The 115,343-nt window shown below is 42.4% G+C and carries 90 protein-coding genes and 1 pseudogene; 49 read left to right on the top strand and 42 right to left on the bottom strand.

What is annotated here, in order from left to right; all coding sequences use genetic code 11:
* Positions 1–111 precede the first annotated feature (111 nt).
* Both DXN04_RS30740 and DXN04_RS30745 read right to left on the bottom strand, forming a co-directional pair.
* Positions 112–552: a MauE/DoxX family redox-associated membrane protein gene (locus DXN04_RS30740; RefSeq protein ID WP_147320108.1), complete on the bottom strand. Its 441-nt coding sequence runs from the start codon at positions 550–552 to the stop codon at positions 112–114.
* A 218-nt stretch (positions 553–770) separates the two neighbouring features.
* Positions 771–1,607, bottom strand: a complete 837-nt coding sequence (locus tag DXN04_RS30745; RefSeq protein WP_199415178.1) for a glycosyltransferase family 2 protein — start codon at positions 1,605–1,607, stop codon at positions 771–773.
* An 816-nt stretch (positions 1,608–2,423) separates the two neighbouring features.
* Between DXN04_RS30745 and DXN04_RS34660 the strand changes: the two genes are divergently transcribed.
* The 3 genes and pseudogenes from DXN04_RS34660 to DXN04_RS30770 all read left to right on the top strand — a co-directional run bounded on the left by DXN04_RS34660 (position 2,424) and on the right by DXN04_RS30770 (position 8,032).
* Positions 2,424–3,035, top strand: coding sequence for a hypothetical protein (locus tag DXN04_RS34660; protein ID WP_147320109.1), 612 nt, complete (start codon positions 2,424–2,426; stop codon positions 3,033–3,035).
* A gap of 165 nt (positions 3,036–3,200) precedes the next feature.
* Positions 3,201–4,370, top strand: a pseudogene (locus DXN04_RS35515) (IS4 family transposase).
* Positions 4,371–6,547: 2,177 nt separating this feature from the next.
* Entirely contained in the window at positions 6,548–8,032 is a 1,485-nt protein-coding gene (locus tag DXN04_RS30770; protein ID WP_116857270.1) for a hypothetical protein, read from the top strand.
* Between the two features lie 4 nt (positions 8,033–8,036).
* On the opposite strand, the gene DXN04_RS30775 is transcribed toward DXN04_RS30770, so the two are convergent.
* Positions 8,037–9,038 (bottom strand): helix-turn-helix domain-containing protein, encoded by a 1,002-nt coding sequence (locus DXN04_RS30775; RefSeq protein WP_116857271.1) that lies wholly within the window; start codon positions 9,036–9,038, stop codon positions 8,037–8,039.
* A 209-nt stretch (positions 9,039–9,247) separates the two neighbouring features.
* Between DXN04_RS30775 and DXN04_RS30780 the strand changes: the two genes are divergently transcribed.
* Positions 9,248–10,105, top strand: coding sequence for an alpha/beta hydrolase (locus DXN04_RS30780; protein ID WP_116857272.1), 858 nt, complete (start codon positions 9,248–9,250; stop codon positions 10,103–10,105).
* A 13-nt stretch (positions 10,106–10,118) separates the two neighbouring features.
* Here DXN04_RS30780 and DXN04_RS30785 read toward each other — a convergent pair whose 3' ends face one another.
* On the bottom strand, positions 10,119–14,291 hold the full coding sequence (locus DXN04_RS30785) for a leucine-rich repeat domain-containing protein (protein WP_116857273.1): 4,173 nt from the start codon (positions 14,289–14,291) through the stop codon (positions 10,119–10,121).
* Between the two features lie 154 nt (positions 14,292–14,445).
* Positions 14,446–16,311 carry a right-handed parallel beta-helix repeat-containing protein gene (locus DXN04_RS30790; protein WP_116857274.1) on the bottom strand — a complete coding sequence of 622 codons (1,866 nt, stop codon included), beginning with the start codon at positions 16,309–16,311 and terminating at the stop codon, positions 14,446–14,448.
* Between the two features lie 777 nt (positions 16,312–17,088).
* Here DXN04_RS30790 and DXN04_RS30795 point away from each other — a divergent pair.
* The 4 genes from DXN04_RS30795 (at position 17,089) to DXN04_RS30810 (ending at position 20,800) form a co-directional block, all read left to right on the top strand.
* Positions 17,089–17,631 (top strand): RNA polymerase sigma factor, encoded by a 543-nt coding sequence (locus DXN04_RS30795; RefSeq protein ID WP_116857275.1) that lies wholly within the window; start codon positions 17,089–17,091, stop codon positions 17,629–17,631.
* Positions 17,632–17,995: 364 nt separating this feature from the next.
* Positions 17,996–18,547, top strand: a complete 552-nt coding sequence (locus DXN04_RS30800; protein WP_116857276.1) for an RNA polymerase sigma-70 factor — start codon at positions 17,996–17,998, stop codon at positions 18,545–18,547.
* Positions 18,548–18,656: 109 nt separating this feature from the next.
* Positions 18,657–19,766, top strand: a complete 1,110-nt coding sequence (locus DXN04_RS30805; RefSeq protein WP_116857277.1) for a FecR domain-containing protein — start codon at positions 18,657–18,659, stop codon at positions 19,764–19,766.
* A gap of 68 nt (positions 19,767–19,834) precedes the next feature.
* Positions 19,835–20,800 carry a hypothetical protein gene (locus DXN04_RS30810; protein ID WP_147320110.1) on the top strand — a complete coding sequence of 322 codons (966 nt, stop codon included), beginning with the start codon at positions 19,835–19,837 and terminating at the stop codon, positions 20,798–20,800.
* A 393-nt stretch (positions 20,801–21,193) separates the two neighbouring features.
* On the opposite strand, the gene DXN04_RS30820 is transcribed toward DXN04_RS30810, so the two are convergent.
* Genes DXN04_RS30820 through DXN04_RS30830 form a run of 3 tightly spaced genes read right to left on the bottom strand, consistent with a single transcriptional unit; the run spans position 21,194 to position 30,742 of the window.
* Positions 21,194–25,330: a leucine-rich repeat domain-containing protein gene (locus tag DXN04_RS30820; RefSeq protein WP_116857280.1), complete on the bottom strand. Its 4,137-nt coding sequence runs from the start codon at positions 25,328–25,330 to the stop codon at positions 21,194–21,196.
* A gap of 19 nt (positions 25,331–25,349) precedes the next feature.
* A complete protein-coding gene (locus DXN04_RS30825; protein ID WP_116857281.1) occupies positions 25,350–29,489 on the bottom strand; it encodes a leucine-rich repeat domain-containing protein in 4,140 nt (1,379 codons plus the stop codon).
* Positions 29,490–29,509: 20 nt separating this feature from the next.
* Positions 29,510–30,742, bottom strand: coding sequence for a toll/interleukin-1 receptor domain-containing protein (locus tag DXN04_RS30830; RefSeq protein ID WP_116857282.1), 1,233 nt, complete (start codon positions 30,740–30,742; stop codon positions 29,510–29,512).
* Between the two features lie 203 nt (positions 30,743–30,945).
* Here DXN04_RS30830 and DXN04_RS30835 point away from each other — a divergent pair, with 203 nt between their 5' ends.
* From DXN04_RS30835 to DXN04_RS30845, 3 genes are read left to right on the top strand one after another with little or no spacing between them, the layout of a single operon-like run.
* Positions 30,946–33,573: a family 78 glycoside hydrolase catalytic domain gene (locus DXN04_RS30835; RefSeq protein ID WP_116857283.1), complete on the top strand. Its 2,628-nt coding sequence runs from the start codon at positions 30,946–30,948 to the stop codon at positions 33,571–33,573.
* Positions 33,570–35,816, top strand: coding sequence for a family 78 glycoside hydrolase catalytic domain (locus tag DXN04_RS30840; protein WP_116857284.1), 2,247 nt, complete (start codon positions 33,570–33,572; stop codon positions 35,814–35,816). The genes DXN04_RS30835 and DXN04_RS30840 overlap by 4 nt, the downstream gene beginning before the upstream one ends.
* A gap of 17 nt (positions 35,817–35,833) precedes the next feature.
* Positions 35,834–36,049 (top strand): hypothetical protein, encoded by a 216-nt coding sequence (locus DXN04_RS30845; protein WP_116857285.1) that lies wholly within the window; start codon positions 35,834–35,836, stop codon positions 36,047–36,049.
* Positions 36,050–36,376: 327 nt separating this feature from the next.
* On the opposite strand, the gene DXN04_RS30850 is transcribed toward DXN04_RS30845, so the two are convergent.
* Positions 36,377–38,719: an eCIS core domain-containing protein gene (locus tag DXN04_RS30850; protein ID WP_158569246.1), complete on the bottom strand. Its 2,343-nt coding sequence runs from the start codon at positions 38,717–38,719 to the stop codon at positions 36,377–36,379.
* Between the two features lie 403 nt (positions 38,720–39,122).
* Between DXN04_RS30850 and DXN04_RS30855 the strand changes: the two genes are divergently transcribed.
* The 3 genes from DXN04_RS30855 to DXN04_RS30865 are packed head-to-tail and all read left to right on the top strand — an operon-like array spanning position 39,123 to position 40,977.
* Positions 39,123–39,773, top strand: a complete 651-nt coding sequence (locus tag DXN04_RS30855) for a hypothetical protein (RefSeq protein ID WP_116857287.1) — start codon at positions 39,123–39,125, stop codon at positions 39,771–39,773.
* Between the two features lie 9 nt (positions 39,774–39,782).
* Positions 39,783–40,517: a hypothetical protein gene (locus tag DXN04_RS30860; RefSeq protein WP_116857288.1), complete on the top strand. Its 735-nt coding sequence runs from the start codon at positions 39,783–39,785 to the stop codon at positions 40,515–40,517.
* 7 nt (positions 40,518–40,524) lie between these two features.
* The gene (locus DXN04_RS30865; protein WP_116857289.1) at positions 40,525–40,977 is read left to right on the top strand and encodes a hypothetical protein; all 453 of its coding nucleotides are present in this window, start codon (positions 40,525–40,527) and stop codon (positions 40,975–40,977) included.
* A 70-nt stretch (positions 40,978–41,047) separates the two neighbouring features.
* Here DXN04_RS30865 and DXN04_RS30870 read toward each other — a convergent pair whose 3' ends face one another.
* The gene (locus tag DXN04_RS30870; protein ID WP_116857290.1) at positions 41,048–43,696 is read right to left on the bottom strand and encodes an alpha-L-rhamnosidase; all 2,649 of its coding nucleotides are present in this window, start codon (positions 43,694–43,696) and stop codon (positions 41,048–41,050) included.
* Between the two features lie 163 nt (positions 43,697–43,859).
* On the opposite strand from DXN04_RS30870, the gene DXN04_RS30875 reads away from it, so the two are divergent.
* Positions 43,860–44,720, top strand: coding sequence for an alpha/beta hydrolase (locus DXN04_RS30875; protein ID WP_116857291.1), 861 nt, complete (start codon positions 43,860–43,862; stop codon positions 44,718–44,720).
* A 173-nt stretch (positions 44,721–44,893) separates the two neighbouring features.
* On the opposite strand, the gene DXN04_RS30880 is transcribed toward DXN04_RS30875, so the two are convergent.
* Positions 44,894–45,748 carry a glycosyltransferase family 2 protein gene (locus DXN04_RS30880; protein WP_116857292.1) on the bottom strand — a complete coding sequence of 285 codons (855 nt, stop codon included), beginning with the start codon at positions 45,746–45,748 and terminating at the stop codon, positions 44,894–44,896.
* 475 nt (positions 45,749–46,223) lie between these two features.
* On the opposite strand from DXN04_RS30880, the gene DXN04_RS30885 reads away from it, so the two are divergent.
* A complete protein-coding gene (locus DXN04_RS30885) occupies positions 46,224–46,565 on the top strand; it encodes a hypothetical protein (protein WP_147320111.1) in 342 nt (113 codons plus the stop codon).
* A gap of 621 nt (positions 46,566–47,186) precedes the next feature.
* Positions 47,187–49,061, top strand: coding sequence for a CHAT domain-containing protein (locus DXN04_RS30895; protein ID WP_147320112.1), 1,875 nt, complete (start codon positions 47,187–47,189; stop codon positions 49,059–49,061).
* 33 nt (positions 49,062–49,094) lie between these two features.
* Here DXN04_RS30895 and DXN04_RS30900 read toward each other — a convergent pair whose 3' ends face one another.
* On the bottom strand, positions 49,095–49,940 hold the full coding sequence (locus tag DXN04_RS30900; protein WP_116857296.1) for an HNH endonuclease: 846 nt from the start codon (positions 49,938–49,940) through the stop codon (positions 49,095–49,097).
* A 275-nt stretch (positions 49,941–50,215) separates the two neighbouring features.
* On the opposite strand from DXN04_RS30900, the gene DXN04_RS34970 reads away from it, so the two are divergent.
* Positions 50,216–50,377, top strand: a complete 162-nt coding sequence (locus DXN04_RS34970) for a hypothetical protein (protein WP_158569247.1) — start codon at positions 50,216–50,218, stop codon at positions 50,375–50,377.
* Positions 50,313–50,636 carry an ABC transporter permease gene (locus DXN04_RS35665; RefSeq protein ID WP_262512547.1) on the top strand — a complete coding sequence of 108 codons (324 nt, stop codon included), beginning with the start codon at positions 50,313–50,315 and terminating at the stop codon, positions 50,634–50,636. The genes DXN04_RS34970 and DXN04_RS35665 overlap by 65 nt, the downstream gene beginning before the upstream one ends.
* Before the next feature lie 200 nt (positions 50,637–50,836).
* On the opposite strand, the gene DXN04_RS30910 is transcribed toward DXN04_RS35665, so the two are convergent.
* Entirely contained in the window at positions 50,837–51,388 is a 552-nt protein-coding gene (locus DXN04_RS30910; protein WP_147320113.1) for a hypothetical protein, read from the bottom strand.
* Positions 51,389–51,521: 133 nt separating this feature from the next.
* Between DXN04_RS30910 and DXN04_RS30915 the strand changes: the two genes are divergently transcribed.
* From DXN04_RS30915 to DXN04_RS30940, 6 genes are all read left to right on the top strand, one after another.
* The gene (locus DXN04_RS30915; protein WP_116857299.1) at positions 51,522–51,875 is read left to right on the top strand and encodes a hypothetical protein; all 354 of its coding nucleotides are present in this window, start codon (positions 51,522–51,524) and stop codon (positions 51,873–51,875) included.
* Between the two features lie 209 nt (positions 51,876–52,084).
* Positions 52,085–52,804, top strand: a complete 720-nt coding sequence (locus DXN04_RS30920; protein WP_116857300.1) for an SRPBCC family protein — start codon at positions 52,085–52,087, stop codon at positions 52,802–52,804.
* A 17-nt stretch (positions 52,805–52,821) separates the two neighbouring features.
* Positions 52,822–54,003 carry a zinc-dependent alcohol dehydrogenase gene (locus DXN04_RS30925; RefSeq protein WP_116857301.1) on the top strand — a complete coding sequence of 394 codons (1,182 nt, stop codon included), beginning with the start codon at positions 52,822–52,824 and terminating at the stop codon, positions 54,001–54,003.
* A gap of 330 nt (positions 54,004–54,333) precedes the next feature.
* On the top strand, positions 54,334–56,907 hold the full coding sequence (locus DXN04_RS30930) for a glycoside hydrolase family 78 protein (protein WP_116857302.1): 2,574 nt from the start codon (positions 54,334–54,336) through the stop codon (positions 56,905–56,907).
* Between the two features lie 321 nt (positions 56,908–57,228).
* Positions 57,229–58,725: an acyl-CoA dehydrogenase family protein gene (locus DXN04_RS30935; protein WP_116857303.1), complete on the top strand. Its 1,497-nt coding sequence runs from the start codon at positions 57,229–57,231 to the stop codon at positions 58,723–58,725.
* A gap of 522 nt (positions 58,726–59,247) precedes the next feature.
* Positions 59,248–59,460, top strand: coding sequence for a hypothetical protein (locus DXN04_RS30940; protein WP_116857304.1), 213 nt, complete (start codon positions 59,248–59,250; stop codon positions 59,458–59,460).
* A gap of 149 nt (positions 59,461–59,609) precedes the next feature.
* On the opposite strand, the gene DXN04_RS30945 is transcribed toward DXN04_RS30940, so the two are convergent.
* The 5 genes from DXN04_RS30945 to DXN04_RS30955 form a co-directional block, all read right to left on the bottom strand.
* On the bottom strand, positions 59,610–60,719 hold the full coding sequence (locus DXN04_RS30945) for a Fic family protein (RefSeq protein ID WP_116857305.1): 1,110 nt from the start codon (positions 60,717–60,719) through the stop codon (positions 59,610–59,612).
* Positions 60,720–61,255: 536 nt separating this feature from the next.
* The gene (locus tag DXN04_RS30950; protein ID WP_116857306.1) at positions 61,256–61,930 is read right to left on the bottom strand and encodes a hypothetical protein; all 675 of its coding nucleotides are present in this window, start codon (positions 61,928–61,930) and stop codon (positions 61,256–61,258) included.
* On the bottom strand, positions 61,930–62,085 hold the full coding sequence (locus DXN04_RS34975; RefSeq protein WP_158569248.1) for a hypothetical protein: 156 nt from the start codon (positions 62,083–62,085) through the stop codon (positions 61,930–61,932). The genes DXN04_RS30950 and DXN04_RS34975 overlap by 1 nt, the downstream gene beginning before the upstream one ends.
* Positions 62,086–62,319: 234 nt before the next feature.
* On the bottom strand, positions 62,320–62,493 hold the full coding sequence (locus DXN04_RS34980; protein WP_158569250.1) for a hypothetical protein: 174 nt from the start codon (positions 62,491–62,493) through the stop codon (positions 62,320–62,322).
* A gap of 131 nt (positions 62,494–62,624) precedes the next feature.
* The gene (locus DXN04_RS30955; RefSeq protein WP_116857307.1) at positions 62,625–63,542 is read right to left on the bottom strand and encodes a DNA/RNA non-specific endonuclease; all 918 of its coding nucleotides are present in this window, start codon (positions 63,540–63,542) and stop codon (positions 62,625–62,627) included.
* A gap of 66 nt (positions 63,543–63,608) precedes the next feature.
* Here DXN04_RS30955 and DXN04_RS30960 point away from each other — a divergent pair, with 66 nt between their 5' ends.
* On the top strand, positions 63,609–64,310 hold the full coding sequence (locus tag DXN04_RS30960) for a hypothetical protein (RefSeq protein ID WP_116857308.1): 702 nt from the start codon (positions 63,609–63,611) through the stop codon (positions 64,308–64,310).
* 214 nt (positions 64,311–64,524) lie between these two features.
* Here DXN04_RS30960 and DXN04_RS30965 read toward each other — a convergent pair whose 3' ends face one another.
* The 5 genes from DXN04_RS30965 to DXN04_RS30985 all read right to left on the bottom strand — a co-directional run bounded on the left by DXN04_RS30965 (position 64,525) and on the right by DXN04_RS30985 (position 69,336).
* On the bottom strand, positions 64,525–65,064 hold the full coding sequence (locus DXN04_RS30965; RefSeq protein WP_116857309.1) for a hypothetical protein: 540 nt from the start codon (positions 65,062–65,064) through the stop codon (positions 64,525–64,527).
* A gap of 237 nt (positions 65,065–65,301) precedes the next feature.
* The gene (locus DXN04_RS30970; RefSeq protein WP_116857310.1) at positions 65,302–67,011 is read right to left on the bottom strand and encodes a GMC oxidoreductase; all 1,710 of its coding nucleotides are present in this window, start codon (positions 67,009–67,011) and stop codon (positions 65,302–65,304) included.
* Between the two features lie 6 nt (positions 67,012–67,017).
* On the bottom strand, positions 67,018–67,518 hold the full coding sequence (locus DXN04_RS30975; RefSeq protein WP_116857311.1) for a gluconate 2-dehydrogenase subunit 3 family protein: 501 nt from the start codon (positions 67,516–67,518) through the stop codon (positions 67,018–67,020).
* Between the two features lie 84 nt (positions 67,519–67,602).
* The gene (locus DXN04_RS30980) at positions 67,603–67,992 is read right to left on the bottom strand and encodes a hypothetical protein (protein WP_116857312.1); all 390 of its coding nucleotides are present in this window, start codon (positions 67,990–67,992) and stop codon (positions 67,603–67,605) included.
* A gap of 21 nt (positions 67,993–68,013) precedes the next feature.
* Positions 68,014–69,336 carry a hypothetical protein gene (locus DXN04_RS30985; RefSeq protein WP_147320114.1) on the bottom strand — a complete coding sequence of 441 codons (1,323 nt, stop codon included), beginning with the start codon at positions 69,334–69,336 and terminating at the stop codon, positions 68,014–68,016.
* A 243-nt stretch (positions 69,337–69,579) separates the two neighbouring features.
* On the opposite strand from DXN04_RS30985, the gene DXN04_RS30990 reads away from it, so the two are divergent.
* From DXN04_RS30990 to DXN04_RS31005, 4 genes are all read left to right on the top strand, one after another.
* The gene (locus tag DXN04_RS30990; RefSeq protein WP_116857314.1) at positions 69,580–70,128 is read left to right on the top strand and encodes a hypothetical protein; all 549 of its coding nucleotides are present in this window, start codon (positions 69,580–69,582) and stop codon (positions 70,126–70,128) included.
* A 401-nt stretch (positions 70,129–70,529) separates the two neighbouring features.
* On the top strand, positions 70,530–71,534 hold the full coding sequence (locus DXN04_RS30995; RefSeq protein ID WP_116857315.1) for a hypothetical protein: 1,005 nt from the start codon (positions 70,530–70,532) through the stop codon (positions 71,532–71,534).
* A 299-nt stretch (positions 71,535–71,833) separates the two neighbouring features.
* Positions 71,834–72,463 (top strand): type II toxin-antitoxin system death-on-curing family toxin, encoded by a 630-nt coding sequence (locus DXN04_RS31000; protein WP_116857316.1) that lies wholly within the window; start codon positions 71,834–71,836, stop codon positions 72,461–72,463.
* A 650-nt stretch (positions 72,464–73,113) separates the two neighbouring features.
* The gene (locus DXN04_RS31005; protein WP_116857317.1) at positions 73,114–74,319 is read left to right on the top strand and encodes a hypothetical protein; all 1,206 of its coding nucleotides are present in this window, start codon (positions 73,114–73,116) and stop codon (positions 74,317–74,319) included.
* A gap of 17 nt (positions 74,320–74,336) precedes the next feature.
* Here the strand turns inward: DXN04_RS31005 and DXN04_RS34665 are convergent, their stop codons facing one another.
* Positions 74,337–74,900, bottom strand: a complete 564-nt coding sequence (locus DXN04_RS34665) for a hypothetical protein (protein ID WP_147320115.1) — start codon at positions 74,898–74,900, stop codon at positions 74,337–74,339.
* A 54-nt stretch (positions 74,901–74,954) separates the two neighbouring features.
* Complete coding sequence (locus DXN04_RS31010) at positions 74,955–76,205, bottom strand: DEAD/DEAH box helicase (RefSeq protein WP_116857318.1); 1,251 nt, start codon at positions 76,203–76,205, stop codon at positions 74,955–74,957.
* A gap of 293 nt (positions 76,206–76,498) precedes the next feature.
* Between DXN04_RS31010 and DXN04_RS34670 the strand changes: the two genes are divergently transcribed.
* Both DXN04_RS34670 and DXN04_RS31015 read left to right on the top strand, forming a co-directional pair.
* Positions 76,499–76,765, top strand: a complete 267-nt coding sequence (locus DXN04_RS34670) for a hypothetical protein (RefSeq protein ID WP_147320116.1) — start codon at positions 76,499–76,501, stop codon at positions 76,763–76,765.
* Positions 76,766–77,142: 377 nt separating this feature from the next.
* Positions 77,143–77,859 (top strand): DUF1345 domain-containing protein, encoded by a 717-nt coding sequence (locus DXN04_RS31015; protein WP_233525726.1) that lies wholly within the window; start codon positions 77,143–77,145, stop codon positions 77,857–77,859.
* A gap of 97 nt (positions 77,860–77,956) precedes the next feature.
* On the opposite strand, the gene DXN04_RS31020 is transcribed toward DXN04_RS31015, so the two are convergent.
* From DXN04_RS31020 to DXN04_RS31035, 4 genes are all read right to left on the bottom strand, one after another.
* On the bottom strand, positions 77,957–78,916 hold the full coding sequence (locus DXN04_RS31020; RefSeq protein WP_116857319.1) for an HTTM domain-containing protein: 960 nt from the start codon (positions 78,914–78,916) through the stop codon (positions 77,957–77,959).
* A 358-nt stretch (positions 78,917–79,274) separates the two neighbouring features.
* On the bottom strand, positions 79,275–79,727 hold the full coding sequence (locus DXN04_RS31025) for a hypothetical protein (protein ID WP_116857320.1): 453 nt from the start codon (positions 79,725–79,727) through the stop codon (positions 79,275–79,277).
* A 753-nt stretch (positions 79,728–80,480) separates the two neighbouring features.
* Positions 80,481–81,311 carry a hypothetical protein gene (locus DXN04_RS31030; protein WP_116857321.1) on the bottom strand — a complete coding sequence of 277 codons (831 nt, stop codon included), beginning with the start codon at positions 81,309–81,311 and terminating at the stop codon, positions 80,481–80,483.
* Positions 81,312–82,181: 870 nt separating this feature from the next.
* On the bottom strand, positions 82,182–82,415 hold the full coding sequence (locus DXN04_RS31035; RefSeq protein WP_233525727.1) for a hypothetical protein: 234 nt from the start codon (positions 82,413–82,415) through the stop codon (positions 82,182–82,184).
* A gap of 354 nt (positions 82,416–82,769) precedes the next feature.
* Between DXN04_RS31035 and DXN04_RS31040 the strand changes: the two genes are divergently transcribed.
* The 5 genes from DXN04_RS31040 to DXN04_RS31060 all read left to right on the top strand — a co-directional run bounded on the left by DXN04_RS31040 (position 82,770) and on the right by DXN04_RS31060 (position 86,344).
* Positions 82,770–83,441, top strand: coding sequence for an NUDIX hydrolase (locus DXN04_RS31040; RefSeq protein WP_116857323.1), 672 nt, complete (start codon positions 82,770–82,772; stop codon positions 83,439–83,441).
* Between the two features lie 151 nt (positions 83,442–83,592).
* Positions 83,593–84,138, top strand: coding sequence for an NADAR family protein (locus DXN04_RS31045; RefSeq protein WP_116857324.1), 546 nt, complete (start codon positions 83,593–83,595; stop codon positions 84,136–84,138).
* 6 nt (positions 84,139–84,144) lie between these two features.
* The gene (locus tag DXN04_RS31050) at positions 84,145–84,675 is read left to right on the top strand and encodes an RNA 2'-phosphotransferase (RefSeq protein ID WP_116857325.1); all 531 of its coding nucleotides are present in this window, start codon (positions 84,145–84,147) and stop codon (positions 84,673–84,675) included.
* Positions 84,672–85,613 (top strand): ADP-ribosylglycohydrolase family protein, encoded by a 942-nt coding sequence (locus DXN04_RS31055; protein ID WP_116857326.1) that lies wholly within the window; start codon positions 84,672–84,674, stop codon positions 85,611–85,613. The genes DXN04_RS31050 and DXN04_RS31055 overlap by 4 nt, the downstream gene beginning before the upstream one ends.
* Complete coding sequence (locus DXN04_RS31060) at positions 85,613–86,344, top strand: metallophosphoesterase family protein (protein ID WP_116857327.1); 732 nt, start codon at positions 85,613–85,615, stop codon at positions 86,342–86,344. Before DXN04_RS31055 ends, DXN04_RS31060 begins: the two co-directional genes overlap by 1 nt.
* Before the next feature lie 151 nt (positions 86,345–86,495).
* On the opposite strand, the gene DXN04_RS31065 is transcribed toward DXN04_RS31060, so the two are convergent.
* Positions 86,496–87,107 carry a hypothetical protein gene (locus tag DXN04_RS31065; RefSeq protein ID WP_116857328.1) on the bottom strand — a complete coding sequence of 204 codons (612 nt, stop codon included), beginning with the start codon at positions 87,105–87,107 and terminating at the stop codon, positions 86,496–86,498.
* Between the two features lie 56 nt (positions 87,108–87,163).
* On the opposite strand from DXN04_RS31065, the gene DXN04_RS31070 reads away from it, so the two are divergent.
* The 7 genes from DXN04_RS31070 to DXN04_RS34985 all read left to right on the top strand — a co-directional run bounded on the left by DXN04_RS31070 (position 87,164) and on the right by DXN04_RS34985 (position 95,429).
* A complete protein-coding gene (locus DXN04_RS31070; protein WP_116857329.1) occupies positions 87,164–87,610 on the top strand; it encodes a DUF1572 family protein in 447 nt (148 codons plus the stop codon).
* Between the two features lie 177 nt (positions 87,611–87,787).
* A complete protein-coding gene (locus DXN04_RS31075; RefSeq protein ID WP_116857330.1) occupies positions 87,788–90,022 on the top strand; it encodes an InlB B-repeat-containing protein in 2,235 nt (744 codons plus the stop codon).
* Between the two features lie 690 nt (positions 90,023–90,712).
* On the top strand, positions 90,713–92,296 hold the full coding sequence (locus tag DXN04_RS31080; protein ID WP_199415179.1) for a flavin monoamine oxidase family protein: 1,584 nt from the start codon (positions 90,713–90,715) through the stop codon (positions 92,294–92,296).
* Positions 92,297–92,448: 152 nt separating this feature from the next.
* Positions 92,449–93,525, top strand: a complete 1,077-nt coding sequence (locus DXN04_RS31085) for a pyridoxal phosphate-dependent aminotransferase (protein WP_394337853.1) — start codon at positions 92,449–92,451, stop codon at positions 93,523–93,525.
* An 8-nt stretch (positions 93,526–93,533) separates the two neighbouring features.
* Positions 93,534–94,517 carry a Hint domain-containing protein gene (locus DXN04_RS31090; protein WP_147320117.1) on the top strand — a complete coding sequence of 328 codons (984 nt, stop codon included), beginning with the start codon at positions 93,534–93,536 and terminating at the stop codon, positions 94,515–94,517.
* A 184-nt stretch (positions 94,518–94,701) separates the two neighbouring features.
* Positions 94,702–95,241, top strand: coding sequence for a hypothetical protein (locus DXN04_RS31095; RefSeq protein ID WP_116857333.1), 540 nt, complete (start codon positions 94,702–94,704; stop codon positions 95,239–95,241).
* A gap of 14 nt (positions 95,242–95,255) precedes the next feature.
* Positions 95,256–95,429, top strand: a complete 174-nt coding sequence (locus DXN04_RS34985; protein WP_158569252.1) for a hypothetical protein — start codon at positions 95,256–95,258, stop codon at positions 95,427–95,429.
* Positions 95,430–95,488: 59 nt separating this feature from the next.
* Here the strand turns inward: DXN04_RS34985 and DXN04_RS31100 are convergent, their stop codons facing one another.
* Positions 95,489–96,166: a hypothetical protein gene (locus DXN04_RS31100; RefSeq protein WP_147320118.1), complete on the bottom strand. Its 678-nt coding sequence runs from the start codon at positions 96,164–96,166 to the stop codon at positions 95,489–95,491.
* A 784-nt stretch (positions 96,167–96,950) separates the two neighbouring features.
* The gene (gene fusA, locus DXN04_RS31105; RefSeq protein ID WP_116857335.1) at positions 96,951–99,020 is read right to left on the bottom strand and encodes an elongation factor G; all 2,070 of its coding nucleotides are present in this window, start codon (positions 99,018–99,020) and stop codon (positions 96,951–96,953) included.
* 463 nt (positions 99,021–99,483) lie between these two features.
* Between fusA and DXN04_RS31110 the strand changes: the two genes are divergently transcribed.
* The gene (locus tag DXN04_RS31110) at positions 99,484–99,786 is read left to right on the top strand and encodes a hypothetical protein (protein ID WP_116857336.1); all 303 of its coding nucleotides are present in this window, start codon (positions 99,484–99,486) and stop codon (positions 99,784–99,786) included.
* A 250-nt stretch (positions 99,787–100,036) separates the two neighbouring features.
* Here the strand turns inward: DXN04_RS31110 and DXN04_RS31115 are convergent, their stop codons facing one another.
* Complete coding sequence (locus tag DXN04_RS31115; protein WP_116857337.1) at positions 100,037–100,984, bottom strand: serpin family protein; 948 nt, start codon at positions 100,982–100,984, stop codon at positions 100,037–100,039.
* A gap of 11 nt (positions 100,985–100,995) precedes the next feature.
* Here DXN04_RS31115 and DXN04_RS31120 point away from each other — a divergent pair, with 11 nt between their 5' ends.
* Both DXN04_RS31120 and DXN04_RS31125 read left to right on the top strand, forming a co-directional pair.
* Positions 100,996–101,946, top strand: a complete 951-nt coding sequence (locus DXN04_RS31120) for a GlxA family transcriptional regulator (RefSeq protein WP_116857338.1) — start codon at positions 100,996–100,998, stop codon at positions 101,944–101,946.
* Positions 101,947–102,017: 71 nt separating this feature from the next.
* Positions 102,018–102,776, top strand: coding sequence for a DJ-1/PfpI family protein (locus tag DXN04_RS31125; RefSeq protein WP_116857339.1), 759 nt, complete (start codon positions 102,018–102,020; stop codon positions 102,774–102,776).
* 124 nt (positions 102,777–102,900) lie between these two features.
* On the opposite strand, the gene DXN04_RS31130 is transcribed toward DXN04_RS31125, so the two are convergent.
* The 8 genes from DXN04_RS31130 to DXN04_RS31165 form a co-directional block, all read right to left on the bottom strand.
* Complete coding sequence (locus DXN04_RS31130) at positions 102,901–103,884, bottom strand: GlxA family transcriptional regulator (protein WP_116857340.1); 984 nt, start codon at positions 103,882–103,884, stop codon at positions 102,901–102,903.
* 245 nt (positions 103,885–104,129) lie between these two features.
* Positions 104,130–104,606 (bottom strand): nuclear transport factor 2 family protein, encoded by a 477-nt coding sequence (locus DXN04_RS31135; protein ID WP_116857382.1) that lies wholly within the window; start codon positions 104,604–104,606, stop codon positions 104,130–104,132.
* A 64-nt stretch (positions 104,607–104,670) separates the two neighbouring features.
* Positions 104,671–108,051: a glycosyl hydrolase gene (locus DXN04_RS31140; protein WP_158569254.1), complete on the bottom strand. Its 3,381-nt coding sequence runs from the start codon at positions 108,049–108,051 to the stop codon at positions 104,671–104,673.
* A gap of 195 nt (positions 108,052–108,246) precedes the next feature.
* Positions 108,247–109,320, bottom strand: a complete 1,074-nt coding sequence (locus DXN04_RS31145) for a saccharopine dehydrogenase family protein (RefSeq protein ID WP_116857342.1) — start codon at positions 109,318–109,320, stop codon at positions 108,247–108,249.
* 25 nt (positions 109,321–109,345) lie between these two features.
* Entirely contained in the window at positions 109,346–109,783 is a 438-nt protein-coding gene (locus DXN04_RS31150) for a DUF6526 family protein (RefSeq protein WP_116857343.1), read from the bottom strand.
* A gap of 20 nt (positions 109,784–109,803) precedes the next feature.
* The gene (locus DXN04_RS31155) at positions 109,804–110,601 is read right to left on the bottom strand and encodes a helix-turn-helix domain-containing protein (protein WP_116857344.1); all 798 of its coding nucleotides are present in this window, start codon (positions 110,599–110,601) and stop codon (positions 109,804–109,806) included.
* Positions 110,602–110,736: 135 nt separating this feature from the next.
* Entirely contained in the window at positions 110,737–112,155 is a 1,419-nt protein-coding gene (locus DXN04_RS31160) for an aldehyde dehydrogenase family protein (RefSeq protein WP_116857345.1), read from the bottom strand.
* An 88-nt stretch (positions 112,156–112,243) separates the two neighbouring features.
* A complete protein-coding gene (locus DXN04_RS31165) occupies positions 112,244–112,801 on the bottom strand; it encodes a Crp/Fnr family transcriptional regulator (protein ID WP_116857346.1) in 558 nt (185 codons plus the stop codon).
* 70 nt (positions 112,802–112,871) lie between these two features.
* Between DXN04_RS31165 and DXN04_RS31170 the strand changes: the two genes are divergently transcribed.
* Positions 112,872–113,858 carry an NAD-dependent epimerase/dehydratase family protein gene (locus DXN04_RS31170; RefSeq protein WP_116857347.1) on the top strand — a complete coding sequence of 329 codons (987 nt, stop codon included), beginning with the start codon at positions 112,872–112,874 and terminating at the stop codon, positions 113,856–113,858.
* A 115-nt stretch (positions 113,859–113,973) separates the two neighbouring features.
* On the opposite strand, the gene DXN04_RS31175 is transcribed toward DXN04_RS31170, so the two are convergent.
* Positions 113,974–114,822 carry an NAD(P)-dependent oxidoreductase gene (locus DXN04_RS31175; RefSeq protein ID WP_116857348.1) on the bottom strand — a complete coding sequence of 283 codons (849 nt, stop codon included), beginning with the start codon at positions 114,820–114,822 and terminating at the stop codon, positions 113,974–113,976.
* 152 nt (positions 114,823–114,974) lie between these two features.
* On the opposite strand from DXN04_RS31175, the gene DXN04_RS31180 reads away from it, so the two are divergent.
* Positions 114,975–115,337, top strand: coding sequence for a ribosomal maturation YjgA family protein (locus DXN04_RS31180; RefSeq protein WP_116857383.1), 363 nt, complete (start codon positions 114,975–114,977; stop codon positions 115,335–115,337).
* Positions 115,338–115,343: the final 6 nt, after the last annotated feature.

Here is a 115,343-nt window from a genome sequence, read left to right on the forward strand (position 1 = left end):
ACGTGTTATAACACGATATGATAGATCCATTGAAAGATTTCAAGCTTTTGTTCATCTTGCTTTCGCTTATATTCTATTAAGAAGGCTTACAGCCTATTTATGAAATAAGTTCTAGTGATGTGAATTAGATGAACTAACATGGGCAATGTCATATCGGGATATAACAATCGCCAACGCTCCGAGAAGTAAAAACCCGCAATTTAGAATGAGATGATCTCTCCAAGATAATAATGAAATTATTCCTCCACAGCTACAAGGTATGTGTTTGCTAAGCTTCATTATTAGAAGGATATAGGTTGTAAAAACCATCATTAATCCTAAAGCAAAATATAATCCCCTGGTTCTCCAATTTGGAAATAAGAGCATAATAGAAATGATCACCTCAGATATTGGAACTATCCATGCAATTCCGCCGGCTATGGGGGCAAGTATTGGCGATTCGGCAATTTGCTCCTTAAACAGGGAAAAATCTAAAAATTTACTGGTTGCAGTATAGACGAATAGTAAAACAAATAAAAAAGCAACAACATCAACAAAAACAGACCTTTTCATAATAAAAGACGATTGATCAATAAATCGTAAATATAAATTCATTGAAAGATTTAGAATTAGGAACGAAAGAAATAACTTAAGATTCTGATGCTTATTTTCAACCCTAACCCAGTTTTGCAAAAAAAGATGAAGGTTATTCGGGTTGCTACAGTGTAAAGGATGGCAATCCGGTCAAGAAAGACAAAAGCCGGATTAATTAACCCAACTAAATCATTATCTTATACAATTACACCCACCTTACTCCTGACAGCCAAACCGGGCTCTGGTAAAGTTGTTCTTCTCTTTAACATTCCATATTTTAAGATACAATAAATGGTTCTCACCCCATCTTTCCAATTAATGGTTTTTCCTTCCTTGTATGTACGTCCATAATAGGATATTCCAACTTCGTAAATCCTTACATACTTAATTTTCGCCACTTTAAGGGTAATCTCCGGATCAAAACCAAAGCGTTTTTCTTTTAGAATAAACTGCTGAACAAGTGAGGTTTTGAACACTTTATACCCTGTGCACATATCCGTTAAGTTCAAGTTAGCACACATATTAGCTACGAATGTCAACAATTTATTTCCGATGGTATGCCAAAAAAATAAAATTCTGTGTGGATTTCCCCCAATAAACCTGGAGCCATACACAACATCTGCAATATTTTCAACCAATGGCATCAGTAATACATTGTATTCATATGGATCATATTCAAGATCAGCATCCTGAATTAGCATAAAATCGCCGGTTACATGTGAAATACCTACATGAACAGCGGCACCTTTTCCACTATTGACAGGTAATGAATAATACTGTATTGAAAATTCCGGATGGCGTAAGATATAATCCTTAATTATCCTTTCTGAATTATCCTTTGATTGGTCATTTACAATGATGACTTCTTTTTCTATATTCTGAATAAGTTTTACACCCCGGATCTTATCAAGAATTTGTGCAATGGTTCTTTCTTCATTGTAAACAGGAATAATAATAGATAACCTTAAGTGACGCATCTCATGGATTACCTGTTGATCGGGTAGTAGTTTACTATCAGAAGGGATATATTGCATAATCTATTTTTTATCAATAATGATAATTCGATTCAATATAGAGTTAACATCAAGCTGATATGATAATGGGCCTATTCAGTAAGACTGGGCTATACAATTAAAGTTTTACAAGTTAAAAATTTCTACTGCATTATTTCTTCTATGGAGCCTGCTTTTATTCTTTATTTAAGAATGCCGTAGGAATACAATTTGGTATTGATGAACATAGATATATTCTGTAGTGCTTGAAATTCAAAAATAGAATTCCGATCACTATAATTACCACTAACTTTTACTAGATTATTAATTTATTACTTAAAGAAATCTCTATATCTTAAAAATTAACTTGGTGTCTAAAGGTCTTTTTCAAAAAAATTCGCATATTTATCCTTTAGCGATTTCTCACCAATGAATGAACCACTAATAAGGTTAAAATTTTGCCTGGTAATAAATAACCCCAATATGTATTTAAAAAAATTATACAATCAAATATATTTTTACCTTATTATAGCTGTAATTCTTATTTGGATAATTTTCAAGCATTTTTACCCTTATCCATTCATAACAGTAGATTCTTGTTTATATATCGATTCAGCAAGTAAAAACCTAGACATCGATTACTGGCCAATTGGTTATTCAAAATTTATTTATCTAGCCGGCTTATTATCCCATTCTCCAACCTTGTTTGTAACAATTCAGTTTTTAATACTTCAGTTCTCATTCCTCTGTCTCTTTGTTGCATTAAAATCTATTTTCAAATTAGGGAAATGGTCGTCCATTCTAATTTTACTTTTTACAATTTTCAATCCCCTTTTTATAACAGCCAGTAACCATATAATGTCAGATGCATTATTTACAGCAATTACAATACTTTGGATTGCACAATTGCTTTATATAATAGTCAGCCCCAGGCCATATATGATTTACACACAAGCTATATTGGTATTAGTAAGTTTAACGTTACGATATACAGCATTATATTATCCTGCTATAACAATTTTAGCTTTCGCATTAAGTCCAATCAACTTTAGGCAAAAAACGTTGGGGGTGATTTTGACATTTCTGTTATTAGGGATTTTTATAGAATTTACCCGTATCAAAATGGAATCTGTATCAGGCGTAAGATCCTTTTCCTCTTCAAATGGTTGGAAGAAAGCAAATAATGCGCTTTATATGTACGCCAATCTTGCAGATACTGATACCAGCGAAGTACCAGATCAATTTAAATTAATACATAACATTGTTACATCCTACTTTAAAGGGCCTCATGAAAAAGTTGATTTATTTAATTATCAGTCAGAACCTTCTTACGGTTGCTTTTACATGTTTTCCTCTGAATCTCCTTTAATCAGGTATGATAGTGTAAGGATCAATGTTCCAGGTGATTTACATAATTTACCGACTTCGCCAAGATGTAATTTTTATTTAATTCATACGGTAATTATATAATTAAAAAATATCCCCTGGAATATATTAAAAATCACTTTTGTCCGGGTAAAAGAAAGGGTTAAAAATAAAAAAGGGGCAATTACGCCCCAATAGTTTATAATTTTGGGTTACCACACTCAAAACATAAACTTGGATAAAGATAAAAAATTTCCCGGACACCCGGTTTTGTCACAAATATTAGATGTAATACCTAACGCGTTAATACAATCTACTAATCGAAAACATCAGTCAAACAGATATTATAAGCGTTTACCACTGCGGATTCACTTGGTTAGCCTGCTATATGGTGTATTCAGCTATTGCAATGGATTTCGGGAAATTTGTGAGGGTATGCGGGCCTGTGAAGGAAAACTGGCCCATCTCGGTTTTGACAAGGCTCCAGCGAGAAGTACCCTTTCGGATGCCAATACCCACCGAAAGTACCTGGTCTTTGAAACGATTTATTATGGATTACTCAAGAAGTATCACTCATTTATGTCGGACAGCCGACTGAAAGGGTTAAGCATTCGGAATCTGAAAATCATTGATAGTACAACGATTTCATTGTTCAGTGAGATACTACAAGGTGTAGGCCGTAACCGATTGGACGGTTCCCGGAAAAAGGGAGGCATCAAAGTACATACCCTAATGGATGCATTTAGTGGAGTTACAGAGTTTGTCAGGATTCCCCCTGCCAAAGAGCATAACCGTAAGTTCCTGTATCACCTGAAGTTGAAGGAAGGTAGTTGGATAGTTTTTGATAAGGCATATAATACATATCACCATTTTGCCAAATGGACTACTCAAAAGGTGTGATTCGTTAGCCGAATGAAAGACAATGCGGTATTTCATGTAACAAAAGTGCTGGTGGATAAAACGAAGAAAAAGCAAGCGATTGGAGTGATAAAGGAGCAATATATTACAGTTGGCATTAAAACAAATGGAATTGAGACTGAACGGCTAAAGCTGCGACGGGTTATTTATAAAGCCAGAGATGGGAAAAGATATATTTATATCACAAACGATTTTAGTTTACCAGCATCCAAGATAGCTACTATTTATAAGAATCGATGGATGATAGAATTACTCTTTAAGCAGATTAAGCAAAACTTCCCATTACGATACTTTTGGGGAGAAAGCGATAATGCCATCAAAATGCAGGTCTATTGTGTACTAATCGCTCAGTTGCTGATGGTCGTGATCCGGAAAAAGGCGGCTACTAAAAAATCATTTGCGAATATGATTACGGTAATCCGACTGCATTTAATGAGTTATGTGGACCTCCTTGAGTTTATAAAAGACACTTATAAAGCATGGAGAAAAACACATAATGCGTCTTTTGCCTTTTCTACGTAATTAAACGGGGGGAGCTCCCCATGAAATTGCAACATTAAATTTTAAGCCTGTATGCCTTGACTGCAAAGCATACAGGAATATTTTACCCCGGGGTTACCCGGACAACAATGATTAAAAATGTTATTTACCCGAATATAATTGCTTACTATTCTCCTATTTTACAAATATATGGCAACCATACTCCACTGTATTCAGAATGGCCAAGCTACTATGGCGAAAAGGTAAAAAACTGGTTTAATCTAAAAAGAATCAACAACCCGGATAAATGTCTTCAATTTAGAGGAGCGATACTGAGCCCGTCAATGCTTATATTTTCAAGGATTCCCACCTTCTTTTTATTATCCTTGGTTATAATGGCTATATATGTAAATTTCAAAACACTAGATGCAAATATTAATTATTGTCTGATATTCCTTATAGGAATATGCATAATAAACTTTTTGTTTTATATAGCATTATCTCCATCTGTTATACGATATCAATTTAACATTATAACCATTGAATTTTTTATTCCAATTTGGTTAATCGACTGCATCAAGGATAACCCCAATACAATTAAATGACGAGCATTTTCAAAGTTGAGGAATTATGATATTTATTTGTTCAAACTAATACTTATTTATTCTGAAGATTAGATCATTATACGTTTAACTACATTTTTTCTGCTGTGCAATATAATTTTTATCTTATAAGAACGATAAATAAATCAAAAAAGAAGCTATAACTTGATCTTTTCTCCATATTTAAATCAATGTGTAGATCAATTATCCTAAAATAAACGATAATTACCTTTTCAGATGCCAATTAAATACTGATGTAGTTATCCTTATTTAGCAATTATAATCATCCAGGTCCAAATATTTATCCAAAATCAACAAGTAAATTTATTATGTAAGTAATGTTGAATTAATTACAACATCTCCTTTTAAGAAAAAAGAACTGAATAATTCTGTTTTTTTAAAATCATTTTATACCATGACAAAAGCCAAATATTATTCTTAGCGCGATCTGTTTTGTAAGCACTATAGGTGGCACATTAGCATTTAAAGCACAACACAGATTTAATGAATCACTTATTTGCTACACCACAATTGGTATAGTAAAGGGAAATACGAAAATATATTATGCAATAACTAGTGCAAGGAATATTCAAACCCCAATCGAAACAACATTGCTCTGCACCATTCCATAGAGAATAATCTTTATAAGCCGATAAAAGTCAAACAAGATCTCTAAATGAAAATCTCTTTAGGTATTGGATTGAATTATAATGTTACTCAGTACTTTCAAAATGTATTCATATAAAAAGTATGATGGCTATACCATTATCTACAACGAAAAAGAAAACTAGTTAAATTAATAACTAAAAAATAGAATTCTTTATTTTTTTCCCGGCTCCCATATATTCAATATAAAAGAATTGGACGATAGGATCTTTCATAGTTAAAATTAACGGGCTTTGTTCACTTAAATATTAACAACCAAAATTTAGCTTTTTGATAAAAAGCAATAATATGATGAAAAAAAAAAAAATATACTTCTCACCTTAATTGGTTTTTCCAGCATCTTAGGTGGTATATTAGCCTTTAAATCCCAACATAGATTTAATGGAAATTTATTTTGCTATACCACAGTCGGTACACCTTTTGGTTCACAAAGAACATACAAAGCAGTACTTAGTACGAAGTATTCAGCTAATGTTTTTAGTGGTACTACCTTATTTTGTACTGTCCCAATTATAAATAATACATATAGACCGATAAAAGTTGAACCAAATCTTTAGTAAATAATTTGCTTATTTACAGGATACAAATTTAATGGTTACCTACTATTTACTTATAGGTAGCCATTAAATATTAACAATGTATGCTTTATCTATTTTTTCGTTATTAAATTACATAATTATTAAATTAAACAAGATAACTTACAATACGATCATATGTATATTATCACAATATTGCCCATCTATTTTAATTAAACTTCCAACTGTAATTATTGCACATACTAAGCAATAACTGTTCTATTAAATTATACTGGTTATCCTATTTTATATTTGAGGGTAATTAAATAGCTTAATATTATAAGCTTTGATTGCATTCGCAAGATAACAAACATAGTAACCCTTTAATATAAACCATTCGATAATACTCAATATTATTGACAAATACCCAGGAATAATGCCTTCTACACCTGCACTTCAAACCTTAAATACTAATCAAACTTTTAACGACTTTATCCTTAACAATAAAGAAAACAAATTATATTTAATCCTTGCAATCATAATAATCTTACTGAAATTCATAATTTACAAATACCTATTTCCATATCCTAATTTCTTCGTTGGAGAGTCATGGGATTACATTCTTGATGCCAGAAGAAATGCCCCGGTCAGCATCTACCCTATCGGATATTCCATGCTTTTACGATTCTTCAGTGCATTCACCATCTCCGACACTGCACTCATCATTCTTCAATACACCATTCTACAAGCTGCAGCATTGGCACTTAATTTCACCCTATTTTATTTTTATTCTCCTGCACGTTTAATTAGAATACTTCTACTACTATCTGCATTATTTAATCCACTGTTTTTCCCCATAGCCAATACCATATCAAGCGACAACTTTTGCCTGACACTTAGTTTAATCTGGTTCTCACTATTACTATGGATCATTTATAAACCAACCCCAAAAGCGATTCTTTGGCATAGCTTCATATTATACCTCACATTTACTGTCAGGTACAACGCCATGTTCTTTATTCTAATCTCAATAGCAGCATTATACATTTCAAAAACAGACATAAAACTTAAACTGGCAGGCCTGCTCATTTACTTAATCCTCATTGGAGCTTATGTCAACCATAACCGTCAGGTCTATTACAAAATATCCGGAATCCGTCAATTCACCCCATTCTCCGGCTGGCAATTAGCAAATAATGCCCTATACACCTACAGGTATATTCCAGACTCCTTACGCCTGGAAGTCCCCGATAAATTTAAAAATCTGGATAACACAGTCAGAGAATACTTTCGAAAAGTTAAAAATGATAAAAACAATGAAATAGAAAAAAGAAAAGCCTTTCATGACTATATGTGGGCCGATGAATCTCCACTATGGATTTATTTCAGGAATAATTTCCCAGGCGGAGAACATTCAAGGGAAGTAAAATATTGGGCAAAAGCAGGTCCCCTATACAAAGAATATGGAACCTGGATCATTACTCATTATCCATATGCATTTTTCAAACATGTCATTATTCCTCATATACAAAGCTGGTTCCTCCCTCCAATGATTGCAATGGATAGGTATAATTTTGGATTAGACTATATCCATAAGAGTGCAGTAGAATGGTTCAAATATAAACACTCCCAAATAAAAATAAGACTGGTAGATGTTAATATCATTGATGGATTATTAGGATTATACCCTCTTTTCACACTATTGATCCATTTTCTATTCTGGTTCCTGTCCATAAGGTTTTTCATAATAAACAGAAAAGGCAATTTTAATCCTTTAATTAACGGTCTAATCCTTGTTGGCCTTTTTTGGATAACCAATTTTGCATTTAACGTTTTTGCCGGACAGATCGAGATGCGGTACTTATTATTCCCTGTCCATCTCATTACAGTTTTCTCACTTCTATTAATAGGATTGATCTAGTACGTCACATAGCCCGTCTCAACTCATCCAACTCACATCCATAATATCTACTAAAAGCTTTATTAAGCGTCTGCCAATCACTATACCCCGCTGCATGCGCTATCGCCGAAAGCGGCGTTGATTTTTCCGTAAGCAATTCAAATACCATTATCATTTTTGTCATCCGGATAAATTCATTCAAGGAAATAGAATAATGCTTTAAAAAGCTCTCTCTTAACTCAGACACAGAAAGATCAAACATACTCGCCAACTGTGCATTAGTAAAAGAATGATGGGGATGTTCTATCAGGAATTTAAATAATTTAGTTAACAAATCTAAATGCAAAACATTACCCATCTCAATCGGCAATTGTAAATCCTGTTGAGAAAAGTTCAGTAACAGATCCAGACAACAACGGTATAGAAAATGATCAGCAGGTATACCTATATGACGACAAGTGAGTGCACGCTGTAACAAATAGCTACATACAGGATTGATGTGATAAGGGAATTTATTCAATGGACCACTAATCCCATGTGATTCTAACTTACCCAACCGTGAAAGACCGGGATAAAATTTGGAAAGGTCATTTAATGCATTGGGCGGGAAATTTATATGACATGACAGGAGCCTTTGTCCTTTAACCATGGGAACTTTATGTAAATCTGACTCCAGGTTAAAAAGATTACATTCCCTTTCTTCCAGGTTGAATGATTTATCTTCATATAACTCCACCTCTAAACTGGTATCATACATAAAATGCAAAGCCCAAATATGCATAGGAGTATATGGACAGAGAATGAAGGATTCATGAGCAAAAACTTCCTGTACCCAAAAAGAAAATGGCCCGACCTGCTTATGCTGGCTTAAAATATCACAATGTTGATCCCTTTCAAAATAAATCCCAGCATAAGGTAGAATAAACGGTATATATTCTTCAGGTATAGAAGAAACTTCATCATAAGCTACCTCTGTCCTTTCTACATAGAAAAGTTTTTCAGCTTTTCCTGCCGGATGTGTTAACATAGCAGTATTTTTAGTTATTTTCTTTAATGGCGGTGTTAACTTTGAGCGTTCTATTGTTTACGTGCTAATCTGAGACATACTATATGACATTGCGATTAGCGGAGTTTGATAACATATTTTATGTAAACAAGCCATTCAAATTATGATATTTTTAAATTTATATTATACAAACGCGATTACCGCAATCTCCTTAAGAATTTTCCCATAATATGTATAATAAATACCCATTATTAGTTCTATTTGTATACTTTTCTTGTTTTACAAAGGCATTCTCCCAGGAAATCATTCCATTGTACAATAACGGCCAGGTACCAAATGCGAAAAATGCAGATATTCCAACCTTAACCGTCTATAAAGCAGTTGGAAAAAGCACCGGTACCGGAGTGATTATTTGCTCGGGAGGAGCATATCGGGGAGTAGCAGATATAGTAGAAGGAATACCCGCAGCGAAAAAACTGACAGCTGCCGGCATTACCTGTTTCTTAGTACAATATCGGGTGCCTGATAGCTCAAAAATGACACATAAAGAAATTGTTCCCGTTATGGATGCGCAAAGAGCAATTCAATATGTAAGAGAGCATGCGAAAGAATATAAAATTGATCAGCACAAACTTGGAATAATGGGGTTCTCTGCCGGCGGACACCTGGTCTCAACGCTCTGCACACACCTGGATGACATTTATATCGATAACCCCAATCATACTGACTTAAAGCCTAATTTCATGGTGTTGATATATCCAGTTATCAGTTTCTCTGATAGCCTGACACATGAATTATCACGAAAACTGCTGATAGGCCCGGAAATTACGCCTGAAAAAGTCCAGTACTACTCAAACGAATTACATATTTTTGAGAGCACCCCTCCTACTTTTATTGTTCATGCAATGGACGACAATGAAGTAAACGTTAAAAACACCTTATATTTCTACGCTGAACTGCAACAACATCATGTTCCCACAAAACTATTCCTATATGCGAAGGGCAGACATGCATTTGGCGCTTACAATAGAGAAGCCACTGTTCAGTGGATAGATCCTTGTATTGAATGGATAACTTCAAAAAAATAATTGTTTTCCTTTTCTACCTGACAGAAAAGTGATTACTCACAGCGCTAAATATCATATCCGCCAGATTTTTATAATAATCATTCAGTACATTATTTGCTGTATTATCATTCTCTGCTAATACATCAAAAGGCATAAATTTTGTTCTATATACAGGAGCATTATACCCATATTCATTATAATAAGCCTTAAAGAACTGTAATCCTGACAATTTCTCAAAAGAAACAAAATCGTAATTTCTGATCAACACTGGTAATATTAATAATCCTTCATTAGTCATCCTCATCAAAAATTCCCCCAGTTCTTCTTTCTGTATATAAGGAGAAGACACAAACCCAGGACTCACCAATACCAACGCCACATCTGCTTTAAGAATATGCTCTTTTGTAATGGCTTTCCAATCCGTACCCATATCAATCGCTTTGTCACTCCAAAACTCAAACTCACATCCTGCTCTTGCCGACAAATAATCCTTCAGCCCCTCTATTAATAATTCCTGCAATAATCCATCCTTACCAGAATAAGCAACAAAAATGCGAATCTTCTTCTTTGTTTGTACAGTCCTCTGTTTTTCAAATGGTTGGATCTTAAACAGATAATTAAAATCTTTTATTGCCAAAGTCTCTCCATTTGTCGCATCGATTTCCAGTTTTCCGGCCATATTCTTCGTCTTTAGCGTCGAAAGGATCACAAAACGTTCCTCATCTATAGAAACCTCCAATCCTTCTACAGGATCTATCAATTGAATACGCTCCAGTATATCTTTCACAATACTACTATCATTATCCTGCACACTTACCCGGATTACTCTTTTTTCAATATTACACGCTATGAACACCGTTTTACCATTTCTAAAAAATACTAATCCTTTCCTCCAGTATAAATGATTAACATGTTCACTCCCATAATGAGAAATTAATCTCAAAAAATTACTCTCCGACATAAAGTGAGGGTATCTCAGCGTAAAAGAATGAGGCATATGCTTAAATAACATCGCAAATTCATAAGCCGTCTGATCTTTACATTTATCAGGTAAGTACTGGGGAATAATATACCTTGGTCCGCTTTTGGAAATTACTTCGAAAATCAAACCGGCATTCCTCATAATCTTAATCCAGATATCGGCAGAAAGACGATATGGGGCTACTATTTTTTCTACATGCGCGCTATCAAATTCATATTGCTGTTCATCATCACCTAAAATTTCATAAATCATCGTTACAAGCCACTTAGGATTTGTAAAAACATAATCCTTCAAAAACTCATCTTCCATTGGCTCATGGTACCGGAAATAAACGACTGTACCAATATTATCAAGGTACCGCAATAAGGTATATCTCTGATGGGGATCTGACATGATCTTAGTAACTGAATAATCCGTTTCTTGACAGATCTCCTCATACTCAGCAAATGAGATAAAATGTCGGCCTGAATTTTCAATGACGAATTTAATATCATCATATACCTTGGGAATATACCGGGCAAAATTGGGAAGTGTAGCCACCTTCTTAAGAATTCCCTCTTTCAATGTTTCCATATCCAGTATATACTGAATCACACTATTGGGAGAAGCTTCATTATACCTGCAAATTTTAAAGCTGGTATCATTATCCACAGCATATTCATTATCTGCTTTATTTTGGACCAGCAAAATCGAACTACCAGGTGCATAATGCTGAATATTTTTAATCCAGTAATCAACAGGTAGGTCTTCTTCCTTTTTTTTCTTCTTCCCTTCTTTTAGAGCAGGAGTATCTTTATTCCATAACACCAGATACAATATATCCTTACTCATAAATAAACGATGTGTCGCATGGTAGAATTCCTGCCCGCCAAAATCCCAAAGGTTAATTATAATAGATTTTATTTCAGGCGCATCCTCGGCTTTAAAATTCTGTTGAAGTATTGACCTTAATTGATCGTTTATCCCCTTCGGCAGGTTATCCAAATTTACTTCCCACTTATTAATATAAATGCCATGAGTTCTATCATTCTTTTTATAGAACCTGCCATTTCTATAATAGTAAGACAAAGCTGTCTTTCCTGTCTCTCCATTCCCCAAAAGCACCACGCGGACTTCTGTATTGACAACACCACCTTCGTCCATGGCTATAATCCAGCTCTTAATATTGTCTGAATCGCCACCTCCAATTTCTTTAGGGATATTAAAAGGGAATGATGGCAGAAATAAATTCTTCCCGAACCATTTAATTTCTAATCCAGTACCTTCAATCTCTCTGATATATATACCCTTTTCTTTTTTAAGCAAATTAGAAAATCCAATTATCCTTGAAAGCGGGTTATTGGATAAATCCAGTTTATAAAAGTTAAAAAGAAATGTGGTGTCAGCTATCAAAACAATATTATTCTGATCCAGGCGAACCTCCTTTAATGAAGGATGAGGTACCAGCTTGTCTAATTTATGAATCTTGTTAGTGGATAAAATTAGCCGCTTCAGCTGAGGAAACAATTGTAAATCCGGGATTGCAGAAATCTGGTTTCTGGAGGCTTCCAGCATTTTCAATGCAGGTAGCAAGCCAAAGCGGCCGACTAAGTCCCTGATTCTGTTACCACGCAAATTTACGCTCTGCAGTGCAGGCAGCTCTTCCCATACCCCTATATCTTCTATAATATTATACTCAAGGTTAATGCTTTTCAGATGTGGCAAACCAGTAATACCACTTACCTGCAGGATATTATTGGATGAAACGTCTACCAATTGCAAACCGGGAAGATGCTGCATAGAAAGTTCTCCTGAAAGACAATTTCCTTCCGCATACAATACACATAAATTTGGATGATACCCCAATTCATTTAAGGTGGATATCCTGTTCTTATCCACCTCCAGGTAAACGAGATTCAAACATGCTGTAACAAACCTTAAGCTGCGGATCTTATTATTAGACAAAATAACTTCTGTCAAACCAGTATTATTGCCGCACACTACTTCTTCAATATCATTCTCTCTGGCATATAACTTTTTCAAATTCCGGAAATGGGGTAACACCTTCAATCCCGATAGCCTGTTATTATTAAGGTTCAACTCTTCTAATGAAGGACAATCTGCGCGACAATCCATACGATTAATATAGTTTGTCGAGACATTTATCAGGCGTAATTTTGGCAGATTAAATATATTGGTGAGTACCTGCAGGTAATTATTAGAAAGATCCAGTATCTCCAGTGCCTTCAACCCCTTAAATGATGCCGGCAATTGAGCAATCATATTATGAGAGAGGTCCAATACCTGTAGTTGCCGTAAATTATTAATTCCTTTAATTTGCTTAATCCTATTACACCTGCCAAATAAGCATTTCAACCTGGGTACTTCTCCCAGGTAATCAAGCTGGCTGATTAAATTATTAGAGAAGTTGAGTTTTTCCAGTAATACATTCCATTCAAATGGTTTGAAATCAGAGATAGCATTCGTGGATAGATCCAACACCTGTAATAATGGCAAATTATTTACACCATCCATTGTCTCTAGTCTGTTATTAGCCAAACTAAGCCAGCGCAAATTCGGGAACTTGTTTATTTCATAGGCATGCGGCAACTCATTATTGGAAAGGTCAAGGTATTCTAAACTGCTATGTCCTGCTACTTTATATAAATGGTCTATCTGATTATTGCTAAGATCCAGTTTCTCTAATTGTGGAAACCAATGGAGCCAGTCTGCTTCTTTAATAGAATTATTGCTAAGTATAAGTGTTTTCAGCTTATCAAGTCCCTGTAGAGGTGCCAGCGAATCGATTTCCCATTTTTTAAACCTGGTACCACCACATACCAGCACTTCTAAATTAGGCAAACATGCGATTACTGCCGGAATACATTCCAGGTGATTGTCCGTCTTCCCGCCAGCCCCAATGGCTACAAGAGGTCTGAATGTAGGAATAGGAAAATAGTCAATAGGCTCCCGCCATCGGGGATTTTTAAATCCCTTTTCCCAGGAATTATCCCTTTGATGATAGATGTATCGGGCATTGAAACCCAGGACCGGAGACTCATGTAGTATCCAGTCATAATAATAGTTGCTGAGTATTAAGGTCTTTACATGGGTACATTGAGCCAGCAAGCGCCCCAGATCTCCTGTATAGGAAAAATCATCATCACATAGTCCGCAATTACCCAGATTCAGCACAGTTTCTTGATTGGCCAGGCAACGTTCCAGCCGGGCAACAATATCAGCCATAGTTATTTAGGAGGGGGTAATACAAATTGTTAACACAATTTGTTCATTGCGCTAGCGGGATGAGGATAACATCAAAAAAATGAAAGACTGGATAAAATTATGAGAATTTGTGTTTTATATAAATGAGTGAATTTAACCGGGAGTATTTCCGATTTTAATTGTCCGCAATCTTATTGGACCAAACTTTAATCAACTGAGCATTATTCCCCTCCTGCTTCCATTCAAAAGGGCCCGGAAAAGGATTGGTTTCATCCCGCTTTTTATTCAAGTAATCCAAATTAATAGTTAAAGGGCTCCCATCCGGACTTTCAAAAGGAAGATTTGAATAAATAGTCCGACCAAGCATTTCGCTTCTTATCAGCTTACGCGGCTGAAGCGCCTTCCACCTCTTATCCATTTTGATAGAAAGATAGATACCATCCTCTTTATATACAAGATCTATAGCCGGGTTGTAAAGTTGATTCCATATAGGAAATATTTCTCTATCAGCAGGTCTTGCGCCAGCTAAAAATACATTCCCATCCATCCATAGTGGTAAAGAGGCTGTATCGTAAGTATTCAGATTACAGGTATACCCTACAAAAATATTATTGTAATAGCGGAAATCTCCCGGAGGGTTACTGATTAACCCAGCCATCTCGGTGGAATGTGCTTTCATGTATGGAGTCATTCTGTCATCAAAATTTTCGATAAACATATGCCCCGCAAAAAGGTTATGAGCATAGGTCCCACCTTGCGCTAACACACGCTGGCATCTGGGCGATAAAAAGATGTTATTATCAATCACGAAAGGTCCATGATCTACCTCCAGAAAAACATCATAATTCCAATTACCAAATAATAAATTTCCAGAAACCCGTGTTCCCTGGGCCATCCAATCCAGCCAGATACCACGGTCACAATGGTATATTAAATTATTACTGATTTCCATGTCTATCGCTCCATGAAATTTAATAGCGGACATTTCAGCACCTGTAAATAATTTTTTAATATGAATATTGTAAATGGTATTCCCTGTTATGGTACTAAATGAACACCCTAAACTGCCGACAATACCTGCCTGCTCACAATTATAAATTTTATTATTCCTAACGATATGATGTCCAATATTTTCTTTATTCCAACCATTCTTTAATGCACGGTTAATCGTACCCACATATCCCTCTGCCGATTCTGCTTTATTATCCCATTCATCACCATATTTTCCCAGCGCAATACCGGAACATTTAGAATCACTGATTTCATTATTCTCTATGATCCAGCCTTTACTCCAGTTAGTACCAATTAAACCAATTTGTTCTGCCGTTGGCGGTGCCCATGGAGTGGCGGCATGACGCATAATTAACCCACGAATAGTTAAATAATTTATCCCTGTCTTTTGGGGATAAAAAATGGTTTGCCTCACATTTATTTCTACCAGATGATTATTAGGATCTACGTTTCCAAACTGTGCCCATATAGTTGTACTATCCTTATTCACCTTGGAGAACCAAAACGCATCTCTGTCCTGTTTCCTGATTACCTCATCCAGCGTGGCTGCTTCTGTTAATCTTTTTTCATCTAAATAGACTTCTCCGGTGTGATGCTGCCTTTCTTTACCATAAAACCAATCACCATAAATAGTATCAACATATGGGTTAAAATCTCCAAAAAAGCTATTCAATAAAGTTACCTTCCAGGTATTGTCAGATATTTTAATCCATCCTTTTATAACTTCAGAACCTTTTATTATAACCTTTTCATTTTTAGCCGCCTGGTAGGTAATCCTTAATTTGTCAGATGTTCCCCCTCTGGGTGGGTCAATTCTCTCCCTGTAAGTCCCTTCATGAATATTTATAATATCCCCCGGCTGCGCTTTAGCACTGGCAGCACTGATGGTTTTAAGCGGCTTTAATATTGAGCCGTCATTAGCATTGTTACCTGTCTTACCGGAAACATGATAAATGGTTTGAGCTAAAATATTGGAAGTGAATAAAGCGCAATTAGCAATAAAAACGAGGGCTACAAAGATAATTCTCATTCTATTTCTTTTTTTTAAAATCAAATTGATTTAGGTCTATTGCAATAGTCTAAATAAAGTAATACCTGAAAGTGGTGGGTTGGGGCAACCTGCTTCAACAATTTTAATTTATGAAAAGAAATTCAACCTGCCAACACGGTGTACTATTGGCCAGACAAGGTTCTACACAGCCTACATTATCATAAGCTATAAAGTAAGCGGGTGCTATACAATTTGAAAACACAAATTGTTCATTGCAAGGAAGAAATTAAAATAATGAGCGTGTTAACGACAAGATGACAATTGTCTTACATGACAAAAAGATCATGCTTTGTATCAGCAAATAATAAAATACAATCACATCAGGATGCTATCTCTATATCCTATATAATAAAGTTATCTCCAAAATAATACCCTGCTTTATCGTCTACCTTTGTACTAACGAAAGCTTTTTTCATTCTATCATCCATTTCTGGTTTCCCACCTGATAGCTATACGCTGGTTAGAATTATTGCTTTTTTCTTCTTCGAAAATCCCATTGGAACAACGAGTAACTTCGGGATTAACTTCCCGGGGTTACTTTTGTTTGTTACTATTTAATTTAAAATTAAAACGCAATAGTTTCTTATTCTATCAACTAATGATGATAGTTCCCCCCTGGTCATGCCTTCAATTATCCCTCTATGTTGGCTACACCGGTTAATTATATATCGTTCCGCATACAATTTGGTACTCATCACCACTTAACATTAATTTCAAACAGTACTTTTCCGCACCCTCCCCGATTAAGAAGAACATATGTTACATTTAACCGACTCTGAGTTGCTAGAGCTGGTAAAGAAAGGAGGGGAAAGCGCCTTTACCATACTCTACAACCGTTACCAACCAGTCATGCTGACTGTCGCGAGAAAAAAACTGTTGAATCACCAGGAAGCCGAAGACATTGTTCAGGAGATCTTTACATCCTTCTGGCAGCGGCGAAGCCATATCCCTTCGGGTATTCCTGTGAAACACTATTTTCTGAAAGCCGTACATTTTCAGTATGCTTACAAATGCAGGAATAATGCCGTAGCCCGAAAGTATGAAATGCACCTATGGCATACCCTGCAGGAAGAATGCGAGCTCCACTACCTGGAAAGCAAAGAACTAGGCCAACAGATCCACACAGCCATGCAAAAGATCTCCGCTCCAGCCTGCCGTAAAATATTTGAGCTGGCATACATCGAGGATAAAAGCTGTAGTGAAATCGCAACAAGCCTGAACATCTGCACCCAGGTAGTAAGAAACCAAACCAGCAGGGCACTGAAAGTCCTGAGAGAAGAATTGAAATTAGTCGTGTGATCAATCACTGCTGTCCACCTACAGTAGTGCATCTCCTTTATATTTTTCACGTTCATCATCCTATTCAGTGGTAGCCAGGTCTGCCACAGGATACCTATTGCCATTACTTAAATTGATAGTCTTTTTTATGGGGCTAAATATTACCTATTGCTGTCCAGGTAAGGGTGCCATGATAAACTTTACGTGTATTAACAATCAGTTAACTTAACTCTATCCCCTAATTATTAGTTTAGTAGAAGTAATTAATGGGGGACGGGGTACAAGTTTACATTTAAAGTTATATATTGTGTAGAGCTGATCATGTGAGTCATGTGAATACCATCCAGGCACAATTACAATCCAAGGCTGAAATTCAATTATCGTTATGCAAAATTTAAGCAGCTATAACGACGAGCAATTATTTTGTTTACTGCAGGCAAATAGTGAGGAGGCGTTCAATACGATATTTGAGCGTTACCGCAAACGCTTATTCCTTGAGGCATATAGCCGTTTACAACTAGAAGAAGAATCTAATGATATCGTGCAGGAAGTTTTTATGTGGCTTTGGAACAAAAGAGCGACACTCAATATTGGGGATTGCCTGAAACCATACCTGGTAAGGGTAGTACGTAATAAAGTAGTAGACCACATCCGGAAGAGTAACTCTGCCCGCAATCACCGGCAGCATTACACCTGGATGGCTGATACAGAAACAACGAAACATCCTATCGAAAACAAAGAACTGGGACAACAATTAGAAGATGCAATTAACAGTATTACTCCCGCCAGCCGACTGGCATTCGAACAGCTTTATTTGCAGGACAAAACTTTGAGAGAAATCGCTATTGACATGGACATCAACGTACAATCTGTCAAAAACCACATCCACAGGGCATTGAAAATCCTGCGGAAAAATCTCAAACACAGCTTGTCCTGAAAATTGAGTATTTTGTAACATTTATCGTTATCCATGGGGAGGATAGCCTGAAAAAATTCATTTCCACAATAAGTACCTTTTTTCACTTTCTACGATCTTACGATTAAATATGTCTGTACATCCGGAATATATTGAACAATTAGTGTTGGATGAGATAGCGGGAGTCATTACACCGGAAGACAGTGCTACCCTCAAAAGTCTCCTTGCGCAGGAACCGGAAGCGCTAGTCATTCGTAATGACTTATATGCAAAATATGGTAACAACCCCATCCTGGAAAATCTGCCTGACACACTCCCCGTCGAAAAAGTATGGGAAGGCATCAGGGAGAAAAAGAAAAGCGATGGCAGGTTACGCACAACACTCGGAATAGCCGCAACAGTGCTGATGCTTGTCGGCACCTATAAAATATTATCACCACGATTCCGCCAATCTGGATTTGTCCATCAATTGTCCCCAAAGAATGTCGCTTTGCAAATGCCCGGTGGTCAAGTGGTCAACCTGGGCATTGCAGAGCAACAATTGGAAGTGGAGGGCGTGAAGATTAATAGCAGCGCTGATAGTGCATCTTATTCAGGCGGTACAGGACAGCTGGCAACGCTGATCGTACCTGCCGGGAAGGAGTATGCCATCACCCTGAAAGATGGTACGATCGTACAGCTGAATGCTCAGTCTTCAATGCGGTTCCCACTGAATTTTGATGGTCCCAGCAGGGAAATTACCATCAGCGGAGAGGCATACATTAAGGTGGCAAAGGATCCTACCCGGGCATTTATTGTGCATGTACCCCATAGCACGATTCAGGTATTAGGGACAGAATTCAATGTCAATACTTATGATAGCAGCCAGGTAAGTGTAGCGCTGGTCAGTGGCATTGTTCGTATTCATACCCCGCAGGATTCTTTATTAGTACATCCCGGCTTCGCAGTTCATTATAACCAGGACACAAAGTTAACAGAGGCGCCATTTGATCTTGACAGTGTCATAGCCTGGCGGAATGGCTTGTACTTCTTTCACAATACTTCCTTATCCGAGCTCACAGCTGTCATTTACCGTTGGTACGGTGTACAAGTGGTGATAGATACACCGGAAGTAGCTAACCGCCATTTCAGTGGCGCGATGGATCGAAAGAAGCCTATTGAGCAATTCCTGGAGAGCTTGCAGCTGACAGGTCAGTTTAATTATAATTTTGACAAAGATGGTGTATTACACCTGAAATAGCCTTTAGTACCCTGTTTTCATTTATTGGCCCCTCATTTACATTCACCATGCATTCCACATTGTATAACGTGAACAAAAGTTTACCACTCGAAAGAACCATTCATAAATATACTTCTCCTGATGCTATTCCAATAGAATACCAGGCGCTGCTATTACCGGATGCAGGGATTTATTTCCGGCAGGATGCGGAGTGTGATATCCTGTCACAGCATTTGATCTTAGGGCCTTATTCCGTCTGGCTGCATGATATATTGGCGAAAGATAATATCCTGATACGGTCTTATACACCGATCCCGGTTTTTACTTTGCAATTTATGTTTGAGGATAGCCTGGCAGTGCCGAAGGCAGGGTATACTTTGGATGAGCGGGAGTGTAGCGGGTTTTATTTGTTTCCAGGACAGTTGCACCGGATCCCGATGGCGGCGGATAAGAAGATTTTTTCGTTTCATATTAATATTCAGCCAGTGCTGATGGGGGAGCTGGAACGGCGGTTTCCGCAGTTAAGGGAGATGATGCATGGCGTGCATCCAAAGGTGTCTGCCAGGATAAATTCAAGGCCTTATCATGTGAATGCGGTGTGTGATATGCTGATCAGGAGCGTGATGACTTGTAAGTATACAGGGGCGGCGGGGAGATATTTTAAGGAGCGGTTGGTGACGGATATACTGTTGAACTTTGCGAATCAACATATGGATGCATTACAGCCGTTTTTGTATACAAGTATGCTAAATGCGGATAGCTATCATAACCTGTTTAATTATTTGGGGGATCATCCACATAAGGAGCATTCGCTGGCGTATTTGGCGTATATGTATAATATCCCCCAGGAGGAGATAGATTTAGGATTCAGGCAGCATTTTGCGATATCGATAGCGGAATATTCGAAGATGGTGAAGATGATGATGGTGTGGCATTTGGTGGTGAATGATGTTTCTGATGTGAGGGATATTGTGCAGGTGACGGGGTTTGATGATGCGGGGGAGATGAGGAGGAGTTTGGTGGAGTGGTTTGGGTATGATCCGTTTGTGAGGTAGGGGAAGGGTCTCAGGCAGCCCTTTATCATCAGCAAGGTAATGCATCGGAATGCTGTATAGCCTTTTCAATCTCCACAGGCATCGACCTGTTATAAATGCTTGAAAGATGTACTTAAAGCAATTGCATCCTTGCCTGGCAACGGACCATAAAGCCATGCAGCATTCCTGATATTCTGATCATGACAGAATGCCTTCAGCATATCAATCTTACTATTTTCATACCACCTGCCCGTATCAATCACAAACCATATCTCATCCTCCTGGAGACTACTTAAAGATAATTTAGGCGTTTCAGATAAAAACAATTCCCCGGCATCTCCCATTAACTTTACAGGATCTGATTGCCCATCTTTGTTATCGATTCGAATGATCTCGATATTCGTTACCCATCACTCACAAAAACCTCCCCCTCACCGCTCTCTCCACCCCATCCGCCAAATTCTTATAATAATCATTCAACCACCTATCCTCCATTCCCCCATCCTCCCCCAACACATCAAACGCCATAAACCGATCCCTATCCCCCGGTGCCGTAAACCCATACTCCCTATAATACGCCTTAAAAAACTGAAACCCCGCCAACTCCCTAAACGACATAAAATCAAAACTCCTCACCAACACCGGCAACATCACAAACCTCCCCACCTTCATCTTCTCCAAAAACTCCTCCAACTCCTCCTTCCTGATATAAGGCGAAGCCGCAAACGAAGCACTCACCAACAAAATCGCCACATCCGAATTCCTGATATTCTCCTTGATCTCCCCATGCCAATCCGCCCCCATATCAATCGCCTGATCCGACCAAAACTCATAATTAAACCCCGGCCTTGTCACCAAATGCTCCCTCAACCCATTCACCAACATCTCCTTCAATTTCCTATCCCTACTACTATAAGAAACAAAGATCCGAATCGTCTTCTCTTTCAAATTTAATTGCTCCATATTAAACAAATAATTAAAATCCTTCGTCGCCAACGTACGCCCATTCGTAGCATCCACTTCCAAATGCCCTCCCATCACCTTCTTCTTCAACAATGAAACCACCACATAATTCACCTCATCAATAGACACCTCCACATCCTCACTCCAATCAATCCCCAAAATCGTATCAAACACATCCATCGCCACCCCAACTTCCAAATCCTGCACACTCACCCTGATCTTTCTTTCATCCACATTATTCACGCACTCCACAAACACAGTCTTCCCATCCTTAAAAAACACCAATCCCTTCTTCCAAAACAAATACTCCAAATGCGCACTCCCATAATGCGATATCAATCGCAAAAAATTACCCCCCGGCATAAACCGTGGATAACTCACCGTAAACGCATGCACCATCTTCTTACAACTCAATACTAACTCCAACCCACGCTGATCCTGGCACTCCTTAGGTAAATACTGCGGTACAATATACCGCAGCCCCTGCTTTGATACCACCTCGAAAATCAACCCAAAATTCTGCATCACCTTCACCCACAACTCCGCCGGCAAATTATAAGCAGCCACCACCTTCTCCACATGCGCCAGATCAAACTCTGCTCTCCCCTTCTCCAGGATCTGGTAAATTACGCCCACCAACCACCTGGGACGCGTAAATACATAATCCCTCATCAACTCATCCTTCATCCTTTCCCGATGCCTGAAACACACCACACTCCCAATATTATCCAGGTACTTCAACAACGATTCACATTGCGATACATCCTCCATAATCCTCCCATCCGTATTATCCGCCTCTACGCAAATACTTCGATACTCCTCAAAAGAAATATAATGCCTCCTGGAATACTCCAACACCTCCTTGATCTGCTGATACACCTCCGGCGTATACATCCCAAAATGCGGCAAGGTACTCACCCGTTTAAAAATACCATCTTTCAACAACTGCATATCCAAATGATACCGGCTCACACTCTCCGGATTCAATTTATCATAAGTACCTATTTTATAACAATTATCCTCCTCCACATAAAACACCTTATCAGCCCTGTTCTGCACCAATAATACAGCACTCCCCGCCGCATAATGCTGGATATTATCCACCCAATACTCCTTAGGGAAAATCCCTCTCTCCTCATCCTGGTAATCCGATTCCTGCTCCCACAATACTAAATACAACACATCCGTACTCATAAACAAACGATGCGTTGCATGATAAAACTCCTGTCCCCCGAAATCCCAGATATTAAATGTAAAAGACTCATTTCGCACCGGCGCATCACTCATATCATGCGCATCAACAGCCTTTATGATAGAAGTCCCAAATTGATCTGTCCATTCATTGCGCCCCAGCTTCCAGGTATCTATCATAATACCATGTGTACGATCATTAACAGGAAAAAAATTCCCTGTTCGCAGGTAATGAGATAAAGCCGTCTTACCCGTCTCCCCATTCCCAAACAAAATACATTTCGCCTCCAGGTTAATATATCCCCCCTCATCCCGGGCAATAAACCAGTTCTTGATACTGATAGAATCATCATTCAGGATCTGCCTCGGTACATCGAAATAAGCACCATTTAATAACAAATTCATCCCATGCCGGCTCACCCTCAATGTACCAGAACGATCTCCTGTTATTTCCAGGTCATTGTCCTTTCTCAGGGCCCTGATGAACTTATTGACCGTCGTAATCAGGTTATGACACAAATCCAACTCCCGGAACTGCAATAATGAATAAAGATCTGGCAATACCTTAATCCTATTCGTACTCAAACTTAACTGCTGTAAGCTGGGATGCGGCTCAAAGGCTTTGATGACCGTAATGCTGTTAACGGCCAGGTTGCACCTTTCTAATTTCGGAAACCCTGCCAGGTCCGGCATTTCAATAATTTTATTATAAGAAGCATTGATGTCCGTCAATGCTGGCAACAGCGCCCAATCAACAGGCAGCAACCTGATCTCATTACACTGTACACCTATCCGTTTCAAACAAGGCAAATTCCTCCACTCCCCCAGTTCAGTGATACTGTTATAATGCAGGTAAATCGTTTCAAGCATGGGCAGATCAGCAACCAGTTCAATCCGCTCAATCAGGTTCATAGACAAATCCACATTGACCAGGGCAGGATAATGCTGTAAAGTCAAAGCATGCGCGATCGCATTCTCCTCGGCAAACAGGGAACTGAGCTTAGGATAATGCCCACTTTGCTCCAGCTCAGAGATTTTGTTGCTACTCACATCCAGGTAAGTCAGCTGCTCACATCCCCTTATAAAAAGTAAGTTGCTGATCTTGTTTTTAAATAATACCAGGACCTTCAATGCTGACGGTCCAACACCTATTACCCACTCAAGATCATTTTCTGCCACGAAGAGTTTCTCCAGTTTCGGACACCAGGTGAATACCGACAGGATCGATAACCTGTTATTATTCAAAATAAGATCTTCCAAAGCGGGGAGCACCTGCTCCAGCTTAATACTTTTGATCAGGTTATTCGCTGCATTTAAAATTGTCAACCTCTGCATGCCATCAATATGCTTCAACACCTGCAGTGCATTATTAGAAACATCCAATACCCGTAGTTCCAATAGTTGGTTAAATCCCTGGGGGATATGGTCCATCATATTATGCGATAAATCGAGTAGCTGCAAACCTTGAAGCGATTTGATCCCTGTAATTGTATGTATCTTGTTTCTCCGGGCATACAGGTATTTCAAATTAGGCAACTCACCTATCTCGTACAGCTGGCTCAACTGGTTCTCCGACAGGTTCAGCACCCTTAATAAAGCATTCCTCTTAAAAGTTTTAAAAGTAGCAATCTGGTTATCCGACAAATCCAGGTGCTGCAACAAAGGCAATTCATCCACCCGATCCATAATCTGCAGTTGATTGGAAGACACATTCAACCATTGCAGGAAGGGAAACTTACTTATCTCACCAATATTCGTCAACTTGTTATATGACAGGTCCAGTGCTTTCAGCCGCTTATGCGACTGTATCGCCAGTAAGGACACAATCCTGTTATTCCCCAGATCCAGTTTCTCCAGATCCGGAAAATAATCCAGGCAATCGATCTTATCAATTTCATTATTACTAAGTACAAGGGTTTTCAATTTCTTTAACCCGCGCAGCGGCTGCAGGTTATTAATCCCCCATCTTTGATCCCTGGTTCCCCCACATACTAACTCCTCCAGGTTAAACAACAGCTGTACTGCATCAGGGATAGCATCGAAAATATTCGAATGCCTCACCAGCACTTCCTTTTCAACACGTGGCCGGTAATCCGGGATAGCAAAATAACTAATAGGAGGTTCCTTCAGTGGCTTAGGCTGCCCTTCCTTCCAAAACTCCGGCCTGCTTTTATAGAGATATGCCCCATTCGTAATTAAAACAGTCGGCTCGTCTAAATTCCAATGAAAGCTGTCATTACTAAGGATCAACCTGGTAAGATGGCTACAGCGGACTAACGCCGAACCCAATGGCGTATAAAGATCAAGATCACCATCGCTTAATCCACAGTTGCCAAGATCCAATACCGGATCCAAGGTAGCAAGACATTTTTCTATCAGGTCTAATGCTTTACTCATACGGTATCAACTAAACGTTTCAGGAGAATTTTTCACGCACTGTAGCATATATCATATCAGCGAGGTGCTTATAGTAGTTATTCAGATGAAGATCCTGCGTCTTCTCATTCTCTGCCAACACATCAAATGGCATGATCTTTCCTCTGAAAAATGGCAGGGTATTTCCATAATCCGCATAATATGTCTGGAAGAAAGGAAACCTTATTAAGGACTCAAAAAATTCGTACTCATAACTTCTAAGCAATACTGGAAGAATCAAAAACCGTCCTTTCTTATTTCTCTTCACACACTCCTTCACCTTATCCTTAATATTATAATACGACAATGCAAACCCTGCGCTAACAAACAATACTGCTACATCACATTTTAAAACCTGCTCCTTTATATCCGCATCCCACTTTCCCTCACCTATATCAATACTATTATCAATCCATAGTTCAAAATCGAAATCCGGCTTATTCTTAAGATGAGCCGCCAATCCCTTAATCAACAACTCATGCAGGATCCTATCCTGCGTTCTATATAATACACAAATACGAACGGTGATCTTCTTTTGATGGATCGCATTTGTATGCCGGTTGAAAAACAGGAATTGAAAATCTTCTGTGGCTAAGGTCGCTCCATTACTCGCATCCACTTCCACCCAATGACCCTTTACTTTCTTCTTCAATGCAGGATAAGGCACATAATTTTCCTCATCAATAGAAACTTCTATACTATCATTTGGATCAATTTCTACAATACAATTGAATATTTCTGCTGCCACCACCTCATCATTATCCTGCACATGCACCTTTATCTTCCTTTCATCAACCGTATTAATACATTCAATAAATACGGTCTTTTCCTCCATAAAAAACACCAGGCCATTTTTCCAATACAGGCAATTCACATGCTTACTGCCATAGTTTGAAATCAATCGCAAAAAATTGCTATTCGGCATAAACAATGGATAACTGATCGTAACAACACAATGCATCTTTTTATACGCCAACGCAAACTCCAATGCTTTTTCATCTTTACATTTGGGAGGCAGGTATTGCGGAGCAATATATTTATTCCCCTGTTTTGACTTCACCTCGAAGATCAATCCGAAATTCTGCATCACCTTTATCCACACATCTGTAGATAACTGGTATTGGGATACAATCCGATCCACATGCGCAAAATCAAATTCATTCACCCCTTTTTCAAGGATCTCATAAATGACTTTAGTCAGCCACCTGGGATTAGTAAATATATAATCTTTCATCAGCGGATCATTCATACGATCCCGATGACGAAAACACACCACGCTACCAATATTATCCAGGTACTTTATCAAAGACTCCCTTTGAGAGGGTTCATTCATGATCCGCTCCGGCGTATCATCCAGGTGCTTGCAGATAGATTCATAATCCGAGAATGTGATATAAGGCCTTTTGATATCCTTAAAGAAAGACTTAATAAGAAAATATATTTTGGGCGTGTACATGGCAAAGTGAGGCAACTTACTGACACTCGTAAAAATACCCTCCTTCAGCGATTTGATATCCAGCTTAAATTGCGTGACACGTTCCGGTTCATTCTCATCATATACACCTATCTTATAGCAGGTGTCTTTTTCAACGTAATACTGGTCATCAGCCCGGTTATGCACCAATAATATTGAACTCCCTGCCGCATAATGCTGGATATTTTTTATCCAGTATTCTTTGGGGAAATTCCCCTTCTCTTCATCCTGAAAATCTATTTCCTTTTCCCATAGCACCAGGTAGAGAACATCCGTACTCATAAACAGGCGATGGGTAGCATGGTAAAATTCCTGTCCCCCGAAATCCCAGATATTAAAAGTAAATACATTACTCATATCGACATTCTCCGTATCCAAGTCCCTCAAGACCACAGATTCTATCACAGCTTTCGTAAAGTCTTCTGACCAATCTTTCCTTTCTACCTCCCAACTTTCTATAAGAATCCCATGGGTCCGGTTATTAATCGGGTAAAACTCATCCATTCTCAGGTAATGAGACAGCGCTGTTTTGCCAGTCTCACCATTTCCGAATAGGATACACCGCACTTCCAGGTTGATAAACCCACCCTGTCCACGGGCAATCAACCAGTCTTTGATTTGCTGGGAATCGTCACTCATTATCTGGGAAGGGATATCAAAGTAGGCCGAATTTAAAAGTAACCTGCGCCCCTGCTTGATGATTGTAAGTGTACTATCATTTGCGTAGCTTAATTCCAGGTCCTCATCCTCCTTCAACAGCCTGAGTAACTCCTGTGCCCTATTAATAGGATTAAATGATAAATTCAACAACTTAAATTGAAACAACATGGAGGTATCAGCAAGAGTAACAATGTCGTTTTGCATCAGGTACAACTCCTGTAAGGAAGGCGGATATTCAAAACTGGAGAGCTCAGTAATCCTGTTACTGGAGAGGATCAATTTTTCCAGGCGGGGAAATAACAAGAGATCAGGAATTTGAGCAATCTGATTCTCCCTCGCATCCAGTGCTGTTAAATTGGGTAAAAGTTTAAGGCTGCCTGTAAGATTCTTAATTTTATTGTTCCCAATGCCAATGTAAGATAAGGAGGGAAGCTTGCTCCAGGTACCGATTAATTCAATTTCATTAAAATCCAGACGAACGCTTTTTAAATAAGGGAAGTCTTTCAGACCACTGATCTTGCGAATGTTATTGGTAGAAAGATTTAGGTATGTCAACCTGGGGTAATAATAGTTTGTCAACAACAAATTGCCGGCAATTTCATTAATTTCTGCCAACAGGATGCAGAGCCTGGAAAAAATCGCCGCTGGCGCTAATTCAGATAGCTTGTTATTACTGACGTCAAGATAAATGAGATCCTGTGAGGCACTTAAAAACTTTAAGTCTTTAATTTTATTATTGTAAAGTACTGCCTGCCTTAAAAACGGCAATTTACCAGCTACCACTTTCTCAATATTATTATCAGCGGCATAGAGCTTCTTTAAATGCGGAAAGCTGGAAAAGAGGTTTAATGTGGATAAGCGATTATTGTTTAACAGGAGCACTTCCAAAGCGGATAACCTCGCATTACATTCGATATCCTCTATTTCGTTGCCATCTGCATGTAAGATGCGCAGACACTTTAATCCGTCAATGTTTTTTAATATTCGAATCTTATTACTGGAGAAGTCTAACACCGTCAGACCCTCCAGCTTGTTTATCTGTGGAGGAATATGATCGATGATATTATTAGCAAGGTCTAATACCCGGAGGGATGTTAATGCTTCTATTCTATCGATATCTGAAATGCGGTTGCCGCTGGCGTATAAATATCGGAGCTTAGGAGCACAGCTTAGGTTGGGCAGACTTTCAAACAAGTTATTGGATAGGTTGAGGGTTGCTAACAGGGACATTTTTTTTGGAAGTTCCCAGGAGCGGATGAAGTTATGGGATAAGTCGAGGAAGCGTAAGTGTTTGGCTTCATGGATGCCGCTTGCAGACTGGATACCATTGTGGGACAGGGAGAGCCATTCTAAGTAAGGAAATATAGATAATTCAGAAATGCCGGATAGTTTATTTCCCGATAAGTCCAGCGCACGAAGGTGCTGATGTCCTTGTAATTTTTCCAGGTGTCGGACCTTGTTGTAACTGAGGTCAAGTTTCTCTAATTTCGGAAAATGATGAAGACAATCTATTTCTTCAATACTATTGTGGGGGAGGATGAGTAATTTAATTTTTTTTAACGGGAGGAGCGGCTGAAGGGATTGGATAGACCAACTGTTGTTGCTATCCCCACCGCATACGAGTTCTTCCAGCTTGCTGAGGCATTTGAGCATAGCAGGAATTTCACTAAGATGATTTTCAATTCCCTTCAGGGTGGGGATGAGTGGTTTAAAATTGGGGTCATGAAAGTAACGAAGTGAGGGCGTGTCTTTTTGTTCTTCCCAATACCTGCCATTCGTTCTATACTTATACGCGCTATCAGGTATTAGGGAAGCGGGTTTGTGCAATTGCCAGGTATACTCGTAATTGCTAAGGACTAGTTTGGTAAGGTGGGTACATTTGGTAAGTTGCTGGCCTATTTCGGAGCCGAATTGAAAATCGATATCTTTAAGACCACACATGGAGAGGTTGAGTGTAGATTCCTTTTTGTCAAGACAGTTTTTAATCCGGGATAATGCTTTTTCCATGAATATATTTAAAAATGGGATTAGAACTTATTATTGACAGTATCGAAGATTTTATCTGCCAGATTCTTATAATAGCTATTCAGTTGTTGATCAGTTGCATCTTCATTTTCTCCCAATACATCAAAAGACATGAACTTATCCCTGATATGAGGTTTTTTAAACCCATAGTCAAGGTATTTAGCCTGGAAGAACTGGATACCAGACAATGTTTCGAAAGATGTAAAATCACAATCCCTTAACAATACTGGTAGCATAGTGAATTTATCTTCCTGCATTTTTTTAAATAAAGCGCCCACTTCCTCCTTCCTGACATAAGGAGAAGCGATGTAACTGGCGCTGACAAATAAAAGTGCGAGATCGGATTTTTCAATTTCTCTTTTAATTGCAGCATCCCAATCAGCTCCCAGGTCGATCGCCTGGTCAGTCCAGATGTGGAAATGAAAGCCAGGTCTGCATAGAAGATGAGATTGTAGTTTTTCCACCAGCAGCTTTACCAATGCTGTATCCTTATGGCTATAAGAAACAAAAATGCGGATAGTTCTTGTTGTATTCCCAATAGGATTATTATCAAAAAGATATCTAAAATCATTTACAGATAAAGGCTCTCCATTAGTCGCATCTCTCTCCAACCTTTTCCGCTGCATTTTATTTATCAGTGCAGACCGGGATACGAAATTTACCCCGTCCACTGAAATCTCCAGGTCTTCAGCCGGGTCAAATTCAACAATACGATTTAAAATTTCAGCGGCCACACTTTTATCATTCCCTTCAACACTGACTTTTATTTTCCGTTCCTGGCTGGTATTGATACATTCTATCAAAGCAATTTCCCACCTCTCCTCATATTCTCCTCCACACTCAAATTCTTCCAGATTAGACAAAGCTGCTACTACTTCCGGAATGGCAATAAAATGATTCATGTTATCCAGTACAGTTGGTATAACAGGACGTTTATCGCGCAGGAAAAAAAAGTATGTAGGATGCCATGAATTCCTATAAGGCAATTGGTTATCTACTTTTCTATACTCGTTTCTATCTCTCAGATCGATCTCAAAAAGGAGCGTGTTATCAAGCTCCCATTCATATTCCCTGTTACTTAATACTAATTTAGTAATACGGGTACATCGTGAAAGTTGTTGTCCTACCTCGCTGCTGATCCTAAGATCTTCTTCACAGTGTCCGCAGTTGCCCAGGTCTAAAACGGGTTCCTTATTGGCCAGGCACTTTTTAATGCGGGCTAAGGCTGTATTCATGAATTCAAATGGGTGTATAAACTTGATATAATCGAAAACAACATAGAAACTCCCTCCCTCCTAAGCCCTCCTACTCAAAATCCCCTATATTATTTCCATATACATGTTACATTTTCACCCTCAACGTAACATCCCATATTACCCTCTTTCCATTGTTCCAAGAGGCATTCCATCGTTATCAACTTTAAATTATATTTATAAAAATGATAAATCGTCTTAGTTTATTATTCATTACCCAGTTATTATGCGTCCAACTTTACGCGCAAGTCAAAGTAGACCAGCTCCTCACCGAAAACCTGAACAACCCTGAAAGCGTGGAAAATACCACCCCACGATTCAGCTGGAAACTCATCACCACACAAGCTAATACCACACAAACAGCTTATGAGCTAACTGTGATGTCAGGCAATAAAAGTTTGTGGAACAGTGGGAAAGTAAACTCCGACCAGTCCATTTTTGTTCCTTATGGAGGCTCCACCCTCCAATCAGGCGACAAATACAGCTGGAAAGTCCGCATCTGGGACAATAAACAAAAGGCGTCTGCCTGGTCCACACCGGCTTATTTCAGGCTCGCCCTTACGAAGGCTGACTGGAAAGCGAAATGGATCGAACCTGGCTACGAAGAAGATTCCGTATTACGCCCTTCGCCTATCTTCAAAACAACATTCAAAGCAGGTAAAAAAATAGCTTCTGGCATCGCGTACATCACCTGTCACGGTGTCTACGAAGGCACTATCAACGGCAAAAGAATTGGGGAAGCCTACCTGACCCCTGGCTTTACTGACTACGTAAAACGTCTTCAATACCAGGCATACGATGTGACTAACCTCCTTCAAAATGGAGATAACAATATCGAACTCACCCTCGGCTCCGGCTGGTTCAGGGGCATCGTAGGCTGGTGGAATCAAAACAATCACTATGGCAAAACCCTCGCTCTCCTGTACCAAATGCAGGTCACTTATACCGATGGCACTAAAGAGACCCTCATCTCAGACGAAAACTGGCAATGCTCCACCGGCAAAATCGCTTATGCTGAAATTTACAATGGCGAAACAATAGACAATCGCAAATCATCCACTACCTGGTACCCGGTCAAGGTTGTCAACTATTCCATGGACAACCTCGTACCTACTACCAGTGAACTCGTGACCAAACATGAAACCTTCAAACCACTGGCTGTCATTACAACCCCTAAAGGTGAAACGGTGATCGACTTTGGTCAGAACCTCTCCGGCTTTGTGCATTTCAAAGCCAGCGGCAAAGCAGGTGATAGCATCATATTAGAACATGGTGAAGTACTCGACAAAGCAGGTAATTTCTACAACGCCAATCTCCGTACCGCCGCGGCAAAAGATGTATTCATCTTAAATGGCAAAGGCGAAGAATACTTCGAGCCACACTTCACCTACCATGGCTTCCGCTATGTACGTGTAAAAGGCTCCGTAAAACCGGAACAAATGGAAGCAGTCGCACTCTATTCCGATTGTCCGCTGACAGGCACCTTCGAATGCTCCAATCCCATGATTAACCAATTACAACACAACATTCTCTGGAGCCAGAACGATAACTTTGTAGACATTCCTACTGATTGTCCGCAGCGGGATGAACGTCTCGGCTGGACGGGCGATGCACAAACTTTCTCCAAAACTGCCGCCTTCAATCGCAATGTGAATAACTTCTTTGCAAAGTGGCTGAAAGATTTAGCTGCGGATCAACTACCTAATGGTGCAGTACCTTTTGTAGTACCTAACTTAATGGGAGATGCCGCTGCAGCTGCTGGTTGGGCCGATGCGGCTACCGTGATTCCCTGGACCATCTACCAGGCATATGGCGATAAAAAGATGCTGTCTGATCAATATCCCTCTATGAAAGCATGGGTGGAGTTCATTAAGAGTCGTACACACAATGACCTCTGGGACAATGGTTTCCAGTTTGGCGACTGGCTCTCATACCGTGCCGATGGCTTGACTGAAAACACGGCTAATACAGATTCCTACCTGGTCGCACAATGTTATTATGCCTACTCCACCCAACTTATGATCAATGCCGCAAAGACCTTAGGCAAACAGGAAGATGTGGAAAAGTACAGTGCTTTGTTAAAGAGAATCAAAGAAGCATTCTTCACAGAATACGTCACACCAAAAGGTCGTATCATGTCGAACACCCAGACGGCCTATGTGCTGGCATTACAATTCGACCTGCTGCCTGAAAATCTTCGTCCTATTGCGGCAAAGAACCTGGCTGCGAATATTGCCAGTTATAAATATCACCTGACAACAGGTTTCCTGGGCACTTACTTCCTGACCAATGTACTTTCTAATCATGGTTATATTGATGTAGCGTATAAATTATTGTTGCAGGACACTTACCCTTCCTGGTTATATCCTGTAAAAATGGGGGCGACGACTATCTGGGAGCGCTGGGATGGTATGCGCCCTGACAGCACTTTCCAAACTACTGACATGAACTCATTCAATCACTATTCCTATGGTGCTATTGGTGAATGGATGTATAGAGTGGTGGCGGGTATAGACATGGATCCTTCAGTACCTGGCTATAAAAAGATTCGAATCAAACCCCAGCCTGGCGGAGATTTAACTTATGCTAAAGCAAGCCTGGAAACGGGTTATGGTAAAGTAGGTGTAGACTGGAAAATCAAGGATGGCAAGTTCACAATGGATGTGGAAATTCCTGCTAATACCACAGCGGAGATTTTCGTTCCTGCTACTGATGGTTATGAACAGAAGAATGTAGGTTCAGGAAAATACCATTATGAATCAGTGGGTACAACGCTCATCAATAAGGGTTTAACAGTCAAAGAGAACAAATGAAAGGCAAGGGTATATTCATCATTGCAACTGCAATATTTTCAAGTATAATTGTTAAAGCACAGGATTATCATTGGAAAGGGAGCTGGATCACTTACACAGAAGACACGACCTTCAGGCCAGCTCCCTTATTTAGAAAAGCGTTTCCTATACAAAAGGAGCTCAGAAAAGCCACTGCTTACATTTGCGGCGTAGGGCATAATATTCTTACGATAAATGGGAAGGCAGTAACTGACGCGGTATTGAGCCAGGAGTTTACCCGCTTTGATAAGACCTTATTGTATAATACTTATGATGTCACCGGCCTGCTTTCAGCAGGATCAAATTGTGTAGGTGTAGAATTAGGCAATGGTCGTTATAATGTACAGAGCTATACTATCTGGAACTTTGACAAGATCCGCTGGCGTAAATCTCCCCGTTTGCTTTTCAACCTGGCACTGGAATATACGGATGGTAGCATTGACACCTTGTCTTCAGATAGTAGCTGGACGTGCGCTACAGGACCGAGTCTTTTTAATAGTACCAATGCAGGGGAAATTTATGATGCAAGACTGGAAATACCTGGATGGAATACAGCTAGCTTCAATGATGGCAATTGGAAACACGCCTTAACGACCAGTTCTCCAGGTGGTGTGTTGAAGCCTTCCCGCATTCCTCCTATCTGTGTTATCCGCAGGATCCAACCTGTTTTAGTAAAAGACATGGGGGAGAATACCTGGTTAGTGAATATGGGAGAGAACTTCTCTGGTATGGCTGCTTTGACCGTAAATGGTCATGCAGGAGATACGGTGACCTTGCACTATGGAGAGGTGTTAACACCAGACGGGCAATTTGACCTGGTGCACAATGCAGACCAGATGGCTCCTTATCACAATGATCTATCTTTTCAAACGGATAAATACATTCTCAAAGGTGGTGGTCCTGAAACATACATTGCCCGGTTTACTTACCATGGGTATCAATATGTACTTGTAAAAGGAGCGAAGCCCAAAATAGAAGGCCTGTTTTACAGCACAGACTTCAAACCCGCTGGGCATTTCAGTAGCTCAGATACCATGCTGAATAAACTCTATGCAGCAGCTATCCAATCTTATCGTAGTAATTTCCATAGCATTCCTACGGATTGTCCTACCCGTGAAAAAAACGGCTGGACAGGCGATGCGCATGTAGCAGCGGAGACGGGATTATTCAATTTCTATACGGCAGCGGTGTATAAAAAATGGTTGGCGGATGTGAGAGATGTACAAGCGGCAGATGGCAATCTTCCTGGTATAGCGCCTACGCTTGGTATTGGCTTTCATTGGGAGAATGCGGAGGATGATGGTTTTGGACCGGCTTGGGGTGCGGCATTGCCAATTGTAAGCTGGTATTTGTATGTGTATGAAGGGGATACTGCTGTGATCAAAGAGAACTACGAGGCGATTAAGAAATATGCAGAACGATTGGTGAAACGCGCGGATCATTACATTTATAAAACGGGTTTTGGGGATTGGTTGTATATAAAAGAGACACCAATGCCGCTGGTATCCACAGCATACTTTTACACCAGTATACGGCTCTTGTCTAAGATGGCAGGGGTGATAGGCAACAAAGAAGACCAACAACATTATGGAGCGATAGCAGATAGCATCCGTATTGCTTATAATAAAACTTTTAGCAGTATAGATACAACCCAGACAGCATTGAGTTGTCCGCTTTATCTTCAGCTTACGCCTGAAAAAGATAAGAAAGCTGTAGCTGCTAAACTGGCTGCTTTAATCACTCAAAACAACTATCATCCTACATTCGGGATGCATGGAGCCAAGTTCACCTTATCAGCCCTAAGTGATAATGGCTATGCAGACGTGGCTTATAAAATGCTGACTGATACGGCGTATCCAGGCTGGGGACATTGGATTGCGAATGGAGCGACTACCTTGTATGAAGATTGGGATAGTAAGTTTTCTCATAATCATGTGATATTTGGAGATTTCTGTGCGTGGTATTTTAAAACGTTAGGCGGGATACAGGCAGATGAAAAAGCGCCGGGGTTTAAACATTTCTTTATTAAACCTGTTTTTCCTAAAGGGTTGGATTGGGTGGATGTGACGCATGAGACGAGGTATGGAAATATTGGGGTGAGATGGGAGAGAAAGGGGAAGAATATTTATATGTCAGTATCTATACCTGATGGTACTACAGCAGATGTACAGGCGTTGGGATATCAAAAAGTATTACAACCGGGACAACATGAAATAAAATTATAAAATTAAAACCTCAATTTATGCCTGATCACCGCGTTATTATTCAATTACCAGAAACTGAATTAGGAAAAGCTGATACAATTTTCAAAGTCAAAAAAGATGGAAAGCTATTAGGGACGATACATATTTCTCATGGACAGTTTGAGTATCGACCCAATGGATGGGCGCTTGATAATAGAATTAAGATAAAATGGAGTGACTTTCATGATTTAGTGGTAGCCACTAAGAAGAAATAGTTTGATATGCTGCTTCTAAATCAAACTTTTTAAAATAAAGATACGCATAAGGGTTCAGGTCTTACCAGAGAGTACCTTACCTTCCGGGGTGACCTGAACCCAGAGGAAATTTGAGCCTGCATAAAATAGCAGGCTTTTTCATTACTATAAGTAAAATTAATAATTTTCAATAATTCAATTTCAACATATTACTAAGCCACTTAACATGCAATGACTGGAATTGAATTGATCCTAATTTATCAATATACAAACAAAAAAAAATAGACCTTCAGGCATCAACCTGAAGGTCTTTTTTATTATTCTATTACTAGATCATTCATATTCACTTTACCACTTATCATCGCTATCAACTTTGCAATTATAGGGCCGCCACTTCACATCCACATGCGGCAACTCCTCCTTCATCATTTCAGCCAGCGGTTTCGAATTAAAATACCATTCCAAATCATACCCACATTCCATGGCAATTTGCATCTGATTTATGCTCTGTGCCCAGAATCGAGCCAGTGTTTGTCTTTTCCGATCCTGCATTTTAGTTCCCAGGTTCTTATTCAACATCCACTCATACCCTGTCTTCACCTCATACAACACATCTCCTCTTATCGCATCAAAATCAGCACTCAATCCCTGCTGAGTCGTTACCCTATATTCTAACCTTGTCCCACTAAACAACTTCGCATAATCAGAGTGACAAGGATAACGGCCAAATTTAGATTCAATCCATTCTGTCCTACACCTCCTTGAAGTATCATCATCCTCATCCGACCATGGCGAAGTATGTGGGAAAGGAATAGGATAAGTCACCTCACCAGGTTTAGGAGATGTCTTTTTCTTAGTACGCTTATCCGGCGATGTCCGTTTCACTGGCTCCGCCGGTTTCGCTGGCTTGGTATCAGGAGCTGCTGGTTTTGCCGGCTTTGTAGTCGGAGCCGCAGGCTTAGGTGTAGTAGTAGGCGTTGCTGGCTTCGCTGGTGTAGCAGGAGTCGCTGGTTTTACGGGTGTAGTTTTCGGCGTAGCCGGTGTCGCTGGCTTCACAGGTGTAGCTGGTTTCGCCGGAGTTGCCGGCTTAGTACCAGGTCCTGCTGGCTTGCCAGGCGTAGTTGTCGGCGTAGCCGGTGTCGCTGGCTTCGCCGGTGTAGTCGTAGGCGTAACTGGTTTCAAAGGCTTCATCGGCCCTCTCCATGAAGTAATCGGCCCCCATGGACTTGACTGTGGCTGATACGGATTCTGCTGCGTCCAGGGCTGTGGGAATGGATCCTGTGTCATCCATGGACTCGGCTGCGACCATTTATTCGTCAAGGGTGCTTTCGGCTGATGACAATTAGCAATACATACGCCCAATGGCGCTGGCAATATTGTAAAACCAAGACTTTGCAATTTAGCCTGGAAACTCGCATAACTAAACAGATCCACAGCCGCCACCACAACAACTACCCCTATCGCAACAGGAATTGCTACCGTTGCCACACCAGCACCTGCCGCAGGCGCTGCCGCCGTGGCCGTACCTTCTGCAACAGTCGTCAAGGCAGCCCCTTCAGCGGCTGTGGCAGTTGTACCCAAGCCACCTTCAATCGCGGTTAAAGCCGCAGTGCTCTCAGTAGCCGTTGCCGCCGTTGCTCCTCCTTCCACCACACTCGCAGTGCCCCACCTTACTGCAGCTTGTTCCAGCGCCGTTGTAGTACCTGACTGAGCCGCCCCTTCCACCGCTGTAGTTGCAGTAGCACGTAGTGCCCCTACTGCCAAAGGAGCCCCTGCAACACCTGCATTTGCCGGTGATACTCCACCGCCTCCTGCATTCCCCTGTGAAACTCCACCTCCACCTGTATTGGCCTGTTGCCCACTTCCCGGTTGCTGTTCAAGTCCTGCAGTGATCCTACCCGACCTATACATCTCATAAGCCTCATGCTCTGTCAACACTCTCCCACACTCTCCCCACACCCTGCAATACTGCACTGCATTTGCTTCTTTCACCAGCCCGGCCTGTCTGTAAGAACTTTCCACACTCTCTCCATATTTCTCAAACGGCACAGCCGTTCCTCCATCCGCAGGCTGCCGCTGCAACGAAGACCCTGTCTTCCCCTGCTGCTGTGTATGCGTTAATTCATGCGCCAGGAGGTGCTTGCCTTCCTTAGTCCCGGGATTATACTGCCCGCTGTTAAAATAAATATCGCTACCATGCGTAAAAGCCTTTGCCTGTATGGTACTACTCATAGATGTAGCTGCAGCATTATTATGAATCCTTACATGCGACAGATCCGCCTGAAAAGCATTCTCCATATAGCTCCGGGTGTCAGCAGCCATTGGACTTCCTCCTCCCTTAGTATCTGCCAGTTTCGATTCAAAATGGGGAGGAGCCTCGAACCCACCATCATTCGTGGCTTTACGCATTACATTTTGCTTCTTTTCTTCTTCCTCACATTTTGCACATTTTCTTTGAATAGCCGGTGCGGTATTATGACCTGCAGACATCGGCCCAACCTTGTCAGTCATCGAAGTGACCTTGTCAGCCATCGCATCTGCTTCCTGTTCATACTTATCTCCCGGACTGTTTACATTCAGTTTGGGCTGTACAACAGGGCTAAAAAAAGAGGACGAAGATTGCTGCTCTCCGAAGAAAGCAGATGATGAAGAGGAATGTGATGATTCTCTTTGGGGGTTTGAATAAAACATAACAAACATTTTAGATACTTATATCCAATATGCCATTCTCGCTAAAAAAACATTTCAATTTTTGGGGTATTCGAATATACATAGATTCTTTGGTTTGACAATTTATTCTTCAATGTTATACACTGATAAGATTAAACATAGACGACCTAAATTTAAACGCGTGGCAATAATTATTCTCCGTTAAGGTAGCGTAAAAAGTTTTCAAACAAATTATTATTTTGTAATTTCAAAAACAATAATTGAAAATCTAAATTCAGATACTATCATTTGATTTTCAATTATTTTTGTTTTTTGTTTCCTAATATATATTTGATTACTATTGTTAAATAATAGTAGAAGATCTCTTAAAAGATCCGATTCATATGTTTGTTATTTTCAATAAAATATATCAAAAGTTAAATTAATGGCAGATATCAAAATTCCTAACAAATTTTTAGGGGGATTTGAAATTATTAAAAACCTGAGTAACTCTCAGATTGAATCACTTTCTGATTTTCTTAAATCCAGGACTCCGTCAGAAAAACCGGATGGCCCTTTTGCTAGTGAAATAGTAGGTATCTCTCGTGACAATCTAACTGAAATTGTAAGTACTATATATAGTGTAATACATCTTTCAGTGAGTTATAAGATGCCATTAAATGAATTAATCAAAGACCTATCGGCCGCTTTTTTTTCCCAATCACAATCACCAATAAATGATAACCTCTCATCTAACTTGCAATTGCTTTTAGAAAATGCTAACAACTTAAAGCTTAGCGTTAAGGCAGCTGATGTAATGAGAGAAAAAGATAAAATTTATGATAGTTCAAGAGTCCTTACTGACTTAAGATATATATTCGACAACAATGATTTAAAGAGCGACAACAGGCTAGCTGTTATAATTCATAATTTGAAAATCGCATATCAGCATAATAAAAATGAAGAAGCTTTTTTTGTTGCATTGTCCTTGGACGATCTTAAAGATTTAAAGCAACAAATTGATAGAGCCATCGAAAAAGAAGAAATAATTAAGGCATATTATGCTAACCAGGAAATTGTTTTTGTTAACCTTTAATTATTCGAAATGAAACCTGAAGCATATTCTAAACCACATAATTATTTCTTGGATCAATCATGTGATTTTGATTCAGAAGAAAATTATATGATAAAACCTAATTGCAGGTTTGATAATAATAATCAGACCCAGGTAGAAAAATTATCCGATATTCCTACAAAGTTTAATTATACACCAACAAATAAAATATACTGCTATAAATACAAGCAGGAAAATGATCTCTTTTTATTAGGCTTAGCTACTTCTTATAATTCTGAGAACAGCTTCATTAAGCGTTTTAATGCTATTGATTTTAGAAGACTTATCCAACAGCTATATGATGAAAAGTTTTATGCAGATGCATGGAATATAAGCCCGCAAAACTTCAACTCTAAAATTGAAGAACTTATTGAAAGCTCCAGATACATATTAAAACTTGAAGAAGGATGGGATGACGAAAATGCGCTGGCTATCGACAAATCTATCTGGGAAACCGCAACAAATTTCTTACGGTTATATGGTAATTATTTCACTGAAACATTCTTATCTCCAATGGAATTACCAGAGATCAGTCCAACTAGAAATAATTCAATAGACCTTGAATGGAGAACTGAGAAAGGTCGATTACTTATCAACTTTAACAGTCAATCTGACCTGGCTTCATATTATGGAGACCGATATGCAAATATTGACAACATAAAAGGCACTATAGCCGTCAGTGAAGTAAAAGAATACTTAGCGGTTTGGATGAAAAATTGTTTGTAATAAATTTATGAAAGAACCTTTTATCCCAAATAAAGACCACGTCTTCTGTCGGGTAGTAGATAGCTTTATAAGCTCCAAGGACAAAAAACCTAGGGCAAGCGCATTTAGTAACACACCTAAAACCGGGAATAACCTTAGTTGCGATTGGGACAAATATTGCACAGCCGAATCTTCCCGAGCATTAATTGGAAAACAATATCGTCCTAATACCACAGAATTTAAAGACCCCTCAAAATTTTACATATATCAGCTAAATGTTGGTGAGATCCGGGGAATTAAGATTCCAGAACGGGAACAGGAGATTGAGCATGATCCATTGCTCAACGATCCGGAGATACCTGGTAGTCCCAACAATCAAGCCCATTCTATCATGATTGGAAATAAAGGGCATGAAAAGGACGATCCAGAACTTAGGCTGAAATTGGTAGAAATTGGTAGTTGGGCAATCGGACCCGCTTAATCAATATGTAATAACTGAGCGTGAAATTTAAAGGGATATTTTAAAAGTATTAATCTGAAGGATCGCTTTCCTACAAAGCTATCATCTCCTCATAATGATACTTCCCCGATCCTACAACCTCCCTCTCATACTCCCTCAAATCCCCCTTCGGCACATACACCTCCGCACTGGTATTCGCCGGCACCTCCACATCCAATATAAACTTCCCCCCCACTATCTTCCACTCAACTTTTACCTCTCCATAATAAGTCTCCAACCCCGCCTTCACATAACTAATCCCCGCCCCAGGATGCGGCATAATCCTTATCTTCTTATACCCTACCCCACTCGTATCTGTATCAATTCCCGCCATCACCCTATACATCCAATCTCCCACCGCTCCATAAGAATAATGATTAAACGAATTCATATCGGCCAACTGAAAACTTCCATCCGGCTTTATTCCATCCCAACGCTCCCAGATGGTCGTAGCTCCCATCTTCACAGGATACAACCACGAAGGATAGGTCTGCTGCAACAACAACTTATAAGCAATATCATTATACCCAAACCTTGACAGCACATGCGGTAAAAAAGGCACTCCCAAAAATCCCGTCGTTAAATGATAATCATAACTTACCACATTCTCTGCCAACATCTTTGCTGCTATTGGCCTAAACTCCTCCGGCAATAAATCAAATTGCAATGCCAATACATAAGATGTCTGTGTATTTGACAGTATACGACCATTAGGAGTCACATATTCCTTACAAAAAGCCTCCTTGATCTTATTCAAAACGCCAATATACTTTTCCACATCATCAGACTTACCCAAAGCCCTTGCTGCATTTACCAACAACTGCGTTGAATAAGCATAATAAGCCTGTGCCACCAAATAGACATCCGTCAATGCAGAACGATCTACCTCATTATAACCTGATCGATAAGACAACCAATCTCCAAACTGAAAATTCTTCCGCCACAATCCTTTTACACTTTGCGCAGTCACACAATCCACCCACGCTTTCATGTGGGGATACATATCTGTCAATACCTTCTTATCTCCATAAGCAAAATAAATATTCCAGGGAATAATAGTCACTGCATCCGACCATCCCGCTGCACCATTCCTTGAATTCTCATCCACCGCACTAAAGATATCCGGCACAATAAAAGGCACTACTCCATTCGGAAACTGTGCTACCGCCAGGTCCTGCAACCATTTCGCAAAGAAGTTATTCACCTGCCTGTTGAAAGTCGCCGTTCTTGAAAAAACCTGCGCATCACCCGTCCAGCCAAATCTTTCATTCCGCTGTGGACAATCAGTCGGCACATCCAAAAAGTTACCATTCTGGCTCCACACAATGTTATGTTGCAATTGATTCACCAAAGAATCAGAACACTCAAAGTACCCCGTCTGCGGCATATCAGAATAAATAGCCACCGCTTCAATTTGATCCGCCTGCAAAATAGAAGGATCAAAGTCCTTAATGCCACTAATCCTTGCATACCTAAATCCGTGGAAAGTAAAATGCGGTTCAAAAGATTCCTCTTCGCCTCCTTTTAAAATGTAAATATCCCGTTGCTTTGCAGAACGTAGATTAGCGGTATAAAAATTACCTTCCTGGTCTAAAATCTCCGCATGCTCTACAGCAAGGATACTCCCGGCGGCACCTTTGATCTTTAATCGTGCAAAGCCAACAAGATTCTGCCCGAAGTCAACGATTGTCTCACCATTAGGAGCCTTAAAAATCTTAAGCGGCTTGAAAGTCTCATGTGCCCTCACAGGTTCATTGATAGTAGCTACCAGGTTATCAAAAGGAAGCTCCAGAACTTTTACAGGAGTCGCAGGTTTCGGTTTGAAAGTATGATCTATAATTTCACCATTATAAATTTCAGCGTACCTGATCTGGCTCTCTGTTGCCTGCCAGCTGGTATCACTGTTAATATATTCTTTAGATCCGTCAGTATACTGGATCTCTGCCTGGAACAGCAGGGCGGGCAACTTACCATACATATTATTTTGTCCCCACCATCCGAGCTTACCTCTATACCAACCTGCGCCAATCGTTACCTGGATATTATTGTTCCCTTTTTGCAGGAGGTCAGTGATATCATATACCTGGTATTGCAGGCGTTGATGATAAGAAGTCCAGCCTGGAGTGAGTAGGTCACTGCCGATCTTTTTATCATTGATCGTCGCAAAATATACTCCATGACAAGTAATGTAAGCAATAGCTGATTTGATTTTTTTACCTGGCTGGAAGTTTTTCATAAATACAGGAGAGGGACGCATGATGCTATCTTCCTTGTATCCAGGGGTGATCCATTTCGCTTTCCAGTCGGATGGAGAGAGCAACCCCATTCTAAAAAAGGCAGTATTAGTAGCTTGTTTTCCTTTATTATCCCAGACTGTGACAGACCATTTATATTGGGCACCTGATTTTAAAGCCGGGCCGGCGTAGGTAATATTGACAGATTGATCGATGCTCTTTTTTCCACTCGTCCAGACTAATTCCTTTCCCTCATAGACTTTCAAATCATACGCTTTTTGTAAAACGTTTCTTTCCGGGCTTTGAAGTTGCCAGCTAAAGCGGGGAGCTTTATTGTCAACACTTGCAGGATTGGGCAGGTTTTCAGTAAGCAGGTGAGTGATTTTTAACTGGCTGAATACTACATTTGAAAATAAGGATAGTACCAGTGTGATCACCCATAATTTTATGGTCGATTGAGGTGACATATTAATTCTCCTTTGTATTTAAATACTATTTATTTAATGTAATTACTTTCACTGCGAAATGGTAACACAGGCTTTTGGATAAATATCCAGCAAGAAAAAGGGCTTCGAGGTAATAAACCGAAAATGTTATATAATTCCCGGCATTGCAATAAATTTACTTGTTATGAGAAAAATAATACTCCTGCTTTTACTACTTAGTTACCTATCCCCGCTGATCCATGCCCAGGAAATCATCCCTCTCTATAAGGACTCCATTCCGGGTGCACGGGCAAAAACAGAGATACCGGACCTGACGGTATATCTTCCCCAAGGAACGCAGCACACAAAAACCGGTATCTTAATCATCCCTGGTGGAGGCTATGGCTTTGTATCCTCCATCAAAGAAGGATCTGAAATCGCCACCTACTTTGCTTCAAAAGGCATTGCTGCCTTTGTATTAAAATACAGGCTGCCGACCGACTCCACTATGCGGGAGAAGAAGACTGGTCCCATCCAGGATGCACAGCGGGCGCTGCAAATCATCAGGATGAATGCAGGAAAATGGGGCGTGGATAACAATAAGATAGGTGTGATAGGATTCTCCGCAGGCGGGCACCTGGCATCTACCTTAGGAACGCATTTCAACAGGTCATTTATATCAAATGAAAACAAGGTAAATCTCCGTCCTGATTTCATGATTCTTGTCTACCCTGTAATCAGTATGAAACAGGAGTTAACCCATGCAGGTTCAAGAATGAACCTACTTGGGAAAACTCCTGCTAACGAAGATGTCAATTATTTCTCCAACGAAGAACAGGTAACAGCGACTACACCGCCTACTTACCTCACACATACCGGTGACGATAAAGTGGTGTCTGTGCAGAATAGCATCGCTTTCTACCAGGCGCTGTTAAAAAATCATGTATCCGCAGAAATGCTCTTAGTCCCGGAAGGAGACCACGGTTTTATCTTTAAGATAAAACAAGAGGAGTACATGGATCCGATATTTCTGTGGATGAGAAAAGGTGGTTGGTTAGATGAATAAATGTTGCTTTTTTCTTCACCGATTAAAATCTTCCTTTATAGTATAGTGGTCTTCCTGTTCCCTTAAGAATGGGCTTTTCACCTAAGACGAGGCTTTCTCTAAAGTATAGGCTTTAATCTTAAGAATGTGCTTTGCCTGAAGGAAAGGCTTTGTCTTAAACATAGGCTTCTCTCTTAAGAATGGGAAGACTCACTCGTAATTCTCTCAGCTTGTCTCAGCGCAGGCTCACTCCTTTCTACAGGTGGTAAGAATTGTTTTTTACCTCTCACATGTACTTCAGGTGTGATGCCATCGAACAATTTAAACTTAGCCAGTCCCGTTCTTTGCAGGAAGCATTTCAGGCTGACTGCTAATACCCCCATTCCATACACCGCACTACGTCTAAAATTGATAGAAGACGCTTCTTCAAAGTATTTGGTAGGACAGGTTACTTCAGCGATTTCAAACCCTTTGTAACAAATCTGTCCCAACATTTCATTGTCGAAAACGAAGTCGTCAGAATTGGATTCCCATGGAATGGCTTCCAACACACTTCTATCGAAAGCACGATAACCTGTGTGGTATTCTGACAATTTCTGTCTCATCAACGTATTCTGACTAATGGTCAGGAAACGGTTAAAGAAGTATTTGTAATAGGGCATACCGCCTTTCAATGCACCGCGGCCAAGGATACGGGATCCAAGGACAACGGGGTATACACCTTTGGCGATGATGGAAGCCATAGCTTCGATGAGGAGAGGGGTGTACTGGTAATCGGGATGGAGCATGATGATGATATCAGCACCGAGTTCTAATGCGCGTTTATAGCAGGATTTTTGGTTACCACCATATCCCTTGTTTTTCTCATGACAGATTATGTGTACGATACCGATTTCCTTGGCGACAGCGACAGTGTTGTCTTTGCTGGCATCATCAACGAGAATGACATCATCTACGAGAGAGCGGTCGATTTCATCATAAGTGATTTTTAAGGTTTTGCCGGCATTGTAAGCTGGTAATACAACAAGGATTTTCTTACCATTTATCATAAGCTATGATTGACAAGGTTAACAATGTATAGTCAATCAAATTTATCTCAGCAGGGTGCATTTACTCCTCATTGGAAGCGATTTGGAATTATACTCCCGATGTATGATATGGAGGGCGGTGTGTCTATAGTTTTTGGGAGATGGAGGGGCGATTAAAAACTTAAAGATTTAAAATGGAAGATAAGAGATAGAACATTTGAGATTGGACATGGGGAATTAAAATTCAAGATTGAGGCACTGAAATTGGACATGGAAATTAATTTCGAAATTGGAGCACTGAAATTGGACATGGGGGATTAGGATTGGAAATTGGGGATTAGCATTCGCCCTCATAATTTTCACCTACATAATTGATACGTTTCTAATTTTCAGTTTCCTCATTACTTAATTCCCCAAAAGCTATTCACGACAACTCTGGTATTGAACATTTCTCTATTTTCAAATTAACAAATAACCTTCATCCAATTCCCTCACCATGCGCAACAACTTTGTATCCCAGATCGACGCGTTCTATAGCAAAATGACCAAGGACCCTAAAATCTCTGCCAATCATATCACAACTTATCTTGCCCTCGCCAATTTATGGAGCCTGAATAGCTACGCTCCTACATTCAATGTAACACCGGAAGAAATAATATGCCATGCAAAACTTGAAAGTCCCCAGGAATTGCGTGCCTGCCTGAAATATCTCGAAAAAGCTAAATATATCAAGATCTATCCCACCAGGATCCCTTCCAACGGTATCGGGATAAAATTAATCTCCCTGTATAAAAATGGCACCCATAACCCCCAGAATGATAGCAGAATTATCAAATAGATAATACACTTATAATCAACAAAATAAAAGCAAAAACATAGATAATAAAATCAACCTTTATTTCACTGTATCCCCCAACAGGAGATGATTTAATCGTAAACGCGCCGGGGATATGCCTATATTTCCGGCCTTTTTTGCTGCCAGGCACTCTCCCAAAAAAATTATTAAACTTTTTTGCTTTAGACTCATACTTTTTGAACATCAGCTTTGTCTTACTTATACCCTCTAAAATGAACCAGGCTGATATTCATGTCAGCCATGCTCTTTGCTTTCCCTTTTTAACCTCAAAGACACCTGGCATTATATAAAAACCAGGAGTCACGTATGCGGGAAAGCCGCATACAAGTGCAGACCTCATTATTAACCAGGTTGTCTTGCCATACGAAGACAACGAACCCCGAAATTGTTTGAAATTATTACCCACATCACCCATTCAGCCACCACGAAGGAGCGCCTTCGTACGGTGGCTGATCGGTGGTTGTTTAAAGAAGCTTCTCCAGATAATTTATAATGCTTAACATCCTATTAACGGCTTGGTTAGTGATTATTACGATAATTGTAAAAGACTGTCTTATTTCATTGAATGGACTGTCCGACTCATACACATCATAAATTGTCATTGTGATCACCAATCCTAAGATAAAAAACACATTTCTTTGCATCACAGATCGCCATTCGACCTTATTAGCGGCTATGGTATGCTCATACCTAATAGAAGATGCTTATTATTTACCATTATTTGAAATCCAAAAGGTGACTGTACCGAGAAATTTCCCAATAACGACACCTCAAGATCAACATACCTTTTCGCAACAAAGAGCATTAGAAGTGGCAACCCATATCCGTAACGCAATAGTACGGCTAAATGGCTGCGAAAATATTATTGTAATTGGGCTTAGTGATGATCAAAAGAGTTATTTAGAATTGCCCGACGGTCTTAATATTATATCAATAAATCACCAAGAAGATATAGACTTCCTATTATCGCCATTCTTTGAACAAAAACCAATATTAAACTGCAGACCTGAAGATGTGCTAAACGGGCTTTACGAGGCAGTAAAAAGTAAACGCTGGTTAAATATTGATTCAAATGCTGAAAAATTTGAACAATCTACAAGTAAAGCTACAAGCTGTGTGGTTATAGAAAATGACGGAACTTCTGGACCTATCGTTGCGGTTAACTATGCTCTTTCTATAAATGCTGACATCATAATTGTATCTCCCATAACTGGGGAAGAAATAAAGGATATTAAAGACCAATTAGCTAAATGGAAAACTAATAATATAATCGCAAGGCAAAATTTGGACAATTATATAACAAGCAGAATTGGTGGAGTAAATTTCTCCCTATATAATTATACTACATTTTTTACCGCTGGTATTCCATATTCCCTATTATTAGGTAAGCATACTGTTTGTACTTATGTCCACTTAGAATTCTCCCCTGATCTCTTTACATTTACAAATATCTTATTTGCGGATGCTCCAGGTACAGGAACGGCGCTGCTATTCTCCCCAATTGATTTTAATCCCCCTTTACCAGCTGTAGAACTAGAAATTAATCAAGTAACCACCTTAATGCATGAAATGAATTATCAAGTAAAACAGCTTTGTGGAAAGGAAGCTTCTATATACAATCTGTCACAATACTTGGAATTCTATCCATTCGATGTTTTACATTTTAGTAGCCACGGAGGTGAGATACCTGGTATTAGAATTAAATCAGAATTTATAGATAAAACAGGCAAACAGCACTCTTTAGTGTACGACCACGTAAGATCAATTGTAGTAACTCCATGGTATAATGAAAACGGCCCTATTATAGAAATTAAGCATATGGTCTTCCCTCTATCTTATAATGGTTACGATGTTGGCAGCCCCGAACTAGCGGATCAACAATATTCAGCAGAATTTTTTATCGAATGCCAAAATGTGATAGCTGAAAATAGGACTATTAAGGATACCCTAATAGAAGAAATTAAAGCAGTACCGAATTCCCGTTCAATTATGTGTAGCGATGGTAGCTTCTATGGTATCTTCAGGCATCTAGCAGGTGATATGAAGCCATTCATTTTTAACAATACTTGTTGGTCATGGGGAGAAATTGTTGAGTCATTTATTAAAAAAGGAGCCAGGGGCTATATTGGGACTCTATGGGAAGTGAATGACAATGCTGCTGCTAATACGGCTATATCTTTTTATAAGAATGTTAAAACAATGCCTACCGCCGATGCATTGCAGGATGCAGCAAATATGTGCCAATTAGACGATGACAAAAACATCTATATTATCTTTGGCTTCCCATTTACAAAACTACATCAGAGTACTTCAAAACACGATTCCAAACGTAAACTACGCTGGAAATTAGAAAGAGACAAAGAATATTGGATTAGAACTAAGCAATCCGCAACCAATGCTAACCTTCGCAACGAAATAGATAAAATTATTTCTTGGCATACTACATCTATTAGCAGTTTGGATAATTCTGTTTTATGAAAAAACAAGTATGAACCCTAAACAATAAAATATTTATACACTAACACTTATAAACTCCCTCCACCTCTCCGCCAACGCCTCCCTATCAGGCCTCGTCCCATCTCTCCTTCTCCTTAGCACCACGCCATCCAAATACTCATACTCACTACCCCTCAATTTATTACCTATCCGCACTTTTAAAGTATCCGGCTCAATCCCAATCAAATTCGCATCAAACAAATTATGCAAATCAGCTCTCATCAAAAGCCCATTCGTAGATTGATTATTCCCCCTTACATTATGAGGTTCTATATGACAAGCAATTAATACCTCCTCTACTGAAGACCCAGTTATACAACAACACCCGTCATACAACTTTATTAACCCATCCTTCAACTTCTTCTGTCCATCCCTTACACGTCTAAGAGCAGATACCACTTTTTTAAGTACATCATTAGGAGCTTCACTATTTAAAACCACCTCCTTAATCACTTCATCAGTTTCCTTTTCACCGATAGTCTTAATCAAATCCCACACAATCATTACTGGTGTAGAAGGTTCATGATTAACAGCAATCCCCAGGCCTTGGTACAAAAACGGGCTCCTATCCTGTTCCCTCGTAAAAATATGAACAGGCACCTTTCTGCTCAACAACTCTTTAATAGAGTTCTGGCCTACATGTGATTCGGTCTTTCCATACCAAACTAATAAATCATCTCCTCCCCAATGATTATCATAATCATGCCCCGTCCGACCAGCTACTCCAATATTTGCAAAAATATAGTAGCTGCCATCGTACTTAGTATAACCAGTGTTCCAAGAGCCCTTTTGCTTTTCAGGGGGTACTGACAATGCCCTATAAATATCTTCTTTGAAATATTTCTCGTTGGGTATAAGCATAACTTCGCAGTGTAAAATCAACTGCTAATTTACAAATTTGAACACCCAATTATCATTTCTAACATTATATAATTTCTTATAATGTCTAACAAATAACCAAACAAACACGTATTATATGACTACCCCCATCAACATCCTGGGTCCCGCCATCGGCATGGCTCCCAGCATTCTAATCCTTCTATGGGTACAACACGAAAAAAGCTCCGACAGCTTCCTCTAAACGCCGCCCAACCCACAGGGTCATCGTCTTCATCGCCGCCGTAAACCCTGCCGGCATGGCCGCATCCCTAAAAGCAGCCATCCCCCAGATCAAAAAACACCGTACGCCTCAGACATATGGAAACCACGTCTTCCAGGTGAATGATCTGAAATTTGAAGAGAAAAGAATCTTCTACGCAGCCCCAACTTCCTGCAAGTCTTCAACTTCCCCTTTATAAAAGGAGCCCCCAAACAACACTCGACAGGATAAACGGCATCCTCATCACCCAAGACATGGCCACAAAATACTTCGGTACAGCAAACGGAATCGGGAAAACACTCAAAATCGACAACTCATACCAGGTCACCGTCACAGGAGTATTGGCTAACATTCCTACCAACTCACACCTGCAATTTGACTTCATCCTTCCAATGCCCCCCATTGCGCATACCCGTAAAGACTTAATCAAAAACACCAGGAGCAGCTTTAATTGCTAATGCTATATCCAACTGGATAAAAGCTTCCCCGTACCGACTGCCTTATCTATTGCATGGAGAAGTTTTGAGATCCTAAAAGCAGCCTGGTAAATCCGATGATTAGTTTGAAAAGAGAATAATTAGCGTATCAGAAAGACACACTAATTTTAAAATCGTATTCACTACTCCTGACAATCATCCAAGACTTCTAACAATCACTCTCAAGACGCATCATTCGTCACCGGCCCATTCCCCGTCCTCGTTCCCAAATGGGCCGGCCTATCCTTCGTCTGATTCCTCTTACCTGCATACGAAGTAATAATCGACACAAACGAACCAGTCGAAAAATTCAACAAAAACGCGTCTATCACCACCATAAACAACCACCCCGCCGGATGATCCCGCTGCGTATTCGCCGGCGCATGATACAACGCCGTTCCTGCCTGATCAGGAGAAACGATATCCGGATGAAATGCCAATGTCGCAATCACCGCAATGATAATCGATAAGATCGTACCCGCCGCAGCAGCCAAATGCCCCTCTATCAACATAGACACTGTCCGCTTACTTACATATGACCTCCTGATCAAAATTAAATTGTAAACCAGGATCACAGCGCCAAACACAGCATTCCCAATATACAGGAGATAACTACTCTCATAACTCGCCCTCATCAAATGCGCCCACAAAAATATACTATACCCAATCGCAGCTACCAGCCCAACGATTATATACTCTACTATCTGACCCTTGGTATAAAGCGGATTTTTCATAATTTTCATTTGAAAAAGGTGTGCAAATTATATGCACCTTAGCTAATTGCCATATTTTCAATACTAAGCACTCAAACATTGAGGATACAAAGAAACACTGCTGTTTCCTTTATACCTCTTGCAAACTTATCCTATGCACCATTCCATCCTGATAGCCAGCATCCTCGGACCTGTTTTAATCGCTCTCTCCACTTCCGAATACCTAAACTTTAAAATCTGGGAAAATACCCACCCCACTCTCGTATACCTCAATGGACTCTTCCTGCTTACTGGAGGACTCATCATTATCCGCTTACATAATGTATGGACACCCGCCTGGCCAATGCTCATCACAATAGTAGGCTGGCTATGCTTCTTCGCCGGTTTATTCCGCATGTTCTTCCCCACTCAAAAACAATTGCCGCTCAACTATGTGTCTAAAATTGTTATGCTGACACTCTTCATGATAGGCATCTTCTTAAGTTACAAAGGGTATTTCTACACCTGATTTGGAGCATTCAACAAACTTATCCGGACGATCCGCATTACCTGTTCACAACCTTATCTAAAAAATCCATAACCTTATCTGAAAACTTCCCACCCTCATCTGGAAAGTATTCACGACCTCATCTGGAAAACCTCCCAACCTCATCTGGAAAACATTCCCAATCCCTCCTCACTGGCATGATATTTCGCGCCTATCTCCAAAACTCCACCATGAACGAAAACTCATCCGTTGGCCAAAAACCAGCTGTCAATGTCAGCAATACAGAACGTATCCTTTCTGCTGTAGCAGCAGGCTATCTCTTATACAGCGCTGCCACTGGCAATAAAGCACGTTTAGTAAAAGCCGGTTCCGGCGCATTCCTGTTATACAGAGCCCTCTCCGGCAATTGTCCGCTCTACAGCGCCTTAGGCAAAGCACGCAAACCTGATCCTGTAAAAAACATCAACGTACGTGCTGTTGTGACCGTCAACAAACCTAAAGATGAAGTCTACACCTTCTGGAGAAACCTGGAAAACATTCCCCTGTTCATGAAGCATATCAAATCAGTGACCACCATGGACGATGGCCGCTCTCACTGGGAAGCCAATATTCCAGGGATGTCCTCCCTCCTGAGCTGGGATGCTGAAATTGTAAAGGAAGAAGAAGGCACTTTGCTTGGCTGGAACTCTTTACCAGGCTCTGTCATCGACAACGCTGGCAAAGTCACCTTTGCCGATGCCGGCGAGAATGGTACGGAAGTCAGCATCGTCATCACCTACCGTGCCCCCTTCGGTCCTGCAGGCGAAAGCATTGCCCGCTTGTTGAACCCCATCTTCAAAAATATGGTGAAAGAAGACCTGCGCAACTTCCGCCGCTATTTTGAAACAGGAGAAATACCCACCATCAAAGGACAGCCTTCCGGCAGAGAAGAGACAGCTACCATTTTGTAAACCCAAAAGATATTTTTATGAAAGCATTATGCTGGAACGGTACCCGCAAACTGAACGTGGAACGGGTATCAGACCCTTCTATCCTCAACCCGAAAGATGCTATCATACGGGTGGCTTTGTCCTCCGTCTGCGGCTCCGACCTGCACCTCGTGAATGGATTCATTCCAACCATGAAAGCAGGGGATATCATCGGCCATGAATTCAATGGTGAAGTCGTGGAAGTAGGATCAGAAGTAAAGAAACTGAAGAAAGGAGACAGGGTTGTTGTAGGTTCTGTGATCGGTTGCGGTGAATGCTATCACTGCACACACGATGAGTGGAGCCTGTGTGACAACTCCAATCCTAACGCTGTTTACCAGGAGAAACTGTTTGGCTATCCTACCGCTGCAATCTATGGTTATTCACATTTATTTGGTGGATATGCAGGTAGTCATGCTGAATATATTCGTGTAGCCTATGCCGATAATGGTTGCTTTAAAATCCCCGATGGCATTTCATGGGAACAAAGTCTCTTTGCATCCGATGCATTGCCTACCGGCTACATGGCGGCAGACATGGCCGTAAAACCAGGAGACATTGTAGCTGTATGGGGCGCTGGTGGCGTAGGACTCATGGCAATGAAAAGTGCATGGCTGAAAGGGGCCGCACGGGTGATAGCAATTGACAGGTTTGACTACAGACTGGCTTATGCAAAGCAGGAATGCAAAGCTGAAATCATTAATTATTCGGAGGTGAATGTACTGGAAGAGCTGAAAGAACTCACCGGTGGCCGTGGCCCTGATGTATGCATCGATGCGGTAGGGATGGAAGCCAGGAGCAGCAATAAACTGGAGTATGCGTATGATAAAGTAAAGCAAAACCTGCGCTTGCAACCAGACAGGGCTGCCGTATTAAGACAGGCAGTGATGGCTTGCCGGAAAGGGGGAACTGTTTCTGTGGTAGGCGTGTATTCATCGCTGGTAGATAGTTTTCCAATGGGCATCCTGATGAACAAAGCACTGACCATTAAATCAGGGCAGATGCATGCACAGAAATACATTCCTCATTTGCTGGACCTGCTGCAGAAGGGAGAGCTGGATCCTGAATTCCTGCTCACGCATAAGTGGCCACTGGATGCAGGGGCTGAAGGGTATAAAATGTTTAATGATAAAGCCGATGGTTGTATGAGGGTTGCGTTTAACCCAAGTGTGATGGCGTAATTGGAAAGCCTTCATACTTCGTGTATGGAGGCTTTTATTTTTAATTCCTAAACGCAGTATTTTTCTCAAAATTACATCCTTATTACCAGAGATATTTCCATCACTTCTCTATTCTACTACTTTTTATTCACAGTTACTTACCAATAGACAAACGGTTATTGGCCCCTTACTATCTTCATTATTAATAAAAGAGACCTCCTACATCAGCATTATTGAAAGTATCCGAAAAGATTATGCATACCTCGCGGGAAAATCGTAAATTTCTACCCAATTTTAATAAATTTATTCTTTCAGGTCTCAAATTTTTAACACATTCCACATCATCCCATTATGAATAAGCGTCTCAGTCTTTTATTCCTAATCCAGGTGCTTTATTTACAGCTTTCCGCGCAGGTACAGGTCAAACAACTGCTTACGGAAGGACTAAAAGATCCACAAAGTATTGACAATGCCCATCCACGCTTCAGTTGGAAACTAAGTACCGAGCAAAAAAACACCCTTCAATCGGCTTATGAGATCACTGTGATGGATGGAAAGAAAACCACCTGGACAAGTGGTAAAGTCTCTTCTGACGAGACCTTGCATGTACCCTATGAAGGCGCGGCACTCAGTCCCGGCAAACAATATAGCTGGAAGGTAAAGGTCTGGGATAACCATGGTCATACTGCCACCTCCACCGAAGCTGCCTATTTCCGTATGGGCATTACTGCATGGAAAGCGAAATGGATAGAGCCCGGCTACCAGGAGGCTGCCAGTAATCGCCCTTGCCCTATCTTCAAAACAAGTTTTCATCCCGGTAAAAAAATAGCCTCCGCTATTGCATACATCACCAGCCATGGCTTGTACGAAGCTCAGATCAATGGCAAGAAAGTAGGTAATGGTTTCCTCACACCCGGTTTCACCAGTTACAATAAACGCCTGCAATACCAGGTATATGATGTGACGAACTTACTGCAACCAGGTGATAATAATATTGAAGTGACAGTCGCCTCCGGCTGGTACAGGGGCACTATCGGCTGGGGTACTGATAAATATGGTAAGACACTCGGCATCTTATACCAGATGGAAGTCACCTATACCGATGGCAGCAGCGAAACTGTGATCTCTGACGGCAATTGGAAATCAGGTACCGGCAAGATCACCTACTCCGAAATCTATAATGGCGAATGGCAGGATAACCGCATCACCACTACCAACTGGAGCGGTGTGAAAGTACTGGACATTCCCCTTACCAACCTTGTTGCCAGCGTGACACCACCAGTGACAAAGCATGAAGTATTCAGCAATATCAAACGCATTAAAACACCTGCTGGTGAAGATGTGATTGACTTTGGTCAGAACCTTTCCGGCTTTGTTCATTTTAAGGCAAGTGGCAATGCAGGTGATAGCATTATTCTTGAACATGGTGAGATCCTGGATAAGAAAGGTAACTTCTACAACGCCAACCTGCGTACAGCAGCTGCAACGGACATCTTTGTGTTGAGTGGTAAAGGAGAAGAATACTTTGAGCCACATTTTACCTTCCATGGTTTCAGGTATGTAAGAGTGAAGACAAAAGCGAAGCTGACGAATATCGAAGCAGTGGCCACCTACTCAGATGTTCCTGCGACCGGGATCTTTGAATGTTCTAATCCTATGATCAATCAACTCCAGCATAATATTCAATGGAGCCAGGTGGACAACTTCGTAGACATTCCTACTGACTGTCCGCAGCGTGATGAGCGTCTCGGCTGGACAGGAGATGCACAGGCCTTTGTACAAACGGCGACCTTCAATCGTAATGTGAATACATTCTTTACAAAATGGCTCCGTGATTTGGCGGCGGACCAGCTACAGAATGGTTCAGTGCCTTATGTGATTCCCAATGTACTGGGCAATGACGCTGCAGGTTCTGCAGGCTGGGGTGATGCTGCGACAGTAGTGCCATGGACCATGTACGAGGTGTATAGCGATAAGCGGTTACTGGAGAACCAGTATCCTTCTATGAAAGCGTGGGTGGATTTCATCCAGCTCAATTCACCTAAGAACATGTGGGCAACAGGCTCCCACTTTGGTGACTGGTTGTCTTATAAATCAGAGAATCGTTCAGCTGATACCTATACTTATATTACGACACAGTGTTATTATGCATTGTCTACGCAGCTGGTCATTAATGCAGCGCGCGTGTTAGGTAAGCAGGAGGATGTGGATAAGTACACCGCTTTGCTGAAAAAGATCAAGGACGCATTTTGTGCGGAGTATGTAACGCCGAATGGTCGTATCATGTCGAATACACAGACATCTTATGTATTGGCATTAGCATTCGACATGTTGCCCGAGCATATTCGTCCTATGGCGGCGAAGCACCTGGCGGATGATATAGCGAGTTATAATAATCATTTGACAACGGGTTTCCTGGGTACTTATTTATTGTCAAATACCTTGACAAGGTTTGGGTATACGGATGTGGCTTATAAGTTATTATTGCAGGATACGTATCCTTCCTGGTTGTATCCTGTGAAAATGGGGGCGACGACGATATGGGAGCGTTGGGATGGTATGAAGACGGATAGTACGTTCCAGACCATAGAGATGAATTCATTTAATCACTATGCATATGGGGCGATTGGCGATTGGATGTATAAGAATGTGGCGGGAATTAATATGGATAGTGCAAGTACAGGGTTTAAGAAGATTGTGATCAGGCCGAGATTGGGAGGGGGATTGACTTATGCGAAGGCGGGTTATGAGAGTGGGTATGGGAAGATAGGGGTGGATTGGAAGATCAAGGACGGGGGTACGTTTGTGATGGATGTGGAGATACCGGCGAATACGACGGCGGTGATATATGTGCCTGGGAAGGAAGGGAAGCAAGAGGTTGGATCGGGGAAGTATCATTATGAGGCAGTGATTAGTAAGAATTAATTCATAGTAACAAAAGAGGTTGTATCAAAAGTAAAATTCCCGGAATTTAATTCGGGTACCTGACGGAGAGAATTTTTGTTTATGAAATTCTCAATGCCTTCAGATTACTTTTGATACGGCCTCTTTTATTTTGGCTAAGGAGTAAGAGCAGGTCGTTCGAACTAAACAAAAAGTCATTCCACAATAACACCAAAAATTAACCAGGACAGGCATTCAGGCCCCTATAATAAATCCCCTTTCCCCTCATTCCCTAATTTATATACCCTAACTACCCATCAAAATCCTATATTTAGGCCTGATTGCTATCAACAGGAGGATTTTATGGAAAATACAAAGAGTCTTACGGAATTTATTACCGATTTTGAGCGAACACTAAAACATATTTTTTACGAGAAAAATGATATAAATCAGCTGAGCCTTCAGCGCGGCTTGCCTGATAATATATGGAAGGACATCATGGACATGTCCCCTTTATCTGTCGCTATACCTACAGAATATGGCGGGAGAGGTTGTAATGTAAAGGAATGCCTTTCACTGCTCTCCGCCGCTGCCTATGAATCTTTACCGCTGTCCCTTACTTTCGGAATTAACATCGCTTTATTTTTGGAACCGCTTTCCAAATACGGTAATAACAAAGTCAAGAAGGATGTCTTTGACAACTTCCTTCATCACCAGGCAATGGGTGGTCTTATGATCACCGAGCCTGACTTCGGCAGTGATGCGTTGAATATGATGACGGCATACAAGGAGCTGGAGAATAGTTATAAGATCAAAGGTTCCAAACACTGGCAGGGTTTAACCGGCCAGGCAGATTACTGGTTGATTGCTGCAAGAAAGGAACAGGCAGATGGCAGTTTGTCGAGAGATGTGGATTTCTTCCTGGCAGATAATAATAAGAAAGAGCAAACCATTATAGTTGAATCCTATTACAATAACCTCGGTTTGTACATGATTCCTTATGGTCTGAATAAAATCGATATTGAAGTACCTAAGGAGCACCTGCTCATTCCGGAGACGACCGGTATCAAGATGATGCTGGACATCCTGCACAGAAGCCGGATGCAGTTCCCGGGCATGGGCATGGGCTTTATCAGGCGCATGCTTGACGAGGCCCTGGATCATACCAAAAACAGGATTGTGGGGACGGGTAACCTATATGCGATGGACTCTATTAAGTTCCAGCTGTCCAGGATCCAGACGGCCTTTACAATTTGTTCAGCTATGTGTTTTAAGAGTAGCAGGATGAGCGGTATTGAGCATAACCTGGCTACAGAAGGGCTGGAGGCGAATAGTATGAAGGCCTTGGTAACGGACCTGATGCATGAGTCAGCCCAGTTGTGTTTGCAATTGTCTGGTGCAAATGGATATAAGATTAGTCATATAGCGGGCAGAGGTATTGTGGATAGCAGGCCCTTCCAAATCTTTGAAGGCTCGAATGAGATGCTGTATACACAGATTGCAGAGGCGGTGAGTAAGAAGATGAAGCGGCACCATACGAGTAGCCTATACGATTTTCTGTCTACTTTCCCGCTTACACAGCGATCTTCGGAGTATTTTAAAGAACAGCTTGCTGTGGATGTAACGGAGACCCTGACACAGCGTAAGTTGGTGGATCTCGGGAAGATTATTAGCAGGCTGATTTGTACGGACTATACCCTGGAGATGGAAGATGCCGGGTTTAGGAAAGACCTGGTGGAGAATTGTATTGGGAATGTGAGGATGGAGATTGCGCATCTGGTGTCCAATCTTGGTATTAAGAATTTGTCGACTCCGGTGGATGAGTATAGGGCGGATAGTGATTGGCTGTCGTTTATTTAGGCTCAATTAAGTCTTTTAATGATCACTAAGAAAAAGATGCCTGATGAATTGGCTATCATCTATATAAGCTCAATTAAGTCTTTTAATAATCATTAAGAAAAGATGCCTGATGATAATGAAGAGGTTTTTTATGAGTATTGAAGAGGGTTTCCTTGAAAAGGAGTCTTTTTTCAAATGACAATAGAGCATATTATTCAATCTTTCCTCTAAAAGGACTATATGTCCTTTTTTTATATATCTATGTCAACATAAGCGCTTACCCCGGCGCTTATGTTTGTTCCAGTAGCAAAATAATCGTACCTTTGTCATGATTTAGCACATGTCTGGCACTTTAAATATGCTAAATGCTTATCCAACACTAAATAGCGATCCAGACTAATATTTCACTACATTTTTTCTTATCAATTGAGATGATAGTTAACCTTGTATTGGATACAACTATCTATTGATTATTTTTTAACACGGATCAGTTCCATGTATCCTCTGGAAAATTGATCTATTCTTTCACCAATTTATTAAACTATGGCAATTAGCTGGAATAAAAAGACAAAGGAAAATAAAAAGAGAATCGCAAAGCAGCAGAAGGAAGAAAAGAAAGAAGAGCGGAAGAAGAATGCTGTAAAAGGACAGAGTTTAGAAGAGATGATGGCCTACCTGGATGAGGATGGTAATCTGACGACTGTACCACCTGAAGAGAGAGCGAAATTGAAAAAAGAAGAAGGCGAGCAGGAATAATTAAAGGGGCGCTTCCCCTTTAATTCCGCTGTGCATTTTTTTGTTTTGTGGAGATCCATTGCTTGAGGCAGTTTTTTTGAATGCCTATGTCAGGCTCTTGCTTAGTTATGACTATTTTAACCCATCAATAAATCCTTCAAAAATATAATTCAAATCACCAGGGTATAATGCGTACTTCTCCCACCACCGCCTGTATACATTAACGCACCTATTTCAACCAGATCCTGCAAATCCCTTGTAGCAGTCGCTTTTGAAGCCTTGGTAATCGACATATACTTCTTCGCCGTCATCCCGCCCTCAAAACCCTCCGGCCCAGCATCCAGCATTTTTAAGATCGCTTTCGTCTGGCGTTCGTTCATTTTATCTCTCAGTACATCCATGAACTTTGTCTTTTTCAAAGTGAAGACCACCAGTTGTTTTGCTTCCAGCTGTGCCTTCAGAATCGTATCTACAAAGTAATTGATCCACTCAGTGATCTCATTCCCTTTTTGGGCAGATTTGAGGTGCTGATAATAGGCATTCTTATTCGCTTCTATTGTACGTGAGATACTTAATAATACAGGCCTGCCAATGGTCTGGGACAAGGCTTTTTCGGCTATTGCCCTTCCTATGCGGCCATTGCCATCTTCGAAAGGGTGAATAGATTCAAAATAGAGATGTGCGATAGCAGACCGGATGGCTGGGTTCCTGATAGCTTTCTTTTGGCCAGGGGCAGTATCGTTGAACCAACGAATAAATTGGGTCATTTCTTTGGAGACAATGGCTGAGGGTGGTGCTTCGAAATGGACTGTCTCCTTACCGAAAGAGCCGGATATTACCTGCATGGGAGCGGTTCCTTTTCGCCAGGCACCAATATTAATATGACTTGAGCCTTGCATCAAAAGGCAATGCCATTCGAACAGTGTTTCTTTGGTCAGTTTCTGTTGATAGGTGTTGCGCACGGCAACCATCAATTCACCGGCTCCGGCGGCTCTAAGGTCTTTCAATGAATGTTGGGGAGTAGGTAAACCTAATTTATGACGGATAGAAGAAATGACATCCTGGCGGCTGAGGAATTCACCTTCAATGGCGGATGTCTTTAATGCCTCTGCTACCATAGTTTGGATAACAACCTCCTCCTGCAGGTCAACTGGAATAGAATCCAGCATGCCCGTCACATACCCTGTCTTCTCCGCAAATTCATACAGCGAATATTCGATTTCCGATGTAGTACTGTAGGAAAACTCAGGCCAACCCGCCTGTTGCCAATTATACTTCATGAGCCGAATAAATTAATTATTCGGCTCAAATATACTTATTTTTTGAGCCGAATAACACATTTCCAAAAAATACTTTCAATCGGGACTCAACAGAGATTTTCTCATCCTTTATCTACCCTGATCCCCGAAAACTTTTTCCCTCCAGCTACCTATTCCTATTCCTGTTCCTGCTCCGTTCCTATTCCTGTTCTTATTCTTATTCCTATTCCTATTCCTGTTCCGTTCCTATTCTTATTCCTATTCCTTCACCTTTACCATCCTAAGCGAAAAACTTTACTCAAACCATTCAGTTCTTTATCACTTTCGCCCTCACACAGGTAAAAGCCAGCATTTACAATAAAAAATCCCCGCCCCGCAACAAACCCGCATCCGAGGCTGGACGAAACCTATTAGTTTCATGACAGATCATGAATGAATGTTCAAATCATCTGAGCGGTACTATTAAACAAACGGGAATTCAGGAGATAAATGTCAAAATGCAAAGAAGATAATGCGGGCCGGGAGTCTATTCGCTCATATATGTTGAGGGAATCATCTCATGCATTACTACCTGGAACAATATCCAGGAATAGGTGGCGGCTAAGGTTGATACGCGCATGTAAAAAACCGGTGCCTCCATCCTCTACCAATAACCTGCCTTTTAATAAGCGACGAATATCACTGTTCACTATTGTACTCAAATCTATTTCGACACATCTTTCTCCTTTTTCATTTATATATCCAAAATATTGCCGGTAATATTTAGCCAATTTATATTCAGTATTGCCAGCTCCTAATAATTGCTCTGCAAGTGCAACATCATCACAGGTAAGGTTGATGGAGTCTTTGAACACTATAGCTGTATAATCCTTTCCTTTACAAAGAAATGAATTGTCATTCTTCGTATGTGCATATACCCAGGAAATATCGTATGCTTTTTTTGTTAATTCGGTCACCAGGGCTTTATTATCCGCCACTTTCAGCGGAATGCTTACCTCTCCATAATCGCCCACCTGGTAATTGATGCCCTTATCCTGTAATACAAGTTGCAGGTTCTCTGAAAAGCCATTGAATAAAGGATAACTACGAGTATATGTCCTATCAGGATCCAGCCCTGCCGGCTCAAATGGTACAAAGTTCGTAGATACATGATGATCCCATATCGCATAGCTAATGCCAGCAATTAGTAATCCGGTAATTAGTAATCCAGCTATTATTAAATACTTCTTCATTATGCCCCGCCTTCATCATATGTTAAAAACAATAACTTTCCCTCGCTAAAATCAATAAAGGCATTCAAGATCCTATCTCCGGCATCTTTCATCGCCCCCATCCCACTGAATAATTCAGGAATTCTTCCCTTCAATGACAATTCAATGCTAAGCATCCGGTGATCGTTATTTTATGACCCAACATATTGCCGTTAATAATCTGGCAATGGTTGCTTAATATGCCATTGCTTCAGGTCTGCTACCTGCAAAATTTGCTCAGCCAATTTCACATCTTCACAGCTGAGGTTAATTCCCTCCCTATTAAAAGGCTCGCCTTGTAAAAATACAATTCCCTGGTAATCTTTACCTGCACAAGGCATGCAAGGATACTCCATTTTACTATGTGCATACTACCAGTCAACCCGCTGTGCATCGGCTATCATTCCCGATATTAATGATCTATTCAGCATTACTTTCAATGGTACCAGGACCTGATTAAACCTGCCAGACTTGTAACGGAGCTGGTGATTGCTCAACATAAACTGCAGGTCCCGTTCATCAACACCATCCAATGTGATCGGCACATAAATTAACGAAATTCCACATCATCCCACAAAAGCCAGGGCCACAAAAATAATAACTACTTTTGTCGACATAGGTAATAAATATCACTCTTCGCCTCCACCCTCACAAATTTTGCAATTTCTCCGCCGAATCACACCCTTATCTCCCTCAAATCCCCCAATTTCACCACCATCTTTTTACCATATTTCCGTTCATAATCTGTAAACCCATCATACGGCTCCAACTCGCCAAAGTCAATCCCCGTCTCCCTCCCCACCTGCTGCACACTTACCTGGTAAGTCTGGTAAGCACCATATTCAAACTCCAATGTCTTCAATTCCTTCTCCTGACTAATCATATATGCTGTAGCAGACTTACGGCCATCCCCAGTTACAATCGCTACAACCTTCCAGAATGCCAGCGGCACTAACGCATCCCTATACACTAAATCCTTATCTGTGAAGACAGGCCCTGTGAATACGCTGACCTGCATCCCTGCTGCTTCCGCATTATGCAGGATATAATCTTCCAGTCCTAACCAGGTCTGCTGATTCACCGCCGCCATCTGCGGACAACTATTCGTAAAGTGAAACGTATCTTTATTCGCCAACAGGGCAACTGCTTTCGTACCCCAGACAGGATCATCTCTCCGCACCATATGTCCCCTGTCCAATTTGTTATTATCATACAATGCATCACCCCACTGATCGCTTTTATCTAAGCGGCCATCATAATACCAGGCTGTTTCCCGGGGTACATTCCGCACTGCCTGTTTACCATCAATATTCACAGCCGTGATAATCGGCAATCTTCTTTCGGCAGACATCACCACCGAGAAATGTTCATAATTCAGTACGTCCTTTCCCGTATCTTTTCCATACCGGATCTGCCTGATAGTAGTAGCCGGCGGCATAGGCAATGGCAGCTCCCATCCCTTTAAAAAGGAAGCATCATATCCAGTGCGGTTATCAAATTCCTTTGGATCTGAAACCTGCTCTTGTCCTGCCTTTGCTAAAACCAGGTCACCTAAACGGACCATCGATTCGAAGCTGGTATGTTGTGTACGCATACCGTATAGTTAACAACAAATATGCCCCGGAATAATTCTATCTTTAACTTAATAAATTTTTAATCCATGAAGATCCCAAACGCATTCAACGACATCATTAAAAACCACCTTAACGTGAACGCAGCATGGCTACCGATCACCAATACATTCCAGTTGGGCGATTACGGTATTTTCTCGGATGGTGTCTTCATGCAGCTCGGTAATATCAAAGAATTCGGTATTGAGTTCGACACCGCCGAAGGCCCGGATAGCAGCATCAATTTTACTTCTTCTGAAACCAGTGTGATCAATTTTTCCGGCGGCGCACAGGTAGACGTGATCCCGCCTACAGCCGTAGATGCAAAGGTGACTATGAAGTTCGGTAACAAAGGTTCTTTCTTTGTGAAGTCTCCACTCATCAAGGTCAAAGTGATGCAAAACATCAACCAGATCGGTGCCAGGCTCAAAGATACCGAAGGCTGGAAAAGGAAATGGAAGGTGGTACACCAGGTATATCATGCGAAGGATGCAGCGATCTTTTCCACGATTGCAGCAGATACCGACCTCACGTTTAGCGGGAACGTAAAGGCACTGCGGGAATTGAATTTAGGTGCTGCCAGCATCAGTGTTAATACCTCTAAAGAGATGGGACTGGAAATGCATGGCAAAGCGGGGATCATCGCGCTTGGATTGTTCAAGCTACGTTGGCTCGGTGGCGGTGTACGATCTATGGATGTCACCCACCAGGAGATCGATGTATTGCATGGAGAAGTAGAAGATGATGTATAGTTTTATCCAACCTCACCTCCTTTATCGTTTCGAAGCAGAAGAGGATGTGTAGTTTTATCCAGCCTCACCTCCTTTATCGTTTCGAAGCAGAAGAGGATGTGTAGTTTTTATTCCAACCTACTTCTCTTATCGTTTCGAAGCAGAAGAGGATGTGTAGTTTTTATTCCAACCTCACTTCTCTTAGCATTTCGAGACAGAAGAGGATGTATAATTTTTATTCCAGCCTCACGTCCCTTATCGTTTCATTGCCCGGCAGGTCAAATACAACAATTTTGACCTTGCCGCCCGGCGGTAGAAGGTCCGCTTTGTAATACCAATCCACGCCATTCCTGCCTAAGATGGCATTACCTCTTTCCACCTGTGCACCTTCCGCATCCAGGATCCATACTTCCACACTAGCCACCCTGAATTCGTCTTTTACAGTCACCACAATGGTCTCTTCTTCGAAGCGGATGTTCTGCACTTCAGGGGAGTTATAAGCATCTTTTACAGCCATATTATAGGCATTCTGACCGGGACCGGCCAGCGACTTATAGTACGCCTTGATCTCCGGATCCTGGATGATCACCTTCGCATAGGCCGCAGCTACCTGCATTTTATACCTGGCTTCCAGCTGTTTCGTTGTCGGCTTGTTCTTTGAAGGGCCACGCTTTTTCGCAATGATAATCTGCCCATTTCTTTCGTAGATGGTAAACTGATTGCCAAGGGTGCCCTTGACATGTTCGAACAAGATATGGTTCTTAATTATTGCCATAAAAACAATTTTGAGGTTACACTATTAAGGTAAAATTTATTACCTGGATATAATGCTTCTTTTACACTAAATGAGTACTAATACGCCATCAAAAGGTCACCTGTATATCGAATGGATATTGAAGTGACCTTTTAGTGTCCTTATGGTGACCTTATAATATTATAGCTTAGCTATATAAACGACGAAGCCTCCAAAGCTTAATTGCTTTGGAGGCTTCATGTATAAATTCAGCTTTTTTTAAATCGTTCCTTTCTTCATTTCCTTCACCGCATAATCCACTGCTCTTGCCGTCAGCGCCATATAGGTCAGACTCGGATTCTGGGTACTGGTCGATGTCATACAGGCACCATCCGTCACAAATACATTCTTCACCAGGTGCATCTGGTTCCATTTATTCAACAAAGAGGTCTTCGGGTCATGCCCCATTCTCACACCGCCCATTTCATGGATGTCCAATCCGGGCGCTTGTTTTGAATCGCGGGTTTTCAGATCTGTAAAACCAGCTTTGGTATACATCTCCGTCATTTGTTCGAAGAAGTCTTTCACCATCTTCTCATCATTGTCATCATACCCGATATCGGTATGTAATAATGGAATGCCCCATTCATCTTTCTGGTCTTTGTCCAGGAAGAGGCGACTCTGTTCTTTTGGAATCGTTTCTCCCATCATATGCGAACCCACAAACCAGGGGCCCAGGTCTTTCTTAGACAGATTATCTTTCAGTTGTGTGCCAAAACCATCCTGTTTGGAATAAGATGGCCGCATGGCATGGAAACCGGCAGCATAGCCCCTGAGGAAGTCAGTCTCCTGTTTGACAAGGTTCCTGAACCTTGGGATGTAGGCACTGGTAGGGCGTTTGCCATCCGTCGTGTATTCCAGCAGCCCTTCGTACTTACCGGTGATGACTGCGCGGTAATTGTGGAAAGCGAAGTACTTGCCCAGCAGGCCATTGTCATTCCCCAAGCCATTCGGGAAGCGATCGGAGGTAGAGTTGAGCAGGATGATGTTGGTGTTGATCGCAGCTGCATTTACAAAGATCACCGGTGCGAAATATTCAGTAGCGGCTTTGGTCTTAGCATCAATTACACGTACGCCGGTAGCCTTCCCTTTCTGCGCATCATAGATGATAGAATGTACGACGGAGTCGGGTTTCAGGGTCAGATTGCCGGTCTTTTCCGCCCATGGAATAGTAGAAGCATTGCTGCTAAAATATCCACCAAAGGGGCATCCACGCTGACAAAGGTCACGTTTCTGGCATTGCATCCTGCCTTGTTGTTTATGGATTTCCTGGGGCTGCGTTACGTGTGCACAGCGACCATAAATCACATGTCGGTCTTTATAGTTTTTGCCTACAAAGTCTTTGAAGTATTCCTCTACTTTCGTGAGGTCCATCGGTGGCAGGAATTCGCCATCGGGCAGACCGGGTAAGTTGTCCTTATTACCGGAGATGCCGGCGAACTTTTCCACATAGCTATACCATGGAGCAATGTCTTCATACCTGATGGGCCAGTCAACAGCAAAGCCATCCCTGGCGGGGCCTTCGAAGTCGTAGTTACTCCATCGCTGTGTTTGCCGGGCCCAGAGCAGGGATTTACCACCTACCTGGTAGCCGCGGATCCAGTCGAATGGCTTGTCCTGAACGTAAGGATGTTCTTTATCTTTGACAAAGAAGTGCAGGGCATCTTCCTTGAAGGCGTAGCATTTACTCACCACCGGGTTGTCGTCCTTTTGTTGTTGGGTCAACTGGCCACGATGCTTAAACTCCCAGGGCATCATGCTGGTGGTGGGGTAATCTTTCAGGTGTTTAACGTCTCTACCTCTTTCGAGTACTAAAGTCTTCAATCCTTTTTCCGTGAACTCTTTGGCTGCCCAGCCGCCGCTGATACCCGATCCGATTACGATCGCATCAAAGTTGTGGCTGGTATCGCCTGTATTGATATGTGGCATACAATTTTAACCTTTATTAACTAATACACTTCCGTGGAATCGCCCGGGTACGAGCTCGTATGGGAATACTTTGGTGAGATAATATTCTGATCCGGTATAGCCCTGAATCAATAAGTCTTTGTACGTATGGTAAAATGAGGAGGCTGGGGATGCATCAGGAGCAGTCTCTTCCATTTTTTTCAGGAAGGTGTCGTCTCCTTTTTTCCATTCCTTTTGGAAGGCCTGGAGACCGGTTTTGAATTTCTCCTGGTCTGCCTTCGGGTAGCAGTCATCCATGATTGTCATGGCGTACTGGTCGGCCTTGACCTGTCTGGCACCGGGCTTTTCGCCACCGGGGATGATGACATCGGCAAGGGAAATTAAGGTGGCTTCCTCATCACTGTTTAGGTCGATATTTTTCACTTTAAATTCCGGTGGCTTTTTGTCGTGGAGACACGAGGGCAAAATAGCCAGCCCGGCAGAAACGAACAGGACCTGTTTTAATGCGGTTCGTCTGGATACAAGCATTGGCGCGTTAGTTTTTCATTACGGACAATAAGGTAGTGGGAATAATCAGGATTTCCAAACATTTGGGATGAGTGGGGGTGGAATTCAGGGGCAGTAGAAAAACCAGATCTCTGCGTGATCGCATTGGTAGCATTGGGCACGTGCGGCATACAGGAGGTCAAAAGTGTGGATGAGAGATTGGTAGGTGCTGCTGTCACCATAAGAAAAATGTACACCATGCAGGGTGTCGGCGTTTTCGATGATTTCCTGGACGCTTAGTTGGGCGAAAGAAAATTTGATAGCATCCTTCTCTTCATCGCCGGTAAAATGAATATCGATGAAATCTCTTTTTACATGAAAGTTGGGAAAGCTGATGTAGTCGATGAATCGTAGCCTTTTGGGCCGCCAGTTATAAAACTCCCAGAGGCAGGTAATGCTGATTAATACAAAGAAGCCTGCACTCAGGGTAGGTAATAGGAATAAATTCTTTTTCATGCATAGTAGATGCAGGAGGCATTACTTTCCATAAACCTTCATGTCCCAAAGCATGCCGCCGAATGTAGCGCCGATGATCATGTTGAACAGTTGATACCTTAATACAACCGGCGATGCGAGTACACTAAAACCGATATTGACTAACCAGTAATAAGTGACGATGGTGAGGGCGTATCTGAAATGTTCATTGGCGATGGCGCGGCCTTCCTGGTAGAGATACTTTATCCATCCGATGGCGAAAAAGAGGAGGATGAGAAGCATGAGATAGGGGTAGAAATTGAAGTATTTCAGTTCTGCGCCGGCACGCTTATAAATATGGGTGGTGTTGTAATGGAACCAATCTTTAGCAACAGGCAGGACGCTGTCCAGGCCATCGTTATAGACAGCGAGGTTTTCTGCCGGCGGGAGCATGTATTGCAATAGATTTGGCCAGATGTAGTATTGGATGTAGGGTACGGGATAGCGGGCAATTAAATATTTTCCATAGTCATTGAGCAGGGGCGCTACCTGGGCCATTTTTCGGAGATGGCTGGCATTGTCAGAGATGTTTTGTGCACCGGTTTCAGGTTGCAGGGGCGATCCCGGATCCCAGATAAAATAGGCCATGATAGGGCGGTCAGGCCTTTGGGACATGGGTACGGAATCGAGCCATTGGTGGACGCGGGAGTGGATATCTTTGAACTGTGGAGGAACGGTGTCCTGGGATCTTTTATTGGCGGGGATATGTACATAAGCATACACAGCGTTGTTCGCCATTTGCCAGCCGCTGAATACAGAGAATTGCCGGCGGCCCATGTGGGTTTCAGTTTGACGGGTGGTATAGAGTATGAAGGCACCGACGAGGAAGATGGTCATGGCGATGGCCCATGCTTTCACGGTGGCAGAATACTGGCAGAAGACGATGACGGTCATGCTGATGACGGGGTAGATTAAGGCATGATAGCGGACGGTAAATGCGAGTAATAAAACGAGTAAGTGCAGTGATAGCAGTAGTAAAGTAGGTTTGTAGGTAAGGCGGAATAATTGTGCCATCCACACGAGGCTGATGCCGATAAAGTAAACATCGCTGGTGACATAATTACTTAAGTAGAGAATAGCGGGATTGAGGAAGATGAAAATGAACATGGTCCATTGCAGCCATTTGCTGCAGGGTCTCAGGGCGAGCAGGGTATGGAAGTAGAATAGTCCGCAGATGTGGTAGATAAATAATTGCAGGAATACCAGCAGGTGATCACAGTGAGAAAAGAAACCGGCAAAGCGGATCAGTTTTGCATAGCCCACAGGCCATAGATTAGCGTCGATATTGGTAGCAGCACTCCGCAGGTAATTGTAGGAGTCCTGCATAAAATTGGGGAATGGGTACAGGTATTTGATTAAAATAAACTGCAGGACCATTGTGACTCCTGCTAAGAAACAGTAATGGTAACGCATTCTCATCATACGGCAGGAATTTAATGATTTCTTTGAATATAAAGTTAGGAGATGCAGTATACAATCATTAAAAAAATTAAATGAGGTTTAACCAAATGTTAACTATTCTCAAATTTTACTTTATTAGTTTAGAGGATAGAAATAAAACGTGCCAGCATGCAAAAAGACCTTATCAGGATATTTGAAGAACAGGCCCCAAATGATTTATCCCATTTCTTTTACGACAATGCCATTGCCATTGACCAGCTGATTCAGCAATATGAATCCTGGAACCTTTCCAATACGCGACAGCAAATGCAATGTATCCATGAGATCAGGAAGGGTATTCGCCAGCGAACGGCTGACAATGGCTGGACGGATATTGATGGCCTGGATATTTGTTACCAGTTTATGCGACCGGGGGTACCAGCTATAAACATAGAGGCGGGGTTCACGGCAACGCGTACACAGGCGGCGGGTGAATTTGTGATTAATATAACGACAACTGGTATACAGGCCTGGAATCATTATGAAGACAAGTTGCTGCAGGTGTACAGGGAGTATGAGCCGGTGATAGCGATGCAGAAGACGATCTTGCGGGTGGCGGCGATTGGGGGTGCGGAACAGGATAAGATCCTGGAGGCACTTCAACAGGTATACGCTTTTTTACATAAGTTGTGCGGGCAGGCCAGGGAGTACAAGGTGACGGTACCTGGGTTATCCTAATCCCAATCATAATCAATACATTAACAGCTCCATTTCAATTCAGGGCCCCTTTTCCTTCCTGCGGATCTTCAGTTATCTATTTTATCTTTTTTATTTTATTAACAAGTCATTAACCACTCACCCCAATCAATTTATTAGTTTAGCACAATGCTGGTCAATGGCGATAAGAAGGGTAGTCATTAAGATGGATTAGAGATATTAACTATTCCGGTATTGGAACACAACTTTGCTGTAGTGGAGCGTAATATACCCCAAACAGTTTGAATACCAGGCATTGTTCAAACCCTGCTGACAAGCTACCTTACTATTTGATCATCATATTCATGATTCATGTATTCATGTGAAAATGTTAACTGCCTTATTTAGAGGCATCATCGGGATCGCCGTTAAACAACACGATTATGTATCCAATATTGCATGATGAGAACAAGCTGCTTCTGATTGACCGGTTTCTTACGGAGTATGTGCATGCCGGGCATGTGCCGGCGGAGTATTTGCAACTGGTGATTCCGAATGCGGGATTGTATTTTGAGTCGGACGATGATTTTGACATGTTATCTCAGCATATGCAGTTGGGTTATTTTTCAGTGTGGTTACATGATATATTTGCGAAGCGGGATATCGTGTTGTGTCCATATACACCTTATCATTTGTGGGCTTTGCATTTTATGTATGAGGATACCTTGCGGGCGGAGACGATTAAGATGCCGGAGTTTATGTTGGAGGAGCGGCAGTGTAATTTGTTTAATTTGTATTCGGAGATGCACCGGGTGCCGATGAAGGCGGGGCAGAAGGTGTTGTCGTTTCATATAAATATAATGCCGGTGAATGTGCCGAAGTTGGTGCAGCAGTATCCGGGATTGTATAATTTGGCGAATAAGCGCCTGGAGAAGATCAGTGGGGTGATTAATGACAGGCCTTACAGGATAAATGCGGTGTGTAATTATCTTATACAGAGTATTGTGTCGTGTAAGTATGTGGAGGAGATTGCGCAGTATTATTTGCATAGGTGTTGTGTGGATTTGTTTTTGAATTTTTCATTGCAGGATGCGACACCGCCGCCGACGATACAGTTGTTTACGCCGATACAGACGGTGATGTTGCATCAGGTGTTTAATTATGTGACGACGAATCCGCATATGAGGCATAGTGTGGCGGAGTTGGCGAATATGTTTAATATGCCGGGGGTGCAGTTGGCGCAGGGGTTTAGACATCATTTTTGTATTGGGATAACGCCGTTTATTAATATGGTGAGGATGATGCATGTGTATAATAGTATTATGCAGAAGTCGTTTTCGTTGGGGATGATAGCGGCGGCTACGGGGTATAGGAATGCGATGGATATGTTGAAGGAGGTGGATGGGTATTATGAGTGTAATGTGATGTTGTTGAGGAGGGAGCAGTAGGTGGGGTGGATTTTTGGGGAAGTTTAAAGAGAGCTGTGGGGTGTTTGGTGGGGGTGAGTGAAGGGTGTGGGTGAGAGTATGAGGAGAACTATATTGGGTGTAGCGGTGAGGTGAGAGTTGTGGGAGCTGTGTGGTGAGAGTTTGAGGTGAAGCTTTGAAGTGAGAATTGTGGGAGCTGGATGGGAGGAGTTATGTAGTGAGGGTGTTTTTTGTCTGGGAAGTAGCTTTTTAAGGCTATTACCAGATTTATCACATGATGATTTTTTGGCTTATCATTTCATTTCCGGTATTTTTAGGAAATGGAAATTCAAGAGATAGAAACCCGGCTTGCCAATGATGCAGCATTTCGTGCCTGGGCAAGTGAGATACTTATTAAGTTTGTGTATACCCCTGCTTCTTCTGACGAGACTGATGGATTACATAAAGTCATTACTGATTATAGTTACGCATTAGATATCCTGGATCGGTATGATCACCGGAGTCTTACAATCGATGGTATTCATCCAACATCTGCCTTTGTAGCGACGTATGATAGTGCGATGCATGCGATAAAGGGGCTACGGGATATGTTTGGAGGGAGTCGGTTATTTGGGAATGAGAAGGATGATTCATTTAAGGGATCGATTGCAAATATTTACCAGTCTTTCGGTGGGAAGGATTTATACCCGAGTATAGAGGAGAAGGCGGCGCACCTGCTTTATTTTGTAGTAAAGAATCATTCATTTTCGGATGGGAATAAGCGGATTGCGGCCTTTTTGTTTGTGTGGTTTTTGGAGAGGAATGGGATCTTGTACAGGAAGGATGGAGGGAAGCGGATTGCAGATAATGCGCTGGTGGCGATGACCCTGATGATAGCAGAAAGCAAACCGGATGAGAAGGATATTATGGCGCAGGTGGTGGTGAATTTGATTAATGAGGATAATAGGTGATGGGGGGAAATGGCTGGAGGAATGCGTGAATGGGGATGAGGGACTAAGTGAATGAGGGAATCAGTGAATGAGAGACTAATTGAATGAGGGAATCAGACTATTGAATGTCTTTCAATTATAATGTCTTTCAATTTAAAATGGGTGGCATTATTTTGAAATGGATGACAATGTTGTAATTGGATGGCAATGTTGTAAAATGAATATCCTTATTTTTAAAATGAGAGGCAATATTTAAAATAAATGGCATTATTTAAAAATAAAACCTCCCCAGGAATTGTAAAAAAGGTATTTACCAATAAATGAATTAGCCGGGCAAGAATGCCCGGCCATTATGGATATAGACTAAAAAATTCAATCAATTTGCAATGCTAGACTATTGTTCGGAAAATTCGGTTAATGCGGAGTTAATTATCCCATATTTTTTTCCTTTTACTCACATTATTTATTATTCGTAAATTATTGCTGGTCATACAAATCCTTGCTCCTACTCAATCTCCATGCCTGCATGCATGCAAAAATGAATGAAATGAACAGGCCGCATGATGTATATTTTCCTATATTGCATTTACTATCAGGATCACCTATGCCTGGTACCCTCCAAATAACTATGAATAAAATTTACTATTGTTAACCATTAGCGCTAACACATTATGAAAACTCCCTTGAACCCGCTGAATCAGCTGGTAGAAAGCCTGCAATTCCTTAAACAGCCAGAAGACAACATCACTCCATATGAACTGATTGCTTCCATACACCAGGGAACTATTAATGCCATCAGTCATTTGAAAGCAGCACTGGAAACATGCCGGTTAAACGGGCTGCATGAACAGGCCATGCAACGTTATATTATCATTTGTCAGCAGCGATTATGTGCCGTCATTGGTGAATTGCCTACATCATGGCTGAATACAGAATTGTCATCCTCGCACACAATACAGGAGAACACGGCCCTGTTGCGCGCGGATATTTGTTTCCAGCTGGATGAATTCCTGGTTTACCTGCGAGACACCTTCCCTGCTTATTTCAATCGGTTGCTACCGCTACCTAATATTCACAAAGAGATTATCAGACAGCAATTGCTACCGGGAATTCCACTTATTAAAAGGTGGTTTGAGATTACGGAGGAGGGCTGTCATGATCTGCAGGATCTGATCCTGGACTTGTTTGATCAACTGGAACCTGCATCGCCGCATCGGTTGAACGATGCGAAGCTGCAGTTTTTGGTACAACTACATCAACATTTATTACGCCTGCTGGAGCAGGAGAATTATAATTTACAGCATCACCAGTTGCAGTATGTGTTGTTTTGTCTGAACTGCAATACCACGGATTTCTATCATTATTGTACGACGTGGCTGAACAGGCAGTTACATATAGCGAATTCAGTGGAGGAGCAGATGAAGTTGTTGAAAGATTCGTATACTGATATGCAGCAATTGCAAATAAGGTCAGGACAGGCATATAGTCCGGATGCGCCATCGATCAGGGATTTGCTACAGGAGTGGTTGTTTGTGGAAATTAATTACCTGGAGCGGGAAATGAAGGAGGAGCCGGAATTGTTAATAGCACATGAGAAGATCAGGACAAATATGTCGGTATCGATGATGGCATTGATTGTGAGGTTGCTGCGGGCGATGGGGCAGTTGTCGCATAAGCATGTGGATGAGGTATTGCGGTTGTTGCCGAGGTATTTTACGGCGAGGAGGAATGAGCCGTTTACGGAGAGTATATTCAGGGCGAAGTATAAGGAGATAACGAGTAGTACGATGAATAGGATAGCGGGGATTGGCCAGGAGTTGTTGAAGATGATAAAGCCGGAGGAGAGGACAAGCAGGACGAGGCGATCGTCTTTGTGAAGGGTGAGGGAGTGGGATTATGGTGGGGTGTTATCTATTGGAGAAAGAATTTGAGATGCCGCCGGGGAGGTATTGAAGAAAAAGTTTGAGATGCCGGCCGGGTATTGGTATCGCCGAAAGAGTTTGAGATACCGACCGGGTATTGGTATTGCCGAAAGAGTCTGAAATGCCGGCGGGTGTTGGGTATTGCCGATAGAGTCTGAGATGCCGGTTGGGTGTTGGGTATTGCCGAAAGAGTTTGAGATGCCGGACGGGTGTTGGGTATTGCCAATAGAGTCTGAGATGCCGACCAGGTGTTGGGTATTGCTGAAAGAGTCTGTGATGCCGGCCAGGTGTTGGTATTGCCGAAAGAGTCTGAGATGCCGACCAGGTGTAGGGTATTGCTGAAAGAGTCTGTGATGCCGGCCAGGTGTAGGGTATTGCTGAAAGAGTCTGTGATGCCGGCCAGGTGTTGGTATTGCCGAAAGAGTCTGAGATGCCGGTTGGGTGTTAGGTATTGCTGAACTAGTCTGAGATGCCGGCCGGGTGTTAGGTATTGCTGAACTAGTCTGAGATGCCGGCCGGGTGTTAGGTATTGCCAAAGCATTTGATTATTGAAAAAAAAGCCCCCTCGGTTAGAAGGGGTCGAAATATGCTTATTTCTTTTTTTTCTTCTTTTTCACTTTATCCATCTCCGCATTGTGCTGATCCAGCAACAACTGCCAGTTATCATTCGGAATATCCTCAGAAAAACTAATCGTCTCCCGATAATCATTCTTATCAATCTTCATCACTGTAATCTCCTTCCCTAAATATTTCTGAATCTCCTCCAGCACCGGCTTCTCCTCCTCACTACAAAACGACACAGCCTGTCCTTTCTGCACGCCACGACCGGTACGCCCTACCCTATGCACATAATTCTCCGGCACATCCGGCAAGTCATAATTTACTACATAATCCACATTAGGAATATCTATCCCTCTCGCATTCACATCGGTAGTTACCAACAACTTCACTTTCCCGCTCTTAAAGTCTTCCATTGCCTCCAGTCGGTTCTCCTGTTCCTTACCACCGTGCATCACGAGTGCAGGAATCTCCACTCTCGCCATAGCGGCCTGTACACGTTCAGCACGTACCTTAGTCCTCACGAACACCAGTATCTTACCTTCCGGGAATTCCTTCACTAATCTCTCCAGGAAGAATCGCTTATCATCCATGCTTACAAATGCCACGGCATGTTGTACGTTCTTTGACACCGGGTCTTCAGGGGAGATCTGGATCCTGATCGGATTTGTCACCACGGAATAAGCCAGGTCTTTGATATCCTTATCGATGGTCGCGGAGAAGAACAGGGTCTGGTGTCTGCGGCCCATATGTTTCAATACATCCCTGATATCACGGATAAAACCAAGGTCCAGCATGTGATCGGCTTCATCCAGGATGAGTGTTTCGGTAAAGCTCAGGTCAATAAAGCCCCTGCTGATGAGGTCAAACATTCTACCTGGGGTGGCGATCAGTACATCTACTCCCTGGGCCAGTTTTTTCAGCTGAGGGCCTTCGTCAACCCCACCGAAGAGGCCTAATATATTCAGTTTGGTATACTTGGCGATAGTGACAAAAACTTCGGCGATCTGGATGGCCAGCTCGCGGGTGGGCACCATAACGACACATCTTACCTCGCCTTTATTCTTTTTAGGTAGCCTGTGCAGCTTTTGTTGCAGCAGGTGCAGGACTGGGATAGCGAAGGCAGCGGTTTTTCCGGTGCCGGTCTGGGCTATCGCCATTACATCGTCCCCCTTCAAGATGGATGGGATCGCCTTAAATTGGATATCTGTCGGGCGTTTAAATCCCAATTCCTCCAGGCTTCGTTTTATCTCCGGGGAAATACGATACTGTTCAAATTTCATAGTGCAAAGATATGGGATGTAGGGGGAATGTGTGGGGGGTGGGGGAAAGGGAGGGGAAATTTTGATGTTTGGAGAGTAGATCAGTAAGGCATAAGAGCTTCTTTGAAAGGAGAAAATGTGGGAGGAAAGGGAAAGGAAATATGGCTTTAGGGAGAGTGGTTTTGAGAGAATAAATGGCTTTTTTTAAAGGGAAATTATCAGGATGATTGGGGTAGGTTTTTATTTTTTTAGTTCAGAAGAATGGCTGTAAATTGAATACCAGTAAGGATTTTAAAACAAAAAAAATTTAACTTATGAATGTCAATTTGCAACAGGAAAAGCAGACAATTTTGGATGCTTTGCATCACACAGAAAGTGGAGTTTGGGCAACGCCACCTGAATTATCCAGGATTTCTGGGGTCAATTTGGAAAGTGTATTAAGAATTATCTACAATTCTGATGAGTTTTTACAATGTGGGGTAATGAGTGAAGACGGATTGCCTTTATTCACTTCCCGAAAATTATATAAAGAAAGGACTCCTTTCAGGAGAAGAGTATTAACAAGTTTAAAATACGCATAATGTATAGTATTCCAATTCCAATTGTATGCTGCCTTTTAGGGGCAATAGCGGTACAAATAGTAAAGTTTATAGATGATTCAAGGTTACCCCCTGACAAAAGGCCTGATTACCTTTCCCCCCTATACTATATCCGAGGGATACTCGTTCTTTTAGTGGCGGGTATTCTCGGTTATGTATATTCTGAGAGTCAGCCAATCGGCAATAGGATCATTTATTTCCATACGGGAGCATGTGCGCCCTTAATAATAAGGGCATTCGTAAATACGCTGCCTACCAATATGCTGCCGGAAAGAATCAATATGAAGTGAAAATGAAAGTTTAACCCCTAATAATTTCCTATAGAATGCCTACCTTGCTTCCAGACAAAACACTTCCCATTGGCAAAAGCAAAGGCAAACACAGACTCCGGCATACCATTACGCTCCCCGCTTTCCCGGTTCTTCACTAACCTTCATCCGATCAAAAGAATCCTGATTGCCCTGCTTGCCTGCGGCATAGTCTGGTTCTTTATCAAAAACGAATACATCACCACTTTGCTGAGAACGATGATCCTCTGGGATGTATTTTCCCTGGTGTTCTGTGCCCAATGCGTTTACATTTTTTTCAACCGTACGACTAAAGAGATCCGTGAATACGCGAGACAGGAAGATGGCAGCCGACTCATGGTATTTGTACTGATCGTGTTAGCGTGTTTTGCCAGTATGCTGATGGTGCTGTTGCTGATGTTGTCATCAGAGTCGAAAGAAGCGGGACTGGTGGTATATCTGCCGGTGGCGGTGGCAGGGATATTATTGTCATGGGCGATGGTACATTGTATGTTTGCTATTCATTATGCACATATTTATTATGATGACGACGAGGAAGATAATACCAGGCATGTTGGGGGATTGGATTTTCCGGAGGAAAAGAATCCGGATTACCTGGATTTTGCTTATTTCTCTTTTGTGATAGGGATGACATTTCAGGTTTCTGATGTGGAGATTAGTAACAGGAAATTGAGGAGGTTGGCTTTATTACATGGGTTGCTGGCCTTTGGATTGAATACGTTTGTAGTGGCGTTAACGATTAATTTGGTGGCTGGGTTGAGGAACTAGTGTATAACAACAACCAAAATATGTTTGGCATAAAAATATTATAATAGCTTATGCTTGTCGCATAAGCTATTTATTTCTACAACCATTTATAATTTCCCTATTCCATACTCCAAAACGCCTGCGTTGCCAGCACCTCGGCCCTTCTCAACATCTTCCTTTCTCTCAATGGCTTTACTATCCCCCAATAGCCCTGCTCAATATACTCCCATCCAAATGCTGCCGTACTAAACACTATCATGATCGCCGCAAATAACTGCAATCCCATAAAAACCGAAATCCCTACATGCAATAACACCACACCTACATAAGCATACACCCTCGTCTTTCTCCACCAGATAAATACAGGATAACCGATCTCAATCAATAATGTACTCCAGCAAATCATCTTTGCTAACCAGGGATACCCCGCCAGCCAATGCATATCAAACTTTGCAAACTGCCCCTGCATGAATGTCTGCCAGATCGCCTCTCCATTCCACCATTGCGTACCCATTGCCTTTTCCAGGCCCGAAGCCAGATAGACGATGCATAAGTGGATCTGTAATACTCTTATGGACAGCGCATTCCATTCACTCACACTACTCTCATTATTCTTCCATGTAAATGACTCCCCTACCGGCATCAGGATACAATAGAACAACGCGATGTGTAAAAACGTCTCTACTCCATACGCCGCCATAAAGCCAGTGTTGATGAACATCAGGTGTAATCCCCAGGCAAGGGTTGCTGCGGCTCTGGTGGACATGCCCATTAGCAGGAAGACTAAACAGATCAGGTATACACCCATTAACACATATACCATTGTATCCCCGGATATACCCGTCGCAGTGGCCAAAGGTTGTAACCAAGATAACTGTGGCATCAGGGGAGATACGATGCCCTTACTAAGCGCCCATGGGATAAGGCCGTTTACGCCATATAACATAACGACATTACCTAGTAGACAGCATCCCTGCACTAAGCCAATGAATGCAATGGCAATTCTAAAAAATGCTAATGGCTCGCCGGAGCGGGGCGAGAAAAAGAAGCGTTGTAATACACCGGAATACCTGTTCATAAAATCTATTTATAGATGAAGGACATCATCCCCGGCGGGGGGTATTAGGATGTGCCCAATCCTCCTACCGGACATGTTTATTTATTGAAATTCTATTTTCATCTTTACCCAAATCAGGAATGATCGATTATTAACTATTTTGATTTAGTCTTTAATCAAACCAGACAGATCTGATTATCGACTCTTCTTTTATTATCTTTTACCAAATCAGACGTATCCAATTATTGACTGCTTAAAATTCACTGTCAAATCAAGCATTTCCAATTATCGACCCTGCTTTTATTATATTTTACCGAATCAGACATATCCTATTATTGACGGTTCTTCTATTATCCCCTATCAAATTAGACATTCCCGATTATTGACTATTCTTCTTATAATCTTTCACTAAAAAAGGCTCCCACTTTGGCATCACCCCATTCCTATAATCCTTCATTTCCGGCACCAGCTTACTTACCACTGTAATCCTGACCATCGTACCATCAGGTGCTTCCTTCAACACATATGCCGCACAACTCCTCGCTAACAAAGGCTGCGCTTCTTCTATACTGAAAAAATTATAAATCGTTTGAATCCTTCTGTTACACTCGCTATTATTCCCTTCCAATCTCATTACATGCTGAGATTTCCCATTCGCCACTGTGTATAAAACCGCAATCTCATTACCAATATGCGGAGCGAAAAAACTAAAAATGTTTCCCGCGCCGGTGAAGTCGCCATAGCTGGATAACCAGGTGGTCCGTTTGCTCCACTCTTTAAAATGAGCGGCATGTAAAGCGACTACCACTAAATGGAAGAGCGCGATGCTCATCCAACAAATATGCTTCCACGTTATCATAAAAAAGGTTAAAATGAAGCAGGAAAAAAGTTAAAAAAAAGGCCAGCTGAAAAACAGCGTATAAGATTTCCAGCTGGCCCTGGGGTTAAGTAGTATTAGGCGGATGAAAGACCAGGAATGTAACAGGGATTAATCAAAGTCTTTCAGCGAAATCAATTTGGTTGAAATTGGGGTTAGGAAATAGTTGGACTATTCTTTTGTGAAATACTCCGTTAAGAGAAACTACATGGCACCTATCATCAAAGGAATCCCCTGAAATCGTTCCATTCAATGCTTCAATGAAAGCAATATTCTAAGAATCTCATGGCACCTATCATCAAAAGGAATCCCTGAAATCGTTCCATTCAATGCTTTAATGAAAGCAATCATCTAAGAATCTCATGGCACCTATTATCAAAAAGAATCCCGAAATCGTTCCATTCAATCTTCAATGAAAGCAATCACCTAAGAATCTCAGGGTACCTATCATCAAAGGAATCCCAGATATCGTCCCATTCAATCTTCAATGAAAGCAATCATCTAAAAATCTCATGGCACCTATCATCAAAAGAAATCCCCGAAATCGTTCCATTCAATGCTTTAATGAAAGCAATCACCTAAGAATCTCATGGCACCTTTAAGTCACTTCTTTTAATGAAACAATGAAACCCTGCTTTCCCTTTCCTACCCCATCACCTTAAAGCTCCGATTATTACCAATCAGTCAAAGGCCTTTCACCCCTACCAACTAGTTAATCCCTAATATCGCACCACCAGCTACCTCCTCAATATTGAGCTTTTCAAACCCTTTATCAAGGCTCACAAAATTCGCCCTGATATCCCTCAGCACAATCGGATCAAAACATCCGATCATATTCGGAAACTTCCTTCTCAATATATCCTCCCATCTCAAACTGGTATAGATCGTCAGCTTTCCACCTGCACTGGCAGGCACCTGGGTGATGTCTCCCAAGCCATAAAACCCTCTTGTAAAGTAAGGCAGCGCTGTCCCCTGGGGCAGTGATAACCTAAACTTTTCCAAAGGAGACCTGGCCAATACCTTCGTATCTACAGCATCAGGTTGTAGTCTGCTGGCAGCAGTCAGGAACGACTTTGTTGCCAATACCTTCTGACTGGCAGACAATTCTGTAATTGTCAGATCTGCGAAAGTTCTGCTATCAACTTTTTGAATCAATTCTGCCGCTCTTTTGGCTATATCCAGGTAGGGAATCATTGTAGGACAAGTCTTTATCCAAATCTTCTTAAAAGGGGCTTTGGTGTATCCAATTTTTTCCAGGTATGGAAAAGGCATTGGCGTTCTTCCATCGCCGAATTGGGTTTCATCGGAAAGACTGCCATAAGTTGTTTTGGTGATGTAATTATTTGCCGGCAACGCATCGAAAGTGAGCAGATACGTTTCCGGCCTAAGGTCTTTCAATATGGCATCCATTTCGTCTGTGCCGGTTGTAACAGTTGCAGCTACTTCCGAATCAGGACGTAAGGAAGCCTGTTCTTTTTTGCAGGAAAACAAGATAAGTGCAGCGAGGCCAGCTACACCCGCTAATAGGTTGCGTTTCATTTTTTGGGGTTTGAGGTTTTGAACAACAATTGTTTACGACACAAAAGTCATGGAATTACCTCTTGCCCACAAGCAGAAAAACACCTGTTTTCACAACGTAGAAATACGCAAATATGGGGTCAACAAATCAATGGGGGGTGGGGGGGACTATGCGCTTTAACCCACCGGGTTTAATTATTCGAAACTTTGAAGTGGGATGAGCTATGATTTTAACATAGCTCGCTGACCAGTTGTCATCCCACATTTGAAATTGGGACGGGCTATGCTTTTAAACACAGCTCGCTGCCAGCAGCTATTCCACATTTAAAATTGGAACAGGCTATGATTTTAACACAGCTCGCTGACCAGTAGTCATTCGACATTGGAAATTGGGACAAGCTATGATTTAATACAGCTCGCTGACCAGTAGTCATTCCACATTGGAAATTGGGACAAGCTATGATTTAACACAGCTCGCTGCCAGCAATCACTCCACATTTGGTACTTTAAAGAAGGACGCACTTACTCCAAAGCATAGCCGGTGAGAGAGCCGTCATTCGATTTAAGACTTCTTTGATGGAGGCGAGCCATATTTAAAGGACAGCCTCCCAGGAATAGTTATTCAAAACGGGTTAATAATAAAATCCGATAAAAGGCGAGCTATACCATAAAGCATAGCCCACCGGGTTTATTGTTTGTTTATTCGCAACAGATGAAAGGCCAATCATGCCCGAAGGCATAATTCAAACCATTGGGGTTATAATAAATCAACTGGACGAAAAGAGGTTCAAGGCGAGCTATACTATAAAGCATAGCCCACCAGGATTATTCACCTTAAATTTGCTCTGATTAATAAATAACGCAGGCCGTCATAAAAGAAGTAGGAAATAATCACCTGATCCATACAATCTTTCCACCTTTGCTGGACTTATATGTCCCGCTGGCAGCATCATAATAATACGTACAGGTACCAAAGTGGTCAAACTGACATTCATAATCATATCCTTCTATACCTGCTTCTACATAAGCAGTACCATTCCAGTAATATTGAGTTTCCTCACGGTGATTCTTAGTGAAAGAGCTGGCAATAGCGGAGCCGGTACCGATTACAACAGCCAGTGTCATTAACGAAAGTTTTAAATTTTGAGTCATGGGTTTACATTTTGCGGGTGACAGGGTTAACAATACTGGGTACGTACTTTTTAAATATGGATGATCAAGGCCGTAAAACAATGAAACGAAGATATAATAGTCTGCTGCAACGCCGCCGCAGTTTTAGACAAGAATTTATTTTAACTTTTCATGTACCCCATTCAGTGCTAAAACGGAATAATATTGAGCTTTACGGCAAAATAGCTGCATCCGCCAGCCAACCAGATTTCAATTTCAATAAGTGTTTTTAATACACCTCAGCTCTAAAAATATTTTACTTTTTAAAAATATCTTTATAGCTTTGCGTCAAAATAACACAAAGACCCCATGCCATCATTCAGTAGCTACAAAAACCCATCGCTGGCAGCAGATCTTGTTGTGTTTGGTTATCAACAGGGTATCCTCTCTATTCTGCTCCTGAACAGGAATACGGAGCCGTTTAAAGATCAATGGGTACTGCCCGGTGCCTTCCTCCTTATGGAAGAACGCCTGCGCGATACCTGCGCCCGTGTACTGAAAACCAAACTAGGTATGGATGACCTGTATCTGGAGCAACTCTGTACCTATGATGAGCCCAATCGTGACCCAAGAGGCCGCGCTATCGCAGTTGCCCACTATGCACTGGTAAATCCAGCCAGGTTTGCCATCACCGCAGGGACCATGGCGAATGATGTGAAGTGGTTCAATGTGAAAGAGTTACCAGGTCTTGGCTTTGACCATGATCTCATTGCCGCAGATGCACTCAAAAGTTTGCAGCATAAAATCCTTCATTATCCTGTTGGGTTTGAGTTGCTCAATGACCTTTTTACTATGCCGGAACTACATGCACTGTATGAATGTATCCTGGATATCAGTATTGACAGGAGGAATTTTAGAAGGAAAATCCTGGATGCGGGGTATATTATTAGTACCGGTAAAAAAAGGGAAGGATTGCATAACAGGCACCCGGATCTGTATGAATTTAATAAGGAGCTGAAGAGTATTCATTTGAGTTTTTGATCCGGGCAATTTTGAAAATACCCATTAGTTAATTCCTGCAATGCATTATTCATCAAATCATGAAACGCATACCACTATATAGACCCGTTGGCCTCAGAGAGCTGGCCCACAACACCCATTATAAAACAGACCCTTTCAAAATTTTATAAACATGACTTACGATAATAACTGGCTCATCGCCCAAAAACCAACGCCAACTTTCTGCTTCTTCTGGGGCCACCAACCTTCCAAAGACGGCAGTATTACCAAATCCTGCTTTAGCCAGTGGTGGGTAGCACCTTTTACTGTCAATGAAAAGACTTATCCCACCGCTGAACACTGGATGATGGCAGGCAAAGCCACCCTGTTTGGCGATACCGAAATCGAGAAAAAGATCCTTGCCACCCCATCCCCTGCTGCGGTGAAAGCACTCGGTAGAAAAGTTGCCAATTTTGATCCTGCTAAGTGGGATGCAGCGAAAAGAGAGATCGTAACACAGGGGAACTTCCATAAGTTCTCCCAACATCCTGCACTGAAAGCATTCCTGTTGGCAACAGGCGAAGAAGTGATTGTAGAAGCCAGTCCCATGGATAGGATATGGGGTATCGGGATGGCCGCTATTAATGAAAATGCCACACACCCTGAAAAGTGGAGAGGGCAGAATTTACTAGGCTATGCATTGATGGAAGTAAGAGATCTGTTGCAAGCCCCAAATTAAAAACACATGAACCAAAAAGAAACATCCAAATTCCTCAGCCTGATCCTCCGCCACCAACCGGAGCTCATCGGACTGAAACTAGATAACAACGGCTGGGCTGATGTAGACACCCTACTCGCCCTCGCCGCACGCCGTAAACGCATCACCAGGGAAGAACTCGAAACCATCGTGGCCGAAAGTGACAAACAACGCTTTGCCTTCAACGAAGACCACTCTAAAATCAGGGCCAACCAGGGCCACTCCATCAAAGTAGACCTGGAACTCCCCATCACCACACCACCCGAGTTCCTCTTCCATGGTACCACCGGCGCTTTTGTATCCGACATTCTAAAAACCGGCATCCGGAAAATGAGCCGCCAACACGTACACCTCAGTATCGACAAAGCCACCGCTACCAAAGTAGGCAGTCGCAGAGGCATCCCCGTCATCCTCACCATCCGGAGTGGTGACATGCACAGAGATGGCATCCCATTTTTTGTATCTGCCAATGGTGTATGGTTGACCGACCATGTGCCTGCTAAATATATTTCACAATGACATCTCCCATCAAAGGTGCCCTCCTTGGTCTTGCCGTTGGCGATGCCCTTGGTGTACCTGTAGAATTTCAGTCACGCGACCTCCTCACCCGTTATCCCGTTACCAACATGCGGGAATACGGTACCCATGGCCAGCCGGCAGGTACCTGGTCCGACGATAGTTCGCTTACGTTCTGCCTTGCTGAAACCCTTGTAAAAGGCTATAGCCTCCAGGACCTCGCCAACCGCTTTATCAACTGGCGCTATCATGCTTACTGGACGGCTCACGGCAAGGTCTTCGACGTAGGCAACGCTACCAATACCGCTATCCATTTTCTCTCTCAAGGCACACCGCCTATCGTGGCAGGCAGTACAGATGAAGACAGTAACGGCAATGGTTCACTCATGCGGATCCTGCCCCTCCTGTTTTATATCAGGGACTTTGATATCAATGATCGCTATCAGCATGTGCGGGATGTATCCAGTATGACCCACGGGCATATCCGTTCCATTGCCTGTTGCTTTATTTACCTGGAAGTTGCGCGTCATATTCTGAAAGGAGATCAACCTGCCGATGCGTACCTGACTGCGATTAGAGATGTGAATAAATACTTCAAAGAGAAGGATTTACTCAACAAGACAGAACTTGAAATATTGGCACCTATACTTTCCGGCTCGCTGATCAATACACCTGTCAGCGAGATTCACGGTACCGGCTATGTGGTGCACACGCTTGAAGCTGCTATCTGGATCCTGGTCCATACAAAGACCTATGCTGATGCCGTATTGACTGCTGTCAATCTCGGCAATGACACAGATACCACCGCCGCTGTGGTTGGTGGACTTGCCGGCATGCACTACGGTTGGGAAGAAATTCCTGCCGAATGGTTAAACATTTTAGCAGGAAAGGATAGAATTGAAGAACTGATTGCTAACTTGCAGGTCAAATTCAAGATCTAATGGCCCGAACGTTTGTAATTGGGGATATTCATGGCGCATTAAAAGCATTAGAACAACTGATAGGTCAACTCCTGTTGCAACCGTCGGACAAACTAATATTCCTTGGTGATTTTGTAGATGGATGGTCGCAATCCGCAGAGGTGGTTGAATACCTGATGGCTTTGCAACAGCAATATGACTGCATCATCATCAAAGGGAATCATGATGCCTGGTGCGAACGTTGGCTGAATGGTGAAGATCCTGATCCTGTATGGTACAGGAATGGCGGGAAACAAACCATTGCCAGTTACGAAAAGGTTTCTCCGGAACAACGCATGGTACACCTGGAATGGTATCAACGTCTTCGACTCTACCACATAGATGAGCAAAACAGGATCTTCCTGCATGCAGGGTATGCAAGTATGCATGGTCCGGAGAAAGAGCATTACGATACTAATTTCTATTGGGACAGATCGCTGTGGGAAATGGCGCTGTGTATGGATAGGCGGATTCCAAAAGATTCAGTGCTCTACCCGAAAAGATTATTACTGTTTAAAGAGATTTTTATTGGCCATACGCCTACTATCAACTATGACGTGACGGTGCCTATGAATGCATGTAATGTGTGGAATGTGGATACCGGCGCGGCTTTTATGGGAAGGATCTCAGCGATGGATATTGATACGAAAGAGTTTTGGCAGAGTGAGCCAGCGTATGTTTTTTATCCGGGAGAAAAAGGAAGAAATAAATAAGCAGATTGAAATTGTGATAAAAGAGCTTGTAGCAAAAGTAAATTTCCGGGATTTAATCCGGATGCAGATGGAGAGATTTCTATCATTGAAGGTTAAATGACATCAATTTACTTTTGATACAAGCTCATTTTTTTATTTAAACGTTGGGCACTTATTTCATACCCATTTCTTTCTTTGCCAATGTCATATGCTCATCCTGCTGATCTTCCTGGTAGTAATACACAATCCCATCCTCCATTACAATCCTGTTCTGCAAATCCTCATCACTTAAATAATTACATCCGTTGTACACCAGCCATGGATCCGCAATTTGCTTCCAGCCGTTCTTTGTAAATCCCCAGGTGCTCATCATATAAGTACAGCCATGCAAGGGAGCCTGGTATACGGAAATATCATCTCTGCCATCGCTGTTTAAATCCCCTTCATTGATGAGACGGATCTCTCCATAACCCGTTACCAGTGGCTTTATGTCGGGGTTGGAAAACCTAATCACATATTCATCCTGCCCTTCCTCTTCCATCGCCTTCCTGTACAAGACACCGAATGCCTGGTCCAGGTTGCCGTCTCCATTAAAATCTCCGTCTATTTTGATCGTGTCCGGTACCACCTGCGGCGTTTCAGGGGGTGCAACTACTGTCATCACACCTGTATCTACTTTCGCGGCTTGACCTAAAAAGGAGTCTGGAGTAGTATCAGCAGTTTTTCCCGGGGAATTGCACGAGACCAGCCCTGGAATAAGGATAAAAAGAAGGTTTTTATACATGGATTTAGCTTATTCCAACAAAAGTATTAATTTCATTTTGATAATACATAATACTTATGTTCGCTACTACTTTGAAAACGCTTTTTCGCAGGGATCTTGAAAAATTGATCCAGGAACTTTCACTCTACACCAATGAAAGTAAGATCTGGTATATTGAAAAGGGCATCAGTAATAGTGCCGGGAATCTTGCATTGCACCTGGTAGGGAACCTGAATACTTACATTGGCTTGTACCTGGGCAATACGGGATATGTGCGTAACCGTGAGCTGGAGTTTTCACAAAAAGATGTGCCGAGAGCAACGCTGATTAAAATGGTTGAGGATACGATTGTAGTGATTGACAAAGTGATGGATGAGTTGACAGCGGAGCAGGTAGCTGCCTTATATCCGATTGAAATATTTGGTGGTCCTATCTATACAGAACATTTCCTGATGCACTTAAGCGGGCACCTGATGTACCACTTAGGCCAGGTAAATTATCACAGGCGATTGCTGGATGCATGATTTTTCAGGTCATGCATTCCAGGAATTTCATTCTTTTTCAATGAAATAGCCTTCCCTCACTGCGCTCCACATATCACTGGAAACCCTTTTCCCGCAAACGTTTGCGTAAATTTATCTGTCTCTGTCTGATCACCTGCCAAACATTTCCATGTAAATTCAGGTAAAATAAATTCCCGTATGAAAACACTTCTACTAGCGCTGCTATGTCTGGCAGGAGCTGGGCTCTCCTATGCGCAAACCCTGTATGTATCCCCCAGTGGATCTGCCTCGAACCCCGGCACCAGCATCAGTGCTCCTACTACACTTGCCAACGCACTGGCAACAGTCAGCGCAGGAAACACTATTTATTTAAGAGGAGGTACCTATAGTTTAAGCGCCCCCGTTATTATCACTGCAAGTAACAATGGTACATCTTCCGCGTACAAGAGTGTCGTTGCTTATACCGGCGAAACCCCGGTTTTAGATTTCTCCGCCATGGCGATTGCCGATGCCAACCGGGGTGTAATCCTGGATGGAGATTACTGGCATTGGACCGGCATCACCATCCAGGGTGCCGGCGACAATGGAATGCTCCTGGCGGGCAACAGCAACATCATTGAACGCTGTATCTTCAAAGGCAATCATGATAGCGGATTACAACTCAGCCGCTATGTGACATCAAACACTACCCTCGCTTCATGGCCGACGAACAACACGATCCTGAACTGCGAGGCCTACGACAACCAGGATCCTGACAATGAAGATGCCGATGGCTTTGCAGCAAAGCTTACCTGCGGCACAGGCAATGTATTCAATGGTTGTATCTCTCACAACAATATTGATGATGGATACGATCTCTATGCAAAATCAGAAACAGGCCCTATTGGTCCTGTGACACTCATCAATTGTATTGCTTATGGAAATGGTACGCTCAGCAGTGGCAATACTTCAGGTGATGGTGATAAGAATGGCTTTAAACTCGGAGGAGATGGGATTGCTGTGGCACACATTGTACGCCGTTGCGTGTCTTTCAACAATGGCCACCATGGTTTTACGGACAACAATAACCCTGGTGCGATGGAAGTGACAAACAATACCAGTTACAATAATGCTGCATCCAATTTCAATTTCCGTACGGGTAGTACCGCTACTTTCAAAAACAATCTATCTTACAATGCCGGTTCTTCTGATGCGACAAATGGTACGGATGTAACGCCTACCAATGTTTGGTGGAAGAGTGGTGCCAGTTCTAACACAGGAGGATTGGTGGTCAGCAGTGCAGATTTTCAGAGCCTGTCACTATCTGTGAGCAGGAACAGTGATGGGAGTCCGAACCTGGGTAACTTCCTGGCACTGGCATCCGGCAGTGATATGATTGACAAAGGTGTAGCTACGACAGGCATTACTTATTCAGGCACTGCACCTGATATCGGAGCCAGGGAATCAGGTGGCAGTACTAATCCATCTACTTATACGGTAAGTGTAACTGTATCTCCTGCTGCAGGAGGTACAGTTACACTGAGTCCGGGTGGTGGTACTTATACATCGGGAACCGTGGTCACGCTGACGGCCACACCTGCCAGCGGTTATACATTCAGTGGCTGGAGTGGTAGTGCCAGTGGGACTGCTACTACAACTACGGTAACGGTTAGCTCGAATCTTGCTGTTACGGCAAGTTTTAACAGCAGCAGTACGGGTGGAGGTTCTACCCTGCATATCGATGATGCGGCAGCTAGTACAGGTGGTTATTGCAGTGCTGATGGCAGCAGACAAAATACTTATTCCGGTGCCGATGGTGGGTATTACATCAACCTGAGCAACTCAGCAGCCAAAGGGGTGAATTATAGTGTGAGTGTGCCTGCTGCGGGGACCTATTCATTTGTATGGCGTTATTCAAATGGCGGAGCAAACGTTTCTACGACGGCGAAGTTGTTAGTAAACGGAAGTACGGCAGTCCCCAGTGTGTCATTTCCTAAAACCAGCAGCTGGACAGCATGGACGACTACGGCTGCGGTAACAGCTACCCTTGCAGCGGGTGTGAATACGATCAGGATTGAAACCCTTTCTTCTACAGAATTTGCCTTGATAGATTGGATGGAGGTAGCGGGTAATAGTCCTACCGCAGGGGCATGTGGTTCATCTGCTTTGTCAGCAAGATCTGTAGCGCCGAAACTGGAATTTACGCAGACGAAGATTTATCCAAATCCGGCTACGCATACAGCGGCGATCAGTTTTTATAATGAGCAGGCGGATCGGGTGCAGATCAGGATGTATACATCAAACGGGCAGTTGGTTAAAACGATTGCGGATAAGGAATTTCCGGCAGGGAGTAACCAGTTGGCAGTGGATGTGAGTCGCCTGCCACAGTCATTGTATTTAATAAAAATAGAAAACTCAGCCGGTAGTAATATCCTGAAACTGATTAAACAATAATTGAGATGCCTCGCCTGCTGCTGATTTTTGGCAGGGGCGAGGTTTACTGCGTTATCTGAGGTATTATTGTGTTGTCGAAGTTTTGCTGCCTTATCAGAGGTTTTCGGATGTTATTGCCTTATCAGAGTTTTTACTGTGTTTGTAAAAGTTTTGCTGCCTTATCAGAGGTTTTTGGGTGTTATTGCCTTATCAGAGTTTTTACTGTGTTTGTCATAGTTTTACTGCCTTATCAGAGGTTTTCGGATGTTATTGCCTTATCAGAGTTTTTACTGTGTTTGTAAAAGTTTTGCTGCCTTATCAGAGGTTTTTGGGTGTTATTGCCTTATCAGAGTTTTTACTGTGTTTGTCATAGTTTTACTGCCTTATCAGAGGTTTTCGGATGTTATTGCCTTATCAGAGTTTTTACTGTGTTTGTAAAAGTTTTGCTGCCTTATCAGAGGTTTTTGGGTGTTATTGCCTTATCAGAGTTTTTACTGTGTTTGTCATAGTTTTACTGCCTTATCAGGGGTATTACTGCGTTGCCAGTTATCATTGATCCCTTCCCTGTATTATTTTTGATTGTTATGTTAGCCAGGCACCCATACATTATAAATTTATCGATCTATTTAAATAACTATAATTCCTCCCTAATTATTATTATTTTACTATCTGCCAGGAAGTATTAGTACAATAACCCATACATCAACCAAAATGTCAATTTCAAGAAGGGAGTTCCTTACCAGTACGGGAACAATGGCTGCTGCCTACCCCGCCATGCTCGCTTTAGGGATGCTAAGAGAAGCCCCTGCACATGCCTTTTCGCTCGCCGGGAATGGAAAGGGAAAGCACATCATCATTTTAGGAGCTGGTCTGGCAGGAATGGCTGCCGCTTATGAATTATTAAAACTAGGCTACCAGTGTACCATCCTGGAGGCCCGTGAGCGCTCAGGAGGGCGTGTGTGGAGCATAAGGAAAGGGACTACGCACCGGGAGACAGATCTCCCACTCCAAACGGCCCAATTTGATGAAGGGCTTTATTTCAATGCGGGCCCTTCGAGAATTCCTCATCACCATGGACTGACTTTACATTATTGCCGGGAATTACAGGTGCCAATCCAGGTGTATAACAACATCAATGAGGCGGCGTATTTCTTTGCAGAGGGTAAGGGGCCACTTTCGAATAAGAAAATCCGGGTGCGTGAGATTCACAACGACCTGAGGGGTTATACTGCCGAACTGCTTGCCAAAGCAATAGACCAGCACAAACTCGATACAGGACTTACAACTGAAGACACGCAGAAAATTCTGGAATACCTGCGGGCAGAGGGCGGCCTGGACATCGACAAATTGTACAAAGCGTCTGACAGAAGGGGTTACCTGGAAGGTCCGGGTGCCGGGGATCTGCCGGGGAAGATAGCGCCGGCACATAGTCTGGCGGATATTATTAATTCCGGTTTAGCGGATCCTGATTTCTACAATGTATCTGAGTATGTATATGAATTGCAAATGACCATGTTCCAGGCAGTCGGTGGCAATGATCAGATTGCAAAAGCATTTGAGAAAAAGGTTGGACAATGTATACAATTTGGCTGCGAAGTGACAGGGATTCATAATCAGCTGGAAGGTGTGAAGATTAGTTATAAGGACAGCAAGGGGGCGAAGGAACTGGTGGGGGATTATTGTATTTGTACAATTCCTACGCCGGTGCTCAGTAATGTGGATCACAACTTCTCATCTGATGTGAGCAGGGCGATTGATTACATTCCTTATATGGTCACAGGGAAGATAGGAATGCAGTTTAAGCGGAGATTCTGGGAGGAGGATGAGCATATCTATGGCGGCATTACACATACCAACAATGAGCTGACACAGATCTTTTACCCTTCCTATGATTATTTGTCGAAGAAGGGAATTTTGTTAGGCTATTACAATTTTAATGAGAAGGCGCGGCAGACGGGCAACCTATCACACCAGCAACGGGAAAAGCTGGCGATGGATAAGGGCAGGCTGATACATCCGCAGTATGATAAGGAGTTTGAAAGTTCATTTTCAGTGAGCTGGCATAAGACCCCTTATAGTATGGGCGGATGGGCGCTGTATAATAATACGACCAGACAATCACATTATAAAAGCCTCTTGCAGGCAGATAAGCGGGTGTATTTCGCAGGGGAGCATACGACTTATCTGAATGCATGGATGGCAGGAGCATTTGAATCGGCAAGAAGGACAGTGACGGATTTACATGCAAGGGTATCAGAGCAAAGGATTTCTTATCCCATTACAACCAATATCTAAAACTCATGATGATGCGTACCACCAACAAATCTATTAACAGGCGGGAATGGTTAAGGACCACCGCCTTATTTACGGGAGGCCTGACTATGTTGCCCTCTGTATTGCAGGGAGCGCCTGTAGAAAAAGCGGCTTCAGGTTTGCCGATCGGGGCGATGTCAACAACAAACAATCTGTCAGCTTCCGCTGGCCTACATGCTGATGCCGAGCTGGCAGCGCGTGTACCGGGTGTATTGAAAGCCCGTTTATTTGCCAATGAAAACCCTTTCGGGCCATCTTCCCTTGCCAAGAAAGCTATGATAGATAGTATGGATAATGGCTATCAATATCCCTTCATGCTGCTGAAAGACCTGGAAGCAAAGATTTGTGCATATGAAGGACTGGATGCGAAGATGCTGATGACGAGTGCAGGTTCATCGCCATTACTGTTAGGTGCAGCGATTACCTTACTGGGCAATGGCGGCAATATTGTGAGTGCAGATCCTACTTATGATGACTTACCTACGCGTTGTGAAAAAATAAAAGCGACCTGGGTGAAGGTGCCTTTGAAAGCAGATTATACTCATGACCTGGATGCGATGGAGAAGGCGATTACGCCTGAGACAAAACTGGTGTACATCTGCAACCCGAATAATCCTACAGGAACGATAGTAGATGTGGCGAAACTGAAAGATTTCTGCGAGCGGGTTTCCAGGAAGGTGCCTGTGTTTGTAGATGAGGCCTACATTGATTACCTGCCGGATCCGGCGGCGACTACCTTGATTGATGGAGTGAAGAAGGGGCAGAACATTATCATCGCACGTACATTTTCTAAAGTATATGGTTTGGCCGGACTTCGTATAGGCTATGTAATTGCGCAACCTGCGATGATCGATTTATTGGGACATTATTCAGCAGCGGGTGGCTATGCCTTGTCATTGCCGGCTATTACGGCGGCTTTGGCCAGTTATAATGATAAGGCTTATATCGATGAAGTGAAACAGAAAATGGAGGCGAGTAAGCATTTCCTGTATGAGACGCTGAAAAGTGAGGGGTATACTTATATTCCTTCGCATACCAACTTTGTGATGTTTCCATTGAAAATGGAGGGGCCAAGGTTTGTGGAAGAGATGAGTAAGCGGGGAGTGGGATTGCGGAACTGGAAATTGAATAACCAGGATTGGTGCAGGATCAGTATTGGCAGGATGGATGAAATGCAGGCGTTTGCGGCTGCTTTTAAAGAATTATCTTAAATAAGAATATGCGCACATTAATTTTATCATTGAGCTGTATGATTTGGATGGGTACAGCATTTGGACAGTCAAGGCCGATTCGCACGGAGGAATATGAGAAGGCGAAGACATTTACGGTAAAAGATCTGGATAATGATACTTATGTAAAGTTTAATAACGCTTATGTGCTGGATCGGTACGAGATGCGGAAACCGTATATAATAACCGGGGATGATGGCTTGAAGAAAAGGATAGATTTATACCGCCTGGTGGCGAAGGATAGTATGCAGGAGATAGGGACGGTTATATTTTATACGAATGAAAAGGGGGTATTGTATACGGCAGTATTGCCTTTGTTTAATAGCAATGCGGAGATTTGGAATAAGTATTTTGAGGATATACATGCGATAGATAAGGTGGAGAAGAATTATGTGTTGAAGTTGTCGTATGTGTTGTCGAGGGAGTTTAGTTTTCAGTTGTATAAGGCGATGAATGCGGGGAAGGATGTAAAGGCGGAGGCGGGGACATACGGAACGGATATATGTTTTCCGGGGGATGAGGAGGTGATGCTGGCAGATGGGTCGCGGAAAGTGTTGAAGGAGATATTACCGGGGGATAGGATCGTGAGTTTGGATGCGGAGACGCGGAAGACGAGTGTGATGACCGTGAAGGAGTTGGTGGTGCATGAGGCGAAGAATTATGCGATCACGCGCTTGCTGGCGGTGCATGTGGATGCTGTTGATAAGGAGGATGTGCATGTGGTGAGGATATCGGGGAAGGTGTTGGAGGCGACACCGAATCATCCGGTGCAGACATCGGCGGGGAAGAAGAAGATGGGAGAGGTGAATGATGGGGAGGAGTTGTTGTGTATGGATGAGGGGAGTGGAAAGGTGATGGGTTATGTGGTGGTGAGTAAGATGGAGCAGGCTGGAGGTATGCAGGCGGTGTATAATATAGTGGCGGAGGGAGAGGGCACGTTTATGATGAATGATGTGATGGTATTACAGAAGTGATATTGATTTTATATTTTTTAAAACCCGTATTTGCTTGATGTGAATACGGGTTTTTTATTGGGTGTTATCGTTTTGATCTGCGGATTTTTATTTGGCTGGAATGGTTGATTTTGTTGGGTTTTATAGGCATATATTCGTTACATTTATATAGAATTCCATTAAAGAAAAACCAAAACTCCAAAACATGTCAACATCGTTTTACAATTTTGATTATTACATAGAGGCTAATGAAAAACGGGATGCAGTGATACGAGCTGAGTATGACAAAGTGCTCGGCAGGGTGTCAAATATATTGATTATTTATTCCGCCATTTCTGTATCACTGATTTCAATTTGTAAAGATTTATTCACTGTTCCATTTAACTTTTGGTACTTCATGGCGGTTGTCCTATTTGGGGTGCCGTTTTTGGTATCGTTTGTTTATGCGATTCGGTTTTTATTTCCGATTGTTATTCCGGTTCTTGTTGAACCAAGAGAATATTATGCACAGTTACGATTAGAGCTGGAAGCGACTTATACCAATAGGCCTGAACTTTCAGAGGCTCAAAAGGAAGAGATTAATCACAGGATAAAGACCATGTACTTAGAAGAACTGGAAGACGCTATAACGAACAATACCGTTTTAGTTTGCCGTAAACGGGACTATTACCATAATGCGCTGAAATATGCGATATACAGCATATTTCCTTTCATTATATGCCTGATATTTCACTTAATACATTAATAAAAACAATCAATATGGAAAATGAAAAGTATCCACAAAAACATTACCCCGGTAGTAAATATCCGGGTATTAGAGATGAGGATCGGATAAGAGTAAAATGTGCAACCATTAACTTATGGACAGGAAAAGTAACTCCTGCCAGGTTTACATTCCCCAATGGGAAGGTAATTACAATTTATCCATACTAAAAAAAGCGCATTTGCCCGTAAGCAAATGCGCTTTTTTACTAAATTTCACTACTAAACATTTATTGTTGCAACATGGTATCCAGTACCGGGGCTATCCCGTCACTATCCTCCATGACATCATCAGACTCGATCCGGCTCGTCTCCGACAGGTCCTTTCTCATGTCCATTTCTTTCATTCCCTTAATAAATTCCCCCTTCTGTATAATACATATCGCGCCATACACATTATTCATACTCAACTGCACCCATACCTCCGCTCCTCTATTCCTTAACACATACGTTTTCAACTCAATTCCCCCAAAACCCACCGTAAACCCTCTCTCCTTATCATAAATCTCCTCATCTCCCACTCTCTCCATCTCCGCTTTCGTAGGTATATCCGTACTCACCTTCACACCTCCCACACTCGTTATCATCCTGTCAAAGCTCTTCTCCACTTTCGAAATACTAAACGTCGCAGGCCTACTCTCCTCTCTCACCAGCTCCGCTTTGAACGACCTCCCTTCCACAGGCATCAACTTTCCATCTGCGAGGAAATATTCCTGCCCACTCTCTTTCAGTTTCACATTCCGATATTGATAACCTTTAGGTGCCGGAAAGAAGGGGAAATTCCCCAAATCGATATTGGTCCTGGGTACTTTGTTCATATCAAATGCAACACGTGCAACAGTAGGATAAGTCTCCGCTGTATCAGCATTGACCATTGTATCTGTAATAGTGCTATCTCTATGAACCATAGGCTGTTTATGCGGCTGGCAGGCAGGGAGTATGTATAATAGAGGGATTAGAGCACAGAGATACCGTTTCATAGAATGCTTGAATTTGGCTGACATTAAACAACAATCATGCTAATAAAAGTTGGATAGCTAGGATGGCAAATATAATACGCTCATATTCAATATACAAGAGGCCAGCCAAAAAGATTCGGCTGGCCTCTGGATGATCTGGGTTTTCCAAATTATGGAATTGGGGGAAAGATGGATGGAATTGAGGTCGCGGTTTTTAAAAATGCATTCATATTGAAAGTACGTTTAGTTGAAACGCATTCATTGTTGAAACGCTTTTATTATTGAGCGAGTTCATTGTTGAACCCATTCATTGTTGAGCGTATTCATTGTTAAAACACTTTTATCGTTGAACGCGTTCATTTTAAACCCATTCGTTGTTGAGCGTATTCATTGTTGAAACACTTTTATCGTTGAACGCGTTCATTATAAACCCATTCATTGTTGAGCGTATTCATTGTTAAAACACTTTTATCGCTGAACGCGTTCATTATAAACCCATTCGTTGTTGAGCGTATTTATTGTTGAAACACTTTTATCGTTGAACGCGTTCATTATAAACCCATTCATTGTTGAGCCGTATTCATTGTTAAAACACTTTTATCGTTGAACACGTTCATCATAAACCCATTCATTGTTGAGCGCATTCATTGTTAAAACACTTTTATCGTTGAACACGTTCATCATAAACCCATTCATTGTTGAGCGCATTCATTGTCGATTACCTCAAAATCCATCACACACCCACACCAGCCGGTGCCTGCTCATACCCTACGAAAGTAATCGAAGCCGCAGCCCTACCGGAACTCAGGGTCCTCAAGCTTGTCACATAACCAAACAACTCTGCCAATGGCACATCCGCCTTTATTACCTGAGCATTCCCTCTCATTTCCATATTCCGGATCATCCCTCTTCTTCTATTCAGATCTCCCGTCACCGAACCGGTATATTCTTCAGGCGTGGTCACTTCTACACTCATCACCGGCTCCAATAACCTTGGCTTTGCTTTCGCCGCCACACTCTTGAAACCAATGATAGCAGCATGTTCGAAATCCAGTGCATGAGAATCATTCTCATGGATCTCACCATCCAACAACCTCACTCTCATGGATTGCATTGGGTAACCGGATAAAACACCTGTCTTCATCGCTTCTTCAAATCCTTTCTGCACAGCAGGGATGTATTCTCTGGGGATCGCACCGCCTTTGATCTCATTCACAAACTCCAAACCGGCCAGTCCATCTGTTCGCGGACCTAATTCAAATTGAATCACGGCGAAGCTACCACTACCCCCATTCTGCTTCTTATACACCTCTTTGTGGATAACTGAAGATGTGAATACCTCTTTGTAAGCTATCTGTGGTTGTCCTTTGCGCACTTCCAACTGGTAATTGGTCGCGATCTTTTCAAGGACTACTTCCAGGTGCAATTCACCCATACCTTTCAGGATGGTTTGTCCGGAAGCTGCATCCACACTCACCTGGAGCGTAGGATCTTCATCTACCAACCTGGCCAGGACTTCACCTAAACGGTTCGCATCTTTTGCCAGTTTGGCTTCTACGGCATAACCGATCATGGGTTCAGGGAAATCAATGCTTTCTAAAGAAACAGGATGCGCAGGATCGGATAATGTATCGCCTGTGCGGACTTCTTTTAGGCCCACTACGGCACCGATATCACCGGCTCCGATTTCTTCGACTGCTTCAAACTTGTCCGACATGATGCGAAGTAATCTGCTGATGCGGACCTTTTTGTTTGTACGATTATTCCACACCATGTCCCCGGTATGCAACGCACCTGTGTATACTCTTACAAGGGTCAGTTTGCCGGCGTAGTCATCAGCCATGATTTTGAAGGCTAAGGCAGCGAGGGGGCTGTCCGTTATAAGCGATGAAGGCAGTATGTCATCCTTTTCAGCAGAAGAAATCCTGGCATTTTCCAACAAATCCCGCAAATTACCCATCTCCTCAGGCGAAGGCAGATAATGCACCACGGCATCTAATAAAGGCTGCACACCTTTATTCCTATACGCCGCTGCCGCTAATACCGGCATCAACACACGACTCAGCGTTGCCTTCCTCAATGCCGCATACAAATCTTCTGCACTTACACTACCCGGATCTTCTGTATACTTTTCAAAGATCTTCTCATCTACCAATGACAACTCTTCCAGCAATGTTTGTCTTGCCTGCAAAGTAGCTTCCTGCAGGTGCGCAGGAATCTCCGTTACCACAAACTGCTTCCCATCATCACTATTCCACACATAGGCCTGCATGGTAATCAAATCAATCACACCAGTGAAATGATCCTCTGCACCAATCGGTATCTGTACCGGCACTGCATTCGCCTGCAACACATCCCTGATCTCCTGCACGACACGCTGGAAGTCCGCTCCCTGTCTGTCCATCTTATTGATGAGCACTATACGGGGCACTTCATACTTATCAGCTTGTCTCCACACGGTTTCAGATTGCGGCTGTACACCAGACTTCGCACAGAACACTACTACACCGCCATCCAATACACGCAGTGAACGTTCTACTTCGGCAGTGAAGTCTACGTGTCCGGGCGTATCGATCAGGTTGATCTGATGATCTTTCCAGTAAGTAGTAATCGCAGCAGAAGAGATGGTGATACCACGTTTTTCTTCCTGCGGATCGCTGTCCATAACCGTGTTTCCTTCATCTACACTACCTAATTTATGTGTCAGACCTGTGTAGTACAACATACGTTCTGTGACGGTGGTTTTACCAGCATCGACATGGGCCATGATTCCTATATTCCTATATTGAGATAAACGTTTCATAAAATAAATGATAAAAAAAAGCGCCTCCCGTTTGGTAACGAGAGGCGCTTGCTATTGCAAATGCATTCCCTGTTACCGGACTAATCTGGTAATTACTAAAATCAATGTTAAAATTGTCAGGAGCTGCATGCTGTTAAATAATTTAAATACAATAAGATTAATTTTGACTCACGGGGGAGACAAGGCTTAGCTGAAAAACAATAAATGTTATTGTGGGAGTGTGTAGATGATACAACATATCCGGGTGCAAGGCTGCCTCCCCGTCTTAAATTAAGACGATACAAGTACTGGCAATTACTGCCCTTATTACTGTACGATATGTGTTGTGAGTAAACATAGTGCAAATTTATAAAGAAAATCTATTAAAACAAAATTCGCATAGATGGGTGGTCTGAGTTCAAAATGTCATACAGATAACCGCCATTACCCATTAATACTTCTAATTTTATTGTAATTTACTGTCATGACCAAGGATCGGAAATCACCACATATACTCAACACCTCTACGAACCTCCTGGGCTTCTGCCTGATCGTATTGACCTCGATAAAAGTATCAGGTTTCAACCACGTGACTGTCATTGATGATATTACGGGGGTAGCAGCTATTTTGCTGATGGCGAGTTGCTTATCATCTTTTCTTTCTTTGAGATCTTCGAAGCCGGACTGGAGTGAGAAACTGGAGACTGTGGCTGATTATATATTTTTGTCGGCTTTGGTATGTATCAGCATTACCATCATTTTCGTGTCTTTCAATTTGTTGAAATAGTATTCCCTTATTTACAATTTATTGAAGCGGTATTTCATTATTCCCAATTTATTAGGTAGTATTCCCTTATTTCCTACTTGTTAAGCAGTATTCCCTTATTTACAATTATTGAAGCGGTAATCCCTTATCTCCAATTTATTAAGTAGCACTCCCCTATCTCCATTTTATTGACAGTATCCCCTTATTCACCTTCTTTTTAAAAATAAAATAAGGAAATACCCACCCACTAATTCTATCCCTTAAAAATCTCCTAATTATCCTTATTCGTATCCATAATCTCCTCATTTTCCACTTTCAATATGAAATAAGGAAATAGTGATTTCTTCTTCTGCAACACCACCACAAATGGCTTGTCAAAAACCAGATTCGGCGGCCGCATTACTTCCTCCCCTTCCACCAGCGCAGCCATAGTATCCACCACCAGGTCTGCCGCATCTACTATCTTCGCCCCTTCCTGGTCCAATGTAAAGAACGTCTTCTGCCGGGCCGTCTTTACCCTATACGGCTTCCCTTTCGCCTTAAAATCAATTCCTTCCAGTTCCTTAAAATGCTCTTCCTCCTGGAATTTCAATATCGGGATCTTCAGGGAAGCAAAGTCCTTGATCTTCGTTCCCTTCCGGATGGCCCCCTGGATCTGCTGGAGGATGACGTGCAACTGGGCTCCTTTGTTAAACCCCTTGGCCAATATCATATCGGACGACTTATCCTTTGAATCCAGGCTGATTACAAAATGATCCTCATCCCTATAAAAGATCAGGTGGGCAATCCCAATTATTTCCGGATCATAATCCACCATCCCAAATGCCTTCACAGGTCTGCCATTGAATGTAAATGGCTCCTTAAGTGGTTGCATGGGTACATCAAATCCCAGCTCCCTTTGAAAATTCACCAGGATGGAGATTTCCTCCCCCTTGATCCTCACATCGCGCTTATATTCCTTTGGTCCTAATATATCCCCTGATACCGGACTATCATTCATCCACTTCACCGCCTTTGCCTTATTATTAATCGGCGCACCTACCTGTTGCCTCATTTCATTCCACGCCAATGTAAAACTCGCTGCATATGCTACGTTTTTATTAGCATCAACCGGCGTAAGCATATTAGGTACTATCTGTGATCTTGAATAATATCTCGTTTTCCTACAGGCGGACATCAGCACCATGGCCGCCAGCAAATAGGGATATAAAGTTTTCATAACTGCAAGTTATGACAAAAACGGCTACCTTTACCCTGATGCTTAACAGGGTCATATTTTTCATAGCCAGTCAAACGCACATTCTCGATCTCGCAGGGCCTGTACAGGTGTTCTATGAGTCCGCAGAATATGGACATCCTTATGAGATCATCTACCTTTCTGACCAGCCGGAAAAAGCATGCTCTTCCGGACTCATGATAGGCCAACTCCAACACATCAACGATGTTCACATCAGGCAGGATGATATTATTTTTATTCCGGGATTTCAGTTGCAGGCAGATAACCAGGCGCTGAAAGACTGGCTGATTCACATTGCTCACGCGGGTGCCACCCTTTGCTCTGTATGTACGGGTTCCTTTGCGTTGGCAGCTGCCGGCATCCTGGATGGACATGGATGTACCACGCACTGGAAATATACTCAACGCCTGCAGGAGGAGTACCCGGAAACGAAGGTGTTTACTAACCGATTGTTTGTAAAGAGCGGGAATATTTATACCAGTGCCGGGATTACTACAGGAATTGACCTGGCACTTTTCATTATTGAAGAACGGCATGGTCCTGCTTTTGCATGGCAACTGGCGGCAGAGCTGGTAGTGTATATCCGCAGGGATGGGGATGATTCACAGCAAAGCGTTTACCTGCGTTACAGGCGGCATATCAATAATCATATTCACCAGGTGCAGGATTATATTATTCATCACCTGGATCAGAAATTATCGCTGGATGTGCTGGCGGCACTGGTGCATACAGGTTCAAGGAACCTGACGAGGATGTTTAAGGCGGCAACGGGCATTACGATTGGACAATATATCGAAAGTCTGCGAGTAGAGAAGGCGGTCAATTTATTGAAGGAAAAGAATAAGGTGACCATCGTGGCACAGCAATGTGGGTTTAAGAGTGTGGTGCAATTGAGGTCAATGGTGAAGAAGTATACGGGGGAACTGCCATCGAAAATGTCCTGATACTTTCCTCTCTTGTCCTTTTCCCTCCTTTTTCCCTCCCCTACCTTTACCGCCATAAAATTACCGCCATTATGAAACGGATCATTTCAATCGCGCTATTTACCATGCTGACCGCCTTTGCCAGCGCACAAACCTACGTTTGCCCACCCTGCAATGGACCCAGCTGCGATACATTGACTTTTACCCAACCCGGCAAATGCCCGCATTGTGGCATGAAGCTGATTAAAAAAGAAGAAGAGATTAAAAAACTGAATGTCTGCTTCTACCTGTATGATGGCATTGAAGTACTGGACTTTGCCGGTCCTCTGGAAGTGTTTTCTTATGCAGGATGTAATATCTCTATCGTTTCAAAGACGACGGACCCACTTCGTGCACAGGGCGTGCTGAAGGTACTGCCGACTTATAGCATTGAAAATGCGCCTCCGGCGGATATTTTTGTCACCTTCGGCGGGAATGATGATGTGGCGGCTAATGATCCTGAGGTGATTAAATGGATCCAGTCAAGAATTCCTGATACTAAGTATTTTATGTCTGTATGTACAGGGGCGTTTATTCTTGGGAAAGCCGGCATCCTCGATCATAAGACTGTGACGACTTTTCACAATAGCATTGAAAACCTGCGGAAGGCATTGCCAAATAGTACCGTGCTGGCGGATAAGAGATTTGTGGAGGATGGGAATGTGCTGACGACGGCGGGGATTTCTGCAGGGATTGATGGGGCGCTGCACCTGGTAGAGAAGTTGAGAGGTCATGATGCGGCGATACAGATAGCGAAGCAGATGGAGTATGATAAGTGGGTGCCTGGTGAAGGGCTTGTGGTGAAGAAATAATACAGAAAATCAGGAAGAGGTTGTATCAACCAGTAAAATGTTCCGGGATTAAATTCGAGTACCTGATGGAGAATTTTTTATTTTAAATACCATCAATTTACTGTTGATACAACCTTTTCCATTATCATACTGCAATTGCTTCTTTATTATACTTATTCCTGTACTCCACCGGCGACAACCCGGTCTTCCGCTTAAACACCGTCCTGAACGCCTTATTATCCGCATATCCTACCTCGCACATCACCTCATTGATATTCTTGCGGCTGGTCTCAAACCCTTTCTTTGCCGCCTCAATCTTCACCCGCTGGATATATTCTGATACCGTATTGCTGGTCGCTTTCTTAAACCGTCGTTCAAAACTCCTTCTGCCCATTGTACACAAAGATGCCAATTGATCGACCGTAATCCTCTCCTGGAAGTTTTTCTCAATGAAATCCTGTGCCCGCTTGATATCTTCATCCTGATGATCCCGCTGGCCGCGGAACATGATAAAGGGTGACTGACTGAAACGGTCGATTTCAATGGCGAAGAACTTCGCACAGAAGATGGCCATTTCCCGGTCAGTGTATTTCTCTACCAGGTACAGGAGCAAATTCCAGAATGAATTAGCACCTCCGCTGGAGTAAATGCCATTCTCATCGGTGATGATCCTGTCGGATACCATTTCTACGTCAGGGAACATTTTTCTGAACAAATGCACAGACTGCCAGTGTGTACTGCACTTCCTGCCTTGCAACAGGCCAGTGGCAGCCAGGAGGAAAGCACCTACACAGAGACTCGAGACTTCAGCTCCCCGTTCATACTGTGCCCTGATCCAGGGGAAGAAATCGCTGTTGGCAGCAATGACTTTGTCCATTTCCCCGTTTACGGCAGGGATAATGATCAGGTCAGTATTAAAATTATCCTGTATGCTGAGGTCAGGAGTTACTTTGCAAAAGCCATCGTAGACAATGGCATCGTGGGTCATGCCAACGAACTGGATAGTGAATAATGGATCGTCTCCCCGGTCGATGAGGAAGCGATTGACATTAAAGAACATTTTATGTGCGCCTTCAATACAGCCCAGGGACGCGGCACCTCTGGGGATTAATATAGATATGTGTTTCATGGTTGTAGGTAGTGTTCTTCCAGGCGTAAGTTACTGAAAAATGTAACTTGATGACAGGGAGTGGTGAGTAGGGCTGTTAAGCAAAAAATACCAGGGTTAGCAATGCTGATAAATCAGATCAATTGCTGATGACCATGAAGCACATTTAATGATGAATACGGATAAGTCAGATTAATTGCGAATGACTATAAGGTACATCTAATGATGAATACAAATAAGTCAAATCAACTGCAAATAACATACGCCTAATGCCCAATACTAATTACACGGGTCGCCTTCCACACCCCATCCTTCAACCGCCATACCTGCACAAACTTCATCAACCCCACCTCTTCCTTTCCATTCTCCTTATGTATAAACCGATGCTCGCCCACCTCTATCGCCCCAAATCCCGGCATAGGATATACTTCCAAAGATCCCGGTACCAGCTCCCGCCTTAAGCCACTCGTCGCATTCCGCTCAAACATCGCCTTAAAATTCTTCATCGTCGTCGCATAATCACTCACCCCACCTCCATCATTATAAAACTCCACATCCTCCGCAAACACCTTCTCCAACACCGGCATATCATGGGTATTAAATGCATTGAACATCACACTGTCCATGTGTGCAATAGTATCAAACAATGCTTTGTCTTTAGGAACATAGCTGGACTTTTGGTTTTGGGCATAGCTTAACTGGCAAAAGGTGATGGCCAGCAACAATAGAATTTTATTTTTCATACCCTCAAGATAAAAAAAGGCCGGCACCTTTACAAGGTACCGGCCTACAATTATTTCTTCCAATTTACAGCTTCACAAACTTGCCCGTCTTATCACCCACCCTGATCAGGTACACCCCAGGTGTCAACCCACTGACAGATATCGTATTCATACCTGCCGTTACTTTGCCCGCCTGGATCATATTCCCTTTCAGGTCTGTGATTGTATAATAAGCACTTGCTGCGGCTGTCAGATACACCTGATCCTGGGCCGGGTTCGGATAGACCAAAGATGTATTAGTAGACTTTGCAGTGCTGGTAGTACGTGCTGCATCAGCCGTAGTCGGCTCACTGGCTGTACCACAAATTTCAAATTCATAAATTGAATAGCCATAAGGCGTATTCCTTTGTACACCATACATCCTCAGGTAGCGATAATCTTTTCCAATATTATCAATCAGGTCTGTACGGTTGCCGGTTGTTGTATTGATATAATGCCCAACGGTATCCCAGCTTAATGTATCCGTCTTTGCACCTAAGATATAATACTCTTTCGCATTAGCCACTTCCCATGTCAGCGTAATCTTATTCACATGTGATACCACTCCCATATCCACCGTGATCCATTGGGGGTCGGTAAACTGGCTCTCCCAACGGCTCCCCTGGTTACCATCTATAGCAGCATCCGCCGTACCGGAAGATGCTGTTGCTGACGCAGGCACCAGGTTATAACATCCTGTAGGTGCAGACCCGGAATCAGGTAATACCGGGTAGGTCAGCAAGGTCCTTGCCGGCACGGAAAAGGAAGCTACCTGAGCACCACTGGCATCATACACTTTACAGGTGCTGGTGCTGGCTGATGGATTGTATGCTACTGCATGACTGAAGCTGCCATTCTTTTCAAACACACTGCTGCTTGGGAAATTGGTATGATACTTAAATGAAAAATCACCCAGGTTCTGATGCGCATGTGTATAATAATACGTCATACCTGCTACCTCGTAATCCATGATGTAATCTGTATCCGTCACGGGCAACAATAAATTCTTTGCCATGAATGCTGCAGCATATCTGGGATCGGATATCTGTTTCCAGCCAAGGGCTACATGTGCCCAGTCATCGCCAAAATCTGTCTCATCTTTGTGCCCATCTACTGTAAGCGTCTCACTCATCATATCTGCATATTCTTTCTTCGCCCAGGTAGTATCCCTGGCTACATACTTAAACCCAGGATTTACAGGCAGGTATTGGATGGCATGGATATGCATCGGGCTTGCACTAAAATAGGTACCATAAGCAAAGCCCTGGTTACTCAGGATGCTACACATATTATGATTGTAGGTAGCAGGCAGGTTACGATTTTTCCAGTCAAACCAGTATTCCAGTGCTGCGTAGGTTTCACTGCTATAACCAAAAGCTGCTGCAGAACGGATAGCAGGGTCATTCAACTGATCGCCTAATAAGAATAAACCTATCCAGGACTGAATGGCCTCTGATGAAGATTCCTGGTTATTGCCTGTAGATGAACTGGTACCTCCTGCATAACTATGCCCGATCCATGGATCGAAAGTGCGCAGGAATGGCAGCGTAGTATCTGAGCGATCCCAGTTAGCATATTGTTTCGCCACCAGTTTGATCATGTCGCCATATTGGGCAATGAAATCAGGATCCACCATACCATATAACGCTGCTGCCAATACAAAGTAACCATAGTGAAAATGATTATCTGTAAAATAAGCAGATGTATAAGATTCATTGAAACCTACGATGGCTCCCCAGCGATCATACTTTGCAAAGAACTTTTCTGTTTCACCGGGTGTATATGTCAACCAGTTCACGAGGGCTGCCCTGGTTTTGGCTTTTAATGATTCATAAGCCTGGTGATTCAGTTCCTTTGCCATCACGGTGTATTTTGCAAAGTTGAGGATGTCCTTACCACCCCAGTAAGTATCTCCGCCATAGTCTTTCTTCTTAGAAAATTGCGTGAGCAGGTTATACATCGCACCTGCATCATAAGGCGCTGCATCGCCTGCACTCCTGTACGGTGCATTGAAGTTGGGAAGAATACCACCGAAGTCGTAAGTGAATGTCCAGGCATTCCCGATGGATGTTTTCATGGTACCGCGCGGACTGACATAACTATATGCACTGAAGTTCACATTGTGGGTAGCATCGTCGTAGAGATGTGGCAGGAAACCTTGTATGGTGGGCCCTGCGCTGCCGCCTTTCAGGTTGGTGGTGGTGACATTCCAGTTCACTGCTACTTTACCGGCACCGGCATTATAATCGTAAGAAACTGTTGAATTTGTAGGCTTGTTAAAAGCGTATTGTTCATAGGTAGTCAGATCAGCGGGAGCCAATAATGCAGAGACGACAAAGAAAGCATTGCCACTATTCGTATTCAACACCAGCTTTTCTGATTGATTGCCATCGGAGGCCCAGCGGGTACCGAAGTTGCCATCGTTTACATTCGCAGCAGCGAAAGGTCCTTCTACCGAGGAGGCGGTGACTGACTTATTCTGAGAGAGTAAGGTCGTGTTGTTAAATACCTGCATTTCCCAGAGGGAGTAGGCATAGATGGTACCTCTTTCGTTGAGGGTGATCTTTACATAGCGGGCAGTGGTATCTTTAAAAGATAATGAGTCTGTGCCGCCATCGCCATTGATGACAGTTACCACTGTGGCCCAGCTGGTGGTATCATTGGATACCTGGATGCTGTAACCGGAGGCATAGGCTGTTTCCCAACTTAGTTTTACAGCATTGACGTGCTGAGAGCTACCTAAGTCAATTCTTACGAATTGCTGTCCCTGGATAGCAGCGGTGGTTTTGCCATCAAGGTGAATACCGAAATAGCGGCCATCGGTTTTGATCACAAAAGATTTGTTGGTCGGGAGCGTCAAAGCATTGCCACTTGCAGTGAGGTAAGAGCCTCCTTTATCGAGTGCGATTTCAGGATTGATTCCTTGTGTTTCGAACCAGAAAAAAGGGATGCCGTGGTACATGGTGACATCCATATTTTTGCCATGTGTGCTGTCTGGCAGCGACATGACTACACCCCAGTCGGACCAGTCTTTGGCAATGGCTTTTTCCGGTGCATAGCCATCAGCTTTGATGCTCATGTAACCACCGTATTCCAGGTTAGAGCCATCGGCTACAAAGCTGTTAGCAAAATAAATTTTTGTACCAAAGTTCTCCGGATCGGCGGAAAGTGGGTATGCCCAAAGCATGCCTGCATACTGGGATACGACGAGGTCTGTCCACCAATCGTTGGTAGGAATGGCCTGGTGTTTTTTGTTTTGAGCTACGTAAATGGGTGCTGTGTACACGAATGCCTGCAGGGAGGAATCGAGTTCAGATACCGGTGGAAAAGAGGCGTAGCTACCTGCGCCGACAGGCACAGGGGATTGGGCATGCAGTTGCCATGTGCCGATAGATAGCACTACTGCCAGCAGGTAAAGGTTCTTCATGGTCATCCTGAGATTTTATGGATTATGGGTATGTCTTTTAATGAAAATCGATCATGGTTTCAGGGGGTAAATTTACTAAATAATCAGAGGGGAAATATGATTAAAATCAATACCGGGGTGTGCGTAGCAGGCCCCGGTACGATTCTCTATCGGAAGAGTGAAGGTTTATGCAGAGATGAGATTATATCTATACAATCAGTAACCTGTAATTATCCTTCTTTCTACTCCTTCTATCTCCATAATTAGTTCTGTTCCATAGGCGGTAGCCGGCGTTTGATATCCTGCTTTAAAATCTTTATTCAAGACCTTTTTTGTAATCAGTAATGCAGTCAATGCTGTCAGGGTATATGCTTCGGGCACCACCATATGTGCAGTAAGCGTGTTCCCTTTGGGGTTAGTGACCTGTGCCCAGATCAAAGTATTCGTTTTGTCGCGGGTAGCCTGATCTGGTCCGGGAGATTGACTTTTGACAATCGCATTTGCAATACCACGTACCAGTTTAGTTTTCAACAACCAGTTGTAAGCTGCTTGTCCCTTCAAAAAGAACCAGGCTGCTTTATTGATATTGATATAGGTTTCGATATTCGGTATTCCCGTGGAAACATACGCTGTACTCAGGTCTCCCCATGGAAGACTCATGGTGAAGATCTTCTTTTTTTGCCCTGGGAATTGCACATACATGCCTTTTTTCCCTACAGGTTCTTCCACTAGTTTGCCATCAATCCTGGATAATCCCGGGAGGCCGAGTTTGAGTACGGTATTAATAGCAGTGCCTCTTGACAATGCGCTATTCAATATTGCGAATGCGATCTTTAAGGAACTGGCATCGGGCATTTGTTGTTTGAGCCATAGCGCAAGGCAGTCTGTAGGTACTACGTCGTAACCGGCACCGGGCAGGAGCATGACACCTTTATCTCTAGCAGCTTTATCGTAGGTACGGATCATGTCATAGATCATGGCATCGCCATTCAAATCGAGGTAATGCCGGCCTTCGGCAATACAGGCTTCTACTAATTGCTTCGCGGTAAAATCGTAAGGGCCGGCTGCATTTACCACTACACCTACTTCCTGCAAGGCTTGTTGTATGGCAGACTGATGATCCAATGCAAATACACGAATGGGCAGACTGAGTTCAGCACCCAGTTTTTCCAACGCCTGTTTGTTTCTGCCCGCCAGGATAGGTTGCAGGCCGAATGCCGCCGCATAGCGGGCAATTAATTCTCCGGTATAGCCGTTTGCTCCATAGAGCAGGAATGAATGATCCAACATGGGAGAAATGTACAAATATTCTTTGTTATACTCTCATATAATCGCCCTGCCATTCTTTTACTGCGCGCTTGATCTGGTCAGGAGAAAGGTTTTCTGCCAGGGCTCTCTTCACCAGGCCGGGGAATTCACCATCTGACGCAAACCTTAACGCCAGGATCTGACCAAGGGAAAGATTTTTTTCCAATGGTTCAAAGCGCTGGCCTGTCAGCGCAAAATACCTGAACCGTACTTCGAGCCGGACGATTCTATCCTGGGTAGTGAGCGCGTAATGCTGCCTGAGCATAAAGCCCAGCCAGCCAATGATCAACAGGAGGATGGCCATGAATACCCATTCCAATGCAGCATCTGGATGCCTGACAGCAAAGGTAATGCTGGCTATGATCCCGACTAAGAGAACAGGATAGAATACAAAGTGATGAGGTGGATAATACCGGATGTGATTCTTATAATTTTGTGTTTCCATGAGATAAATGTAATCATTTATCAGGCTCTTAGCCGGGAAGGTGCCACTCCATATGCTTTCTTAAACACAAAAGAAAAATGCGACAGGTCTTTAAACCCTACTTCCAGGTAAACATCTGTGGATTTCCAACCCTTTTCTTTTATCAGGAAATAGGCATCTTCCAATCTCTTCTGCTGTAGCCATTTACCGGGTGTGGTATGGAATACTTTTTCAAAGTCTCTTTTAAATGTCGCCAGACTCCGGCCTGTCAGGTAAGCAAACCTGCTGATATCAACATTGAATTTGTAATGCTCATTCATATAGGCTTCCAGGTCTATCTTGCCCGGTGCACTAAAATCGAATAACAGGTTCTTCAGCTCAGGCTTCAATTGCAATAACAACATGACCGCCTCTTTTACCTTCATCATGGTGAGCATAGGGTTATGCACGCCCTGTCCGTCTATATAAGGTTGTAATGAATCCCTGTAATGTGTCAGGAGCGAATGTTCCGGGAGATGGAAGTTCTTTTCCCCTTTGAAGATACCATCTGCTTTCAGGCCAGTCTCCTGACTTAAGCTATGTAGCAGTTCCTGGTCTATCCTGATGCCTACAGTTTTGAAATCGCCCCCGGTGGCAGGCGGGATCTTCACGAATTTTGCGAGCTGGTTCCTGGCAAAGAAGCGGAAATCGCCCGCTTTAAACACATAATGCTTGCCATCCAGGAACACTTCCTGTGTACCGGCAACGATATATCCCAGGGAATGCTCGCCGATGAAATTCTCACCTTCTCTGCTCACGTGATGGTAACAGGATACAAGTATTCTTTCCTTTTCTGACATACTTTAATAATTAAATACGGGGTTGTATCAAAAGTAAAATTCCCGGGATTTAATACGGCTTCCTGATGGAGAGAATTTTCTTTAATTGCATACTAAATGCCATCAAATTACTTCTGATACAACCTCATCTGTATTTTATCCTCTGATGATCGTCTTTGGTTCTACATATTCTTCCAGTCCAAAGGTACCATATTCTCTTCCGATACCAGACTGTTTAAATCCACCAAATGGTGCCATCGGATCATGCTGCAGGCTATTTACCATGACTCTACCTGCCACTATCTGCTCTGCCACTTTCCTGGCGCGCTCCTCGTTCGTACCACTCACATAGGCAGCTAATCCATAGGTAGTATCATTGGCCATGGCAATTGCCTCTTCTTCAGTTTTATAAGTTAGTACAGAAATGACTGGTCCGAAAATCTCTTCTCTTGCAATCTTCATATCAGGAGTCACATTTGCAAACACGGTTGGTTTTACAAAGTTACCGGCTTCCAGTCCCTCAGGATGGCCAGGGCCACCTGCCAGTACTTCAGCACCCTGTTCAATGCCTGACTGGATATAACTCTGTACACGTTCATATTGCTTTACACTTACCATAGGGCCTATTACAGTAGAATCATCTGCAGGATCACCTACTTTTGCATTCGCCACTGCCTCTTTTAATAAGGCCTTTGCTTCATCCAGGCGGGTTTCAGGTACCAGCAATCTTGTACCTGCTATACATGCCTGTCCATTGTTCATGAAACCTGCTGCTACTGCCATTGGAATCGCCTTAGTAAAATCAGCATCATCCAGGATGATATTGGGAGATTTACCACCCAGTTCCAGGGTTACTCTCTTCATGGTATCTACTGCACCTCTGGCAATCGTCTTACCTACCGCAGTAGAGCCAGTGAAGGAAATTTTTGCCACATCCGGATGGCGGGTCAGTTCAGCACCTACTACATTCCCCAGGCCATTGACTACATTGTAGATACCTGCAGGCAATCCTGCTTCATGAAATGCTTCGAGTACTATCTGTGTTTGCAATGCACTCATTTCACTTGGCTTGATCACGGCTGTACAACCAGCTGATATGGCGGTGGCCAGCTTACCACAAATGAAGTTGGCATTTGCATTCCATGGAGTAATGATGCCTACTACACCCAGTGGTTCCATTCTTACCCGGGAGCGGCCTGCTGTACGTTCAAATTCAAAGTCAGCCAGTACCTCCTGTGCATGCAGGAAAGCATCCAGCGCCATTTCAGTGCTTGCTTTTGCACGGGATACCGGTGCACCATATTCTTCTATAGTCGCAGCAGTGAGGTCATCGATACGCTTATAAAGGGCATCGTATAATTGCTGTAGATATTGAATCCTGGTTTCTTTTGAAGAAAGAGAAAAGGTCTTAAATGCTTCCTTTGCACTGGCGATGGCTAATTGGGCATCGGTTTCATCGCCGAGTCTTACTTGGCCTATGAGTTGATTGGTGGCTGGGTTGATCAGGTCAAACATTTCCTGTCCGTGAGGGGTGACAAATGCCCCGTTGATATAAATTTTATCTATCGTTTTCATAATTGATATTTTGATAGATCAAAGGTAGGACGGGAAGGGCTCATGCTGTTTTGTTCTAAAGCTCAAATTACTTTGTTATAAGGTGCAGTTATCCATCACCTTTCAGCAGGCGGTTCAAACTCCTTACACTTATGCCCATATAACCGGCAAGATCCTGTTTAGTGAACGCAATCTGCTGTGCGGCGAGCATTTTCTGTAACCGGGGTAGTAGCTCTGCCATGGTATATAATTGTTGTCTGGCCATCTTTACCGAAGAATTCGCTACTCTGGTGGCCAGCAGGCGCAGTACTAATGTATTGAAGGCGGGTACTGTCTGCAGAAAATAATGAAACTGGCCAACGCCCATGGCATACAGGCTTACAGGCGTTACCGCATCTACGCTACAAACCGTCTTCGTACCTCTTATGGCCTCTACTTCGCCCAGCATTTCGCCTTCACCCAGGAATTCTAAGATATACTCCTTACCATTCTCTTCCGTAATCAGGGGTTTTACTACGCCGGAACGGATGATATAGATCTGCAGGATTTCCTGCTCCTGGAAGATAAATCTTTGCCCCGCATCGAACTGCCGGATGGTAATAGCCCCTCCTGCTGCAGGCAGGATGTCATTGATTAATTGTAATAAGTCAAGGTTTGTTTGGATCATGTTGTAAATTGGGACAAATGTCCCGCGATTAAGTTTTACCCAAAGTAAATTTACGTCCTCAATTCATTATATGAAAATACTGATTACTGGCAGCACCGGACATCTTGGCGAAGCATTGGTCAGAACCCTTGCTCCACAAGGGCATGAAATTGTTTCTATCGATATACAGGCTTCAGGTTTCACTACACATACGGGGAATATTGCCAATCCTACGCTTGTACAGGAATGTATGCAGGGTGTGGATATCGTGCTTCATACAGCTACTTTGCATAAGCCGCATGTAGGCACGCATTCCCGCCAGGAGTTTGTTGATACTAACATCACCGGCACCCTGCAATTGCTGGAAGCGGCTACTGCCAACCGGGTAAAGGCTTTCATTTTCACCAGTACGACCAGTGTATTTGGGGATGCGCTTATACCGCCACCGGGGCAGCCGGCAGCGTGGATTACTGAGGATGTAGCGCCGCAGCCTAAGAACATTTATGGTGTGACGAAGACGGCTGCCGAGGATCTTTGCCAGCTCTTTTATCGCAATCAAAAATTGCCGGTACTTATTTTGCGCACCTCCCGTTTCTTTCCTGAGCAGGATGACAATAAAGGGATGCGCGATGCATTTGCAGATGATAACCTGAAAGCACTGGAGTATTTGTACCGGAGGGTAGATGTGGAGGATGTGGTGTCTGCACATATAGCGGCAATGCATCGTGCAGCGGAGATTGGTTTTGGGAAATATATTATCAGCGCGACTACGCCTTTTACAGCGGCAGATCTGCCAGCATTACGCGCAGATGCTGCCGGGGTGATACAAGGTATTTACCCGGAAGCAAAGGAGATCTTTGCACAACATAAGTGGCAGTTCCTGCCGCAGATAGACCGTGTGTATGTCAATGAAAAGGCCCGCAGGGAATTGCACTGGCAGCCACAACATGATTTCGGGTCGCTCTTACAAAAACTACAACAGGGGCTATCTATTAAGAGCAAACTGGCTGATATAATCGGTGCCAAGGGTTATCATACAGAAACGTTTTCAGAGGGGCCATACCCTGTGAGTCATTAAAAGCAAAGAGGTTGCATCAAAAGTAAATTGCAGGCATGGAGAACTAAAAAATTCTCTCTGCAATTATCCGCATTCAATCACGGAAATTTACATTTGACACAACCTCTTGTATATTTTATATCACATCTTTGCTGATCACGGTCCAGTCTTTATTGCCAAATCCTTTTGCAATCCACTCATCCATCACCTGTGCAACTACAGGGATCACATTCAGATGAGTACCGCCTTTAGCAGTAGCATCTATGAAGATACCGGCATCTTTGCGGGCCATGTTCAGTTCCCAGGAAGGGTCATCATAAGGTGCGGACAATATTCTCTTTAACCTGGAAGTAACGCCTAATCCGGGGTTCCAGTCGGCCAGCAGGGTCAGTATATCATCTCCGTTTACACCCAGTGCTTTACCTACGGAGAGCATGTCAGTGAGGCCTGCAGTGAGGCATATTAAGAATGAGTTGCCCACCAGTTTCATAGCAGCGGCCTTTCCTGTTTCTTCACCGAAGTTCAGCAGTTTGCCTGTCATAGGGGCTAACACAGGCTCCAGTTTGTTCACCACCGCCTGGTCACCTGATACCAGCATATAACCGGTGCTTTCCAGTGCATTGCCCGGGCCCATGAACACAGGGGCATGCAGATAGGTGAAGCCTTTCTCTTTCCATTCCTTAGTACGTTCTTTCGCACCTTCTACGGTAGTGGTAGTATGATCTATGATCACAGCACCTGCTTTAAATCCAGGTGCAGCAGCGGCCAATACTTCGTTTACAGCTGCATCATCCTTGACAACTATATGCACATAATCAGCACCCTTCACGGCATCGGCTACGTTCGTAAAAGCCTTTGCACCAAAAGCTTCCAGCGCGGTCGCTCTTGAAGTCGTTCTGTTCCATACCTGTACCTGCTCTCCTTTTTTAATTAAAGCCTTCGTGAAATTTGATCCTAAAAGGCCCATCCCTAAGAATGCTCTCATAATTTCCGTTATTTTTTTTAAAGTTACGAAAAGCGGTGACGAATTGATCTGCGGCCGCTTTTTTTGAAAAAATGATGTATAATGCAATACTAGCTTCCAGCATAAAAAGTGCCGGTGATACATTCCTTCAATTATGTGCTATCTTAGCAGTCATGTTAAAGTTTAGTTTAAAGTATTTTTTGCTGGCCCTGGCACTGTTTATTACTGAGGTACTGATAGCGCTATATGTACACGATTCCTTTATCCGTCCTTATGTAGGTGATTACCTGGTTGTTATCTTTATTTATTGCGTGGTGAGAAGTATTTACCAGGCTCCGGTGAGGCGTGTTGCAACTGGGGTCTTAGTTTTTTCATACCTGATTGAAATCGGGCAATACTTCAACCTGGTGGGGATACTGGGGCTGCAACACAACAGGGCGGCCAGGATTATAATCGGGACGAGCTTTGCGTGGAGTGATCTGGTGGCCTATACCCTGGGGATCCTGACGGTGATACTTGTGGAGAAAAAACGATAGAAGAAT

The sequence above is a fragment of the Chitinophaga silvisoli genome (assembly GCF_003412465.1).
Classification (GTDB): Bacteria; Bacteroidota; Bacteroidia; order Chitinophagales; family Chitinophagaceae; genus Chitinophaga; species Chitinophaga silvisoli.

Excerpts from the sequence above, each read along its gene's own strand:
- DXN04_RS31100 (WP_147320118.1), bottom strand. The coding sequence starts at position 96,166 with ATGGTTCATAGAGATAGCACTATTACAGATACAATGGTCAATGCTGAT.
- DXN04_RS30985 (WP_147320114.1), bottom strand. The coding sequence starts at position 69,336 with ATGCAGGACTCCTACAATTACCTGCGGAGTGCTGCTACCAATATCGAC.
- DXN04_RS30945 (WP_116857305.1), bottom strand. The coding sequence starts at position 60,719 with ATGAAGTATAATTGGCAACAGGCGGGTTGGCCTGAGTTTTCCTACAGT.
- DXN04_RS30970 (WP_116857310.1), bottom strand. The coding sequence starts at position 67,011 with ATGCCACATATCAATACAGGCGATACCAGCCACAACTTTGATGCGATC.
- DXN04_RS31155 (WP_116857344.1), bottom strand. The coding sequence starts at position 110,601 with ATGTCAGAAAAGGAAAGAATACTTGTATCCTGTTACCATCACGTGAGC.
- DXN04_RS30775 (WP_116857271.1), bottom strand. The coding sequence starts at position 9,038 with ATGTTAACACATCCGGCAGGAAAAGCTGAAAAACTTTTCTATGTAGAA.
- DXN04_RS30860 (WP_116857288.1), top strand. The coding sequence starts at position 39,783 with ATGAAACCTGAAGCATATTCTAAACCACATAATTATTTCTTGGATCAA.
- DXN04_RS31070 (WP_116857329.1), top strand. The coding sequence starts at position 87,164 with ATGTTCGCTACTACTTTGAAAACGCTTTTTCGCAGGGATCTTGAAAAA.
- DXN04_RS30870 (WP_116857290.1), bottom strand. The coding sequence starts at position 43,696 with ATGTCACCTCAATCGACCATAAAATTATGGGTGATCACACTGGTACTA.
- DXN04_RS34985 (WP_158569252.1), top strand. The coding sequence starts at position 95,256 with ATGGAAAATGAAAAGTATCCACAAAAACATTACCCCGGTAGTAAATAT.
- DXN04_RS30795 (WP_116857275.1), top strand. The coding sequence starts at position 17,089 with ATGTTACATTTAACCGACTCTGAGTTGCTAGAGCTGGTAAAGAAAGGA.
- DXN04_RS30745 (WP_199415178.1), bottom strand. The coding sequence starts at position 1,607 with ATGCAATATATCCCTTCTGATAGTAAACTACTACCCGATCAACAGGTA.
- DXN04_RS30865 (WP_116857289.1), top strand. The coding sequence starts at position 40,525 with ATGAAAGAACCTTTTATCCCAAATAAAGACCACGTCTTCTGTCGGGTA.
- DXN04_RS31050 (WP_116857325.1), top strand. The coding sequence starts at position 84,145 with ATGAACCAAAAAGAAACATCCAAATTCCTCAGCCTGATCCTCCGCCAC.
- DXN04_RS31005 (WP_116857317.1), top strand. The coding sequence starts at position 73,114 with ATGAAAACTCCCTTGAACCCGCTGAATCAGCTGGTAGAAAGCCTGCAA.
- DXN04_RS30930 (WP_116857302.1), top strand. The coding sequence starts at position 54,334 with ATGAATAAGCGTCTCAGTCTTTTATTCCTAATCCAGGTGCTTTATTTA.
- DXN04_RS34670 (WP_147320116.1), top strand. The coding sequence starts at position 76,499 with ATGAATGTCAATTTGCAACAGGAAAAGCAGACAATTTTGGATGCTTTG.
- DXN04_RS31025 (WP_116857320.1), bottom strand. The coding sequence starts at position 79,727 with ATGAGCATCGCGCTCTTCCATTTAGTGGTAGTCGCTTTACATGCCGCT.
- DXN04_RS30800 (WP_116857276.1), top strand. The coding sequence starts at position 17,996 with ATGCAAAATTTAAGCAGCTATAACGACGAGCAATTATTTTGTTTACTG.
- DXN04_RS31065 (WP_116857328.1), bottom strand. The coding sequence starts at position 87,107 with ATGTATAAAAACCTTCTTTTTATCCTTATTCCAGGGCTGGTCTCGTGC.
- DXN04_RS30875 (WP_116857291.1), top strand. The coding sequence starts at position 43,860 with ATGAGAAAAATAATACTCCTGCTTTTACTACTTAGTTACCTATCCCCG.
- DXN04_RS31125 (WP_116857339.1), top strand. The coding sequence starts at position 102,018 with ATGAAACGGATCATTTCAATCGCGCTATTTACCATGCTGACCGCCTTT.
- DXN04_RS30940 (WP_116857304.1), top strand. The coding sequence starts at position 59,248 with ATGGCAATTAGCTGGAATAAAAAGACAAAGGAAAATAAAAAGAGAATC.
- DXN04_RS31115 (WP_116857337.1), bottom strand. The coding sequence starts at position 100,984 with ATGAAAACTTTATATCCCTATTTGCTGGCGGCCATGGTGCTGATGTCC.
- DXN04_RS31085 (WP_394337853.1), top strand. The coding sequence starts at position 92,449 with ATGTCAACAACAAACAATCTGTCAGCTTCCGCTGGCCTACATGCTGAT.
- DXN04_RS30950 (WP_116857306.1), bottom strand. The coding sequence starts at position 61,930 with ATGAAGAAGTATTTAATAATAGCTGGATTACTAATTACCGGATTACTA.
- DXN04_RS30805 (WP_116857277.1), top strand. The coding sequence starts at position 18,657 with ATGTCTGTACATCCGGAATATATTGAACAATTAGTGTTGGATGAGATA.
- DXN04_RS30850 (WP_158569246.1), bottom strand. The coding sequence starts at position 38,719 with ATGTTTTATTCAAACCCCCAAAGAGAATCATCACATTCCTCTTCATCA.
- DXN04_RS31080 (WP_199415179.1), top strand. The coding sequence starts at position 90,713 with ATGTCAATTTCAAGAAGGGAGTTCCTTACCAGTACGGGAACAATGGCT.
- DXN04_RS31090 (WP_147320117.1), top strand. The coding sequence starts at position 93,534 with ATGCGCACATTAATTTTATCATTGAGCTGTATGATTTGGATGGGTACA.
- DXN04_RS30980 (WP_116857312.1), bottom strand. The coding sequence starts at position 67,992 with ATGAAAAAGAATTTATTCCTATTACCTACCCTGAGTGCAGGCTTCTTT.
- DXN04_RS30790 (WP_116857274.1), bottom strand. The coding sequence starts at position 16,311 with ATGAGAATTATCTTTGTAGCCCTCGTTTTTATTGCTAATTGCGCTTTA.
- DXN04_RS30910 (WP_147320113.1), bottom strand. The coding sequence starts at position 51,388 with ATGAAAAATCCGCTTTATACCAAGGGTCAGATAGTAGAGTATATAATC.
- DXN04_RS34975 (WP_158569248.1), bottom strand. The coding sequence starts at position 62,085 with ATGCTTAGCATTGAATTGTCATTGAAGGGAAGAATTCCTGAATTATTC.
- DXN04_RS30770 (WP_116857270.1), top strand. The coding sequence starts at position 6,548 with ATGCCTTCTACACCTGCACTTCAAACCTTAAATACTAATCAAACTTTT.
- DXN04_RS30855 (WP_116857287.1), top strand. The coding sequence starts at position 39,123 with ATGGCAGATATCAAAATTCCTAACAAATTTTTAGGGGGATTTGAAATT.
- DXN04_RS31120 (WP_116857338.1), top strand. The coding sequence starts at position 100,996 with ATGACAAAAACGGCTACCTTTACCCTGATGCTTAACAGGGTCATATTT.
- DXN04_RS31180 (WP_116857383.1), top strand. The coding sequence starts at position 114,975 with ATGTTAAAGTTTAGTTTAAAGTATTTTTTGCTGGCCCTGGCACTGTTT.
- DXN04_RS30900 (WP_116857296.1), bottom strand. The coding sequence starts at position 49,940 with ATGCTTATACCCAACGAGAAATATTTCAAAGAAGATATTTATAGGGCA.
- DXN04_RS30990 (WP_116857314.1), top strand. The coding sequence starts at position 69,580 with ATGCAAAAAGACCTTATCAGGATATTTGAAGAACAGGCCCCAAATGAT.
- DXN04_RS30840 (WP_116857284.1), top strand. The coding sequence starts at position 33,570 with ATGAAAGGCAAGGGTATATTCATCATTGCAACTGCAATATTTTCAAGT.
- DXN04_RS31130 (WP_116857340.1), bottom strand. The coding sequence starts at position 103,884 with ATGAAACACATATCTATATTAATCCCCAGAGGTGCCGCGTCCCTGGGC.
- DXN04_RS30935 (WP_116857303.1), top strand. The coding sequence starts at position 57,229 with ATGGAAAATACAAAGAGTCTTACGGAATTTATTACCGATTTTGAGCGA.
- DXN04_RS30955 (WP_116857307.1), bottom strand. The coding sequence starts at position 63,542 with ATGCGTACACAACATACCAGCTTCGAATCGATGGTCCGTTTAGGTGAC.
- DXN04_RS31055 (WP_116857326.1), top strand. The coding sequence starts at position 84,672 with ATGACATCTCCCATCAAAGGTGCCCTCCTTGGTCTTGCCGTTGGCGAT.
- DXN04_RS30785 (WP_116857273.1), bottom strand. The coding sequence starts at position 14,291 with ATGGCTGATATTGTTGCCCGGCTGGAACGTTGCCTGGCCAATCAAGAA.
- DXN04_RS30780 (WP_116857272.1), top strand. The coding sequence starts at position 9,248 with ATGTATAATAAATACCCATTATTAGTTCTATTTGTATACTTTTCTTGT.
- DXN04_RS34660 (WP_147320109.1), top strand. The coding sequence starts at position 2,424 with ATGTCAGATGCATTATTTACAGCAATTACAATACTTTGGATTGCACAA.
- DXN04_RS31140 (WP_158569254.1), bottom strand. The coding sequence starts at position 108,051 with ATGAAGAACCTTTACCTGCTGGCAGTAGTGCTATCTATCGGCACATGG.
- DXN04_RS30885 (WP_147320111.1), top strand. The coding sequence starts at position 46,224 with ATGCGCAACAACTTTGTATCCCAGATCGACGCGTTCTATAGCAAAATG.
- DXN04_RS31075 (WP_116857330.1), top strand. The coding sequence starts at position 87,788 with ATGAAAACACTTCTACTAGCGCTGCTATGTCTGGCAGGAGCTGGGCTC.
- fusA (WP_116857335.1), bottom strand. The coding sequence starts at position 99,020 with ATGAAACGTTTATCTCAATATAGGAATATAGGAATCATGGCCCATGTC.
- DXN04_RS30965 (WP_116857309.1), bottom strand. The coding sequence starts at position 65,064 with ATGGCAATAATTAAGAACCATATCTTGTTCGAACATGTCAAGGGCACC.
- DXN04_RS31000 (WP_116857316.1), top strand. The coding sequence starts at position 71,834 with ATGGAAATTCAAGAGATAGAAACCCGGCTTGCCAATGATGCAGCATTT.
- DXN04_RS30830 (WP_116857282.1), bottom strand. The coding sequence starts at position 30,742 with ATGAATACAGCCTTAGCCCGCATTAAAAAGTGCCTGGCCAATAAGGAA.
- DXN04_RS31160 (WP_116857345.1), bottom strand. The coding sequence starts at position 112,155 with ATGAAAACGATAGATAAAATTTATATCAACGGGGCATTTGTCACCCCT.
- DXN04_RS31150 (WP_116857343.1), bottom strand. The coding sequence starts at position 109,783 with ATGGAAACACAAAATTATAAGAATCACATCCGGTATTATCCACCTCAT.
- DXN04_RS31020 (WP_116857319.1), bottom strand. The coding sequence starts at position 78,916 with ATGAACAGGTATTCCGGTGTATTACAACGCTTCTTTTTCTCGCCCCGC.
- DXN04_RS30960 (WP_116857308.1), top strand. The coding sequence starts at position 63,609 with ATGAAGATCCCAAACGCATTCAACGACATCATTAAAAACCACCTTAAC.
- DXN04_RS30915 (WP_116857299.1), top strand. The coding sequence starts at position 51,522 with ATGCACCATTCCATCCTGATAGCCAGCATCCTCGGACCTGTTTTAATC.
- DXN04_RS30740 (WP_147320108.1), bottom strand. The coding sequence starts at position 552 with ATGAAAAGGTCTGTTTTTGTTGATGTTGTTGCTTTTTTATTTGTTTTA.
- DXN04_RS31135 (WP_116857382.1), bottom strand. The coding sequence starts at position 104,606 with ATGAAAAATAAAATTCTATTGTTGCTGGCCATCACCTTTTGCCAGTTA.
- DXN04_RS31095 (WP_116857333.1), top strand. The coding sequence starts at position 94,702 with ATGTCAACATCGTTTTACAATTTTGATTATTACATAGAGGCTAATGAA.
- DXN04_RS30845 (WP_116857285.1), top strand. The coding sequence starts at position 35,834 with ATGCCTGATCACCGCGTTATTATTCAATTACCAGAAACTGAATTAGGA.
- DXN04_RS30880 (WP_116857292.1), bottom strand. The coding sequence starts at position 45,748 with ATGATAAATGGTAAGAAAATCCTTGTTGTATTACCAGCTTACAATGCC.
- DXN04_RS31035 (WP_233525727.1), bottom strand. The coding sequence starts at position 82,415 with ATGACACTGGCTGTTGTAATCGGTACCGGCTCCGCTATTGCCAGCTCT.
- DXN04_RS31060 (WP_116857327.1), top strand. The coding sequence starts at position 85,613 with ATGGCCCGAACGTTTGTAATTGGGGATATTCATGGCGCATTAAAAGCA.
- DXN04_RS30920 (WP_116857300.1), top strand. The coding sequence starts at position 52,085 with ATGAACGAAAACTCATCCGTTGGCCAAAAACCAGCTGTCAATGTCAGC.
- DXN04_RS31165 (WP_116857346.1), bottom strand. The coding sequence starts at position 112,801 with ATGATCCAAACAAACCTTGACTTATTACAATTAATCAATGACATCCTG.
- DXN04_RS30820 (WP_116857280.1), bottom strand. The coding sequence starts at position 25,330 with ATGAGTAAAGCATTAGACCTGATAGAAAAATGTCTTGCTACCTTGGAT.
- DXN04_RS30975 (WP_116857311.1), bottom strand. The coding sequence starts at position 67,518 with ATGCTTGTATCCAGACGAACCGCATTAAAACAGGTCCTGTTCGTTTCT.
- DXN04_RS31030 (WP_116857321.1), bottom strand. The coding sequence starts at position 81,311 with ATGAAACGCAACCTATTAGCGGGTGTAGCTGGCCTCGCTGCACTTATC.
- DXN04_RS30925 (WP_116857301.1), top strand. The coding sequence starts at position 52,822 with ATGAAAGCATTATGCTGGAACGGTACCCGCAAACTGAACGTGGAACGG.
- DXN04_RS34970 (WP_158569247.1), top strand. The coding sequence starts at position 50,216 with ATGGCCGCATCCCTAAAAGCAGCCATCCCCCAGATCAAAAAACACCGT.
- DXN04_RS31170 (WP_116857347.1), top strand. The coding sequence starts at position 112,872 with ATGAAAATACTGATTACTGGCAGCACCGGACATCTTGGCGAAGCATTG.
- DXN04_RS31010 (WP_116857318.1), bottom strand. The coding sequence starts at position 76,205 with ATGAAATTTGAACAGTATCGTATTTCCCCGGAGATAAAACGAAGCCTG.
- DXN04_RS31045 (WP_116857324.1), top strand. The coding sequence starts at position 83,593 with ATGACTTACGATAATAACTGGCTCATCGCCCAAAAACCAACGCCAACT.
- DXN04_RS31145 (WP_116857342.1), bottom strand. The coding sequence starts at position 109,320 with ATGTTGGATCATTCATTCCTGCTCTATGGAGCAAACGGCTATACCGGA.
- DXN04_RS31040 (WP_116857323.1), top strand. The coding sequence starts at position 82,770 with ATGCCATCATTCAGTAGCTACAAAAACCCATCGCTGGCAGCAGATCTT.
- DXN04_RS31110 (WP_116857336.1), top strand. The coding sequence starts at position 99,484 with ATGACCAAGGATCGGAAATCACCACATATACTCAACACCTCTACGAAC.
- DXN04_RS30835 (WP_116857283.1), top strand. The coding sequence starts at position 30,946 with ATGATAAATCGTCTTAGTTTATTATTCATTACCCAGTTATTATGCGTC.
- DXN04_RS31175 (WP_116857348.1), bottom strand. The coding sequence starts at position 114,822 with ATGAGAGCATTCTTAGGGATGGGCCTTTTAGGATCAAATTTCACGAAG.
- DXN04_RS30825 (WP_116857281.1), bottom strand. The coding sequence starts at position 29,489 with ATGGAAAAAGCATTATCCCGGATTAAAAACTGTCTTGACAAAAAGGAA.
- DXN04_RS30995 (WP_116857315.1), top strand. The coding sequence starts at position 70,530 with ATGTATCCAATATTGCATGATGAGAACAAGCTGCTTCTGATTGACCGG.